Source organism: Pseudomonas sp. SDO5271_S396 (assembly GCF_054071795.1).
Map to the genome: position 1 here is coordinate 1 of NZ_JBSVWB010000005.1, position 114234 is coordinate 114234.

Below are 114234 nucleotides of genomic sequence, written 5' to 3' on the forward strand. Positions count from 1 at the left end.
GCATCGTCTCGGTTTCGCAGTTGCGCCGAGGTGATGCTATCGCAGGCAAGCCAGCTCCCACATTGGGGTATTGCGCAGGTCTTAGAGACCGTAGCTCATAAGGCGCTCATAACGACGGGCCAGCAGCGCTTCGTTATCCAGCTTCTTGAGCATTGCCAGTTGCGAACCCAGTTCGGCACGGATGGTCGCGGCAGCGGCTGCCGGATCACGGTGGGCGCCGCCCAGAGGCTCGGCGATCACTTTGTCGACGATGCCCAGGCCCTTGAGGCGCTCGGCGGTAATGCCCATGGCTTCAGCGGCATCCGGAGCCTTTTCTGCGGTTTTCCACAGGATCGAGGCACAACCTTCCGGCGAAATCACCGCGTAGGTCGAATATTGCAGCATGTTCAGTTGGTCACAGACACCAATAGCCAATGCACCGCCGGAACCACCTTCACCAATCACGGTGGCGATGATCGGGGTTTTCAGGCGTGCCATGACGCGCAGGTTCCAGGCGATCGCTTCACTCTGGTTGCGCTCCTCGGCGTCGATCCCCGGATAAGCGCCCGGCGTGTCGATGAACGTCAGGATCGGCATCTTGAAGCGCTCGGCCATTTCCATCAGGCGGCAGGCCTTGCGGTAGCCTTCCGGACGCGGCATGCCGAAGTTGCGACGTACTTTCTCGCGCACTTCACGGCCTTTCTGGTGACCGATCACCATCACCGGCTGGTCGTCCAGGCGGGCGATACCGCCCACAATGGCGGCGTCGTCGGAGAAATGGCGGTCGCCGTGCAACTCGTCGAACTCGGTGAAGATATGCTGAATGTAATCCAGGGTGTACGGACGGCGCGGGTGGCGGGCCAGGCGCGCGATCTGCCAGCTGGTCAGCTTGCCGAAGATGTCTTCGGTGAGCGTGCTGCTCTTGTCTTGCAGGCGGGCGATCTCATCGCCGATGTTCAGCGAATTGTCATTGCCGACCAGGCGCAGCTCTTCGATCTTGGCTTGCAGGTCAGCGATCGGCTGTTCGAAATCAAGAAAATTCGGGTTCATAAGCGTCCGTCTTGGGTCGACGGCCAGGTATGCCTGGCCAGCCGGTGGTCTATTCGCGCCCTACCTTAAGGGAGAGGCGCGGTTAGGTCGAGATTAAATATTCAGTCGAGGTCAGACATCTCTGACCGTCAACGGTATTGGAGGAAGACGTTGTCTCGCCCGAACTGGTCACGCAAAGCTTGAATCAAGCCATCGGCGGGATCAATTCGCCAGGTCTCGCCAAACTGCAACATGGCCTTGGCGTCGTTGCCGGTGTACTCCATGGTCACCGGGCATGCGCCACGGTGGCGCTTGAGCAGGTCGCCCAACCAGCGTAGCTGATCGCCCTTGAGCGCTTCGGTCTTGACCTTAAGGCGCAGGCTTTCGGCCAGGTTGGTGCGTGCATCTTCCATGCTCATCACCCGCTTGATGCGCAGGCGCAGGCCCCCGGAGAAATCATCGTTACTGACCTCCCCTTCCACCACCACCATGGCATCAGTCTGCAACAACGACTGGGCGGAATGGAAGGCGTCGGCAAACAACGACGCTTCGATACGGCCGGAGCGGTCATCGAGGGTGATAAAGCCCATCTTGTCGCCCTTTTTATTTTTCATGACCCGCAGGGCGATGATCATGCCGGCGACGGTCTGGGTATCCCGTGCCGGTTTCAAGTCGATGATGCGCTGACGGGCGAAACGGCGAATCTCGCCTTCGTATTCGTCAATCGGGTGACCGGTGAGGTACAGGCCCAAGGTGTCTTTTTCGCCCTTGAGGCGCTCCTTGAGGGTCAGTTCCTTGGCCTTGCGGTGGTTACCGTACACATCCGCATCTTCTTCGACGAACAACCCGCCAAACAGGTCGGCGTGCCCGCTGTCGTGGGTGCGGGCGGTCTGCTCGGCAGCCTTGATCGCTTCTTCCATGGCCGCAAGCAACACGGCACGGTTGCGGTCGATATTGGCCTGGTAAGCTTTCGGCTCATCATGAAAATACGGACCGAGACGGTCAAGTGCGCCGCTGCGGATCAAGCCGTCGAGGGTTCGTTTGTTGATGCGTTTCAGGTCAACCCGCGCGCAGAAGTCGAAAAGGTCCTTGAACGGCCCATCCTGGCGCGCCTCGGTGATGGCTTCCACCGGCCCCTCGCCTACGCCCTTGATCGCGCCCAGGCCATAAATGATGCGGCCCTCTTCGTTAACCGTGAACTTGAACTCGGAGGCGTTCACGTCCGGCGCATCGAGACGCAGCTTCATGGTGCGCACTTCTTCGATCAAGGTCACGACCTTGTCGGTGTTGTGCATATCCGCCGACAGTACCGCCGCCATGAACGGCGCCGGGTAGTGCGCTTTCAACCACGCCGTCTGGTAAGACACCAGGCCGTAGGCGGCGGAGTGAGATTTGTTGAAGCCATAACCGGCGAACTTTTCCACCAGGTCGAAGATGTTACCCGCCAGGTCCGCGTCGATATTGTTGCTCGCGCAGCCCTCGATGAAACCACCGCGTTGCTTGGCCATCTCCTCGGGTTTCTTTTTACCCATGGCCCGGCGCAGCATGTCCGCGCCACCGAGGGTATAACCCGCCATGACCTGGGCAATCTGCATCACCTGTTCCTGATACAGAATGATGCCGTAGGTCGGCGCCAGTACCGGCTGCAGACCGTCGTACTGATAATCCGGATGCGGATACGCAAGCTCCGCACGTCCGTGCTTGCGGTTGATGAAGTCATCCACCATGCCCGATTGCAAAGGGCCCGGACGGAACAGAGCCACCAGTGCGATCAAGTCTTCCAGGCAGTCGGGCTTGAGCTTTTTGATCAGCTCTTTCATGCCCCGGGATTCAAGCTGGAACACCGCCGTGGTTTCAGCTTTTTGCAGCAGCGAATAGGTCGGTTTGTCGTCCAGCGGAATGAACGCGATGTCCAGCGGCGCTTCATTGGCCTTGGCACGGTCGCGGTTGATGGTCTTGAGTGCCCAGTCGATGATGGTCAGGGTCCGCAGGCCCAGGAAGTCGAACTTCACCAGACCGGCAGCCTCTACATCGTCCTTGTCGAACTGGGTGACCAGACCATCGCCTTCTTCATCGCAATAGATCGGCGAAAAGTCGGTGAGCTTGGTCGGCGCGATCACCACGCCACCAGCGTGTTTACCCACGTTACGCACAACGCCCTCGAGCTTGCGCGCCATGTCCCAGATTTCAGCAGCCTCCTCATCGACCTTGATGAAGTCGCGCAGGATTTCTTCCTGCTCGTAGGCTTTCTCCAGAGTCATGCCGACTTCGAACGGAATCATCTTCGAGAGGCGGTCGGCCAGGCCATAGGACTTGCCCTGCACCCGCGCCACGTCACGGATCACCGCCTTGGCCGCCATGGAACCAAAGGTGATGATCTGGCTCACCGCGTTGCGGCCGTATTTCTCGGCCACGTACTCGATCACCCGGTCACGACCATCCATGCAGAAGTCGACGTCGAAGTCGGGCATCGATACCCGTTCCGGGTTGAGGAAGCGTTCGAACAGCAGGTCATATTCCAGCGGGTCGAGGTCGGTGATCTTCTGTACATAGGCCACCAGCGAGCCGGCACCCGACCCCCGGCCCGGGCCTACCGGCACGCCGTTGTTCTTGGCCCACTGGATGAAGTCCATCACGATCAGGAAGTAGCCGGGAAAGCCCATCTGGATGATGATATCCAGCTCGAAATTCAACCGGTCGATATACACCTGGCGCTTGGCGTCATAGTCCTCGGTGGTGTCCTTGGGCAGCAACACCTCAAGGCGCTCGTCCAGGCCATCGAAGGACACCTTGCGGAAATACTCGTCGATGGTCATGCCATCGGGAATCGGGAAGTTGGGCAGGAAGTGCTTGCCCAGCTTCACTTCGATATTGCAACGCTTGGCAATTTCGACGGAGTTTTCCAGGGCCTCGGGCAAGTCGCTGAACAACTCGGCCATTTCTTCGGCGCTTTTGAGGTATTGCTCTTCGCTGTAGTTTTTCGAACGGCGCGGGTCATCCAGGGCCCGGCCTTCGCCGATGCAGACGCGGGTTTCGTGGGCCTCGAAGTCTTCTTTCTTGATGAAGCGCACATCATTGGTCGCCACCAGCGGTGCGCCCAGCGTGTCGGCCAGGGCAACAGCGGCGTGCAGGTGTTCTTCGTCGTTCGGGCGATTGGTGCGCTGAATCTCCAGGTAGAAACGATCAGGGAAGACCTGCATCCACTCCCGCGCCAGCACCTCGGCCTCTTGCGGGTTCCCCCCCAGCAAGGCGATGCCGATCTCGCCTTCTTTGGCCGCCGACAGCATGATCAGACCTTCGCTGGCCTCGGCCACCCACTCGCGCTCGATGATGATCGAACCGTTGCGTTGACCGTCGATGAAGCCCCGGGAAATCAGCTCGGTAAGGTTGCGATAGCCCACAGCATTCATCGCCAGCAGGCTGATGCGACTCAGGGGGTTTTCCGGGTCTTTGTTGGACAGCCACAAGTCAGCACCACAGATCGGCTTGATGCCGCCGCCCATGGCGGTCTTGTAGAACTTGACCAGGGAACACATGTTGTTCTGATCGGTAACCGCGACCGCAGGCATGTTCATGCCCACCAGGGTTTTGACCAGCGGCTTGATCCGCACCAGGCCGTCGACCAGGGAGTATTCAGTGTGCAGGCGCAGGTGAACGAATGAAGCCGGCATAGTGATCCTGTCTTGAACGTGGAAACAACAAGGCCCGGGATTGTACCGGGCCTTGGCAAAAACATCAGCCTTGCGGCTAAACCTCGCTGAGGCTCTCACGCACCTCGTAAGCCTGGCGCACCGGGGCGAACGAGCGGCGGTGGATCGGCGTCGGGCCCAGACGGGCCAGGGCTTCCAGATGAACGGGCGTCGGGTAGCCTTTATGACCACCGATGCCGTACCCAGGATAGATCAGCTCGAACGCCGCCATTTCGCGATCACGGCTGACCTTCGCCAGAATCGACGCCGCCGCGATGGCCGGCACCTTGCTGTCGCCCTTCACCACCGCCTCCGCCGGCATCGCCAGCTTCGGGCAGCGGTTGCCGTCGATCATCGCCATTTTTGGCGTGATGTGCAGGCCTTCCACTGCCCGCTGCATCGCCAGCATGGTGGCATGAAGGATGTTCAGTTCGTCGATTTCTTCGACTTCGGCCCGAGCGATGTGCCAACTCAAGGCCTTTTCACAGATTTCGTCAAAAAGCTTTTCACGGCGTGCTTCAGTGAGCTTTTTCGAGTCGTTAAGCCCCAGGATCGGGCGGTTCGGGTCGAGAATCACCGCCGCGGTGACCACGGCACCGCACAACGGGCCGCGTCCGACTTCATCAACGCCGGCGACCAACTCGTGGGCCTCGGCTACCAGACTGAAATCCAGGCCCATTTGCGTGGTCATAGGGCCTCCTGTTGGCCGATCAGAGTCAGTACGGCATCCGCTGCCTGATTGGACGCGTCGCGACGCAGGGTGCGATGGATGTCGTCAAAACCGCGGGTCTGCTCTTCGCCGCCATCGATCAGTGGCAGCAAGGTCTGCGCCAGAGCCTCGGGCGTCGCGTCGTCCTGCAACAGCTCCGGCACCAGCAACCGCTGGGCCAGCAGGTTGGGCAGTGAAATATAGGGGCTCTTGACCATGCGCTTGAGAATCCAGAAGGTCAGCGGCGCCAGTCGGTAGGCCACAACCATCGGGCGCTTGTACAGCAAGGCTTCGAGGGTGGCGGTGCCCGAGGCGATCAGTACGGCATCGCACGCTGCCAGCGCCAGATGCGACTGGCCGTCGAGCAGGGCCAATGGCAGGTTGCGGCCTTCCAACAGCGTCTCGATCTGGGCCCGGCGTTGCGGGCTGGCACAAGGCAGTACGAACCGCACGCCAGGCTTCAGGGCTTGCAGACGTTCGGCAGCATCAAAAAACACGCTCGCCAGGCGACCGACTTCACCCCCTCGACTGCCCGGCATCAATGCGACGAGCGGACCGTCGGGCAGGCCGAGTTCGGCCCGTGCCGCCGCGCGGTCAGCCTGCAATGGGATGGCATCGGCCAGGGTATGCCCGACAAATCGCACCGGCACGCCTTTTTCTTCGTAGAACCTGGCTTCGAAAGGCAGCAGGGTCAGCATCAGGTCGCAACCTTCGCGAATCTTCAACACGCGCTTCTGCCGCCACGCCCACACGGACGGGCTGACGTAATGCACGGTCTTGATCCCGGCCTGACGCAGCTTGAGCTCGATGTTCAGGGTGAAGTCCGGCGCATCGATGCCAATGAAGACATCGGGCTTTTCTTCAATGAGTGTCTGGATCAACAGCTTGCGGCGGGCCAGCAGCTCACGCAGGCGACCCAGCACTTCCACCAGGCCCATGACCGACAAACGCTCCATGGGGAAGTAGGAGGTGAGGCCTTCGGCTTGCATCAGCGGGCCACCGACGCCAATGAACTCTACCGCCGGATGACGGGCCTTGAGGGCCCGCATGAGACCCGCCCCCAGGATATCGCCGGAAGCCTCTCCAGCCACCAACGCGATACGAAGATTGGACATGATCAGCGGGTGATGCCGCGGGTCGACGCCTGGATCGAGTCACGGAACACCGCGACTTCCGGGAACTGCACTGACGGCTCGGCCAATTCAGCCAATGCCTGGTCGACGGTCAGTCCCTGGCGATAAACCACTTTGTAAGCACGGCGCAAGGCGTGGATCGCCTCTTCGCTGAAACCGCGACGGCGCATGCCTTCGAAGTTCATGCTGCGCGCTTCGGCCGGGTTGCCGAATACCGTGACGAACGCCGGAACGTCCTTGCCAATGGCGGTCCCCATGCCGGAAAAGCTGTGGGCGCCGATATGGCAGTACTGATGCACCAGCGTGAAACCGGACAGGATCGCCCAGTCATCAACATGCACATGGCCCGCCAACGCGGTGTTGTTGACCAGGATGCAGTGGTTGCCGATCACACTGTCGTGGCCGATATGCGCATAGGCCATGACCAGGTTGTGATCACCCAGCGTGGTCTCGGCGCGGTCTTGAACGGTGCCACGATGAATGGTCACGCCTTCACGGATGATGTTGTGGTCACCGATGACCAGGCGTGTTTCCTCACCCTTGTACTTCATGTCCGGGGTGTCTTCGCCTACCGAGGAGAACTGGTAGATGCGATTGTGTTTGCCAATGCGGGTCGGACCTTTGAGGATCACGTGTGGCCCGATGACAGTCCCCTCGCCGATTTCCACACCTGCGCCGATGATCGACCAAGGGCCGACCTCAACGTCGGCGGCCAGTACGGCCGACGGATCGATGATTGCGCGAGGGTCAATCAAACTCATAGTTTGCGTTCCGCGCAGATGATTTCTGCGGAGCACACCGGCTTGCCATCCACCGAGGCCTGGCACTCGAACTTCCAGATCTGGCGCTTGCAGCTGATGAACTTGGCTTCCAGGATCAACTGGTCACCCGGGGTGACCGGGTTGCGAAAGCGCAACTTGTCGGAGCCCACGAAATAATACAGCGTGCCGTCGGCAGGCTTGAGGTCGAGCATTTTGAAACCAAGGATACCGGCAGCCTGGGCCATCGCCTCAATGATCAGAACGCCCGGCATGATGGGATGCGCAGGGAAATGACCGTTGAAGAACGGTTCGTTGATGCTGACATTCTTGTAGGCACGAATGCGCTTTTCCTCGACATTGAGGTCCACTACACGGTCCACCAGCAGGAACGGGTAACGGTGAGGCAGGTATTCGCGAATCTCGTTGATGTCCATCATTTCGGGGGGAAGCCTGTAATAAAAATTGGGGGCGGGCGAACTGAGAGCACGCCCCGCTAGCAAATCAAGGAGGCAGTCTAGCGGCTGTGCACACTTGATATGGAAATGGTATCAGCCTTCTGATGAAGCATTACCGCCAGGGGTCACGTCCCCAACACGCTTTTCCAGCTGTTTGAGACGTCGAGCCATGTCGTCGATCTGCCTCAAACGTGCTGCGCTCTTGCGCCATTCAGCTGCGGGCTGCATGGCAGTACCGGAAGAATAGGCCCCCGGCTCGGTAATCGAGTGGGTCACCATGGTCATGCCGGTGATGAATACGTTGTCGCAGATATCGATGTGCCCCACCAGCCCTACACCACCGGCGAGCATGCAGTGCTTGCCGATTTTGGTGCTGCCGGAAATGCCCACGCACGCGGCCATGGCAGTGTGATCACCGATCTGCACGTTGTGCGCGATCTGGATCTGGTTGTCGAGCTTCACACCGTTGCCGATCACGGTATCGGCCAGGGCCCCCCGATCAACGGCTGTGTTCACGCCGATTTCCACGTCGTCGCCGATCAGGACGCCTCCGACCTGGGCAATCTTGTTCCAGATGCCCTTCGAATTGGCAAAGCCGAAACCTTCACCACCGATCACTGCGCCCGACTGAATGACCACCCGCTGCCCGATACGCACATCGTGGTACAGGGTCACACGAGGGGCGAGCCAGCCATCGGCACCGATTTCACAACGCGCACCAATGAAGCAATGGGCGCCAATCGTGACACCGGCCGCAATGCGTGCGCCGCTTTCGATCACCGCATAAGCACCAATGCTGGCTGCTGGGTCAACCTGGGCATCCTCGGCGATCACCGCCGAAGGATGAATACCGCCAGCCGCCTTGGGTTTCGGGTCGAACAGATGGGACACCCGGGCGTACGCCAGATACGGATCGGCCACCACCAGCGCATCCCCGGCAAACCCTTCGGCGTCAGCGGCCTTCAGCAGTATGGCTGCGGCTTGGCTGTCGACCAGGTATTTACGGTATTGAGGGTTTGCGAGGAAGCTCAACTGAGCTGGGCCAGCCTCCTGCAAGGTGGCTAGCCCAGTGATTTCCTTCTCCGGGGAGCCGCGCAAGTCAGCCCCCAGGAACTCGGCCAACTCGCCGAGCTTGATAGTCGCAGTCATGGCTTACTTCAGCTGGTTCATGCGCTCGATCACCTGACGGGTGATGTCGTATTGAGGCTTGACGTCGATCACGGCGCCACGCTCGAACACCAGGTCAAAGGCACCTTTCTTGATGACTTCTTCCACTGCACTGTCCAGTTTTGGCTTGAGCTGCTTCAGCATTTCGCGGTCGGCAACAGCTTTGGCTTCGTTCAGTTCCTTGGACTGGAACTGATAGTCGCGGGCCTTTTGCTTGAACTCAAGCTCCAGACGCTCACGCTCGCCTTGCTGCATTTTGTCGCCACCGGCTACCAGGCGATCCTGGATGCCCTTGGCGCTGCTTTCCAGGGTTTTGAGCTTGGTCAGTTGCGGGCCGAATTTTTTCTCGGCATCCACGGCGTACTTCTTGGCCGCGTCGGACTCCAGCAAGGCCATCTGATAATTCAGGACAGCGATCTTCATTTCGGCGAAGGCCGGGGTGGTTACCAGCACGGTGGCCAGCAGAACCAATTGAGTCAACTTACGCACGATGTACTCCTACAAAATCCGTTGTCGTTATCTTGGGTCAGACGCTTAGAACGTCTGGCCGAGGGAGAATTGGAAAATCTGGGTTTCAGCGTCATCCGGTTTCTTGATCGGCATGGCCAGAGCAAAGCTCAACGGACCCAGCGCGGTCACCCATGTAACACCGATACCCACGGAGCTCGCCATGTTGCTGAAGCTCACGTCGTTGCACTGAGTATTGGACCGTACACCACTCGGGTTGGTGATCTGCTCGCACTTGGAGTCGAACACGTTACCCACGTCCCAGAACAACGAAGTACGCAGGGAACGCTGATCCTTCACGAACGGCAGCGGGAACAGGATTTCCGCACCGCCCTGGATCAGCACGTTACCACCGAACGGCAGCGGGTCGTTGTCGGAGTCGGCCACAGTACCGCGGTTACCCGTTACACCCACACCACGACTTGGCGTACCACGAGGACCCAGGGTGCTGTCCTTGAAACCACGTACGGAGTTGAAACCACCCGCGTAGTAGTTCTCGTAGAACGGTAGACCATTGGTGGAACCATAACCATCGCCATAACCCAATTCGGTGTGCAGGCGCATGGTGTAGTTATCGCTCAACGGTGCGAACAACTGGCCACGGTAGTCGAGTTTGAAGAACGACAGGTCGCTGCCAGGCGTCGTGGCTTCCAGCGTCAGGCTCTGGGAATGACCACGGGTAGCCAACACGCCTTTGTTCAGGGTCGACTCGGACCAACCGGCAGACGCCTTGAAGTTCAGGAACTTGTCGCCCTCTTTGCGGGTGAAGTCGAAGATTTCGTCCACGGTGTAGACACCGGTCTTGATCTCGTCCTGCTGCGCGGTCAGACCGAAGGTCAGACGCGAGGTTTCGCTGATCGGGTAACCGATGTTCACACCGGCGCCGAGGCTGTCGATTGCGTAGCTTGCAACGTCAACGTCGAGGTCTTTGTAGTCGGTGGTGCGATAGAAGGCGTTGTAGCCCAGGCTCACGCCGTCGGCAGTCCAGTAGGGGTCAACATAACCGAAGTTATAGCGGCTCTGGTACTCGCTTCGGGTCAGGCCGATGGAAACCTTGTTACCGGTACCGAGGAAGTTGTTCTGGGTGATCGAACCACCGAGGATCAGACCCGCACTCTGTGCGAAGCCGACACTGGCGGTGATGGAACCCGACGCCTGCTCTTCAACGGCGTAGTTCACGTCAACCTGGTCATCCACGCCGGGCACGGCCGGGGTTTCGACGTTGACTTCCTTGAAGAAGCCCAGGCGCTCCAGACGGGTCTTGGACTGGTCGATCAGGTAAGTCGACGCCCAGCCACCTTCCATCTGGCGCATTTCACGGCGCAGCACTTCGTCGGCGGACTTGGTGTTGCCACGGAAGTTGATACGGTTCACGTAGGCGCGTTTGCCTGGATCGACGACGAAGGTGATGTCCACGGTGTGGTCTTCGTCGTGCGGAGTCGGCACGCCATTGACGTTGGCAAAGGTATAACCGTCGTTACCCAGGCGGCGCGTGATCAGCTCGGAGGTGGTGGTCATCAGCTTGCGCGAGAACACCTGGTCCTTCTGTACCAGCAACAGGGACTTGACCTGGTCCTCAGGCACCTTCAGGTCGCCGCTGAGTTTCACGTCACGAACCTTGTACTTCTCGCCTTCGTTGACGTTGACAGTGATGTAGACGTGTTTCTTGTCCGGGGTGATGGACACCTGGGTCGAAGCGATATCCATGTTGATATAGCCACGGTCCAGGTAATAGGAACGCAGACGCTCCAGGTCACCGGAGAGTTTTTCACGGGCGTACTTGTCATCGTTCTTGAAGAACGACAACCAGTTGGTGGTCTTGAGTTCGAACAGGTCGATCAGGTCCTCATCCGCGAACTTGGTGTTGCCCACCACGTTGATGTGCTGGATGGCCGCCACGGTACCTTCATTGATCTTGACCTTCAGGCCAACACGGTTACGCGGCTGCGGGACCACTTCGGTTTCCACGCTCGCGGAATAGCGACCCTGGGCAACATACTGGCGCTGCAGCTCATTACGCACACCTTCAAGGGTGGCGCGCTGGAAAATCTCACCTTCGGCCAGGCCGGATTGTTTGAGACCTTTCATCAAGTCTTCAGTCGAAATCGCCTTGTTGCCTTCGATCTCGATGCTGGCGACGGAAGGCCGCTCGACGACGGTGATCACCAGGACGTTGCCTTCACGACCCAGTTGGATGTCCTGAAAGAAACCGGTTTTGAACAGCGCACGAGTGGATTCCACCAGGCGGCGGTCATCAGCCTGTTCACCGACGTTCAACGGTAATGCACCAAAGACGCTACCCGCGGAAACCCGCTGGAGGCCATTGACGCGAATATCGGAGATGGTGAAGGACTCGGCGTGAACTTCGGCGATCATCAATACGGTGAGAACCGCAGTTAGCAGCAGACGTTTCATGAAGTCCTTTCTTATTCCAACTGGCAATAAACAAACTGCCGCAAAATGCGGCAGATTCGCAATTCAGCGAAGCGTTACAGTCGTCCCAGATCGTTGACCAGGGCTAACAACATCACCCCGACCACCAAACTGATACCGATCTGTATCCCCCAACCCTGCACCCGATCCGACAAGGGACGACCACGCGCCCACTCGACCAGATAAAACAACAGATGCCCCCCATCCAGTACAGGAATGGGCAACAAATTCAGAACCCCCAGGCTAATACTCAGATAAGCCAGGAAATTCAGGAAATCCGCGACACCCGACTGGGCAGAAGCGCCCGCCACTTTAGCAATGGTTATCGGTCCACTCAAGTTTTTTACCGAGAGCTCACCGAACAACATTTTCTTGAGGGATTCGAGGGTCAGCACACTCATGGTCCACGTGCGTCGCGCACCTTCGCCAATCGCCGCCAACGGCCCGAAACTGACCTCACGCACCATCGATGGTGGCCACTCGACGCCTTTCACCCCCGCGCCCAGATACCCCCCGGCCGCCTTGGCTTCCCCACGCACCGACAGGGTCACGGGGACGTCGATTTGAGCACCCTCACGCTCGACTTTCAGCACAATTTTGGTATCAGGGCGTACACGCACCAGGTCGACCACTTGCTGCCAGTCTCCCAGCGCCTGGCCATCCAGGGCCAAGAGGCGATCACCGGTTTTCAGGCCTGCCGCCTGGGCCGGGCCTTTAGGGTCGAGTTCGGCCAGCACCGGCGGCAAGGCCGGACGCCACGGACGAATCCCCAGGGATTTGATCGGATCAGGCTCGTCAGCCCCTTTCAGCCATTGATTCAGTGCCAGCTCCCGCGGGCTTTCAGCGGTCGAGTCCTGCTCACGAACCACCACATTGACGCTGCCGCTCTCACCCAGGCGACGGACCAGCTGCAGATTGACTGCGCCCCATCCTGTGGTCGGCTCGCCATCAATGGAAACAATTTCCTGCCCGGCCGCCAAGCCCGCCCTGGCCGCAATGCTATCCGCTTCGACGGCGCCGATGACCGGACGTACCTGCTGGCTGCCCAGCATCGCCAGCACCCAGAAGAACACCAGCGCCAACAGGAAGTTGGCGATCGGGCCGGCGGCAACAATGGCGATACGCTGACGAACGGTCTTGCGATTGAAGGACTGGTCCAACTGATCCGCAGGCACTTCGCCTTCGCGCTCATCAAGCATCTTGACGTAGCCACCCAGCGGAATCGCAGCGATCACGAATTCGGTGCCCTGGCGGTCATGCCAACGCAGCAACGGCATGCCGAAACCGACGGAAAAGCGCAGTACCTTGACGCCGCAACGACGTGCCACCCAGAAGTGGCCGAATTCGTGGAAGGTAACCAGCACACCCAGAGCAACCAGGGTGCCGACAATCATGTAGAGCGCACTCATCTAATTTCTCCGCATTTCAATCCAGTGCCTGAGAGTGCTGATGCACCCACAGGCTAACGCGCGTTGCGGTTCAGCCATTGTTCGGCGAGCGTCCGAGCCTTGGCATCCGCCTCGAACACCGCGCCCAGTTCATTGACAGCCACGACCGGCTCCCGGCCCAGCACGTCCTCGATGATACTCGCGATCTGCGGAAAGCGGATGCGCCGTTCGAGAAACGCCGCCACCGCCACCTCATTGGCCGCGTTGAGCATCGCCGGCGCACTGTTGCCGGCCTCCGCCGCCTCACGTGCCAGGCGCAGACAAGGGAAGCGCTGTTCGTCCGGCGCCTCGAAATCCAGGCGCGCAACGGCAAACAGATCCAGGGGCGCCACACCGGAATCGATACGCTCCGGCCACGCCAGGGCGTTGGCAATGGGTGTGCGCATGTCGGGATTGCCCAATTGCGCCAGTACGGAGCCATCTACATAGTCGACCAGGGAATGAATCACACTTTGTGGGTGGATCACCACTTCGACCTGGTCAGGGCGCGCATCGAACAGCCAACAGGCCTCGATCAGCTCCAACCCCTTGTTCATCATGCTCGCCGAGTCCACGGAAATCTTGCGCCCCATGGACCAGTTGGGGTGCGCACACGCCTGGTCCGGCGACACATGTTCAAGCTCGACCAACGGGGTTTTCCGGAACGGGCCGCCCGAAGCCGTGAGCAGGATCCGGCGCACACCCACCTTGCTCAATCCGCGCGCAAAATCGCCCGGCATGCACTGGAAGATCGCATTGTGTTCGCTGTCGAGCGGCAGCAATACCGCACCGCTCTTGCGCACGGCCTGCATAAACAGCGCGCCGGACATGACCAGCGCTTCTTTGTTGGCCAGCAGGATCTTCTTGCCGGCATCGACCGCGGCCAGGGTCGGACGCAACCCGGCGGCGCCGACAATGGCCGCCACCACGGTGTCGACCTCGGCATCGGCCGAGACCTGGCACAGCCCCTCCTCGCCCACCAACACCTGCGTCGCAAGGCCGGCTGCCCGTAGATCATTCTGCAAGCCTTGCGCAGTAGTCGCTTCAGGCACGACAGCGAAACGCGGCGCGTGGCGCACGCACAAGGCCAGCAGCTCGCTCAGACGCGTGAAGCCGGTGAGCGCAAACACCTGGTAGCGCTCGGGATGACGGGCAATCACATCCAGGGCGCTCAAGCCGACAGAACCCGTAGCCCCCAATACGGTGACTTGTTGCAAGCGGCTCATGGAGCAGTCATCCACAGCAGTACGGCGAAGATCGGAATGGCGGCAGTGAGGCTGTCGATGCGGTCCAACACGCCACCGTGACCGGGCAGCAGATTACTGCTGTCCTTGATCCCCGCCTGGCGCTTGAACATGCTTTCAGTCAGGTCGCCCACCACGGAAACGAACACGACGACCGCCGTCCCCAGCAGTGCCAGCAGCATTTCATGCACCGGCCAGCCACGCACGAAGCCGACCACCAACGTGATGACCAGAGTCAACGCCAAGCCGCCGTAGACACCCTCCCAACTCTTGCCCGGGCTCACCGCCGGCGCCAGCTTGCGTTTGCCAAAGGCACGGCCGGAGAAATACGCGCCGATATCGGCCCCCCAGACCAGCACCATCACCGCCATGATCAACCAGTTGCCCATCGGTGCGTTCTTGATCTCCACCAACCCTTGCCAGGCCGGCAGCAGAATCAACAAACCAATTACCAATTTGCTGGCCACACTGGACCATTGGCTGCTCGTGCGCGGATAGGTCAGCACCAGGAAGGTCGCCAGCGCCCACCACAGCACTGCCGCTCCCAGCACCCAAGGTACGATGATGCTCGACAAGGTATGCATCAGAAACAGCAGGAAGGCCACGACAGCGGCGTACACCACTCGCGGCAACTGTGCGCTGAAGCCCGCCAGACGGGCCCACTCCCAGGCCCCCAGGGTCACGACCAGACCGATGAACAGCGCAAAGCTGGAACCGTCGAGCAGGAAAAACCCGCACAGGGCAATCGGCAGAAGGATCAGGGCAGTGATGATTCGTTGTTTCAGCATTAAACCCGGGCTCCAGCTTCGACCTGCTCGCTCGTTTTACCGAAGCGACGCTGGCGAGAAGCGAAATCGGCCAGCGCAGTGCGCATGGCATCGTGTTTGAAGTCCGGCCAGAACAGGTCGGAGAAGTACAGCTCGGTATAGGCCAACTGCCACAACAGGAAATTGCTGATGCGGTGTTCGCCGCCGGTACGGATGCACAAGTCCGGCAACGGCAGGTCACCGGTTACCAGACAGGTCTGCAACAGTTCGGGCGTAATGTCGTCCGGCCGCAGATGACCGGCCTGCACTTCGCGGGCCAGACGCTGCGCGGCCTGGGCGATATCCCACTGACCACCGTAATTGGCCGCGATCTGCAGCACAAAACGGTTGCTGCCAGCCGTGATCGCCTCGGCTTCACGCATCGCGGCCTGCAGTTCCGGGTGGAAGCGCGAGCGGTCACCGATGATGCGCAGGCTGATGTTGTTATCGTTCAAGCGCTTGGCCTCACGGCGCAGCGCCTTGAAAAACAGGTCCATCAAGGCACTGACCTCGTCAGCCGGCCGCTGCCAGTTTTCACTGGAGAACGCGAACAAGGTCAACACTTCGACCTTGGCCTCGGCGCACACTTCGATCACCGCCCGCACCGCATCGACACCCGCTTTATGCCCGGCAACACCCGGCATAAAGCGTTTTTTCGCCCAGCGATTATTCCCATCCATGATGATCGCGACATGGCGCGGCACCACCGAGGGCACAGTCTGCTTGGTCTTTTCCATGAAGGCGTCCTGACCCCTTATACGGCCATCAGGTCCTTTTCCTTATCTTCAGTGGCTTTGGTGATCTGGGCCTCGACATCCTTGATCAGCTTGTCGATCTCGGCACCTGCACGGCGCTCTTCGTCTTCACTGATTTCCTTGTCCTTGGACAGCTTCTTCAGATCACCCAACGCATCACGACGAATGTTGCGCACGGCAACACGCGCATCTTCAGCAGCGGCACGGGCCTGCTTGGTGAAGCCCTTGCGGGTTTCTTCAGTCAGCGGCGGCATGTTGATCAACAGCAACTCGCCCAGGTTGGTCGGGTTGAGGTTCAAGCCCGCGCTGCCGATGGCTTTATCGATGGCGCCCAGCATGTTGCGCTCGAACGGCACGACCTGAAGGGTCTGGGAGTCTTTTACGGTGACGTTGGCCACGTTTTTCAGCGGGGTATCGGAACCGTAGTAAGGCACCATCACACTCCCCAGAATGCTCGGGTGCGCCTTGCCGGTACGAATCTGGCCGAATGCGTGGTTCAGAGACTCCAGGGATTTCTGCATGCGCGCCTGAGCGTCTTTCTTGATTTCGTTGATCATTCTTCGCCTTCCTCGATCAGAGTCCCTTCCGCGCCGCCGTGTACGATATTCAGCAGGGCGCCGGGCTTGTTCATGTTAAATACGCGCAGCGGCATCTTGTGGTCGCGGCACAGGCAGATTGCCGTCAGGTCCATCACACCCAGCTTGCGATCCAGTACTTCATCGTAGGTCAGATGATCGAACTTCTCGGCATGCGGGTCCTTGAATGGATCGGCAGTGTAGACACCGTCGACCTTGGTGGCCTTGAGCACCACGTCCGCATCGATTTCGATGGCACGCAGGCAGGCTGCCGAGTCGGTGGTGAAGAACGGGTTGCCGGTACCGGCGGCAAAGATTACTACGTCTTTGGAGTTCAGGTGACGCATGGCTTTGCGACGATCATAGTGATCGGTCACGCCCACCATGGAAATGGCCGACATCACGATGGCGGAGATATTCGCACGCTCCAGCGCATCGCGCATGGCCAGACCGTTCATCACGGTTGCGAGCATGCCCATGTGGTCACCGGTTACACGGTCCATGCCGGCGGCGCTGAGCGCTGCACCACGGAACAGGTTACCGCCGCCGATCACCAGGCCGACTTGTACGCCGATCCCTACCAGTTGGCCGACTTCCAGCGCCATGCGGTCGAGCACCTTGGGATCGATCCCGAACTCTTCCGAGCCCATCAGGGCCTCGCCGCTAAGCTTGAGTAGAATGCGTTTATAGCGAGCCTGATAGCCACTGCCCTGCTGAGCCATTGCGAATCTCTCCTGCGGCGTTTAATCAAAAATTCTTGGCAAACCGTTTTACGGCCTGCGTTCACTCTAGCTGGACACTGTACCAGCGCCATCTGGAACATGGCTTTGTAAGCCAGTTCCGCAGGGTTTCCGAATAAAACCGGTTACCCCATTTGAAAAGAGGCTGCGCGCGTGAGCGGGCAGCCTCTTTTGGGCGACAGTTTAAACCTGTCTTACTGCTTGGCAGCAGCCAGCTGGGCAGCAACTTCTTCAGCGAAGTTGTCGACCGGCTTCTCGATGCCTTCGCCTACTTTGTAGTAAGTGAAGGAAACGATTTCAGCACCGGCTTTCTTGGCCAGTTCGCCAACCTTGATTTCAGGGTTCTTGACGAACGCCTGCTCGACCAGGCTCGCTTCAGCCAGGAACTTCTTGATACGACCGTCAACCATGTTGGCGACGATGTTCTCAGGCTTGCCTTTGATTTTTTCTTCGTTCAGCTGCAGGAATACAGCTTTTTCACGCTCGATCGCTTCAGCCGAAACTTCCGACGGCAGCAGGAACTCTGGGTTGCTTGCCGCAACGTGCATCGCGATGTCTTTGGCCAGCTCGACGTCGCCGCCTTTCAGAGCCACAACTACGCCGATCTTGTTGCCGTGCAGGTAAGCACCAACTACGTCACCTTCGATACGGGTCAGACGACGGATGTTGACGTTCTCGCCCACTTTGGCAACCAGCGCTTCACGAGCAGCTTCACGGGAAGCGATCAGCGGAGCAGCGTCGGTCAGCTTGTCAGCGAAAGCCTGTTCAACGCTTTCGTTAACGAAGTTTTTGAAGTCGTCTTGCAGGGCCAGGAAGTCGGTCTGCGAGTTCACTTCCAGAATCACGGCGGACTTGGCGTCAGCCTTGACGGCGATAGCGCCTTCAGCAGCCACGTTACCGGCTTTCTTGGCAGCCTTGATGGCGCCGGAAGCACGCATATCGTCGATGGCTTTTTCGATGTCGCCGCCGGCTTTGGTCAAAGCCTTTTTGCAATCCATCATGCCTTCGCCGGTACGCTCACGCAGTTCTTTAACCAACGCTGCAGTAATCTCTGCCATTTCAAAATCCTCTTGGATAGGTTTTCAACCATTCCACCCGAGCAAACGGGCGTTCAATTCTTCCCGAAATACCTTGTAGCGACTGCCTGTTACAACACGGAGAGCGGCGTGCAACCGGCGCGCAATGACAAATGGTTTTCGAGGTGGCAAAAAGGGGGCAAAGCCCCCTTTTCGCTTACTGAGTCAACGCCAGGGCGTCAATTACTCAGCTGCAGCCTGAGCTTCTTCAGCGAAGACTTCGGTGCCGCCACCAACATTGTTGCGACCACGGATAACAGCGTCAGCCATCGAACCCATGTACAGCTGGATGGCGCGAATGGCGTCATCGTTGCCTGGGATGATGTAGTCAACGCCTTCCGGGCTGCTGTTGGTATCGACTACGCCGATGACCGGGATGCCCAGCTTGTTGGCTTCGGTGATTGCGATGCGCTCGTGGTCAACGTCGATCACGAACAGTGCGTCTGGCAGACCGCCCATGTCCTTGATACCGCCCAGCGAACGGTCCAGCTTTTCCAGATCGCGAGTGCGCATCAGCGCCTCTTTCTTGGTCAGCTTGGCGAAAGTACCGTCTTCGGCTTGCACTTCAAGGTCACGCAGACGCTTGATGGAAGCACGGATGGTCTTGAAGTTGGTCAGCATGCCGCCCAACCAGCGGTGATCGACGTACGGCGAACCGCAACGTGCTGCTTCTTCAGCAACGATCTTGCCAGCGGAACGCTTGGTGCCGACGAACAGAATCTTGTTTTTGCCCTGGGCCAGACGCTCTACGAAGGTCAGTGCCTCGTTGAACATTGGCAGGGTTTTTTCAAGGTTGATGATGTGGATCTTGTTGCGCGCACCGAAAATGTACTTGCCCATTTTCGGGTTCCAGTAACGGGTCTGGTGACCGAAGTGCACACCGGCCTTCAGCATATCGCGCATGTTGACTTGGGACATGATAGTTCCTTAATAAGTCGGGTTTGGCCTCCACGTATCCCAATGACCAACCAGCGGCTTAAAAGCCTCCGGCACCCAGGTCATCGTGTCGACACGTGTGTGGATTTAAGCTTCCCGGAGGCATCCCCGGAAAGCGGCGCATTTTATACCACAGCAAGTGTAAAAACGAAACCCGCAATCACATCGCGCATGAACGCAGTCAGTGCAACCCCTTGAATAGAGCCAACACGCCCTAAGCTTATAGAGAGAAGCGATGATCAGACGCTCATGATTTGCCGCCGTCGTCTGCTAGAATCGCGTTTTTTGTGGCTTCTGCGAATTCTGTAACCTTTTGTCGCACGCCCGTAAACCGTATTGATTTCAGCGCGTCGCGCTAGAGAGAGCCTGTATGACCGTAAGTTTGAAAACCGCCGAAGACATTGCCGGCATGCGCATCGCCGGCAAACTGGCTGCCGACGTGCTGGAAATGATCGCCGAACACGTCAAGCCCGGCGTCACCACCGAGACCCTGAACCAGATTTGCCACGACTACATCGTCAACGTACAGGGCGCCATTCCTGCCCCGCTGAACTACAAAGGTTTCCCCAAGTCGATCTGCACTTCGGTCAACCACGTGGTCTGCCACGGGATTCCCGGTGACAAGCCCCTGAAGGACGGCGACACCCTGAACATCGACGTCACCGTAATCAAGGACCGCTACTTCGGCGATACCAGCCGCATGTTCCACGTCGGCACCGTGCCGGTCTGGGCCGAGCGCCTGTCCCAGGTGACCCAGGAATGCATGTACAAGGCCATCGAAATCGTCAAGCCCGGCTGCCGTCTTGGGGACATCGGCGAAGTGATCCAGAAGCATGCAGAAAAGAACGGTTTCTCGGTAGTCCGTGAGTTCTGCGGTCACGGCATCGGCACCGTGTTCCACGAAGAACCGCAAATCCTGCACTACGGTCGTGCCGGTACCGGCATGGAGCTGAAAGCGGGCATGACCTTCACCATCGAGCCGATGATCAACCAGGGCAAGGCCGACACCAAGGTACTGGGCGACGGCTGGACCGCCATCACCAAGGACCGCAAGCTCTCGGCTCAGTGGGAACACACGCTGCTGGTCACCGAAACCGGCTACGAGATCTTCACCTTGCGCGCTGACGACACGATTCCACGCGTTTCGGCGTGATGCTTGCTTCGGTTTTCCCGTAACCCTGTGAATGACCTATAGATAGAAAGGAAAACCGATCGATGCCGCAAGTGGATCCGGAACTCTTCGACCGTGGCCAGTTCCAGGCCGAGCTGGCCCTGAAGGCGAGCCCTATCGCCGCCTTCAAGAAAGCCATCCGCCAGGCCCGCGAAGTACTCGACGAGCGCTTTCGCCAGGGCCGGGAGATTCGCCGGCTGATCGAGGACCGCGCCTGGTTCGTCGATAACATCCTGCAAAAGGCCTGGGAACAGTTCAGTTGGAGCGAAGATGCCGATATCGCCCTGGTGGCCGTCGGCGGCTATGGTCGTGGCGAATTGCACCCCTACTCCGACATCGATCTGCTGATCCTGCTGGACAGCGCCGACCACGAGATCTTTCGTGACTCCATCGAGCGCTTTCTGACATTGCTGTGGGACATAGGCCTGGAAGTTGGCCAGAGCGTACGATCCGTGGAGGAGTGCGCCGAAGAGGCCCGCGCCGACCTCACCGTCATCACCAACCTGATGGAGAGCCGCACTATTGCCGGCCCCGAGCACCTGCGTCAGCGCATGCTCGAAGTCACCAGCACCGAACACATGTGGCCGAGCAAGGATTTCTTCCTGGCCAAGCGTGCCGAGCAGAAGACTCGGCACCACAAGTACAACGACACCGAATACAACCTGGAACCCAACGTCAAAGGCTCGCCCGGCGGGCTGCGGGACATCCAGACCATCCTGTGGGTCGCCCGTCGCCAGTACGGCACGCTGAACCTGCGGGCACTGGCCGGCGAAGGTTTCCTGGTGGAAAGCGAAAATGCCCTGCTGGCGTCGTCCCAGGAGTTTCTGTGGAAAGTGCGCTACGCCTTGCACATGCTGGCCGGACGCTCTGAAGACCGCCTGCTGTTCGATCACCAGCGCTCGATTGCCAGCTTGCTGGGTTTTACCGGCGAAGACGCCAAGACCAGCATCGAAAGCTTCATGCAGCAGTACTACCGGGTGGTCATGAGCATTGCCCAGCTCAGCGACCTGATCATCCAGCACTTCGAAGAAGTGATCCTGGCACCGGAAGACGAAGCACCGCCACAACCGATCAACGCGCGCTTCCAACTCCACGACGGCTATATCGAGGCGCGCAACGACAACGTGTTCCGCCGCACCCCGTTCGCCATGCTGGAAATCTTCGTGTTGATGGCCCAGCAGCCGGAAATCAAGGGCGTGCGCGCCGACACCATCCGCCTGCTGCGCGAGAACCGTCACCTGATCGACGACGACTTCCGCAACGACATCCGCAACACCAGCCTGTTCGTCGAGCTGTTCAAGTGCAAGATCGGCATTCACCGCAACCTGCGCCGTATGAATCGCTACGGCATTCTCGGGCGCTACCTGCCGGAGTTCGGTTTTATCGTCGGGCAGATGCAGCACGACCTGTTCCACATCTATACCGTGGACGCCCACACCCTGAACCTCATCAAGCACCTGCGGAAGCTGCAGTACACCCAGGTGTCAGAAAAATTCCCGCTGGCCAGCAAGCTGATGGCCAAGCTGCCCAAGCCCGAGCTGGTGTATATGGCCGGCCTGTACCATGACATCGGCAAAGGCCGCCACGGCGACCATTCGGACATCGGTGCCGTGGATGCAGAGGCCTTCTGCCAGCGCCATCAGCTCCCGCAGTGGGACAGTCGCCTGATCGTCTGGCTGGTGCAGAACCACCTGATGATGTCCACCACTGCCCAACGCAAGGACTTGTCGGACCCGCAGGTGATCCACGACTTCGCACAGATCGTCGGCGATGAAATCCGCCTGGACTACCTCTATGTGCTGACCGTGTCCGACATCAACGCCACCAACCCCACGCTGTGGAACTCCTGGCGCGCCAGCCTGCTGCGCCAACTCTACACCGAGACCAAGCGCGCCTTGCGCCGTGGCCTGGAAAACCCGGTGGACCGCGAAGAGCAGATCCGTCGCACCCAAAACGCGGCGCTGGATATCCTGGTACGCGGCGGCAACGATCCGGACGACGTCGAACAGCTGTGGTCGCAACTGGGCGACGATTACTTCCTGCGCCACACCGCCGGTGATGTGGCCTGGCACACGGATGCGATCCTGCAGCAGCCAGCCGATGGCGGCCCGCTGGTGCTGATCAAGGAAACCACCCAGCGCGAATTCGAAGGCGGCACGCAGATCTTCATCTACGCCCCCGACCAACATGACTTCTTCGCCGTGACCGTGGCGGCCATGGACCAGCTCAACCTGAACATCCATGACGCACGGGTCATCACCTCCAGCAGCCAATTCACCCTCGACACCTACATTGTGCTCGACACCGATGGCGACTCGATCGGTGATAACCCGGTGCGGGTGAACAAGATCCGCGAAGGCCTTACCGAGGCCCTGCGCAACCCTGACGACTACCCGACCATCATCCAGCGCCGGGTACCGCGCCAGCTAAAGCACTTTGCGTTTGCGCCCCAGGTCACCATTTCCAACGACGCCCAGCGCCCGGTCACCGTGCTGGAACTCAGCGCACCGGACCGCCCAGGGCTGCTGGCACGTATCGGCGGGATTTTCCTGGAGTTCGACCTGTCGTTGCAGAACGCCAAGATTGCGACCCTCGGCGAACGCGTGGAAGACGTGTTCTTCATCACGGACGCCGACAACCAGCCGCTGTCCGACCCGGAGCTGTGCCTGCGCTTGCAGGAAGCCATCGTGCAGCAATTGAGTGTGACTCAGGAGCCCGGCGCCGAGCCTATGCGCCTGACCATTTGATTATTTAACTGTGTAAACACAACCCCTGTGGGAGCTGGCTTGCCTGCGATGCGGGCGCCACGGTCCCGCAGGTACACCGCGGCGATGCCTTCGCAGGCAAGCCAGCTCCCACAGGGTCTGTGTACACCGCCATAGAGGCTTACATGAACAACGCCCTGAACCAGCTACAGCCCTACCCGTTCGAGAAACTGCGCGCCCTGCTGGGCGGCGTCACGCCGAACCCGGACAAACGCCCGATCGCGCTGTCCATTGGCGAACCCAAGCACACCTCTCCGGCGTTCGTCGCCGAGGCACTGAGCAACAACCTCGACCAGATGGCGGTGTACCCCACGACCCTGGGCATCCCGGCGCTGCGCGAGTCCATCGGCGCCTGGTGCGAACGCCGCTTCAACGTGCCCAAGAGCTGGCTGGACCCTGCGCGCAACATCCTGCCGGTCAACGGCACCCGTGAAGCGCTGTTTGCCTTCACCCAGACCGTGGTCAATCGTGGGGACGACGCCCTGGTGGTGAGCCCCAACCCGTTCTACCAGATCTACGAAGGCGCAGCGTTCCTGGCCGGGGCCAAGCCGCACTACCTGCCTTGCCTGGATGCCAACGGCTTCAACCCGGATTTCGATGCGGTCTCGCCGGATATCTGGAAACGCTGCCAGATCCTGTTCCTGTGCTCCCCGGGCAACCCCACCGGCGCGCTGATCCCGGTCGAAACCCTGAAAAAACTCATCGCCCTGGCCGACGAATATGACTTCGTCATCGCCGCCGACGAGTGCTACAGCGAACTGTACTTCGACGAACAGACCCCGCCGCCCGGCCTGCTGAGCGCCTGCGTCGAACTGGGTCGCCAGGACTTCAAGCGTTGCGTGGTGTTCCACAGCCTGTCCAAGCGCTCCAACCTGCCAGGCTTGCGCTCGGGTTTTGTGGCGGGTGACGCCGACATCCTCAAGGCCTTCCTGCTGTACCGCACCTACCACGGCTGCGCCATGCCGGTACAAACCCAACTGGCCAGCATCGCCGCCTGGCAGGACGAAGCCCATGTGCTGGCCAACCGTGACCTGTACCGCGAGAAGTTCGACGCCGTATTGGCGATCCTCAAACCAGTGCTGGACGTACAAAACCCGGATGGCGGGTTCTATCTGTGGCCGAATGTAAATGGCGACGACGCGGCGTTCTGCCGGGATCTATTCGTGGAAGAACATGTGACGGTGGTGCCGGGTTCGTACCTGTCCCGTGAAGTCGACGGTTTCAACCCGGGTGCAGGACGCGTGCGCCTGGCGTTGGTTGCGCCGTTGGCGGAGTGTGTTGAAGCCGCGGAGCGGATTCGCGCGTTTATTCAGCGTCATCAATAATGAAACAAGCCCGCACTGCGCAATGCAGTGCGGGTGCTGGGCATTTCCTACAGTGCCACAGGCATTCAGCTACTCCTTTGTTGGAACGTTTCCCTCAAACAGCACCACTACACGGTTTCCAAACTCCCTTCGTCAGCGAGGCCGTGCATTTTGAGCATCAACCCTACCGCCTATCCAACACCCGCCGCCCTTGAGCATGCCTACAACAACCAAGCGCCGGAAACATCCGAACTCAGCAGGAAAAAACGTGGCGTGGCCTTCCCTGCGGACCTTTGGCCACAAAACTCGACACTCAAGATTTCGTTGATTGGCATGACGCCTGAGCAGGAGCAATTCACCAAAAACAACATCAATAAGTGGGCGCCTCACGTCAATCTGACGTTTGAGTTCACCCAATCACCCGACGCCGACATCAGGATTGCAGGGGACAATAACTCCTATGGGGGCTCATCGGCAGCCGGCGTAAATGCGAAGAGGGTTCCCGCTCACAAGCCCACAATGATTATCGGTTTTGCACACGGCCTGGTTACAAAAACCAGCCAGACTGTGGCGCATGAGTTCGGCCATGCCTTGGGTTTGAAGCATGAACACCAACATCCCTACCGGACTTTGGAGTTCAAAGCAGAAAACGTCTATAAAGAGCACGATCGCTACAAACAACCCAGGAAAGAGGCTGACGAGCAAATACTGAAAAAATTTGATCCTCGCCAGATTTATTCTTCTCAGAATGACCCGCGCTCAATCATGCACTACAGCATGCCGGGGGAGTACTTCACTAACGGCATGCCCACACCCGAGAACAATGAATTGACAGAAACCGACAAACAGTTCATCAGTGCGCTGTACCCTAAAAACCGATAGAGCCCTTGGGGCTTAGTTCAGCGATCCCAAATTCGCCTCACTCATATCCAGCTCGGCCAACACTTCGCGCAGCACGTCATCACCAATCTGGTGGTGACGGCTCAAGCTATACAACTCCAAGCGCTGTGCACGCAGGGCTTTCAGGCGCAGTTTGCGCTCAAGCAGGTCCATCTGTTGCGCCAGTGCCTGGGCTTTGGCCGAGTCGGCGAACATCGGACCCGTATTTGCCCCAAGCAAACACGGGCTAACATACTCACACAAAGCGCCCGGAACTTTCCTGCGATCTGGACGAATAAACCAACACATTCGTCCTCAATCGTCGCAGGAAACAACACATGATAGCTGCCACTTCCCCACCCGTTTTCCACTACCCCATTGTTGCTTCGCCCTTCGAAAATGCTGGCGACAGCACACCCCCCCGTTCCAGAAGCCGACGCAACATTGGCGAGCCCGACAAATACTGGCCCCAAAACAGCACGATCAAAATCGCCATGTACGACTACGACATGGACGATCCCTACGTATTGGCCGTCAAGAGAGCCGCCAGCGAATGGCTGCCCCACATCAATCTGAAGTTCGAGTTCGTGCCTGGAGAGGAAGGTGACGTTCGCATTACTCAGAATATAAACAATGAAGGAGGGGGCAGCTCAGCCACAGGAACAGAGGCGCTCGATAGGTCTCCCGCAAGCCCCACCATGTCACTGCCAAGGGACCATACGCACCCACGATTCAAGTATGTGGTGATGCATGAATTCGGTCATATGCTCGGCGCTCATCATGCCCATCAACACCCGGATGCCAAAATTCCGTGGGATATGGAAAAAGTGTATGAGGGCTCTAACCGTATCGCCGGGCTAGACCGGGAAGGTGTGCAAAATAACGTGCTCCCGCTGCCCCGCTCCAACCAATACGACTTCCTGCCCTACGATGGCGACTCGGTCATGCACTATGAAATCAGTCCCAAACTGACACACGGCGGCTGGGGCCAGTCTGAAACCTGGTCGTTGAGCGATGGGGACATCGCCTGGGCCAAAAAAGCCTACCCAAAAGCAGAAGCCGCTACTTCTTGAGCCCCAAATTCGCCTCACTCATATCCAGCTCGGCCAACACTTCGCGCAGCACGTCATCACCAATCTGGTGGTGACGGCTCAAGCTATACAACTCCAAGCGCTGTGCACGCAGGGCTTTCAGGCGCAGTTTGCGCTCAAGCAGGTCCATCTGTTGCGCCAGTGCCTGGGCTTCGGCCGAGTCGTTGAACACCTCCAACTGGTGGCGGTATTCCGACATCAAGCGCGCCTTCAATTCGGTAGCAAGCGCGGCCTGGGCTGCATCCTGGGTTTCGGGTTCAGCCGGTTCTTCAGTTTCCAGGGCATGGATCGCGGCCACGGCGGTCTTTTTCCAGGCCTCGCGAACCTCGTTGTGGCGCTTCTCATCCGGGCTCTTTTCGATACCGCGCAACAGCAGCGGCAAGGCGACGCATGCGGCGATCAGCGACAACAGAATCACCCCGGCGGCGATGAAGATCAGCAGGTCACGTTCAGGAAAATCCTGGCCCGGCGCCAATAACAATGGCACCGACATGACACCGGCCAGGGTCACGGCACCGCGTACGCCGCCGACGGTCAGCAACCAGCAAGAGCGCGCCGTGGGCACCAGTGTCAGCTCACTTTTCCCACGTAGACGACGCAACAACCCTGACAGCCGCCAGATGCTCTGCACCCAGACAAACCGCAACACCACCAACACCAGGAAAATCCCGATCACGTCGAGACAGCGATAGAACAGGGCCGGCCATAATGTCGGCTCATGACTTACCACCGCCTTGATGATGTCCGGCAGTTGCAGACCCAGCAGCAGGAAGATCAAGCCGTTAAAAGCAAACTCCAGCAGCGACCACACACTGCGATTGAGCAAGCGCGTGCTGGTCTGGCGCGGCAACAGGTCCAGCCAGCTTTGCATCATGCCGGCTGCGACCGCTGACAAAATGCCCGAGGCACCCAGGCGTTCTGCCAGCACATACGCGGCAAACGGCAGCAGCAACATGAACACCACGTGGGTCGCCGGGTCATCCCACCCCCGGGCAATCATCCACGCGCGCAGGCGACCGACCAGCCAGCTCAGCGCAACGCCGACCGCCAGTCCACCGACGGCCACCAAGACAAATGTGAGGCTGGCGTCCGCCAGGGAAAACACCCCTGTCAACGCAGCGGCCAGGGCGAACTTGAAGGTCACCAGGCCCGACGCATCATTCATCAATGCCTCGCCCTGCAGCATGTGCATCAGCGGAGTAGGCAGGCGGTTCTGGGAAATGGCCGACACGGCCACGGCATCCGTCGGCGACAACACGGCCGCCAGGGCGAAGGCCACCGGCAGCGGGATCGTAGGCAATATCCAATGAATGAAGTAACCGGCACCGACCACCGTGAACAGCACCAGCCCCACTGCCAGCGTCAGGATTGGCCCGCGCAGGCGCCAAAGCTCCCGCTTGGGCATGCGCCAGCCATCGGAGAACAACAGCGGCGGCAGGAACAGAAACAGGAACAGCTCAGGGTCCAGCGCCACGTGAAGCCCCAGCGTAGGCCAGGCCAGCAAGGCACCGGCGGCAATTTGCACCAGGGGTAACGGCAGGGGAATCACACGCCCGACCAGACGCGAAACGCTGACCAGCATCAGCAGGATAAGAACGGTGTAGGCGGTTTGCATAACGCGGTTTTCCCGGACAATCGACGTACAACGACACACATACGGCAACATCTCGCCGTTGAAGTGCCATATAACCCAGCTATGTTACCCACCTGGCTGCAACCTGGCATTTGCACATAAGTCGCACGCCGGCATGACGAGCGGCACCCAAACCCGCTGGTCGTGGCATAATCCGTGACCTTCCGTTTTCACACGCTCAAAGGGGGCAATTCCTTGACCGCTTCAAGCAAAACGTTGCACCTTTTTGGCATCAAAGCCTGCGACACCATGAAAAAGGCCCGCACCTGGCTCGATGAGCACGGCGTGAGCTATGAATTCCACGACTACAAAACGGCCGGTATCGACCGCGAACACTTGACCCAATGGTGCGACGAGCACGGTTGGCAGGTGGTTTTGAACCGTGCGGGCACCACCTTTCGCAAACTCGAAGACGAACGCAAAGCCGATCTCGATCAGTCGAAAGCCATTGAATTGATGCTCGCGCAACCTTCGATGATCAAGCGTCCGGTGCTTGATCTCGGTGACAGAACCCTGATTGGCTTCAAGCCAGATAGTTATTCGGCGGCCCTCAAGTAGGCCAGCCCTTTCATTTTGTAGAGGTAACAGCATGTCCCATTCCCTGTTCAGCCTGGGCTTCGGCGTCGGCACCCAGAACCGCCAAGGTGCCTGGCTGGAAGTGTTCTACGCACAACCGCTGCTCAATCCTTCGGCCGAAATCATCGCAGCCATCGCGCCGATCCTTGGCTACACCGAAGGCAACCAGGCCATTACCTTCACCCTGTCCCAGGCTTCGCAACTGGCTGACGCACTCAAAGGCGTCGACGCCGCTCAAGCCGCGCTGCTGACCCGCCTGGCCGAAAGCCACAAGCCGCTGGTCGCCACCTTGCTGGCCGAAGACGCCGCGCTGACCTCCACGCCTGAGGCCTACCTCAAGCTGCACTTGCTGTCCCATCGCCTGGTCAAGCCCCACGGCCTGAGCCTGGCCGGTGTATTCCCGCAACTGCCGAACGTGGCCTGGACCAGCCAGGGCGCGATCGATATCGCCGAACTGGCCGAGCGTCAACTGGAAGCGCGCCTGCGTGGCGAGCTGCTGGAAGTGTTCTCGGTGGACAAGTTCCCGAAAATGACCGACTACGTGGTACCCGCCGGTGTGCGCATCGCCGACGCTGCACGCCTGCGCCTGGGCGCCTATGTGGGCGAAGGCACCACCGTGATGCACGAGGGCTTCATCAACTTCAACGCCGGCACCGAAGGCCCGGGCATGATCGAAGGCCGTGTGTCGGCAGGCGTATTCGTCGGCAAGGGTTCTGACCTGGGCGGCGGTTGCTCCACCATGGGCACCCTGTCGGGCGGCGGCAACATCGTGATCAAGGTCGGCGAAGGCTGCCTGATCGGTGCCAACGCCGGTATCGGTATCCCGCTGGGCGACCGCAACACCGTGGAGTCGGGCCTGTATGTGACCGCAGGTACCAAGGTGGCGCTGCTGGACGAGCAGAACCAGTTGGTCAAAGTGGTCAAGGCACGTGAACTGGCCGGTCAGCCGGACCTGCTGTTCCGTCGCAACTCCGAGACCGGTGCCGTGGAGTGCAAAACCCACAAATCGGCCATCGAACTGAACGAAGCGCTGCACGCTCACAACTAAGCAGCCACTCGATGCCACTAGCGGGCCCCGACTTCGGGGCCCGCTTATACGAGTCTTGAACACCATGCTTGTGCCCTCCCCCTGGCGCGCCGATTTTCCGGCAATCGCCACCCTGCAACGGCAAGACCAGACCTACCTGGACAGCGCCGCCACCACGCAAAAACCCCAGGCCCTGCTGGATGCCATCAGCCATTACTACGCCAATGGCGCAGCCAATGTGCACCGTGCCCAGCATTTGCCCGGCGCCCATGCGACCCAGGCGTTCGAAGACAGCCGCAGCAAGGTCGCGCAGTGGCTGAACGCAGGTGACAGTGGGCAGATCGTATTCACCCATGGCGCAACCTCTGCGCTGAACCTCCTGGCTTATGGCCTTGAGCACTTATTCAATGCGGGCGATGAAATTGTCATCAGCGCCCTGGAACACCACGCCAACCTGCTGCCCTGGCAACAACTGGCCAAACGTCGCGCCCTCACGCTGGTGGTGTTGCCACTAAACGATGCCGGCGTGATCGACCTGCACGCCGCCGCCGAGTTGATCGGCCCACGCACGCGCCTGCTGGCGGTGAGCCAGCTGTCCAACGTGCTGGGCGCCTGGCAACCGCTGGAGGCCTTGATCGCGCAGGCCCAGGCACACGGCGCGCTCACGGTGGTCGACGGCGCCCAGGGCATTGTCCATGGCCGCCATGACATGCAGGCGCTGGGCTGCGATTTCTACGTATTCTCCAGTCATAAACTCTACGGCCCGGATGGCCTCGGCGTGCTCTACGGACGCAACGAAGCCCTGCACCACCTGCGCCACTGGCAGTTTGGCGGCGAGATGGTGCAACAGGCCGATTACCACAGCGCCAGCTTCCGACCCGCGCCGCTGGGTTTCGAGGCCGGCACACCGCCAATCGCCAGCGTGATCGGGCTGGGCGCCAGCCTCGACTACCTGGCGTCACTGGATCAGGCGGCGGTCATCGCCCATGAAGCCGCGCTGCACGATTACCTGCTGCGCGGGCTCAAGGCGCGCAACGGCGTGCGCGTGCTGGGTACGCCCCAGGTGGCGCTGGTCAGCTTCGTGGTCGAGGGTGTGCACAACGCCGACCTCGCTCACCTGTTGACCGAACAAGGCATTGCCGTGCGCGCCGGTCATCATTGTGCGATGCCGCTGATCAAGGCCTTGCAACTTTCCGGGGCGATCCGTGTATCCCTGGCGCTGTACAACGATTCCGACGACCTGGAGCGCTTTTTCGACGCGCTGGATCAGGCCATGGCAATGCTGCGATGAACCTGCCAACAGACGCAGTCACCGCGCTGGACGCGTTTCAAGCGGTGGGCAGTTGGGAGCAACGGGCGCGCCTGCTGATGCAATGGGGGGAACGCATGCCGGTCCTGGCGGATGAACACAAGACCGATGCCAACCTGGTGCAGGGTTGCGAAAGCCTGGTGTGGCTGGTGGGCCATTTGCAGGACGGTCATTGGCAGTTTGCCGCCAGCAGCGATGCGCGCATGATCCGTGGGCTGGTGGCGCTGCTGCTGGCACGGGTCAATGGTTTGTCCGCCGAGGCCCTGAACACCGTCGACCTGCCCGGCTGGTTCGAACAACTCGGCTTGTCGCGCCAGCTCTCACCGTCGCGCAGCAATGGCCTCAACGCGGTATTGCAGCGCATGCGCACCTTGAGCGCGATGTCACCGAAACCCGGGACATCCGTCGGCTAAATTCCAGATTCATGAGAACGTCTCTCAGACACGGCGATCTGTGCAGTATCGCTTTTGGTCTTCTGGAGTTGTGTCATGCCCAAGCCCGCGCTCCCCTCCAACCCTTCAGCCTGGCGGCTTGACCAGCCCGGGCCAGCCTACGCCAGCCTGGCCGAGGTCCACTCCAGTGTGAGCGTTCCCGCAACCGGCACCTGGTTGCGTCGGCTGCTGGCGTTCTCGGGGCCGGGCTACATGGTCTCGGTGGGCTACATGGACCCGGGCAACTGGGCGACCGATCTGGCCGGCGGTGCGCAATTCGGCTACACGCTGCTGTGCGTGATCCTGCTGTCGAACCTGATGGCGATCCTGCTGCAAGCGCTGTCGGCCCGCCTGGGTATCGCCACCGGACGCGATTTGGCGCAAGCCTGCCGGGATCACTACCCAAAACCGGTCAGCGTTGCCCTGTGGATCATCTGCGAACTGGCGATCATCGCCTGCGACCTGGCTGAAGTCATCGGCACCGCCATCGCGCTGAAACTGTTGTTCGGCATCCCGTTGCTGGGCGGTGTGCTGCTGACCACCCTGGACGTGTTCCTGCTGCTGTTATTGATGAACAAGGGCTTTCGCTTCCTGGAAGCCTTTGTGATTGCCCTGCTGGTGGTGATCGCCATCTGCTTCGGCGTGCAGGTCGCGGCAGCGGCGCCGCCCATCGCGGCGATCATCAGTGGTTTCATCCCGTCCACCGAGGTCGTGACCAACCCGGCAATGCTCTACATCGCCATCGGCATCCTCGGAGCGACGGTCATGCCGCATAACCTGTACCTGCACTCCTCCATCGTGCAAACCCGCAACTACCCGCGCGACAGCACCGGCAAGCGCGATGCGATCAAGTGGGCGACCACCGACAGCAGCATCGCCCTGATGCTGGCGCTGTTTATCAATGCCGCGATCCTGATCGTAGGCGCGGCAGCGTTCCATACCAGCGGGCATTCGGATGTCGCCGAAATCGAACAGGCGTTCGAGCTACTCTCGCCGCTGCTGGGCCTGGGCATTGCTTCCACCTTGTTCGCCGTGGCGTTGCTGGCCTCGGGGATCAACTCCACGGTCACCGCGACGCTGGCCGGGCAAATTGTCATGGAGGGTTTTCTGCGCCTGCGCTTGCCCAACTGGATGCGTCGCCTGGTGACCCGTGGCCTGGCGGTGATTCCGGTCATTTTCGTCACGGCGCTGTATGGCGAGAAAGGCACCGCGCAGCTACTGATCTTCAGCCAGGTGGTGCTGTCGATGCAGTTGCCCTTTGCGGCGGTACCGCTGGTGCGGTTCGTCACCGACCGCCGGAAAATGGGCGAGTTCGTGGTGTCCAGTTGGGTAGCCGTACTGGCCTGGGTGGTCGCGACGGTGATCGTGGGGCTGAACCTCAAGCTGCTGTATGACTTTGCCCTGGCCTGAAGCGCCCCACATCAACCGGCCTTGGCCCGCTCCGAAGGCCGCCGCACGCCAGCCACGATCTTATCCACCGCCTTGGTCGCCGCCACCATGCCAAACGTGGCGGTGACCATCATCACGGCGCCGAACCCGCCGGCGCAGTCCAGCTTCACGCCATCCCCGACAAAACTCTTCTGCAGGCAAATGCTGCCGTCCGGCTTGGGGTAACGCAGCTGTTCGGTAGAAAACACGCACGGCACGCTGTAGTGACGGGTCACCGTGCGTGAGAAACCGTAGTCACGGCGCAGGGTCGAGCGCACTTTCGAGGCCAGCGGATCGTTGAAGGTGCGATTCAGGTCGCACACCTGGATCAGCGTCGGGTCGATCTGCCCGCCGGCGCCGCCGGTGGTGATGATCTGGATCTTGCGACGCTTGCACCAGGCGATCAGCGCCGCCTTGGCGTTGACGGCGTCGATGCAATCGATCACGCAATCGAGGTCGGGGGTGATGTAGTCGGCCATGGTGTCGCGGGTCACGAAGTCGCTGACGGCATGCACGGTACAGTCCGGGTTGATGCCACGCAGGCGCTCGGCCATCACCTCGACCTTGGGCCGGCCCACCGTGCTGTCCAGGGCATGCAACTGGCGGTTGCTGTTGCTGACGCAGACGTCGTCCAGGTCAAACAGCGAAATCTCGCCCACCCCGCACCGGGCCATGGCTTCCGCCGCCCAGGAACCGACGCCGCCCACGCCGACGATGGCTACGTGGGCCGCTTTCAAGCGCTCCAGACCTTCAATGCCATACAGGCGGGCGACGCCTGCAAACCGCGGATCTTCTGTACTCATGACCATTACCCCAAAAACCGGCGCGCATTATGGGCTACAGAGCGCCAAGTTTTAAGCTACAAGTTACACGTAAAGAACTTAGATGGCCTTTCGCTGACTAACGTCCGGCTTTTCTCTGTCTGCTGTACGCTCAGCGAACGGCCGGTGTAGGATGCGCGCCGTTCGGCGCAGGCCGACACCTCTTTTCGTTCCACACCCTTTGGAACCCGAAATAGCCATGGCATCGCGTAAATTTGGACTCAATCTGGTGATCGTGCTGGCGATCGCCGCGCTGTTCACCGGTTTCTGGGCATTGATCAACCGCCCGGTCACCGCCCCCAACTGGCCTGAACAAATCTCCGGTTTCTCCTACTCCCCGTTCCAACAGGGGCAGTACCCGCAGAAGGATCAATACCCCACCGACGATCAGATGCGCCGTGACCTGGAGATCATGAGCAAGCTGACCGATAACATCCGCACCTATTCGGTCGACGGCACCCTGGGTGACATCCCCAAGCTGGCTGAAGAGTTCGGCCTGCGCGTGACCCTGGGGATCTGGATCAGCCCGGACCTGGAACGCAACGAACGCGAAATCCAGCGCGCCATCGAACTGGCCAACAGCTCGCGCAGTGTGGTGCGCGTGGTGGTCGGCAACGAAGCGCTGTTCCGTGAAGAAATCACCCCCGACGCCCTGATCGTGTTGCTCGACCGCGTGCGCGCCGCCGTGAAAGTGCCGGTGACCACCTCAGAGCAATGGCACATCTGGGAAAAGAACCCGCAACTGGCCAAGCACGTCGACCTGATCGCCGCGCACATCCTGCCCTTCTGGGAATACATCCCGATGGACAAGGCCGGCCAGTACGTACTCGACCGCGCCCGGGACCTGAAGAAGCTGTTCCCGAAAAAACCGCTGCTGCTATCGGAAGTGGGCTGGCCGAGCAATGGCCGTATGCGCGGCGGCAATGAAACCTCACCGGCGGACCAGGCGATTTACCTGCGCACCCTGGTCAACAAATTGAATCGCCAGGGCTTCAACTACTTCGTGATCGAAGCGTTCGATCAGCCGTGGAAAGTCAGCGACGAAGGTTCTGCGGGCGCTTATTGGGGCGTGTTCAACGCCGCGCGCCAGCAGAAATTCAACTTTGAAGGACCGGTGGTCGCGATCCCGCAATGGCGCGTGCTGGCCATCGGCTCGGTGGTGCTCGCACTGCTGTCCCTGACCCTGCTGATGATCGACGGCTCGGCCCTGCGCCAACGTGGCCGTACCTTCCTGACTTTCATCGCGTTTCTATGCGGGTCGGTGCTGGTGTGGATCGCCTACGACTACAGCCAGCAATACAGCACCTGGTTCAGCGTGACCGTCGGTGTGCTTCTGGCGCTCGGCGCCCTCGGCGTGTTTATCGTGCTGCTGACCGAGGCCCACGAGCTGGCGGAAGCGGTATGGACCCACAAGCGTCGGCGTGAATTCCTGCCGGTCGAAGGGGATTCGGACTACCGCCCCAAAGTGTCTATCCATGTGCCCTGCTACAACGAGCCGCCGGAAATGGTCAAACAGACCCTCGATGCGCTGGCGGCCCTCGATTACCCGGACTACGAAGTCCTGATCATCGACAACAACACCAAGGACCCGGCGGTGTGGGAGCCGGTACGCGACTACTGCGCAACCCTCGGCCCGCGCTTCAAGTTCTTCCACGTGGCGCCCCTGGCCGGTTTCAAGGGCGGTGCGCTGAACTACCTGATCCCGCACACCGCCAAGGATGCCGAAGTGATCGCGGTGATCGACTCGGACTACTGCGTGTCGCCGAATTGGCTCAAGCACATGGTGCCGCACTTCGCCGACCCGAAAATCGCCGTGGTGCAGTCGCCGCAGGACTACCGCGACCAGCACGAAAGCACCTTCAAGAAGCTCTGCTACGCGGAATACAAGGGCTTCTTCCATATCGGCATGGTCACCCGCAACGACCGTGACGCGATCATCCAGCATGGCACCATGACCATGACCCGCCGCTCGGTGCTCGAAGAGCTGGGCTGGGCCGACTGGTGCATCTGCGAAGACGCCGAACTGGGCCTGCGCGTGTTCGAGAAAGGTCTGTCGGCGGCGTACTACCACGACAGCTACGGCAAGGGCCTGATGCCGGACACCTTTATCGACTTCAAGAAACAGCGTTTCCGCTGGGCCTACGGCGCGATTCAGATCATCAAGCGTCACACCGCCAGCCTGTTGCGCGGCAAGGACACCGAGCTGACCCGTGGCCAGCGCTATCACTTCCTGGCGGGCTGGTTGCCGTGGGTGGCGGACGGCATGAACATCTTCTTCACCGTCGGCGCCCTGTTGTGGTCGGCGGCGATGATCATCGTGCCGACACGGGTCGACCCGCCGCTGCTGATTTTCGCGATCCCGCCGCTGGCGTTGTTCGTGTTCAAGGTGGGCAAGATCATCTTCCTGTACCGCCGCGCCGTTGGCGTGAATCTCAAGGATGCGTTCTGCGCGGCGCTGGCGGGCCTGGCGTTGTCCCACACCATCGCCAAGGCGGTGCTGTATGGTTTCTTCACCAGCAGCATTCCGTTCTTTCGTACACCGAAAAACGCCGATAACCACGGCTTCTGGGTCGCCATTTCCGAAGCCCGCGAAGAAATGTTCATCATGCTGCTGTTGTGGGGCGCCGCGCTGGGGATCTACCTGGTGCAGGGCCTGCCGAGCAACGACATACGCTTCTGGGTGGTGATGCTGCTGGTGCAGTCGCTGCCGTACGTGGCAGCGCTGATCATGGCGTTCCTCTCGTCGCTGCCGAAACCTTCGGCGACAGCGGAGCCAGCGCCCGCTGTGTAAAAACTTGCGCAATGCACTAAACGGCGGCCTCTGGCCGCCGTTTTGCTATAAGATAACGGCCCTTTTACGAGACTTGGCCCTGGCTTTGCTCTCTGTGGGAGCTGGCTTGTCGGATCGCCGCACCGCTGCGATAGCATCGCCGCGGTGTACTTGCTGAACCGCAGCGTCTGCATCGCAGGCAAGCCAGCTCCCACATTGGATCTGCGCCGTTTCAAATCCACATTCGTCCTGCGCCCACGACACGCTTCCCGGAGTTTTCCCATGACGGCCCATGCCGACCTTTCGCCGACCCTTCAACTCGCTATCGATCTGATCCGTCGCCCCTCGGTGACGCCGGTCGACGCCGATTGCCAGAAGCTGATGATGCAGCGCCTGGGCGACGCCGGTTTCAAGCTCGAGCCGATGCGCATCGAGGACGTGGACAACTTCTGGGCCACCCATGGCAAGCATGAAGGCCCGGTGCTGTGCTTCGCCGGCCACACCGACGTGGTCCCGACCGGCCCGGTGCAGGCCTGGCAGAACGACCCGTTCGACGCGTTGATCGACGAGAACGGCATGCTCTGCGGTCGCGGCGCGGCCGACATGAAAGGCAGCCTGGCGGCGATGCTGGTGGCGTCGGAGCGTTTTGTCACCGATTACCCGGACCACAGGGGCTCGGTCGCGTTTCTGATCACCAGTGACGAAGAAGGCCCAGCGCACCACGGCACCAAGGCCGTGATCGAACGCCTGGCTGCGCGCAACGAGCGTCTGGACTGGTGCATCGTCGGCGAACCGTCAAGCACCACACTGGTGGGGGATGTGGTCAAGAACGGCCGCCGTGGTTCCCTCGGCGCCACCTTGACCGTGCGCGGCGTACAAGGCCATGTGGCCTACCCGCACCTGGCGAAGAACCCGATCCACCTGGCCGCGCCGGCCCTGGCGGAGCTTGCCGCCGAGCATTGGGACAATGGCAACGCGTTCTTCCCGCCGACCAGCTTCCAGATCTCCAACCTCAATTCCGGCACCGGCGCGACCAACGTGATCCCGGGTGACCTGACGGCAGTGTTCAACTTCCGTTTTTCCACCGAGTCCACCGTCGAAGGCCTGCAACAACGCGTTGCGCAGATCCTCGACAAACACGGCCTGGACTGGCACGTGGAGTGGGCGCTGTCGGGCCTGCCGTTCCTCACCGAACCGGGTGCCTTGCTCGACGCGGTGTCGGCCAGCATCAAGGCCATCACCGGTCGCGAGACCCAGGCTTCGACCAGCGGCGGCACATCCGACGGGCGCTTCATCGCGACGCTCGGCACGCAAGTGGTCGAGCTGGGCCCGGTCAACGCAACCATCCATCAGGTCAACGAGCGCATCCTCGCCAGCGACCTGGATGTACTGACCGAAATCTATTACCAGACCCTGATCAAGTTGCTCGCCTGATGCTCGCCTGCCCCCTTTGCAGCGCACCGCTCAACGCGGTGGACAATGGCGTGGCGTGCCCGGCTGGGCACCGTTTCGACCGCGCGCGCCAGGGTTATCTGAACCTGTTGCCGGTGCAGCACAAGAACAGCCGCGACCCGGGCGACAACCTTGCCATGGTCGAGGCGCGCCGTAACTTCCTCAATGCCGGGCACTACGCGCCGGTGGCCAGGCGCCTGGCCGAACTGGCCGCTGAACGCGCGCCGCAGCGCTGGGTGGATATCGGCTGTGGCGAGGGTTACTACACCGCGCAGGTCGCCGAGGCCCTGCCCCATGCCGATGGCTACGCGCTGGATATCTCCAAAGAGGCGGTCAAGCGTGCGTGCAAACGCAACCCGGCGCTGACCTGGTTGATCGCCAGTATGGCCCGCGTGCCGTTGGCCGATGCCAGCTGCCAGTTCCTGGCCAGCGTGTTCAGCCCGCTGGACTGGCAAGAGGCCAAGCGCCTGCTCAGCCCTGGCGGCGGCTTGATGAAAGTCGGCCCGACCCGCGGCCACCTGATGGAATTGCGCGAACGTCTGTATGACGAAGTGCGCGAGTACACCGACGACAAGCACCTGGCCCTGGTGCCGGACGGTATGAGCCTTGCGCACAGCGAGACCCTGACGTTCACGTTGAGCCTGGCCGAGCCTGCGGACCGCGCCAACCTGCTGGCCATGACCCCCCACGGCTGGCGCGCCAGTGCCGAGCGCCGTGCGGCGGTGATCGAACAGGCGCAGCCACTGCAAGTCACCGTGTCCATGCGCTACGATTATTTCGTGCTTCAATAACCCCTTTTCACGGGCCGTCGAGCCCCAGCGGAATCGCCATGCGCCAACCCGATATCGAGATTTACCTGAAGGACGCCGACGTCGACCACAAGGCCATAACCGCCTGGTTGACCGAAGCGCTCGGCCCTTGCAGCGACTGGCAGCAAAAAGGCCAGACCTACAAGTGCAAGGCCGGCAACGTGCCGGTGACCTGGCTGCCAAAAGCCGTCGGCAAATGGAACAGTTTGTACCTGGAAAGCGATCAGACGCCGTGGGACGACGACATCGCCTGTGCCCGCGCAGCCTTTGCCGCACTGAACGTCGAAGTGCGCTGCGCGCCGGGCAGTTGGGTCGAGGAAGAAGGTGAGGAAAGCGCCGACACCTGGATCCGCATCAGCGAAGACGGTGAAGAGCAGATCACCTGGAAAACTGCCTGACCCCTGATTTATGAACCCAACCGACTGTGGGAGCTGGCTTGCCTGCGATGCAGACACCTCGGTCTACCAGTAAGACCACAGTGATGCTATCGCAGGCAAGCCAGCTCCCACATTGATCGGGTTATCAGGTCAAGATCGGTCTGGCCTCAAAGCCCCACCACATCCTCCGCCTGCAACCCCTTCTCGCCGCTGACCACGGCGTATTCCACCTGCTGGCCCTCGGCCAGTGAGCGGTGGCCCTCGCCGCGAATGGCGCGGTAGTGCACGAACACATCCTTGCCATCGTCGCGCTGGATAAACCCATAGCCCTTTGCATCGTTGAACCACTTCACACTGCCGGTTTCGCGCGTTGCCATCTGTTTTGCTCCCACATGCTTTTTTATTGTTGAGTCAGTCGCATTGAACTGCCGAGTATAAGACAGGCTCAAAAACGATCAACTCAAGTTTACATCGCTGCTTTTTTGCCGATTTTCGGCGAATACGGCACACTACCCGCCCGAGCATCTGCTCGGTTTTTTCCACTTGAAGCAGCACGCCTATGACCCGTTCCCCGTTCCGCCGTCTGGTGTTTGGCACCTTGCGCCGACTGTTGTACCTCTGGGTTCGCTCGGAGACGATCAATCAGTCGTCCCTAACCCTTAACCTCGACCGCAGCCGACCGGTGTTTTACGTCCTGCAATCCCCTTCCATCACCGAGCTGGCCGTGGTCGACGCCGAGTGCACCAAGGCGGGCCTGCCACGACCGGTGTTGCCGGTCAGTGTGGGCCCGCTGCTGGAGCCCGCGGCGTTCTTCTACCTCACTCCGGACCCGGATTGGCTGGGCCGCCAGGACAAGCGCGGCGCACCGCCGACCTTGACCCGCCTGGTCAACACCCTCAGCGAACATGCCGAAGAGAATGCACAAATCATTCCGGTCAGCGTGTTCTGGGGCCAGTCTCCCGAGAGCGAATCGAGCCCGTGGAAACTGCTGTTCGCCGATAGCTGGGCGGTCACCGGGCGCCTGCGCCGGCTGCTGAGCATCCTGATCCTGGGGCGCAAGACCCGGGTGCAATTCTCCGCGCCTATCAACCTGCGTGAATTGATCGAGCACAATAAAGGTCACGAACGCACGGTGCGCATGGCCCAACGGATCCTTCGGGTGCACTTTCGCAACCTGAAGACCGCCGTGATCGGCCCCGACCTGTCCCACCGGCGCAACCTGGTCAAAGGTCTGGTCAACATGCCACTGGTGCGCCAGGCCATCGCCGACGAAGCCGAGCGGGAAAAGATCAGCCCTGAAAAAGCCAAGGCCCAGGCCCTGCGCTACGGCAACGAGATCGCCTCGGACTACACCTACACCGCGATCCGCTTCCTGGAAGTGGTGCTGAGCTGGTTCTGGAACAAGATCTACGACGGGATCAAGGTCAATAACATCGAGGGTGTGCAAAAGGTTGCCCAGGGTTACGAGATCATTTACGTGCCCTGCCACCGTAGCCATATCGACTACCTGCTGCTCTCGTACCTGCTGTTCAAGAACGGCCTGACCCCGCCGCACATCGCCGCCGGGATCAACCTGAACATGCCGGTGATCGGCAGCCTGCTGCGCCGTGGCGGTGCTTTTTTCATGCGCCGTACGTTCAAGGGCAACCCGCTGTACACCTCGGTGTTCAACGAATACCTGCACACGCTGTTCACCAAGGGTTTTCCGGTGGAGTACTTCGTCGAGGGCGGCCGCTCACGCACCGGGCGCATGCTCCAGCCAAAAACCGGCATGCTGGCGATCACCCTGCGCAGTTTCCTGCGCTCCTCACGCATGCCCATCGTGTTCGTGCCGGTGTACATCGGCTATGAGCGCGTGCTCGAAGGCCGCACCTACCTGGGCGAACTGCGCGGTGCGAGCAAGAAGAAAGAGTCGATCTTCGATATTTTCAAAGTGGTCGGTGCGCTCAAGCAACGCTTTGGCCAGGTCGCCGTCAACTTCGGCGAGCCGATCAAGCTTGCGCAGTTCCTCGACACCGAACAGCCGGACTGGCGCACCCAGGAACTGGGCCCGACCTATAAACCGGCCTGGCTCAACGAAACCACCAACCGCCTCGGCGAGCAGGTGGCGCGCCATTTGAACGAAGCCGCTGCCGTAAACCCGGTGAACCTGGTGGCGCTGGCGTTGCTGTCCACCACCCGCCTGGCCCTGGACGAACAGGCCATGGCGCGCCAGCTGGACCTGTACCTGGCGCTGCTGCGCCGTGTGCCGTACTCGCCACACACCACCCTGCCCGAGGGCGACGGCCTGGCGTTGATCAAGCACGTGAAGGACATGGACTTGCTGTCGGAACAGAGCGACGCCCTGGGCAAGATCCTGTACCTGGACGAGCAGAATGCCGTCCTGATGACCTACTACCGCAACAACGTGCTGCACATCTTTGCGCTGCCGGCATTACTGGCGAGTTTCTTCCAGAGCAGCTCGCGCATGAGCCGCGAACAGATCCTGCGCTACACCCGCGCGCTGTACCCCTACCTGCAATCGGAGCTGTTTATCCGCTGGTCGCTGGAGGAACTGGACAGCGTGGTCGACCAGTGGCTGGAGGCCTTTGTCGAACAGGGCCTGCTGCGCTTCGAGAAGGATGTGTACCTGCGCCCGGCGCCGAGTTCACGGCACTTCGTGCTGCTGACCCTGTTGTCCAAGAGCATCGCCCAGACCCTGCAACGTTTCTACATGGCGATCTCGCTGCTGCTCAACAGCGGCCAGAACAGCATCAGCGCCGAAGAGCTGGAAGACCTGTGCACGATCATGGCCCAGCGCCTGTCGATCCTGCATGGTCTCAACGCGCCGGAGTTCTTCGACAAGAGCCTTTTCCGACATTTCATCCAGACCCTGTTGGAGCAAGATGTGCTGCGGCGTGACGAGGCCGGCAAGCTGAGCTACCACGACTTGCTCGGCGAGCTGGCCGAAGGCGCGGCCAAACGTGTGTTGCCGGCGGAGATTCGCCTGTCGATTCGCCAGGTGGCCCTGCACCGGGTCGATGGCGCAGACCCCGCACCGAGCGAATCCGAGGCCGTCAAACCTGAAGAAAGCCGCTAGATTGAATAGGGTGCCGGCGGGATGCCGGCGCCGCTGAAAAGGAGCTGCACCATGAAAAAGATTATCCTCCTGGGCCTTACCGCCCTGCTCGGAGCCTGCCATTCCATGTCACCCACGCCCAAGGCAAGCCTCGACGGTGAAGTGTTCTACCTGCAACGCATCGCCCTGCCACCCACCGCCACCCTGAGTGTCAGCCTGCTGGACGTGTCCCTGGCCGACGCGCCATCCGTGACCCTGGCCGAGCAGAAAGGCCCGGTCAAAGGCCAGGTGCCGCTACCGTTTCACCTGAGCTACGACCCGGCACAGGTCAAGCCGGGCCACAGTTATTCGGTCAGCGCTCGCATCGAACTCGATGGCAAGCTACTGTTTATCACCACTGAACGGCACGCCGTGCAGCTCAACGGCCAGGACCCACAGCCTCTGCGCCTGCGCGTCGATGCTGTAGCCCACTGAATTCGATCATAAGGAAGCGCCCATGCTCCGCAATTCCCTTCGCTTTACCGCCCTGTGCGCCGGCCTGCTGCTGGGCGCCAACGCCATGGCCCTGGACCTTGGCAGCCTGTCCCAGGGCGACGCCTCCGGCGGCCTCAAGGACGCACTGACCCAAGGCGCGCAGATCGCCGTGAAACAGCTGGGGGTTCCCGGCGGTTTCAGCAACAACCCTGAAGTGAAGATCGGCCTGCCCGGCAAGCTCGGCAAAGTGGCCGACAAGCTGAAGATGTTCGGCATGGGTGACCAGGTCACGCAGCTGGAAACCAGCATGAACAAGGCCGCCGAAACCGCAGTGACCCAGGCTCAGCCGATCCTGGTGAATGCGGTGAAAAACATGAGCGTGACCGATGCCAAGGGCATCCTCACCGGTGGCCAGGACTCCGCCACCCAGTACCTGAACAAAAGCAGCCGTGAACAGATCCGCGCCAAGTTCCTGCCGATCGTCAAGGCAGCGACCGACAAGGTCGGTGTCGCCCAGCAATACAATGCCCTGGCCGGCAAGGCTGCGGCCTTTGGTGCGGTAGACGCCAAAAGCGCCAACGTGGAAAGCTACGTGACCGAACAAGCCCTCGACGGCCTGTTCAAGATGATCGCGCAGCAGGAAGAAACCATTCGCAAGAACCCGGCGGCGGCCGCCACCAGCCTGGCGAAAAAGGTATTTGGCGCTCTCTAGGCACTGAGCGTCCCCCTTCAACCACTGCGCCAAAGCCGCTGATCACGGGCTTTGGCGCAGTGGTTTTACGCTACGGCTTTAGCGCCCCATGGGAAACAGAGGCCTGTCGGGCATCGGATACTGGCACACCGGATAGGGATGCTGGTGACCGTGCCCAGGTCTTACAGGCAGGGAATGGCCGAAGGTTGGCTGATTTGAGTATTCCCGTTTCGGCCGTACACTCATTTGTTGCAGGTTCGATGACAAGGTGTTACCCAGCAACGCCCCGAGAAACGCCCCTTTGAATGCCGCAACATCTGAAAATTTGAACATTCGATACTCCCTAAGATGATTGAAACAGGTTCGAACTGCCCTGGGGCAGAGCCGAGCCCTGTGCCTGTCCATCAGGCGCCTCTGAGTGGAGTAAAAAATTCAGACGTTCCCTGTGCGCCGATGCCCGATTGCATCCGCATGTAAGCAGTCAGTGCAACACCGACTCCGCCAGTCGGCCCATCATGAGGGTGGCGAAGCAGCAGATTGCGATGGACGCCGCCCGATTGATCCGCAGAGGCGTCAGCCAGGCCTTCTGCAGCCCTTCAAAACGGCTGCCCAGCACAATCCAGGCGGACCCCACCGGCACGACCACCAGCGCCAGCGTCGTCATGAACGCGACATACTCCGGCAATGCCACAAAGGTGTTGGCTGGCGCGATGAACGACACAATCAGCAACCCTTTGGGGTTCATCACGGTCATCCAGAAGAAATACCCGCCGGAGAAACGGTCGCGCCCCGGTTCGATGGCGCTGTGCTTGCGCTGCCACAGTTTGAACGAGACATGCAGCAGGTAGCAGGCCGCAGCCAGTTGTGTGGCCTTCAACGCCCACGGTGAGTAGGCCGCCAGGTAGAGCAGCGCCACACCCCACACCGAAACCTGCAGCACGTAAGCCAGGCATTCGACCAGGGCCAGCGTCCAGGACGCCCTGTACCCGAACAACACCCCGGCCCGAAACAGCAGGGTGTTGGTCGGGCCAGGGGCAAGCAACAGCAAGATCAGGGCTGAAACGGTGGCCAGCATGATTACGCGACGTCCTTCCTCACTCGGAACCACGCAGCATACAGGGCTGGAAGGAACAATAGGGTCAGGGCCGTCGCCACGATCAACCCACCCATGATCGCCACGGCCATCGGTCCGAAGAACACACTGCGCGACAGTGGAATCATCGCCAGCACCGCCGCGAGGGCGGTCAGCACAATCGGCCGGAAACGACGCACGGTAGCCTCGATGATCGCCTGCCACGGTGCCAGCCCGGCCTTGATGTCCTGTTCGATCTGATCCACCAGGATGACCGAGTTGCGCATGATCATCCCGGACAGCGCGATGGTGCCCAGCATGGCAACAAAACCGAACGGCTGACGGAATACCAGCAGGAACAAGGTCACGCCGATCAAGCCCAGCGGTGCCGTGAGAAACACCATGGCGGTGCGCGAAAAACTGCGCAGCTGCAACATCAGCAACGTCAGCACCACCACGATAAACAGCGGCACGCCGGCTTTCACCGAGTTCTGCCCGCGCGCCGAGTCTTCGACCGTACCGCCGACGTCCAATAAGTAACCGTCCGGCAGCTCGGCGCGCACGCCTTCCAGGGTCGGCAGAATCTGCTGGACCAGCGTCGCCGGCTGTTCCTTGCCATAGATATCGGCGCGGATAGTGACCGTAGGCAGACGATTGCGGTGCCAGATGACACCCTCCTCGAAACCGTACTCCAGGGTGGCGATCTGCGACAGCGCCACGCTTTGGCCGTTATCGGTCGGCACCGCCAGACTCGGCAGCAATGACAGCTCGGTACGCTCATGCACGGTGCCGCGCAGGAGGATTTCGATCAGCTCATTGTCTTCCCGGTACTGGCTCACGCTGGAACCGGTCAGGGAGCTTTGCAGGAATTTCGCCAGGCTCGCCGTGCTCACGCCCATGGCGCGTGCGCGGTCCTGGTCGATATTCAGGTAGACGATTTTGCTCGGTTCTTCCCAATCCAGGTGCACGTTGACCACGTGGGCATTTTCGCGAACCTTGGCCGCCACTTTCCGCGCCAGCGCACGCACCTCCTCGATGTGCTCACCGGTCACGCGAAACTGCACCGGGTACCCCACGGGCGGGCCGTTTTCCAGACGCGTGACGCGCGAGCGCAAGTCGGGGAATTGTTCGTTGAGGGTTTCGATCAGCCAGGTGCGCAGGGTTTCGCGTTCTTCGATGGTCTTCGCCAACACCACAAACTGGGCAAAGCTCGCGGCCGGCAACTGCTGGTCGAGAGGCAGGTAGAAACGCGGCGAGCCGGTGCCGACATACGCCACATAGTTATCGATGCCGGCATGCTCCTTGAGCAAGCCCTCCAGGCGCTTGACCTGATCGGCGGTGTTGCTCAGGGAGGCGCCTTCGGCGAGCTTCAGGTCGACCATCAATTCCAGGCGGCCCGACGCCGGAAAGAACTGTTGCGGTACGAAGCGAAACAGCGCTACCGAGCCGACAAACAACAACAGCGTCAGCATGATCACGGTTTTACGCCGGCGCACGCACCACTCCACCAGACGTCTTACCCGCTGATAGAAAGGGGTGCCGTAGGGATCCGGGCCATCGGCGCCGTGTTTGGCTGCATGAATCTTCGCCAGGTCCGGCAGGAGTTTTTCCCCCAGATACGGCACAAAAACCACGGCGGCGACCCACGATGCCAGCAAGGCGATGGTCACCACCTGAAAGATCGAACGGGTGTATTCACCGGTACTCGACTGCGCGGTGGCAATCGGCAGGAAGCCGGCGGCGGTGATCAGCGTGCCGGTGAGCATCGGGAACGCCGTGCTGGTCCAGGCGAAACTCGCGGCCTTGAGTCGGTCGTAACCCTGCTCCATTTTGATCGCCATCATTTCCACGGCGATGATCGCGTCGTCCACCAGCAACCCCAGGGCCAACACCAGTGCGCCCAGGGATATCTTGTGCAGGCCGATGCCGAGGTAATACATGGTGGCAAAGGTCATCGCCAGCACCAGCGGAATCGCCAGGGCCACCACCATGCCGGTGCGTACGCCGAGGGAAAAAAAGCTAACCAACAATACGATCGCCAACGCTTCAGCCAGCACGCGGACGAACTCGCCGACACTGGTTTTCACCGCCGCCGGCTGATCCGACACCTTGCGCAGTTCCATGCCCGCCGGAAGGTTCTTCTGCAACCGTGCGAATTCGGTTTCCAGGGCCTTGCCCAGCACCAGGATATCGCCGCCGTCGCGCATGGCCACGGCCAGGCCGATGGCATCGGCCCCCATGTAGCGCATGCGCGGTGCGGGTGGATCGTTGAAGCCACGGTGAATATCGGCCACATCACCGATGCGGAAGGTACGGTCGCCCACACGAATCGGGAAGCTGCGGATCTCGTCCACGCTCTTGAAGTTGCCCGACACGCGCAGTTGCACGCGCTCGCTCGGGGTTTCAAAAAAGCCCGCGGTAGACACCGCGTTCTGCTCCTGCAAGGCCTGTTGCACCGCGGCCAGCGGCAAGCCCAGGGTGGCAAGCTTGACGTTGGACAGCTCGATCCAGATCTTCTCGTCCTGCAGCCCCAGCAGTTCGACCTTGCCCACATCCGCTACGCGTTGCAGCTGAATCTGGATGCGGTCGGCGTAGTCCTTGAGTACGGCATAGTCAAAACCATCACCGGTCAAGGCGTAGATATTGCCGAAGGTAGTGCCGAACTCATCGTTGAAAAACGGCCCCTGGATATCCGGCGGCAAGGTCTGGCGGATGTCGCTGATTTTCTTGCGCACCTGGTACCACAACTCGGGAATCTGCGCCGAGTGCATCGAGTCCCGCGCCATGAAGGTGACCTGGGACTCGCCGGGCCGCGAGAAGGAGACGATGCGCTCGTAGTCGCCGGTCTCCATGAGTTTTTTCTCGATACGCTCGGTGACCTGGCGCGACACCTCCTGGGCCGTGGCCCCCGGCCAGTTGGTCTTGATCACCATGGCCTTGAAGGTGAACGGCGGGTCTTCGCTCTGCCCCAGCTTGGTGTAGGACAAGGTGCCGACCACCGCCAGCAGAATCATCAGGAACAGTACGATCTGGCGATTGCGCAGCGCCCATTCGGAAAGATTGAAACCCATCGGGGACTACTCCTTGGCCGCCAGATTCACCACACGATTGGCACGGTCCACGGGGCGTACTTGCTGGCCCTCATGCAACACGTGCACACCCGCTGCGATCACCCAGTCCGTGGGCGCGAGGCCTTCCAGCACGGGAACGGTCTTCTCACCGAAAGCGCCGATGCGCACCGGGGTGCGCTTGAGGGTGCTGTCCGGCTGCACGCGCCAGACGTAGGACGCGCCATTCTCCGCACTCAGGGCTGATAACGGCACCGACAGCGGCACCACGCCCTCGGCCTGGATGAAGACGCGCGCGCTCTGGCCCAGTTCCGCCGGGACTTTTGCGCCACTGAACGCTACGCGGGCAGCAAAGGTGCGCGACTTCGGATCCGCTGCCGGCGAGAGTTCGCGAATGCGCCCGGCGAAGCGTTGGTCAGGCTGGCTCCATAGCTCGACCGACACCGGCTGGCCGATCTTGAAGCGACCAAAGCCTTGCTCCGGCAAGCTGATCAGCACTTCGCGCTCGCCATCGGTGGCCAGGGTGAACACGGTCTGGCCGGCGGCGACCACCTGACCGACTTCCACCGCACGCCTGGCCACCACGCCATCCTGGGGCGCGCGCAGCACCGCGTAGCCGGTCTGGTTGCTGGCTACGTCGAATTCGGCCTTGATCTGCTTGAGGCGTGCTTCACCCGCTCGGTAGAGGTTTTCGGAATTGTCGTACTGGGAACGGCTGACCATCTGACGGTCCATCAGGGTCTTGTAGCGATCCCGCTCCGCGCGCACCAGGCTCAGGTTGGCCTCGGCGGCCGCCACCTGGGCGCGGGTGGCCTCCAATTGCAGGCGCACATCCTGGGGGTCCAGTTCAGCCAGCGGCTGGTTGGCCTTGACGCGTTCGCCCTCCTCCACCAGGCGTTTGCTCACCTTGCCAGCGATGCGAAAGGCCAAGTCCGGCTCGTAGCGGGCGCGTACTTCACCGGGGTAACTGTCGGACGACTGCACCGCCGGCTGCGGTTGCACCACCATGGCTGGGCGGACGCTGGTCTGGCTCGTTTCTTCGTGGCCGCAGGCGGACAGGAGGACTACCAGGCTGAGAGGCAACGCAAGAGGCAGGAAAGTGCTGCGCATGCTGAAGGACCTTTCGCAAATGGAGCTAGGAATAATTATACTGGCCAGTATGTTATTAATACCAAACTCACCAGTCCAGTATTAACTGAAAATGTCAGACAATCCTGTAAACACCAATAGCCCCGGGCGCCCCAAGGACATGGCAAAACGCCAGGCGATTCTCGACGCGGCGAAAATCCTGTTCTTGAGTAACGGGTATGCCAATACCAGCATGGACGCTGTGGCGCTGGCGGCCGGCGTGTCGAAACTGACCGTCTACAGCCACTTCACCGACAAGGAAACCTTGTTCACCGCCGCCGTGGTCGCCACGTGCGAGGAACAACTGCCGGTGATGTATTTCGAGCTGCCCGTCGACGTTCCGGTGGAGACGGTGCTGCTGAATATCGCGCGCAGATTCCATCGATTGGTCAACAGCGAAGAGTCAGTGAACCTGCATCGCCTGATGATGACCACCGGCAATCAGGACGTGAAGCTGTCACAGATCTTCTTCGAAGCCGGCCCCATGCGCATGCTGCAAGGCATGGAACGCCTGCTCGGCCGCATCGACCAGAGCGGCGCCCTGCGCATCGAAAAACCGTTCACAGCAGCGGAGCACTTCTTTTGCCTGCTCAAGGGCACGGCGAACTTCTGCTTGCTGTATGGCTGCGGCGGGCAACTGAGTGATGAAGCCGCCGAAGCGCATGTGCAGGATGTGGTGGGGTTGTTTATGCGGGCGTATCGGCCCTGAATATTTCATTGCCTGGGCGGACGCCATCGCGGGCAAGCCCGGCTCCCGCGGGGGATTGCATTCCAATATGGGAGCTGGTTTGCCTGCGATAAGGCCCTCAAGACCAGTGAAGAATCAGGGCTTGAGCGCTTTCTTGGGGTAGATGTCATACCGGCTGGACTTGCCGTCCAGGGCATGGCTCGGCTTGGGGCCTTCGATGCACGGCGCCTTGCGCGGGCGCTTGACCACCACCCGGTGGCTGGCCAATGCCAGCGCGGCGGCCAACAGGGCCGGGGCGTCCGGGTCATCGCCGACCAAGGGGCGGAACAGGCGCATTTCCTTCTTCACCAGTGCGGTTTTCTCACGGTGCGGGAACATCGGGTCGAGGTAGATCACCTGGGGTGGCTCGCCTTCCCAGTTGCGCATCACGTCAATGGAGTTGCCCTTGAGCAGCGTCATGCGCGCCACGATCGGCGCCACCTCGAAATCTTCGGCTGCGCGTGCCAGCCCGTCTTCCAACAACGCGCCGATCAACGGCTGACGCTCGATCAGGCTCATTTCGCAGCCCAGGCTGGCCAGCACAAATGCATCCTTGCCCAACCCCGCCGTGGCGTCCAGCACCCGGGGACGCACGCCTTGGGCAATGCCGACAGCCTTGGCGATCATCTGCCCGCTGCCACCGCCGTACAGCCTTCGGTGCGCAGCGCCGCCTTCGACGAAATCCACACGCACCGGTCCCGGCGCGTCAGGCCCAAGCTGTTGCAGTTGCAAGCCGTGCTCCCCGACTTGCAGGGAAAAGTCGGCATCCGCCAGCTGTAACGGCAAGCCAAGCTGTGCGGCCCACTGCTCGGCACGGGCCTGGAAACCTTCGGCCAATGCCTGGACCTGGATGCGGCTGGCCGCGGGTTGCTCACTCATCAATCGCTACGCTCAAAAATATTAAGGATCGGCAAACAGCGGCCGATAAAAACAACAGTCAGGTATTTTGCCAGAGCTGAGCGTCGACCGAAAAAAATGTCAGACATTCTTCCCCTTACCATCGGCGTATTGCCGACCCACAACCACTACGGCCTGCGCAATACTCAAGCGCTGGCCGGCGTGAGTCATGTGTGGCAGGACTTCTTCGCCCGTGCGCTGGCCGAGCAGTTGGGCGAAGCCCCCGGTGAGCTGGCGGTACAGGCGCCTGCACCGGTGGACCCGACGGTAGAACCCAGCGCCGGTGCCGACCTGCTGTCGCAGATCCTGACCCAGCGCGAATGCGACGTGAAAGACACCGAAATCGTGCCGCCCGAGCCGTTGTTCCTGCCCATCGCCGAATTCGAAACCGAGCTGCTGCCACCGGCGGCCACGCCGTTCCCGCCCGAAGAAATCGCCGCCCAACAGCGCCAGCAGAATTTCGAAAGCGGCTGGGTGCGCCCTATCGTGCTCACCGCAGGCCAACCCCTGCCGGAACCCGGCCCGGCGCCGGAACCTTATCCATTGCACCTGCCCATCGCCGAGTTCGAACTGGACCTGCTGCCACCGGCCGCCACGCCCTACTCCAGCGAAGAGTTGGTGGCGCAACAGAAAGCCTTGGACTTCGACTACTACTGGGCGCGTCCGCTGGTCACCCAGAACCTGCGTCTGGCCGCTTGAGATTCAGCGACACACCCACCAAGGCCCCATGTCCGAATGGAAATGGTTGCGGTGCGCGGCGTTGCAGTCCGGGCTGAGCACCACATTGAAATCATCGCAGGCACCCTCGCTCAACCCTGAAGAACTGGTTGGCCTGGCTGAACGGCATCTTGCGCTCGTTGAAGGTGAAAGTGCCCAACGCAGAGATCTCCTGCGCCGCGCGATAAAACTCGCCATAAGCCGCCAGCGCCAACGCCGAACCGACGCTGATACGCCGCACACCCAGGTCGCTCAACTGCGCCACGCTCAGGTTCAAGCCGCCGGACATCAACACGTTCACCGGTTTCGGCGCGACGGCCTTGACCACTGCCAGCACTTCTTCGGCACTGCGCAACCCCGGCGCATACAGCACGTCGGCACCGGCTTCGGCGTAGGCTTGCAAGCGGCGAATGGTGTCAGGCAAATCCAGGCGACCATGCAGGAGGTTTTCCGCACGGGCCGTCAGCATGAACGGGAACGGCAAGCTGCGGGCTGCCGCAACAGCGGCTTCGACACGCTCGACGGACAAGTCGAAGGCATAGATCGGATCAGCCGCATGGCCGCTGGCGTCTTCAATGGAACCGCCAACGAGGCCCACGGCAGCGGCGCTCTGGATGGTCCGGGCACAACCTTCGGGGGTGTCACTGAAGCCGTTTTCCAGATCAGCGGCCACCGGCAGCGCGGTGGCTCGGGCGATGGCGCCGGCATTGCTCAGTGTGTCCTCCAGGGATAGCGCGCCCTCCGCATCGGGCCGCCCGAGGCTGAACGCAAGGCCCGCGCTGGTGGTGGCCAGGGCTTCAAAGCCGAGGCTGGCAAGCATGATGGCGGAACCGGCGTCCCAGGGGTTGGGCATCACGAACGCACGGTCGCGCTCGTGCAGGGCCTTGAAGGTTTCGGCGCGAAGGGTTTGAGCATCCATGACAGACTCCTGGCGGGAAAAGGAGCCTTAGAGTAACCCCAGTTGCTGTACTTCGGGCTCTCGATTCAACACGGGCAACGGCGGCAGGCCCGGTAGGCGAGCCATGAGTTGATCGTGAAAACGCAGCGCCAATTGCGCCGCCAGGCGGTTATCCGAGGTGTGCAGGAACACGTAGGGCGTACGGCCCTCTTCGATCCAGCCAGCGATTTTTCCCACCCACGGGATCAGGAACGGGTCGTTGGCTTCCAACTCCGGGTGGCCGATAAAGCGCACTTGGGGAAACTGCGTCAGGGCCGCTGGCCGTGGTGGCACCTTGGGCTTTTTTGCTTGGGCGTGCAGGACGGCGGCTGACGTGGAGGTGCAACTGAACAACGCACGCGGGTCCAGGCAGATGCGCTCCACACCGCGATCACGCAGCAGTCGGTTGAGCATGCGCTCGGCATCGCCCTTGGCGAAGAACTCCGGGTGACGCACCTCCACGGCCATGGGGCGTTCAAGACCGTCGATAAATCCTGCCAGCTCAGCCAGGCGTTGCGGTGCAAACCCGGCGGAGAGTTGCAACCACAGCGGCGAAACCCGCTCGCCCAGCGGACTCATCAAACCGACAAAACTTTCTGCCGCTGGCAGTTGCTCGCGCAAATCGCCGCCATGGCTGATGTCGCCGGGAAACTTGGCGGTGAAGCGAAAGTCAGCCGGCATGATCTCGGCCCAGCGCTGCACGGTGGCCGCCGACGGGCGAGCATAGAAGGTAGTGTTGCCTTCGACGGCGTTGAAAACCTGGGAATATAACGAGAGGTAGTCGCTGGAGCGGGCATCGGCGGGATACAGATATTCACGCCAGGCGTTTTCGCTCCAGGACGGACAACCGAGGTAGTAAGGCAATCGCATCAGATGTGGATGTCGAGGCCCAGCACTTCCATATCCCATTCGACAAAACCGGCGGTGGTCAGGTAGCTGGCCAAGGCGGTGGCGACGCTTTTGCTCATGGAGCGCGGGAAGACCATGTCTTGCTGGCGGGCAGGCAGGCCACTGGTGCGTGCGCTGTGGGCATTCGACTGCGCATCGGCCTGGACTTCGATGAAGTCCGGCGAATCCTCGACGGAATCGTCCACCATGACGTTCGCCTTACGCGGCTTGCGTTTGATGGGGTAGGACTGTGAGGAAAAGCCGTCTATACGCATGGATGCGAACTCGGTATCAATGATGGCATTTTAATAGCGCTGTCCGTAGCGCGCAAATGCTCTGGTGATAACTAGAACACATAATTCGAAAAAGGTTTAAAACGGGGGGCAAATTCTGACGATTGGTGATTTTTGCACCAAATTGCCATCATTTTTGGCGTCAAATAATCCCGCGTTCCGCCTTGGTCTGCGCGACCTTATCGCGCAGGTAAACCGGTGCAGCCTGGTCGGCTGCAATCGCCTCGCCGCGCGCGAAGGCAAAGCGCGCCAGGGTCAACAAGTCTTCAGCGTGGGGCAACATCGCCGCATCCTGGCCCACCAACGGCACCGCGATGCGTTCACCATAACCCCAGCCGGTGCCCGCGCCGAACCAGTCACCGCTGGCATCGGCAGGCAACGCCGATGCCTGCGGCGGCTGCACAGCTTCCTCGCCGACCAGGCGCATCTCGCCTGCCACTTCGCGGTAGCAACCCCAATAGACTTCATCCATGCGTGCATCGATGGCCGCGGCGACCTGGTGGGCACCGTGCTCGCGCAGCGCGCGCTGGGCCAGCATGGCCAGATTGGAGATCGGCAACACCGGGCGCTCCAGGGCAAAGGCCAGGCCCTGCACTACGCCAATGGCGATGCGCACACCGGTAAAGGCGCCCGGACCACGGCCAAATGCGATGGCATCGACCGCCGCCAGGGTGGTGCCGGCGTCCTGCAACAGCTGCTTGATCATCGGCAACAGCTTTTGCGCATGCAGGCGCGGGATCACCTCGTAGTGACTCGTAACCTTGCCATCGTGCAGCAAGGCAACGGAACAAGCTTCAGTCGCGGTGTCCAGGGCCAGCAGGGTGCTCATCGGTGTAGGTGTCCAAGTCGAAAAAAAGTGCGCCAGTATAAACAACAACGGCCCGCAAGCGGGCCGTTATCCGTGAAGCCAGTCGAGGGATCAGCTCAGTGCTTGCAGCACTTTGGCGGTGATCGCTTCCACCGAACCGACGCCAGGAATGTGGCTGTACTTCGGCTTGCCCTGGGCGGCGGACAGCTTCTGGTAGAAGTCCACCAGCGGCTTGGTCTGGGAATGGTAGACCGACAGGCGATGACGCACGGTTTCTTCGGTGTCGTCCTTGCGCTGCACCAGGTCTTCGCCGGTCACATCGTCCTTGCCTTCAACCTTTGGCGGGTTGTAGACGGTGTGGTACACGCGGCCGGAGGCTTCGTGAACACGGCGGCCCGCGATACGCTGCACGATTTCTTCGTCTTCAACTGCGATTTCAACCACGGCGTCCAGCTCGACGCCGGCGGTCACCAGAGCTTCAGCCTGGGGAATGGTGCGCGGGAAGCCGTCGAACAGGAAGCCGTTGGCGCAATCCGGCTGCGCGATACGGTCCTGGACCAGGGCGATGATCAGGTCATCGGAGACCAGGCCACCGGCATCCATGATGCTCTTGGCTTTGACGCCCAGCTCGGTGCCTGCTTTTACCGCAGCGCGCAGCATGTCGCCGGTGGAGATTTGTGGAATGCCGAATTTTTCAGTGATGAACTTTGCCTGAGTACCTTTACCGGCCCCGGGAGCTCCCAGCAGAATGACGCGCATCGATGTGCTCCTCAATTTTTTATAGAGATGACGCTCGGATTCGCCGCGTGGGGCCAATCTCGGAAATTTTGGGTCCAGGCCGCACAAACGGCCAAAGGCTGATCAAGATACACAGCAGGCCCTAACCACACAAGCCGCCGAAAGTCGCAGTTCCCCGCGTCGTGCCTGCCTCTCGAGTCGGCTATGCCCAGGCGCAACCCGCTCGCAAAAACGCAGGTCGTCCGTTTCCGGGCGACCTACGGGGTTGATCTGCAAGCCCTTGAGAATGCGAAAGAAACCCTAGCCGGTGTTGCGCAAACCGGCGGCGATACCGGCCACAGACACCAGCAGCGCCTGTTCCAGAGGGCTGTCCTGCGCGGCTTCCTGGCGACGGGAACGCGCCAGCAGTTCTGCCTGCAACAGGTGCAACGGGTCGAGGTAGGTGTTGCGCAGGCTGATGAACTCCAGGGTCTCGGGGCTATGGGCCAGCAGCTGCGACTGGCCGGTCAGGCCAAGCACCACGTCGCACGCCTGCGACAATAGGTCGCGTAAGTGCGCACCCAATGGCAACAGGTCCGGCTGCACCAGACGCTCGTCATACAGCAGCGCGATATCCGCATCGGCCTTGGCCAGCACCATTTCCAGCATATCGATGCGTGTACGGAAGAACGGCCACTGCTCGCGCATCTGCCCCAGCAACTCGCCTTCGCCACGCGCCAGGGCCTTGCTCAACGCCGCTTCCCAGCCGAGCCAGGCGGGCAGCATCAGGCGGGTCTGGGTCCAGCCGAAGATCCACGGAATGGCGCGCAGGCTTTCGATGCCACCCGCACGACGCTTGGCCGGGCGACTGCCCAGGGGCAGGCGCCCCAGTTCCTGCTCCGGGGTGGACTGGCGGAAGTACTCGACAAACTGCGGATGCTCGCGCACCACGGCACGATAGGCGCTCACCCCATCCGCCGCCAACTCGTCCATCAGGTGACGCCAGGCCGGCTCCGGTGGCGGCGGTGGCAACAGAGTCGCCTCCAATACAGCGGCAAGGTAAAGGTTGAGGTTCTGCTCGGCGATGTCCGGCAGGCCGAACTTGAAGCGGATCATCTCGCCCTGTTCAGTGGTGCGGAAACGCCCCGCCACCGAACCCGGAGGTTGCGACAGGATCGCCGCATGCGCCGGGCCACCGCCACGGCCTACGGTGCCACCACGGCCATGGAACAACAGCAATTCCACCTGTTGCTCGCGGCAGATATCCACCAGCCGTTCCTGGGCGCGGTACTGTGCCCAGGCCGCTGCAGTGGTGCCGGCATCCTTGGCCGAGTCCGAATAGCCGATCATCACTTCCTGCGGGCCTTGCAACCGCGCGCGGTAGCCCGGCAGCAGCAACAACTGTTCGATCACCGGACCGGCGTTATCCAGGTCGGCCAGGGTTTCGAACAGCGGCACCACACGCATCGGCCGCTGCACGCCCGACTCCTTGAGCAGCAGTTGCACCGCCAGCACATCCGACGCTGCACCCGCCATGGAGATGACATAGGAGCCCAGGGAGGCCGCCGGCGCTGCGGCGATTTCCTTACAGGTGTTGAGCACTTCGGCGGTGTCCGCCGAGGGTTTGAAATAGCCCGGCAACAACGGTCGGCGGTTTGCCAGCTCGTCCATCAGAAAGCGGATGCGCGCGTCTTCGTCCCAGTCCTCGTAGCGACCCAGGCCCAGGTAATCGGTAATCTCGGTCATGGCCGCACAATGGCGGGTGGAGTCCTGACGCACATCCAGGCGCACCAGGAACAGGCCGAACGTCACCGCGCGACGCAGACAATCGAGCAACGGGCCGTCGGCGATCACCCCCATGCCGCATTCATGCAGCGACTGGTAGCACAGCTCCAGCGGTTCGAGCAGGTCACGGTTGTCTTGCAGTACCTCGACCGGTGCCGGTGTATTGCTGCTCAACGCGGTGTGCGCCCACTGGCGCGTGGCGCGCAAGCGTTCGCGCAGTTGCTTGAGCAAGGCGCGATAAGGCTCGACACTGTCCCCGACCCGCGCCTGCAACGCCGGGCTGGCTTGCTGCATCGACAGTTCCGAGGCGAGGTGGTCGACGTCGCGCAGGTACAGGTCAGCCGCCATCCAGCGCGCCAACAGCAGCACTTCGCGGGTGACCGGCGCCGTCACGTTCGGGTTGCCGTCACGGTCGCCGCCCATCCACGAAGCAAAGCGGATCGGTGCCGCTTCCAGAGGCAGATGCAGCCCGGTGGCGGCGTGCAGCGCCTGGTCGGCCTTGCGCAAATAATTGGGCACGGCGTGCCACAGCGAATGCTCGATTACCGCAAAGCCCCATTTGGCTTCATCCACGGGGGTAGGCCGGGTGCGGCGGATTTCTTCGGTGTGCCAGGCTTCGGCGATCAGGCGTTGCAGGCGCTGGCGAATCTGTTCGCGCTCGGCCTGGGTGAGGTCACGGTGATCCTGCAGCGCCAACTGCGCGGCAATCGCATCGTATTTCTGGATCAGGGTGCGCCGCGCCACTTCGGTGGGGTGGGCGGTGAGGACCAGCTCGATCTCAAGGCGCCCCAACTGACGGGCGAGGGATTCGTCGCTGTGGCCTTCGCCTTGCAGCCGAGCCAACAGCTCAGGCAAAACGCGGGACTCGAACGGCGCAGGTTGCGATTCATCCCGCCGATGGATCAACTGATACTGCTCGGCAATGTTGGCGAGGTTCAGGAACTGGTTGAACGCCCGGGCGACCGGTAGCAGTTCATCCTCTTGCAACTGATTGAGGCTGGCACTCAGTTCGTCGCCAGCGCCGCGCCGGTCCGCCTTGGCGCCTTTACGGATCTGCTCGATCTTGTCGAGAAATTCATCGCCGTACTGCTCTCGAATGGTGTTGCCCAACAGCTCACCCAGCAGGTGAACATCCTCACGCAAGCGTGCATCGATATCACTCATCAGCCAATCTCCAGCCAGAAATCCGGGACGCGCAAGTGTTGCAGAGTGCCGCCCGCGCCCGTTTCTGACAAGACTTTAAACCTTGTGGCTTGCAGCTAGTCTCAACAGTAAGTCGCCGCGTTATCCACGCAGGCGATGGGTCACTCATCACCGCCTGCTACCGCGGGCTTTATTGAGGTTGCCATGAAAATCCGAGAATTGGCCCAGCACTGGGAAGAAACCGCCAAGGGTCGTTTGACCAAGACCGAATACGCCATCCACCTGGACATGGAAGCCGCCGCCCGGCTGGCGGCCATCGCCGAAATGTACCCCAAGCGCCATCCCGAGGAACTGCTCGGCGAGTTGATCGGCGCCGCCCTGGAAGAGCTGGAAGCCAGCTTTCCCTATATCAAGGGCCAGCAGGTGATCGCCACCGATGAAGAGGGTGATCCGTTGTACGAAGACGTCGGCCCGACGCCGCGCTTTTTGACCCTTTCGCGCCGCTATCTGCAGGATCTATCAGCGAGCGCCGACGAACAGAAACACTGAGACATTTCCTCACCCCCCTGTATTCCGGGCCTTTCGCAGGCCCGGTGTACCGCTGCGCAACGCAGAAGTTCCATTTTTTCCCACTGACCTGTCAGTCAAAAAAATTTTTTAGGCAAATCGCCATCTTCTCTGAACTATTCAAAAAAGCCTCCGGTCACACCGAATAAGCCATCACTTGGAACAGCCGTTTGAAAGGTGTCACGCGCCACTGCCGGACCCGCAATCGCTGACCGCCTGAGATGGATGTCGATGTTTTTCAGGAGTTACCCAATGGAGTTGAAGACGATGAAGACCAGCACTGCCAAATCCTCGTTTAACCATCTGCGCGGGCTCAAATTGGCCGCGTTGGCAATCGGTACCAGCTTCGTTCTGGCTGGCTGCGCCGGCAACCCTCCGACCGAGCAATACGCGGTGACCCAGTCTGCGGTGAACAGCGCCGTCAGCGCCGGCGGCACCGAGTTCGCGGCGGTGGAAATGAAGTCGGCCCAGGACAAGCTCAAGCAAGCCGAGATCGCCATGCACGACAAGAACTACGACGAAGCCCGTCGCCTGGCCGAACAAGCCGAGTGGGACGCCCGCGTCGCAGAGCGCAAGGCCCAGGCCGCCAAGGCTGAACAGGCTGTGAAGGACTCCCAGAAAGCTGTTCAGGAGCTGCGTCAGGAAGGCATGCGCCCGGCTGCTATCCAGCAGAAATAAGCCGCCGCCCCTGATTGCACTGCACCCGATATCGAATTGAAAGGACGACACGACTATGCGTAAACAATTGATGATCCCTGCCCTGCTGGCGATGAGCGTTGCCCTGGCGGCGTGCTCCACCCCGCCGAACGCGAACCTGGAAAACGCACGGACCAACTTCTCGGCCCTGCAAGCCAACCCGCAAGCGACCAAAGTGGCGGCCCTGGAGACCAAGGACGCCAGTGAGTGGCTGGACAAGGCTGACAAAGCCTACCGCGACCGCGAAGACCAGAAGAAAGTCGACCAGTTGGCGTACCTGACCAACCAGCGTGTTGAGGTGGCCAAAGACACCATCGTGCTGCGCGAATCCGAAGCCAAGCTGAAAAACGCCGGCGACGAACGTGCCCGCGCTCTGCTCGAAGCCCGTGACGCACAGATCAAGCAACTGCAAGACAGCCTGAACGCCAAGCAGACCGATCGCGGCACCCTGGTGACCTTCGGTGATGTGCTGTTCGCCACCAACAAGTCCGACCTGAAATCCAGCGGCCTGGTGAACATCAACAAGCTGGCGCAATTCCTTCAGGAAAACCCGGATCGCCAGGTGATCGTCGAGGGCTACACCGACAGCACCGGCAGCGACTCGTACAACCAGAGCCTGTCGGAGCGTCGCGCGGCTTCGGTGCAGGTCGCACTGATCAAAATGGGCGTGGACCCACGCCGCATCGTGACTACCGGTTACGGCAAGGAATACCCGGTGGCCGATAACGGCAGCGTATCGGGTCGCGCCATGAACCGTCGTGTGGAAGTGACCATTTCCAACGACAACCAGCCGGTCAAGCCACGTTCTTCCGTGGTCAACTGATCGACCCGAGCTGAATGAAAAAAACCACCGGAAACGGTGGTTTTTTTTGGTCAGTAGGTGATGGGGCCCGGGCTCTCTGCACGCTCTGAAAAATCGGGTTTAGGCGTGGGCAGTTCGTCGTCGCACGGCTCCTGCAACCAGTCGAGGATAAGCCCTTTGCAGCTTTCTACGGACTGATGCGTCCTGGCCATCTCTAACATTCTACCGATCGGATCATTCAGCACCGTGGGTCTCCTGGGCGCGCTATGGATAGGTGACCACTCAATCACCGTGATCGGCCAATGAGTGGTGTCTTGCGCCAGTTGGTTCCAAATATTTCCAGATGGAATCAGGGCTGCAATTGCGGGGTTTCCTGGCCCATGCAGCGCACAGCCTGCTTCTTGTTGTTGACCAGCACACCCGTAAGGCCTTTTTGCTCGGTGTCAAACATCACCAGCACGCCATCGATGCACTGCGCCACTTGCGCAGCCGGGGTCAGGGAGACCTTGTAATCCTCCCCCGGAACGGTCTTGAGCATGGTGAACTCACTGAGCAGCAACGCATCTTCCGGCTTGGCGAAGTGCAGGTAGCCGTAGTACCAGAGGCATCCGACGGTACCGATGATGGTGCCGATACCGGTGAGGATCAGCGGGATCATGTTGCGTTCTTCGCTCATTGCGGGCTCTCTGATGCGTCAGCTTTAGGAAGGGGATAATTCGGAATTTCGCCCAGGCGGCGCAGGCCGTCGAAATGCTGCGGGTCGTCCAGATAACGCAGCATCACGGTTTGCCAGGTCTTGTCGGCAAATGTCTGCACATGCCCGCCCCGGGTCAGTTGCAGGACCCTCGGCGGCGGCGCGGCCTGGTACAGCCGAATGCCATTGGCCACCGGCACAATCGGGTCATCCAGGCTGTGAAACAACAACTTCGGCACACCCGTCAGTTGAGGCATGGTGCGGATCGCACTGTCGGCGTCCGGCACCAGCCATGACAGGGGTACCTGCAACGGCCATGTTAACCAGGAGGTACTCAGGGCGAATTGTCCTACGTCACGGTAACTGGCCGGTACGCCGTCCAACACCAGCGCCTTAAGCTGCGCCTGACGCTGCGGGTGTTCTGCCAGGTAATGCACCGCCAACGCGCCGCCCAGGCTCTGGCCCAGCACGATCAGCGGCTGGCCTTGGGTTTCGGGGGCCGTGTCGACCCAGTTGAATGCAGCATCGATATCCTGATAGATCGCCGGCAGCGACGGCTTGCCTTCCGACAGCCCGTAACCGCGATAGTCGAGCAGCAGCACCTGATAGCCCTGCTCCGGCAACCACCAACTGCCGCCGAGGTGCCAGGTGAGATTGCCGCCATTGCCATGCAGGTGCAGCACCGTGCCCTTGAGCGGTACGCCGGCCTTGGCCGGCAGCCACCAGGCATGCAGCTTCACGCCGTCAGCGGTGGTGAGGGTGACATCACGGTAGGCCAGGCGGGCTTTTTCCGGTGTGAACGGCAGGCCCGATTCGGGGTAGAACAGCAGCGAGCTGCAACCGTTCAAAGTGAGTAGCAGGCACAGAATGCCGAGGATTCTCATCCGTTGAAGCCTCCAGACGCTCGTTCCCACGCTCCGCGTGGGAATGCATCAACAGGACGCTCTGCGTCCGTTCTACTGACGCAGAGCGTCATGGGCGGCGTTCCCACGCAGAGCGTGGGAACGATCTAACATTTTTGATACAGGCAGATCCTTTAGAGGATATTGGAGTAATCCGCTTCGATCCGGTCCAGGCTCAAGTGGTTGAGGAAGTTGGAGAAACACATCCAGGCCGCCAGCGCGTTCATGTCGCGAAACTGCTCCGGCAGGTATTTGGGCGGTACCACCAGGCCTTCGTCGACCAACTGGCGCAAGGTGCGCATGTCTTCCAGGGTGGTCTTGCCGCAGAACAGCAGCGGCACTTGCTCCAGCTTGCCTTTGCGCACGGCGAGCTGGATGTAGTTGTAGACCATGATGAAGCCCTTGAGGTAGGACAGATCCTTGGTAAACGGCAGCCCGGTCGGTGTCGAGCCACGGAATACCCGGCTGGCGTTGCCATAGCTTTCGGCCATTTCAAAACCTTGCTCGCGGAAGAACTCGAACACCTGCAGGAAGTCTGCGCCCTCCTCCACCATATGGATGGCGCGGGTGCGGTTGGTCAGCTTGCGCAGGCGGCTCGGGTAGGAGGCGAACGTGATGATCTCCATCAGGATCGCCAGACCTTCCTGGGTCACCGTCGACGAGGGCGGGCCCTTGGACAGGAAGGTGCAGATCGGCTGGTTCTGGCCATTGAGGGTGGTGCCGACATGCACCAGTCCCTCGTGTACTTCCAGGGCGCGCACGTCGCGCTCGTTGAACATGGCGTCGGCGCGGATCTTGATGTAGTCGGCGCCCGCCGCCGCGTCGGCGACGATACCGTCGGACTCGAACACACGGATGGTTTCTTCGGCCTCGCCAAACACCTTGTTCAGGCGGCTTTGCAGCAGCTCCACGGCGTTCTTGGCGGTGAGGGTCTTGGCTTCGTCTTTCAGGTCGCCACGGCCGTCGATGTTGTTCAGGTAGTCGGAGAGCATCAGGCCCAGGTCAGCCAGGGTCGGGTCCCCGGCGTGGAAGGCATCGGAGGCGGCGCCGTACAGCTCCTGGGAAATCAGGCCGAAATCCTCGGTACCCCGCGCCTCGAGCATGCGCACCACCATGCGGTATTCCTTGCACATGCGACGCATGATCTGCCCCACCGGGCTGAACTGGCCGAGGCGACGGGTAATGTCGCGCTCGATGTTCTGGAACTCCAACTTGACCGCGCTGGAATCGAACGACAGGGGCCGGTTCAAGTAATAATCGCGATCCACGGCGGGCATTTCCTTGCCCTTGGCCTTGAGGAATCCCTGGCGAATGTTCTCGTCCCACTTCACGGCGTCGAGGACGCGGATCGGGGTTTGCGCCAGCACAATGCGATCAGACAAGGCGCGTATCGTCTGCTGGTAATCGTCCACCCGCTACTTCCTCTTTAAACGTTATTGGCCTGCGCGCTGATAGCGCACGGCTTCCACGAACACGTCGGCATTGGCGGGGTCATCCAGGTAGGCAAACACCTGATCCAGGGAGCTGTCCACCAGCACGCCGGCGCCTTCGACGGTTTCCACGGTACTGCCGTGCAGCACCTTCTGACCTATCGCTTGATGAATCTGCTCAAGGTCAAGGTTGTAGACCACCAATTCGCGCGTTTCGCTGATTTCAAACCCCGCCAGGATGAAATGCCCGCCCAGTTTGGCCGGCAATGGGGCCGACAGGTACCAGCGACTGCCATGGCGCGAGACGGTGAACAGGTATTCATCGCGCTCGCCCGGTTTGGCTTTAGGGTAGCTCACGGCTTTGTAGCGGTGCTCGCCGGCACGGGTGATCTGCAGATTGAGCGGTTCGCCCCAGGCATTCTTGCTCGACCAGCGCCCCAACAAGGCCTCCGGCGCAGCTTCATGGGCCGGCAGCGGGTCCTTGAAGGTCACCAGGCAACCGCTGAGCAGCAAGAATGACAAGGTGATTGCCAGAACACGCCAGGTTTTCATCACATTCCCCATCAGGTGTGGGAGCTGGCTTGCCTGCGATACAGGCACCTCGGTCCTTCAGATAAACCGGGGTGTTGCTATCGCAGGCAAGCCAGCTCCCACATAAAGCGAATCGCATATTGGCTTGTCTAAACCGAGGCCAACACCAAATGCATGTAACGCTTGAGGATCTCAAGCATCTCTTCACCGGTCAGAGGCTCTGCGCCGCCCAACAGGCCCTGATATTCCATCCGACCGATTATCGCCGTCAACACTTTGGCATCCTGTTGCGGCTCACGGGAACCCAGCACCTGGAAAAACTGCCCGGTGCCCTGCAACAGAATCTGTTGGTGAGAGCGCACCAGTTCGGCCAGTCGTGGGTTCAACAGAGCCTCTTGGCGAAAGGCCTGTTCGGCCATCAGGTGCTCGCGACGATTGGTCAGTTGGCGCTGCACATAGTCGGCGGTCAGCCGTGCAATGTCATCGGCCAGTTGCGAACGCGACTGCGGGCTGCCATCGCCATAGGCGACCATCTCGCGCAGCAGGCCTTCGTTGCGCACCCACAGTTTGCCCATGAACGCGGCACTGCGTTCGACGTACTGGGCGAAGGTATCGGTGAGCAGGTCATCGATATCCTTGAAATAGTAGGTGGTGGCCGACAATGGCACCCCGGCCTCCGCCGCCACCGCGCGGTGACGCACCGCCCGTACGCCCTCGCGCACCACGATGCGCATGGCCGCGTCGAGAATGTCTTGCCTGCGTTGCTCGCTGCCCCGTCGACTCGCCTTGCGGCCCTGGTACTGGACGCTTTCAGCCACGGCAGCGGCAATGCCGGCGGCGCCTTCTTGAGCGGTTACGCGGTTCACGACAGAGCTTCCTTTTTATAGGGGTGACGCGGAGCGTCAGGGGAGGCTTTCCCACGCAGAGCGTGGGAACGATCGCCGATCACCTGGCGCTGTTTGCTTGACGCTTATGAATGCCACATAAAAAAGCCGCCTTATAAAAGGCGGCTTCGGGTATCGCTACGGTTACGCTTGCGGCCGCATGTGCGGGAACAGGATCACGTCACGGATCGACGGTGAGTTGGTCAACAACATCACCAGACGGTCGATGCCGATACCTTCACCGGCGGTGGGCGGCATGCCGTATTCCAGGGCGCGTACGAAGTCGGCGTCGTAGTGCATGGCTTCGTCGTCGCCGGCGTCCTTGTCGGCCACCTGGGCCATGAAGCGCTCGGCCTGGTCTTCCGCGTCATTGAGCTCGGAGTAGGCATTGGCGATTTCGCGGCCACCGATGAACAGCTCGAAACGGTCGGTGACGTTCGGGTTGTCGTCGTTGCGACGGGCCAGCGGCGACACTTCGAACGGGTACTGGGTAATGAAGTGCGGCTGTTCCAGCTTGTGCTCCACCAGTTCTTCGAAAATCATCACCTGCAGTTTGCCCAGGCCTTCGAAGCCCAGCACCTTGGCGCCGGCTTTCTTGGCGATGGCACGAGCCTTGTCGATGTCGTTCAGATCATCGGCGGTCAGTTCGGGGTTGTACTTGAGGATCGAGTCGAACACCGACAGGCGCACGAACGGCTCGCCGAAGTGGAACACCTTGTCGCCGTACGGCACGTCGGTGCTGCCCAGGACCAGCTGTGCCAGCTCGCGGAACAGCTCTTCGGTCAGGTCCATGTTGTCTTCGTAGTCGGCGTAGGCCTGGTAGAACTCCAACATGGTGAATTCTGGGTTGTGGCGGGTCGAGACGCCTTCGTTACGGAAGTTGCGGTTGATCTCGAACACTTTCTCGAAGCCGCCCACCACCAGGCGCTTGAGGTACAGCTCCGGCGCGATACGCAGGAACATGGCCATGTCCAGCGCATTGTGGTGAGTTTCGAAAGGCTTGGCCGCAGCACCGCCCGGGATGGTTTGCAGCATCGGGGTTTCGACTTCGAGGAAGTCGCGCTTGGCCAGGAAACTGCGGATATGCGCGATCACTTGCGAGCGCACACGGAAGGTGTCGCGCACCTCCTCGTTGACGATCAGGTCGACGTAGCGCTGGCGATAGCGCTGCTCGGTGTCCGACAGGCCGTGGTGTTTGTCCGGCAGCGGACGCAGGGACTTGGTCAACAGGCGGACGCTGGTCATTTCAACGTACAGGTCTCCCTTGCCGGAGCGCGCCAGGGTACCTTCGGCTGCAATGATGTCGCCCAGGTCCCAGGTTTTCACCGAGGCCAGGGTTTCTTCCGACAAAGTCTTGCGGTTGACGTAGACCTGGATGCGACCGGTCATGTCCTGGATCACCAGGAACGAGCCACGGTTGAGCATGATGCGACCTGCCACCTTGACCGGGATCGCCGCTTCGGCCAGTTCTTCCTTGGTCTTGTCCGCGTATTGCTTCTGCAGCGCATCGCAGTAGTTGTCGCGACGGAAGTCGTTGGGGAAGGCGTTGCCCTTGGCGCGCTCGGCAGCAAGCTTTTCCTTGCGCTGGGCGATCAGGGAGTTTTCTTCCTGTTGGTGGGCCTGGTCGAGTTGTTGGTCGCTCATGTCTTCAAATTTTCCATCAGGTTCGTTGTCCCCGGCCTTCGACCGGGGATCGCCGGCGAGCCGGCTCCTACAGGGGGTATTACAGGCCTGATTTCAGGCTGGCTTCCAGGTATTCGTCGATGTCGCCGTCGAGCACCTTGTCGCAGTCGCTGCGTTCGATGTTAGTGCGCAGATCCTTGATCCGCGACGCATCGAGCACATAAGAGCGGATCTGGTGCCCCCAACCGATGTCGGACTTGCTGTCTTCCAGGGCCTGGGAGGCGGCGTTGCGCTTTTGCATCTCCAGCTCGTACAACTTGGCCCGCAACATTTTCATGGCGGTGTCCTTGTTCGCGTGCTGGGAACGTTCGTTCTGGCAACTCACCACGGTGTTGGTCGGTACGTGGGTGATACGCACGGCCGAGTCGGTGGTGTTTACGTGCTGACCACCGGCGCCGGAGGAACGGTAGGTGTCGATCCGCAGGTCGGCCGGGTTGATCTCGATTTCGACTTTGTCGTCGATTTCCGGGGATACGAACACCGCGGAGAACGAGGTATGGCGACGGGCGCCCGAGTCGAACGGGCTCTTGCGCACCAGGCGGTGCACGCCGATCTCGGTACGCAGCCAGCCAAAGGCGTATTCGCCCTTGATGTGTACGGTCGCGCCCTTGATGCCGGCGACCTCGCCTTCGGACAGTTCCATGATGGTGGCATCGAAACCACGCTTGGAAGCCCAGCGCAGGTACATACGCAACAGGATATTGGCCCAGTCCTGGGCTTCGGTGCCGCCGGAACCGGCCTGGATGTCCAGGTAGGCGTTGTTCGGGTCCATTTCGTGGCTGAACATGCGGCGGAATTCAAGCTTGGCGAGGCCTTCCTCAAGGCTGGCCAGCTCGGCGACGACATCGCCCACCGCGCCTTCGTCGTTTTCTTCGACGGCCATGTCCAGCAGGTCACGGCAATCGGCCAGACCGGTGTTCAATGCGTCGAGGGTCTCGACGATCTGCGCCAGCGCAGCGCGCTCGCGGCCCAGTTCCTGGGCGTATTCAGGTTTGTTCCAGACACTCGGATCTTCAAGCTCGCGGTTGACCTCGGTCAGACGCTCATGCTTTTGATCGTAGTCAAAGATACCCCCGAATAGTTTCGGAGCGCTCGGACAGGTCCTTGATGGTGTTAAGGATCGGGTTGATTTCCATGGCGGGCAGCACTCGTTGGCGAACTTTTGAAAGCCGGCGAGTATAACGGCAAACGGGCTTGAGCGGCAGTCCGCTGGGCGAAAAGGCGCCGGGGAATGGGTTGATCGTATGGGGGACAGATCCGTTGCTGCGGTTATGGCGGGTATTGGTTCCGCCCTTACGGCGGGTCACTTTTGACTGGGCCGGCATTCCGGCTTTTCAAAAGTGACCCGCTGTAAGAGCGGAACCCTAAGCGGCCGTTACCTAAATAACGGATATACACACCACCACGCCGCCACAAAACAAGCCCTACTCAATCCCCACCTGATTCCGCCCATTATGCTTGGCCGTATACAACCCCTTATCCGCCGCCAGTATCAACTGCCGACAATCCGACCCCTGCTGCGGCGTCATGGTCGATAGCCCAATGCTGACGGTCAGGCTGGAGCCCTCGGTCGGCGCGATATGCGGGATCTTCAACGCCGCCACCGCCATACGCAGTTTCTCGGCAACCAACCGCGCCCCACCCGGAGAAGTATTCGGCAACACCAGCGAGAACTCCTCACCGCCATAGCGCGCCGGCAAATCCGAAGGCCGGCTGCTGGCCTCGCGAATGGTCGCCGCGACCTTGCGCAAGGCCTCATCGCCTTCGACATGCCCAAAACTGTCGTTATAGGTCTTGAAGAAATCCACATCGATCATCAACAACGACAACTGGGTTTGATCACGCATGGCGCGGCGCCACTCCAGCTCCAGGTATTCGTCGAAATGCCGGCGATTGGACAGCCCGGTCAGGCCATCGGAGTTCATCAGGCGTTGCAGCACCAGGTTGGTGTCCAGCAGTTGTTGCTGGCTGACCCGCAGCGCGCGGTACGCAGCATCCCGCTGCAACAGGGTCATGTAGGAACGCGAGTGATAGCGGATGCGCGCCACCAACTCGATGTTGTCGGGCAGCTTGACCAGATAATCATTGGCCCCGGCAGAAAACGCCGCGCTCTTGATCAGCGGGTCTTCCTTGGTCGACAGCACGATGATCGGGATATTCGCCGTGGCCGGGTGGTTGCGGTATTCGCGCACCAGCGTCAGGCCATCGAGACCGGGCATCACCAGGTCTTGCAGGATCACCGTCGGCTTGATGCGGATCGCCTGGGCAATCGCCTGGTGCGGGTCGGCACAGAAATGGAAGTCGATATTTTCTTCCTGGGCCAGGCCACGCCGTACGGCTTCGCCGATCATGGCCTGGTCGTCGACCAGCAACACCATGGCGGCATTTTCGTCGGTCTTGATGTCGTCGATCTGTAAATCATTCATGTGCAGTCACCTGAATTACTTCCTGCCAGCCAGCACCGCCGGGGGTATGCGTCATTTTGCAAATACCTCCAGCAGACGGGGCGCAATTCTGTCCAGTGGGCGAATTTCAACAGCAGCGTCAATCGCCGCCGCCGCTTTGGGCATGCCATACACCGCCGAGCTCTGCTGATCCTGGGCGATGGTCAAATATCCTTGTTCACGCAGCAACTTGAGGCCCTGGGCCCCGTCGCGCCCCATGCCGGTGAGCAGCACACCGACGGCATCACCGTTCCAATGGCTGGCCACGCTCTCGAAAAACACATCGATGGAAGGCCGGTAAATCTCGTTCACCGGCTCTGCGGTATAGGCTAGCGTGCCATTCTTCAATAGACGAATGTGATGGTTGGTGCCGGCCAGCAGCACCACGCCGCGTTGCGGCGGCTCCCCCTCGCGGGCCAGGCGCACCGGCAGGCTCGACGCACTGCTCAGCCATTCGGCCATGCCGGCGGCGAACACCTGGTCCACATGCTGCACCAGCACGATGGCGGCAGGGAAGTCCCGCGGCAAGCCCTTGAGCAGGGTTTCCAGGGCAGCCGGGCCACCCGCCGACGAACCGATGGCCACCAGGCTCTGACGGGTGCCGCTGATGCGCGGGGGCGCGGTTTCGGCGCGGACACGGCTACCGCGCTGACCGATCAGCCAGCCGATATTGAGGATCTTGCGCAACAGCGGCGCCGCCGCATCGCGGGGGTTGCCGACGCCCAGGGTTGGCGTGTCGACAACGTCCAGCGCGCCATGGCCCATGGCTTCGAACACCCGGCTCACGTTGGCCTGGCGGTCGACGGTGACGATCACGATGGCGCACGGCGTCTCCGCCATGATTCGCCGGGTGGCTTCCACGCCATCCATCACCGGCATGATCAGGTCCATCAGGATCATGTCCGGCGTCAATTCGGCGCAGCGCTGCACCGCTTCCAGGCCATTGCTGGCCACCCACACCACCTCGTGGGCGGGCTCGAAACTCAAGGCGCGGCGCAAGGCCTCCACGGCCAGGGGCATGTCATTGACGATCGCAATCCTCATGCCCGCGCACCTCCGATCAGCTCCACCACGGCGTCCAGCAACGCGTCATCGTGGAAACTGGCTTTGGCTAGATAATAGTCGGCGCCGGCGTCCAGTCCACGTCGCCGGTCTTCTTCGCGATCCTTGTACGACACCACCATCACCGGCAACGATTGCAGGCGACTGTCACGGCGCAGGAGTGTGACCAATTCAATACCGTCCATGCGAGGCATATCAATGTCAGTGATCAGCAGGTCGAAGTCTTCGGAGCGCAAGGCGTTCCATCCGTCCATGCCATCGACCGCGACGGCCACTTCATAACCACGATTAAGCAGCAATTTGCGCTGCAACTCGCGCACCGTCAGCGAGTCATCCACCACCAGCACGCGTTTGCGTGGCGCTTCGCTGGTTTGCTGGCTGCGCCGGGCGATGCGTTCGAGGCGACCGGTGTTGAGCAGTTTGTCCACCGAACGCAGCATGTCTTCCACGTCGACGATCAGCACCACCGAGCCGTCGTCCAGCAGGGCGCCGGCGGAAATGTCCTGGACCTTGCCCAGGCGGTCGTCCAGCGGCAACACCACCAGCGTGCGCTCGCCGATGAACCGCTCCACCGCGATGCCATACACCGCATCGCGCTCGCGGATCACCACCACCTTCAGGGTGTCTTCGCTGTTCTGCCCGGCCGGGCGCTGCAACAGCTGGCTGGCGGCGACCAGGCCGACATGCCGACCTTCGTGCCAGAAATGCTGGCGGCCTTCCAGTTGCACGATGTCATCCGGCGCCAGGTCGCACATGCGCTCGATATGCGCCAGCGGGAAGGCATAGGCTTCTTCACCGACTTCCACCACCAGGCTGCGCACCACCGACAGGGTCAGCGGCACCTCCAGATGGAAGCGGCTGCCCTGCCCCGCCGTCTGCTCCAGCACCACCGCCCCGCGCAGTTGGCGGACCATATGCTGCACCGCATCCAGCCCGACACCGCGCCCGGACACCTCGGTGACCTTGTCACGCAGGCTGAACCCCGGCAGGAACAGGAAAGTCAGCAGTTCCTCTTCGCTCAGGCGCAACGCGGTTTCCAGCGGCGACAGGTGCCGGTCGACAATGGTGCCGCGCAGGCGCTCCAGGTCGACACCGTTACCGTCGTCGCTCAACTCCAGCACCAGCAGGCCGGCCTGATGGGACGCCCGCAGGCGGATCACGCCTTCCGCCGGCTTGCCGGCCAGCACCCGTTGTTCGGGCATTTCGATACCGTGGTCGACGGCATTGCGCAATAAATGAGTGAGCGGCGCTTCGAGCTTTTCCAGCACGTCGCGGTCGACCTGAGTCTTTTCGCCTTCGATTTCCAGGCGTACCTGTTTGCCCAGGCTGCGGCCCAGGTCGCGCACCATGCGCACCTGCCCGGCCAGCACATCGGCAAACGGGCGCATGCGGCACGCCAGCGCGGTGTCATAGAGCACTTGCGCACGCTGCCCGGCCTGCCAGCCGAACTCGTCGAGCTCGGCGGTTTTTTCCGCCAGCAGCGCCTGGGCTTCGCTGAGCAACCGCCGGGTATCGGCCAGGGCCTCCTGGGCTTCAAGACTCAACGCCTGGGTCTTGAGCTGGCCGTCCAGCGTATCCAGGGCACGCACGCTCTGGCTTTGAATACGCTTCAAGCGCTGGAGGCTGGCCAGGTAGGGTTTGAGCCGCTGGGTTTCCACCAGGGATTTGCTGGACAGGTCCAACAGGCTATTGAGGCGTTCGGCGGTCACCCGCAACACACGCTCGCCACCTTCAGTCATACGCTTGCTCTGGCGTACCGGCTCAGCGGCAACCGGCGGCGCTGGTTCGGGCTCCGGCGGCAACTCTTCAACGAGCGGTGCAGGCGCAGGCTCCGGCGGCGCGACAGGCGGGGGTGACGGTGGTGGCGTGACCTTGACCGGCGCCTGGGCCGGATCGAGCAGGCGTTCCATCAACGCCACATACCCTTCGATATCCGCCGGGCCCACGTCATTGCCCGGCGTGGCGATGCGCATCAGCAGGTCGGTGCCCTGCAGCAACGCGTCGATATGTTCGGGTTGCAGATACAGACGACCTTCCTGGGCGCTGACCAGGCAATCTTCCATGACATGGGACACGCTGACCCCGGCGTCCACGCCGACAATCCGCGCCGCGCCCTTGAGCGAGTGGGCGGCGCGCATGCAGGCTTCCAGTTGGTCGGCCTGGGTCGGGTTGCGCTCAAGGGCCAACAGGCCCGCGCTCAAGACCTGGGTCTGCGCATCGGCTTCCAGGCTGAACAGTTCCAGCAGCGAGGCATCGCGCATCTGGTCTGGGGTCATGTGAGGCTCCGGGTCACGGCGGACAACAATTGCGCCTCGTCCAGCCAACGCAGGCTTCGGCCTTTCCACTGCAACACACCCTGGGTGTAGCGCGCACTGGCCTGGGGGCCGGAAGCCGACGCCGCCTTCAAGGTGCGCTCATCGATGGCATGGATGCCGTCGACCTCATCCACCGGCACCACCACCGGGCCATCCTGCGCGGCGATGATCAGCATGCGCGGCATGATGCGTCCGCCGCCGGTGCCCTGGCTGGTGGCATCGAGCCCCAGCAGTTCCACCAGCGACAGGCACGCCACCAGCGCGCCACGCACATTGGCCACGCCGAGCAAGGCTCGGGAGCGCTGGTGCGGCAGGGAGTGAATCGGCTGCAACGGCGCGACTTCGACCAGGCAACGGGTGGCGATGCCCAGCCATTCCTCGCCCAGGCGGAACATCAGCAGCGAGCGGGTGACAATCTCCTCATCGGCCTCCACGGTGGCCTGGGGACGATGTTCATCCTGTTGCAAGGCATAGCGGTCCAGCAGGCGCGTGGCGGCTGCGGAATACACCGAGCAGTTGCGGCAGTGGATGTGGTCCACCAGCAACGGGCAGGATTTGTCGCCATGGATGCCGATGCGGTTCCAGCAATCGTCGATGGCTTGGGTATCGGCCAGGGTCAGGTCCAGGCCGGTGGTATCGAGGGAGGCTGGGCTACTCATCGTTCAGGCTCACTGTCAGCTCGCTCGCTACGGGCGGCCCGCGCCTGCAGACGGCGCGCCCCCGCGCTGTCACCCTGGGACTCGAGCAGCGCGGCCAGGTGCATCAGGGCCTGCGGATGCTGGGGTTCCAGGTACAAGGCTTTCCGGTAAAAACCCTGGGCTTCCAGGGTGCTGCCGGCCACATCGCTGAGCAGCCCCAGCCAGTAGAACACCTGGGCGGCCGGCGGGTGGTTGTTCAGATACGCTTCACAGGCCGCACGAGCCTCGGTGCTGCGCCTTTCATTGGCAAGGGTCGCGATGCGGCCGAGCAAGTCCCCGGCCTCGGACGGCTGCGCCTTGGGCAGTGTTTCCTGGGGACGAACGCTGCTGAATGGCCGCGGCCGCGTCGCAATCGGCGCTGCGCTGCGCTGGGGAACGGGAACAGGCATCGGCGTAAACACCGGTTCCGGCCGGACAGGTTCGGCATGCCGGCTGAACGCAAACGACTGCGGCACACCGATCGAACGCATGCCATGGCGCCCCAACAGGCTACCTTCGGCCGGGCCGATGAACAGCACGCCGTCCACATGGGTCAAGTCCTTGAGCACCTCGAACACCTGTTTCTGGGTCGGCTGGTCGAAGTAGATCAGCAGGTTGCGGCAAAACACGAAGTCGTAAGCGGCCTCATTGGCCAGCAGGGCCGGGTCGAGCAGGTTGCCGACTTGCAGGCGCACCTGTTCACGCACCCGCTCGGCCAGGTGATAACCATCGGCGTGCTCGGTGAAGTGGCGCTCGCGAAACTCGGTGTCGGTGCCCCGAAACGAATTGCGTCCATACACCCCGCGACGCGCGCGCTCCACCGACAACGGGCTGACGTCCATGCCCTGCACCTTGAATTGGTGCGGGGCGAAACCGGCATCGAGCAGGGCCATGGCAATCGAATAGGGTTCTTCACCCGTGGAACAGGGCAGGCTCAGGATGCGCAGTGCGCGCATCTGCTTGAGGCGCGTCTTGGCCAGACGGGCCAGCGTCGCGAACGATTCGGGGTAACGGAAAAACCAGGTTTCGGGGACGATCACCGCCTCGATCAGGGCCTGCTGTTCATCGTGAGAGCTGTGCAAATGCTGCCAGTAGTCGTCCGCCGTACGCGCATTGAGCGCCTGAATGCGTTGGCGCACGGCACGTTCGATGATCGCTTCGCCCACCGACGCCACGTCCAGGCCGATACGCTCCTTGAGGAAGGCCGAAAAGCGCGGATCGCTGCTCATAGGCTCAACTCGGCGGAAAACAACAAGGTGCGCACCTCGTCGGTAAGCAAATCGGCCACACCGATCCATTGCATCAAGCCTGCGGCGTCTTCGCGCACCGGGCCCAGGTACGGCGCCTGGCGATTGTCCAGGCCATAGGGCTGGAACTCGGCGGGATCGCAACGCAGGGTGTCGGTGGCCTGCTCCAGGATCAGGCCCAGCGGGCGCGCATCGATCCAGGGTTGCGGTTGATAGTTGACCAGCACCAGCCGCGTACTGGTACGCACCTGGGCGGCGACGCCGAAGCTCAGTGCACTGAGGTCGATCACCGGCACCAGCGCGCCACGGTGGGCAAAAATGCCCGCCACCCACAGGGGTGCATGGGCGATGGGTTTGAGCGGCAGGCGCGGCAATACCTCCGCCACTTCCGTGGCCTTGAGGGCATAGCGTTCGCTGCCGATGTGAAACACCAGGAACAGCACCTTTTTCGCTGCCGGGACGGCGCCGCGTTTAGCCGCGAGGTCGCTCATCAGACTTTGAAACGCGACACGCCGCTGCGCAGACCGACCGCCACCTGGCTCAGCTCATCGATGGCGAAGCTGGCCTGGCGCAGGGATTCGACGGTCTGGCTGCTGGCATCGCCCAGTTGCACCAGGGCGTGGTTGATCTGCTCGGCGCCGGTGGCCTGGGCCTGCATGCCTTCGTTGACCATCAACACCCGCGGCGCCAGCGCCTGTACCTGATGAATGATCTGCGACAGTTGCTCGCCCACTTGCTGCACTTCGAACATGCCCCGGCGCACTTCTTCGGAGAACTTGTCCATACCCATCACCCCCGCCGACACCGCCGACTGGATCTCGCGCACCATCTGCTCGATATCGTAAGTGGCCACCGCAGTCTGGTCGGCCAGGCGACGCACTTCGGTGGCCACCACGGCAAAACCGCGCCCGTATTCGCCGGCCTTCTCGGCCTCGATGGCAGCGTTGAGGGACAACAGGTTGGTCTGGTCGGCCACCTTGACGATGGTCACCACCACCTGGTTGATGTTGCCGGCCTTCTCATTGAGGATCGCCAGCTTGGCGTTCACCAGGTCGGCGGCGCCCATCACCGAGTGCATGGTCTCTTCCATGCGTGCCAGGCCTTGCTGGCCGGAGCCGGCGGCGACCGATGCCTGGTCGGCGGCGGTGGAGACTTCGGTCATGGTGCGGACCAAGTCCTTGGAAGTTGCGGCGATTTCCCGCGATGTGGCACCGATCTCGGTGGTCGTGGCAGCCGTTTCGGTAGCGGTGGCCTGTTGCTGCTTGGAGGTGGCGGCAATCTCGGTGACGGAGGTAGTCACCTGCACCGAAGAACGCTGGGCCTGGGATACCAGGGCCGTCAGCTCGGTCATCATGTCGTTGAAGCCGGTTTCCACCGCGCCGAATTCGTCCTTGCGCTCCAGGTTCAGGCGCTTGCTCAGGTCGCCATCGCGCATGGTTTCGAGGATATCGACGATACGCTGCATCGGCGACATGATCGCGCGCATCAGCAGCAAGCCACACAGGCCGGCGGCGAGGATCGCCACGGCCAATGACACGAACATGCTGATTTTCGCCGCCGATACCGCCTCATCAATGGCGTTGGTCGCACGGTCGGCGACGTTCTTGTTTTCGGTAATGATGTCGTTGAGCTTCATCCGGCCTGCGGTCCAGGTCGGCGTCAACTCTGTGTCGAACGCCTTGCGCGCGGCAGCCAGGTCACCGTTTTGCAGGCTGTCGAGCACGGTGGACAGGCTCTTGTTATAGGCCTGGTGCAGGGCTTCGAATTTGTCGAACTCGGACCGATCGTTGCTGCCGGAGATGGTTTTTTCGTAGTTGTCCATCTGCTGCAGGATGCGCGCTTCGAAGGATTTGAACTCGGTCTTGTCGGCCTCGCTCAGTTTCTTGTCTTCGCGCAGGCCCAGCAATTCAAGGGTTTGCAGGTAACTGTCGACCCAGGCGCTGCGGATCATCGAACTGAGGTACACCCCAGGCACCGCGTCGTCGCGCACCGCGACTTCGCTGCTTTCGATCTTCAGCAACCGTGAATAGGAGACCACAACCATTAACAGCATGATGGCGATAATGACCGCAAAGCTTGCCAAGATCCGTTGGCGCAAGGTCCAGTTCTTCACAGTGAGTCCTCGAAGGGCCGATCAAATGTCGGGCAGTATAGCTGAGCAGAAGCCCTCATTTATCAATGGGTTTTGATGTAGCACTCACAGAATGCAAAAAACTCGATGTGGGACAACTGTCTTGAGGACCGATCGTTCCCACGCTCTGCGTGGAAACGCATCCTGTGACGCTCCGCGTCACGACTTCAAAGGTGGACGCAGAGCGTCCAGGGGCGGCGTTCCCACGCGGAGCGTGGGAACGATCAAAAAACACCACAGTTATTGGTTCAGGCGTACCTGTTTTTCCAGCTCCGCCTTCAAGCCTGGCTCAAGCCCGAGCTGGCGCGCCAGTTCGTCGAGGTAGGCTTTTTCCATGAAGTTCTCCTCATCCACCAACATGACGCTGGCGATGTACATCTCGGCGGCCATTTCCGGCGTACCCGCTGCGCGGGCCACATCAGCCGGATCCAGCGGTTTGTTCAGCTCGGCGTGCAGCCAGCCTTGCAGTTCACGGTCACTGTCGAGCCGTGAGAATTCGCCTTCGATCAGCGCACGTTCGCGCTCGTCGACGTGGCCGTCGGCCTTGGCGGCGGCGACCAGCGCCTTGAGGATGCCCTGGCTGTGCTGCTCGACCTGGGCCGGCGGCAGGCGGTCGAGGGTTTGCGGCTCGCCCTTCGGCGCGGTGGCCTGTTGCGCCTGCCAGTTACCGTAAGCCTTGTAGGCAATCACCCCGAGGGCGGCCAGACCACCATAGGCCAGGGCCTTGCCGCCGAATTTGCGAGCCTTCTTGTTGCCCAGCAGCAGGCCCATCGCGCCCGCCGCCAGGGCACCGCCTCCCGCGCCACCGAGCAGGCTGCCGAGGCCGCCACTGCCGAGCAGACCGTCCAGAGCGCCTTTATCTTGCGGTTTACGTTGACCCGTTGCCTTGTTCTGCAACAGGTCCTGACCAGATTTGAGCAATTGATCGAGCAATCCACGGGTATTCATTCGCAGCCTCCAGACGCCTGGGTTCATAGGGTCAACCGGCCCCCAGCGTAAAACCAAGTGCCAAAAGACCGCGATCTAGAGTGCTTCCAGATGTAACTCGGCCGCCCTTCACTTAAATCGATATACACTCGAGAACATCTATAAAAACACCCCACTGGTAATTCCAGCATGATGACCCTGCGTCAAATCCGGCACTTTATTGCCGTGGCCGAGACCGGCTCGATCTCAGCCGCCGCGCAAACCGCGTTCATCTCCCAGTCGACCCTGACCCTGGCGATCCAGCAACTGGAGCAGGAGATCGGCGTCAACCTGTTCAACCGCCACGCCAAAGGCATGACCCTGACCCACCAGGGCCATCAATTCCTGCGCCAGGCGCACTTGATCCTCGCCACCGTCGACAACGCCAAGCGCAGCCTGCAACAGAGTACCGACCAGGTGGCCGGGCAACTGATCATCGGCGTGACCAGCCTGGTGGCCGGCTACTACCTTGCCGACCTGCTCACCCGCTTCCAGCGCGCCTACCCCAATGTGGAAATTCGTGTCATGGAGGATGAACGCCCCTATATCGAGCATTTGCTGGTCAGCGGCGAAATCGATGTGGGCGTGCTGATCCTCTCCAACCTCGAAGACCGCCATGCATTGCAAACCGAAGTGCTCACCCACTCGCCCCACCGCCTTTGGCTACCGGCGCAGCATCCGTTGCTCGAGCACGACAGCATTAACCTCGCAGATGTCGCCCGCGAGCCGCTGATTCAGCTCAACGTCGATGAAATGGGCCACAACGCCCAACGCCTGTGGACCGGCGCAGGCCTGCAACCACGCGTCACGTTGCGCACCGCCTCCACCGAAGCCGTGCGCAGCCTGGTGGCCGCCGGACTGGGCGTGTCGATTCAGCCCGACATGACCTATCGACCCTGGTCGCTTGAGGGCGACATCATCGAGGCGCGAACGATTGCCGACCTCAGCCAGACCCTCGACGTCGGCCTGGCCTGGCGCCGGGGCACGGCGCGCCCGGCGCTGGTGGACCCGTTCCTGACGGTGGCCCGCGAACAGCCGCATCCGCGCAAGCCATCTATTTAATCGAATGCTGCATTCAATATTTAGTATTTGTTGACCTCGCGCCTGACCTCTAGTCTCTGCTTATCCCATAAGAGAAAGGTCAGGCGCTCGTAAGAGAACGTCCATGGCCATACAAGAAAAGAGATCGCGAAAAATGTCCGGCGCGCCCACCCCGCTGCTCACTGCGTTGTTGATCGACGGCGAACTGGTCCAGGGCCAGGGGTTTGCCGAGCCGATTCTCAACCCGGCCACCGGTGAAGTGCTCACCCAGATCGCCGAAGCCGGCACCGAGCAGGTCGAAACCGCGATCCTTGCCGCCCATCGCGCTTTTGCCGGTTGGTCGCGCACCACGCCGCAGCAACGTTCAAACATTCTGCTGGGCATCGCTGACGCCATCGAACAACAAGCCGACTATCTGGCCCGGCTGGAATCCCTGAACTGCGGCAAGCCGTTGCACCTGGCGCGCCAGGATGACTTGAGCGCTACCGTCGATGTATTCCGCTTCTTCGCCGGGGCCGTGCGCTGCCAGACCGGCCAACTGAGCGGTGAATACCTGCCGGGTTATACCAGCATGGTCCGTCGCGATCCGATTGGCGTCGTCGCTTCGATTGCGCCGTGGAACTACCCGCTGATGATGGCCGCGTGGAAAATCGCCCCGGCCCTCGCCGCCGGTAATACCTTGGTGTTCAAACCGTCGGAACATACGCCGCTGTCGATCCTGGCCCTGGCCCCCGTGCTTAAAGAGCTGTTGCCACGCGGCGTGATCAACATTTTGTGTGGCGGTGGTGAAGGCGTTGGCAGTCACTTGGTCAGCCACGCCAAGGTGCGCATGGTCTCGCTGACCGGCGATATCGTGACCGGGCAAAAAATCCTGCAAGCCGCATCCAAGACCCTTAAACGCACACACCTGGAACTGGGTGGCAAGGCCCCGGTGATCGTGTGCAACGACGCCGACCTGCAAGCCGTGGTCGAGGGCGTTCGCGCCTACGGTTACTACAACGCCGGCCAGGACTGCACCGCCGCCTGCCGCATCTACGCCCAGGCCGGTATCCACGACAAGCTGGTCGCCGAGCTCGGCGCCGCCGTCAGCAGCCTGCGCTTTGCCGGCAAGCGCGATGCCGACAACGAACTCGGTCCGTTGATCAGCACCCGCCAGCGCGACCGCGTGGCCAGTTTTGTCGAACGCGCCCTCGGCCAGCCGCATATCGAACGCATCACCGGCGCCGCGGTGCATTCCGGCCCGGGCTTCTATTACCAGCCCACCCTGCTCGCCGGCTGCAAGCAGCATGACGAAATCGTGCAGCGCGAGGTGTTCGGCCCGGTGGTCACCGTGACCCGCTTCGATGAGCTCGAGCAGGCGGTGGACTGGGCCAACGACTCCGAATACGGCCTGGCCTCGTCGGTGTGGACCCAGAACCTGGACAAGGCCATGCAAGTGGCGGCGCGCCTGCAATACGGCTGCACCTGGATCAACAGCCATTTCATGCTGGTCAGCGAAATGCCCCACGGCGGCTTGAAGCGCTCGGGGTACGGCAAGGATCTGTCCAGCGATTCGCTACAGGACTACAGCGTGGTGCGACACATCATGGCGCGTCACGGCCAACATCTTTAAAACAACAACTAAGCTCATGCGTTACGGCTTCACAGACTGCCCCGACCATAATTAAAGAAGAGGGAAACCCCATGTCCGCGCACAAGACCGCACTGCTCAGTGCCCTGACCACCGCGTTGCTGGCCAGCGCCAGCCTGCAGGCCGCCGAACCGCTCAAAGCGGTGGGCGCCGGCGAAGGCCAATTGGATATCGTCGCCTGGCCCGGCTACATCGAGCGGGGCGAAAGCGACAAGGCCTACGATTGGGTCAGCGGTTTCGAGAAGGAAACCGGCTGCAAGGTCAATGTGAAAACCGCCGCCACCTCTGACGAAATGGTCAGCCTGATGGCCAAGGGCGGCTATGACCTGGTCACCGCATCGGGCGATGCCTCGCTGCGCTTGATCGTCGGCAAGCGGGTGCAGCCAATCAACACGGCGTTGATACCCAACTGGAAGAACATCGACCCGCGCCTCAAGGATGCGCCCTGGTACGTGGTCAACAAGGAAACCTACGGCACCCCGTACCAATGGGGCCCGAACGTGCTGATGTACAACACCAACGTGTTCAAGACCGCGCCCACCAGCTGGAACGTGCTGTTCGACGCGCAGAACCTGCCGGACGGCAAGCCGAACAAAGGCCGCGTGCAAGCCTATGACGGCCCGATCTACATCGCCGATGCGGCGCTGTACCTCAAGAGCGCCAAGCCGGAATTGGGCATCCAGAATCCCTATGAGCTGACCGAAGCGCAATACAAGGCTGTGCTTGAACTGTTGCGCGCCCAGCAGCCATTGATCCACCGCTACTGGCACGACACCACCGTGCAAATGAGTGACTTCAAGAACGAAGGCGTGGTGGCCTCCAGCGCCTGGCCGTATCAGGTCAACGGCCTGCAGAACGAGAAACAGCCGATCGCCTCGACCATTCCCAAGGAAGGCGCCACCGGCTGGGCCGACACCACCATGCTGCACACCGACGCCAAGCACCCCAACTGCGCCTACAAGTGGATGGACTGGTCGCTCCAACCGAAAGTCCAGGGCGACGTCGCCGCCTGGTTCGGCTCGCTGCCGGCCGTACCGGCCGCGTGCAAGGAAAGCGAACTGCTCGGCGCCGAAGGCTGCAAGACCAACGGTTTCGACCAATTCGACAAGATCGCCTTCTGGAAAACCCCGCAGGCCGAAGGCGGCAAGTTCGTGCCGTACAGCCGCTGGACCCAGGACTACATCGCGATCATGGGCGGTCGCTGACTCCTGGCTCCCTTGGGGAGGCTGGCTTCTGTGGGAGCTGGCTTGCCTGCGATGGCATCACCTCGGTGTAACAGACACACCGGGGTGCCTGCATCGCGGGCAAGCCCGGCTCCCACAGAAAAGCGCCCACATTTGAGTTGCGATTACAGATTCCACGTTTTTTCAGAAGTCCAGGCCGGGCCGCTGCGACGACCCGCGCCTTTTTGGAGCACCGCACCATGACGCTTGCAGTCCAATTCACCCACGTTTCCCGTCAGTTCGGCGAAGTGAAGGCCGTTGACCGGGTTTCCATCGATATCCAGGACGGCGAGTTCTTTTCCATGCTCGGCCCATCCGGCTCGGGCAAAACCACCTGCCTGCGCCTGATCGCCGGGTTCGAGCAGCCCAGCGCCGGCTCGATCCGCATCCACGGCGAGGAAGCCGCCGGCTTGCCGCCGTATCAGCGCGATGTGAACACAGTGTTCCAGGACTACGCGCTGTTCCCCCATATGAACGTGCGCGATAACGTCGCCTACGGCCTCAAGGTCAAGGGTGTGGGCAAGGCTGAACGCCTGAACCGCGCCGAAGAAGCCCTGACCATGGTCGCCCTCGGCGGCTACGGCGACCGCAAGCCGGTGCAGCTTTCCGGCGGCCAGCGCCAGCGGGTCGCCCTGGCCCGCGCGCTGGTCAATCGTCCGCGCGTGCTGTTGCTGGACGAACCGCTGGGCGCCCTCGACCTGAAATTGCGCGAGCAGATGCAAAGCGAACTGAAGAAACTGCAACGCCAATTAGGCATCACCTTTATTTTCGTGACCCACGACCAGACCGAAGCACTCTCGATGTCGGACCGTGTGGCCGTCTTCAACAAGGGCCGTATCGAGCAGGTCGACACCCCGCGCAATCTGTACATGAAACCCGCCACACCGTTCGTGGCCGAATTCGTCGGCACCTCCAATGTGATTCGCGGCGAGCTGGCCCAACGCCTCAGCGGCAAGGCCCAGCCGTTCTCGATCCGCCCCGAACACGTGCGTATCGCCGAAGGACCATTGGGCGCCGACGAGGTGGAAATCAGCGGTCTGCTGCACGATATCCAGTACCAGGGCAGTGCGACCCGGTATGAGCTGACACTGGACAACGGCCAGACGCTGAACATCAGCCGCGCCAACAACCAGTGGCTGGACACCAGCGCCGGCCATCAGGTCGGTCAGACCCTCAGCGCACGCTGGGCCCGTGAAGCCATGGTGCCGCTCACCGATACCGCAGGCGAGGTGTGACATGAGCCTGGCCATTTCCCATCCGCCGATGCGCAGGTTTTCCAACCTGCTGTACCGCAAGCCCAACCTCTATCTGGCGATGCTGCTGGTGCCGCCGCTGATCTGGTTCGGCGCGATCTACCTGGGTTCGTTGCTGACGTTGCTGTGGCAGGGTTTCTATACCTTCGACGACTTCACCATGGCGGTCACGCCGGACCTGACCCTGGCCAACTTCGCCGCGCTGTTCCAGCCGTCGAACTTCGACATCATCGTGCGCACCTTGAGCATGGCGATCGTGGTGTCCATCGCCAGCGCTATCGTCGCCTTCCCGATCGCCTACTACATGGCGCGCTACACCACGGGCAAGACCAAGGCGTTTTTCTATATCGCGGTGATGATGCCGATGTGGGCCAGCTACATCGTCAAGGCGTATGCCTGGACCTTGCTGCTGGCCAAGGGCGGCGTGGCGCAGTGGTTCGTGCAGCACCTGGGCCTGGAGCCGCTGTTGCAATTCGTGCTGGGCATTCCCGGCGTGGGCGGCAGCACCTTGAGTACCTCGCACCTGGGGCGCTTCATGGTGTTCGTCTATATCTGGCTGCCATTCATGATTCTGCCGATCCAGGCCTCCCTGGAGCGTTTGCCGCCGTCCTTGCTGCAAGCCTCGGCCGACCTGGGGGCCAAGCCGCGCCAGACCTTCATGCAGGTGATTTTGCCGCTGTCGGTGCCGGGCATTGCCGCCGGCTCCATCTTCACGTTTTCGCTGACCCTGGGCGATTTCATCGTGCCGCAGCTGGTAGGGCCGCCGGGTTACTTCGTGGGCAGCATGGTCTACGCCCAGCAAGGCGCCATCGGCAACATGCCCATGGCGGCGGCGTTCACCCTGGTGCCCATCGTGCTGATCGCGGTTTACCTCTCCATCGTCAAACGCCTGGGGGCCTTCGATGCACTCTGAGAAATCTTCGCTGGGTCTGAAGATCGCAGCCTGGGGCGGGTTGGTGTTTCTGCACTTCCCGATCCTGATCATCTTCCTCTACGCCTTCAACACCGAAGAAGCCGCGTTCAGCTTTCCGCCCCAGGGCTTCACCCTGAAGTGGTTCAGCGTGGCCTTCGCCCGGCCGGACGTGCTGGACGCGATCAAGTTGTCGCTGCAGATTGCGGCCATCGCCACGCTGATCGCCATGGTGCTCGGCACCCTGGCCTCGGCGGCGTTGTATCGCCGCGAGTTCTTCGGCAAGCAAGGGGTATCGCTGATGCTGATCCTGCCGATTGCCTTGCCGGGGATCATCACCGGTATCGCGTTATTGGCGACGTTCAAGACACTGGGCATCGAGCCCGGGATGTTCACCATCGTCGTCGGTCACGCGACCTTCTGCGTGGTGATCGTCTACAACAACGTCATCGCCCGCTTGCGCCGCACGTCCCACAGCCTGATCGAAGCCTCGATGGACCTGGGCGCCGACGGCTGGCAGACCTTCCGCTACATCATCCTGCCCAACCTGGGCTCGGCCTTGCTGGCCGGCGGCATGCTCGCCTTTGCGCTGTCGTTCGACGAAATCATCGTCACCACCTTCACCGCCGGCCACGAACGCACCTTGCCGCTGTGGCTGCTCAACCAACTGAGCCGCCCACGGGATGTGCCGGTGACCAACGTGGTGGCGATGCTGGTGATGTTGGTGACGATGTTCCCGATTCTCGGTGCCTATTACCTGACCCGCGGCGGTGAAAGCGTGGCGGGGAGTGGCGGTAAATAACGGACAACACATAGCCACTGTTGAAACACGGTCAATGTGGGAGCTGGCTTGCCTGCGATTGCAGTCTGCCGGTTGATGAATCGGCCAGCTGATCTGCCGCTATCGCAGGCAAGCCAGCTCCCACAGTTGAACAGCGTTTCTTCAGGGAGAAACAGTCGTTTTGAGGAGAACTGAACCATGCAAACCAAACTCTTGATCAACGGCCACCTGGTCGAAGGCGAAGGCCCGGCCCAAGCCGTCTTCAACCCGGCCCTGGGCCGCGTGCTGGTGGAAATCAACGAGGCCAGCGAAGCCCAGGTCGATGCCGCCGTGCGCGCCGCCGATGCGGCGTTCGAAAGCTGGTCGCAAACCGCGCCCAAGGACCGCTCCCTGCTGCTGCTGAAACTGGCGGACGTGATCGAAAGCCACGGCGAAGAGCTGGCCAGGCTGGAATCGGACAACTGCGGCAAGCCCTACAGCGCCGCGCTGAACGACGAGATCCCGGCGATTGCCGATGTGTTTCGCTTCTTTGCCGGCGCCAGCCGTTGCATGAGCGGTTCGGCGGGCGGCGAATACCTGCCCGGCCACACGTCGATGATCCGCCGCGACCCGATGGGCGTAATCGCCTCCATCGCACCGTGGAACTACCCCTTGATGATGGTCGCCTGGAAAATCGCTCCGGCCCTGGCCGCCGGTAATACCGTGGTGCTCAAGCCGTCGGAACAAACCCCGCTGACCGCGTTGCGCCTGGTTGAACTGGCAGCGGATATTTTCCCCGCCGGCGTACTCAACCTGGTGTTTGGCCGTGGGCCAAGCGTCGGCAGCCCGCTGGTAACCCACCCGAAAGTGCGCATGGTGTCCCTGACCGGCTCCATCGCCACCGGTGCGAACATCATCTCCAGCACCGCCGACAGCGTGAAACGCATGCACATGGAACTGGGCGGCAAGGCCCCGGTGATCATCTTCAATGACGCCGATATCGATGCCGCCGTGGAAGGCATTCGCACCTTCGGTTTCTACAACGCCGGCCAGGATTGCACGGCGGCGTGCCGGATCTATGCGCAAGCAGACATCTATGATGCCTTTGTCGAGAAGCTTGGCGCAGCGGTCGCCAGCATCAAGTACGGCTTGCAGGATGACCCGGCCACCGAGCTGGGCCCGCTGATCACCGCACAGCATCGCGACCGCGTGGCCGGGTTTGTCGAGCGTGCGGTGGCGCAACCGCACATTCGCCTGGTCACCGGCGGCAAGGCGGTGGAAGGCAATGGGTTCTTCTTTGAACCCACCGTATTGGCCGACGCACAGCAGGACGATGAAATCGTGCGCCGCGAAGTGTTCGGGCCGGTGGTGTCGGTGACAAAGTTCACCGACGAGGCACAGGTGCTGGGCTGGGCCAACGATTCGGACTACGGCCTGGCGTCGTCCGTATGGACCGCCGATGTCGGCCGCGCCCATCGCCTGGCCGCACGCTTGCAGTACGGCTGCACCTGGGTGAACACCCACTTCATGCTCGTCAGCGAAATGCCCCATGGCGGTCAGAAACTGTCGGGGTATGGCAAGGACATGTCCATGTACGGGCTGGAGGACTACACCACCGTGCGCCATGTGATGTTCAAGCACTGAGGCTTGTGTGGGAGCGGGCTTGCCCGCGAAAGCAGTCTGTCAGTCACCGTATTCATCGACTGGTCCACCGCCTTCGCGAGAAAGCCCGTTCCCACAAAAAGCCCGTCCACACAAGTTTCCTCTCATAACAATAAAATTCAGGTTCTTCCCCATGGATATCACCCGCCGCGACTTCCTCAACGGCGTCGCCATTACCGTTGCCGCCGGTATGACCCCGCTGCAACTGCTGCAAGCCGCCCCGGATGGCCGCTACTACCCGCCCGCCCTCACCGGCTTGCGCGGCAGCCATGCCGGCTCGTTCGAAGTGGCGCACCAGATGGGCTGGGAAAAGAAGGTGTTCGACACCGACCCACTGCCGATCAGCGAAGACTACGACCTGGTGGTGGTGGGCGGCGGTTTGAGTGGTCTGTCGGCGGCCTGGTTCTACCGCGAGAAGCACCCCAAGGCGAAGATCCTGATCCTGGAAAACCACGATGATTTCGGCGGCCACGCCAAGCGCAATGAATTCCAGGCGGGTGGCCGCCTGATCATCGGCTACGGCGGCAGCGAAGCGTTCCAGTCGCCCAACCACCTCTACAGCCAGGAAGTGAACGGGCTGTTGAAGAAACTCGGGGTGAATATCAAGCGCTTCGAAACCGCGTTCGACCGCCCGTTCTACCCCAGTCTCGGGTTGTCGCGCGGGGTGTTTTTCGACAAGGAAAACTTCGGCGAAGACAAACTGGTGACTGGCGACCCGACACCCATGGTGGCCGACGACATCGCGCCGGACCAACTCAATGCACGCGCCCTGCGCGACTTCATCAATGACTTCCCGCTGCCCCAAGCCGACCGCCAGGCCCTGATCGAACTGCACACCGCCCCCAGGGATTACCTGCCGGGCAAAACCGCCGAGGAAAAGGCCAGCTACCTCGCCGCCACCAGCTACCGCGATTTCCTGCTCAAAAACGTAGGTTTGTCGGAAGGTGCGGTGAAGTACTTTCAGAGCCGCACCAATGATTTCATGGCATTGAGCATTGATGCGGTCGCTGCTGCTGATGCTTACAGCGTGGGTTTCCCAGGGTTTGGCGGCATGAACCTGGCACCGATCAGCGAAGAAGCCGCTGCGGAAATGGAAGAGCCCTACATCTACCACTTCCCCGATGGCAACGCCTCGCTGGCGCGCCTGCTGGTGCGCAGCCTGATCCCAGGCGTGGCGCCGGGACACACCATGGACGATATCGTGCTGGCGGCCTTTGACTACGCCAGGCTCGACCAGCCCAAAGCGCCGGTGCGCCTGCGCCTGAACAGCACGGCCGTCAGTGTGCGTAACGTGGGCGACAGCGTGCACATCGGCTACAGTCGGGGTGGGCAATTGGCCCAGGTGCGTGGCAAACGCTGCATCCTGGCCTGTTACAACATGATGATCCCGTACCTGTTGAAGGACCTGCCGGCGCCCCAGGCTCATGCCTTGAGCCAGAACGTGAAGTACCCGTTGGTGTACACCAAGGTGGTAATCCGTAATTGGCAGTCGTTCCAGAAGCTGGGGGTGCATGAGATTTATGCGGCGACCCAACCTTACAGCCGCATCAAGCTGGATTACCCGGTGAGCATGGGCGGCTACGACCACCCGCGCGACCCGACGCAGCCGATTGGCTTGCACATGGTCTACGTGCCGACCAGCCCCAACAGCGGCATGAACGCCCGCGACCAGGCCCGCGCCGGGCGAGGCAAATTGTACGGGCAGACGTTCGAGCAACTCGAAGCGCAGTTGCGCGACCAACTGCAACGCATGCTCGGCCCGGGCGGGTTCAACCATGAGTCCGACATTCTGGCGATCACGGTCAACCGTTGGTCACATGGTTATGCGAGCTTCTCCAACAGTCTGTTCGATGATGCGGACCAGAGCGAAGCGTGGATGAAACTGGCGAAACAACCGGTGGGGCATGTGAGCATCGCCAACTCCGACGCGGCGTGGAGCGCGTATGCCCATGCGGCGATTGATGAGGCGTACCGCGCCGTTGGCGAAATCACCTGACCCCCCCTGCTATCACAACTCAATTGTGGGAGCTGGCTTGCCTGCGATAGCGATTGTTCAGCCACTAAAGGGTTGAATGATGCACCGCTATCGCCGGCAAGCCGGCTCCTACGGTGGAATTGTGTTAGTTGGAAATGTCTTGTCGCATTTGCAAAGCCATCACCCCGCCATCAATCATTTTTCCTTCTTCATCGAACCGCTTAAGCTATCCGGCGTCTGTTTAACGTCCGTTGCGTTTGGCCGAAGGCATGTCCGAACCGTAATTTCTTATCCACTAAACGCCAGGAACGGCGTGGGATCAGCTCACGACAGGTTGTCTCTATGCACCGCAGGAATTTGCTCAAAGCGTCCATGGCCATTGCGGCTTACACCGGTTTGTCGGCCAGTGGCCTGCTGGCCGCGCAGGCCTGGGCCGGGAACCGCGCCGCTGACGGCAAGGCCGTGGCGTTCGACTTTGAAAGCTTGAAAGCCCAGGCCAGGCAACTCGCCGGGACCGCTTACAAAGACACCAAACAGGTGCTGCCGCCGACTCTGGCGACCATGACCCCACAGAATTTCAACGCCATCGGCTACGACGGCAAGCATTCGCTGTGGAAAGACTTGAATGGCCAGCTCGACGTACAGTTCTTCCACGTCGGCATGGGTTTCAAGACACCGGTACGCATGCACAGCGTCGACTCCAAGACCCGTGAAGCGCGCGAGGTGCATTTCCGCCCGTCGCTGTTCAATTATGAAAAGACCACGGTCGACACCAAACAACTGACCGGTGACCTGGGTTTCTCCGGCTTCAAGCTGTTCAAGGCGCCGGAGCTGGACCGCCATGACGTGCTGTCATTCCTTGGCGCCAGCTACTTCCGCGCGGTGGACAACACCGGCCAGTACGGTCTTTCGGCGCGTGGCCTGGCCATCGACACCTACGCGAAAAAACGCGAGGAGTTTCCCGATTTCACGCAGTTCTGGTTTGAAACCCCGGACAAGAACGCCACCCGCTTCGTGGTCTACGCCCTGCTCGACTCGCCGAGCGCCACCGGAGCCTACCGCTTCGACATCGACTGCCAGGCCAACCAGGTGGTGATGGCCATCGACGCCCATATCAACGCGCGTACCACCATCGAACAACTGGGCATCGCGCCGATGACCAGCATGTTCAGTTGCGGCACTCACGAGCGCCGCATGTGCGACACCATCCACCCGCAAATCCACGACTCCGACCGCCTGGCGATGTGGCGTGGCAACGGTGAATGGATCTGCCGACCGCTGAACAACCCGGCCAAGTTGCAGTTCAACGCCTTTGCCGACAAAGACCCGAAAGGCTTCGGCCTGGTGCAGACCGACCACGAGTTCGCCAGCTACCAGGACACGGTGGACTGGTATAGCAAGCGTCCAAGCCTGTGGGTCGAACCGACGACGGCCTGGGGCGAAGGCTCCATCGACCTGCTGGAAATCCCCACCACCGGCGAGACCCTGGACAATATCGTGGCCTTCTGGACACCGAAAAAGCCCGTGGCCGCCGGCGACTCGCTCAACTATGGCTACAAGCTTTACTGGAGTGCCCTGCCACCGGTGAGCACGCCGTTGGCGCAAGTGGACGCGACCCGCTCCGGCATGGGCGGTTTCACCGAAGGCTGGGCACCGGGCGAACATTACCCTGAAGTGTGGGCACGTCGTTTTGCCGTGGACTTCAAGGGCGGCGGCCTGGACCGTCTGCCACCGGGTACCGGCATCGAACCCGTGGTGACCTGTTCCCACGGCCAGGTGAAGGATTTCAGCGTGCTGGTGCTCGACAGCATCAAGGGCTACCGCATCCTGTTCGACTGGTACCCGACCAGCGACAGCGTAGAACCGGTAGAACTGCGCCTGTTTATCCGCACCCAGGATCGCACCTTGAGCGAGACCTGGTTGTACCAGTACTTCCCGCCGGCACCGGACCAGCGCAAGTACACCTGATAGCCGATCGCTCCCACGCGCTGCGTGGGAGCGATCTCTTTCAGGTTGCTTTAAAACCGCGAAACACTCCTCATCGCCCCGATCAGATAACGCATCGCCACCTGGTCGTTCTCAGTCAGCGCTCGATACTGCGTCAGCAACTCTGCCTCTTCCACGCTCAACCGGCGCCCCCGCAAAGGCAGCCCGCGGAACAGAAAAGACACCAACATAACCGCTACGCCATAGGATTTGGCCATGGACTGTTTCTCCTGATATCAATCAAATGCTCCTGGTGCCCATCACCCGCCTCCCGTGAAGCGCAATGCCTCAGCGAGCAAACAGACTGACTCCCTGGGCCAGAAATCAGACTTACCCTAAGCGTAGAAACAATCTCGTGACACGTGGGATTTTTTTAGAGTATTCACTTAAAAAAACCGCTTCGGTAACAAAGACCTACAGCCCTTTCTCATCCAGCATTCGATACAGATGAATATCGTGAGGCTCCTGGGCATACAGATCCGGATCGGGCCGGGACAACAACCGGCAGCCATGGCGCCGATAGAAGTCCACGGTGTTGCGCGATTCGGTGGCCGACACGTACAGGGCATCCGCTCCGGCTTGCCGACCCTGCTCGCAGGCCAGCGCGAACAAACGGCTGCCCAGCCCCTGGCCGCGAGCGGATTGGCTGACATGCAGAAACTTCAACTGGCGCAAGTGCAGGCCCTGCTGGTGAAGAGGCCGGTTGTCCACCACCACCGCCGCTACCAGCGCCGGCCCGTCGAACACGCCCCACAGCCAGCCGCCTCGCTGGAGGCAGGCACGCAGCGCAATGGCATCCTGTTCGGCCTCGCCTTCAGGCCAGCCGCGCATGTCGTGGTAATCGGCGTACAGCACCAGCTCGCCGTTTTCCACGCGATAACATTCGTGAACCTGCTCCGTACGGTCGATGGTCGCCAGCAACGGGATATCGTTTTCGGTTAACGCTCTTTCCACCCACATGATGGCCTCCTGCTTTGAAGCCATAAGGATCAGCATTCCCCTCGGCCCGAGCAACAAAAAACCCACCGGTCAGGGTGGGTTCGGGTGAAACGCAAGCGGGGTCAATCCCTCAGATCAGACTCATGGATCGGCTGGTCGCGGTGGGTCGCCCGCTGGTATTGCGCCGGCCACACCGCCTTGCGCCCGCCCAGGTCGTCATCGGCATGCAGTGGCCAGTAAGGGTCGCGCAACAACTCGCGGGCCAGGAAAATGATGTCGGCCTGGCAGGTGCGCAAAATATGCTCGGCCTGGGCCGGTTCGGTGATCATGCCCACCGTGCCCGTGGCGATGCCGGACTCCTTGCGCACGCGCTCGGCGAACCGCGTCTGGTAGCCGGGGCCGGTGGGGATCTCGGCATTGGCCGCCGTGCCGCCCGACGACACGTCGATCAAGTCCACGCCCAGGTCTTTGAGGCGTCGCGCGAGCTCCACGGTTTCATCCGGGTTCCAACCGTCTTCCACCCAATCGGTGGCCGACACTCGCACGAACAACGGTAGCTCCCGAGGCCAGACTTCGCGTACGGCCCGGGTCACGTCCAGTACCAGGCGGATACGGTTCTCGAACGAGCCACCGTATTGGTCCTGACGCTGATTGCTGATCGGCGACAGGAACTGGTGCAACAGGTAGCCATGGGCAGCGTGCACTTCCACCACCTTGAAACCGGCGGTCAATGCGCGTTTGGCCGCCGCGACGAAATCATCGATTACCTGACGGATCTGCCCTTCATCCAACTGCCTGGGTTGTGTATAGGTCGGGTCGAAGGCAATGGGCGACGGCCCCACCGGCACCCAGCCGCCGTCTGCCGGTTTGACGCTGCCATGCTTGCCGATCCAGGGACGATGGGTGCTGGCCTTGCGCCCGGCGTGGGCCAATTGAATGCCGGCCACGGCGCCTTGGGCGGCGATAAATCGAGTGATGCGCTGCAAGGGTTCGATCTGTGCGTCGTTCCACAGACCAAGGTCCTGGGCGGTAATACGACCGTCGGCGGTCACAGCGATGGCTTCGGTGAAGATCAGGCCTGCGCCGCCCACGGCGCGGCTGCCCAGGTGGACAAGGTGCCAGTCATTGGCCAGACCGTCGACCGCCGAGTACTGGCACATCGGTGAGACCGCGATGCGGTTGAGCAGGGTCAATTCACGGAGGGTGTAGGGTTCGAGCAGCTGACTCATGGCGCACCTCTTCTGGGTTCTATGGGCACTGTTTCGTGCTTAGAGCCTAGTCGACAACGTCGAAATGCACAGGGTTCAGAAAGGAAAACGGGAGCCGATTGCCGGCTCCCGTACAACGACGGATTACATTTCGACCTGGGTACCCAGCTCGATCACGCGGTTGACCGGCAGCTTGAAGAAGCGCAGGTTGCCGTTGGCGTTCTTCAACATGAACGCGAACAGCGCTTCGCGCCAGCGTGCCATGCCCTTGATGCGCGAAGCGATGACGGTTTCGCGGCTGAGGAAGTAAGTGGTGCGCATCGGGCTGAAATCCAGCTCGTCCAGATGGCACAGCTTCAAGGCTTCGGGCACGTCCGGTTCGTCGGCAAAACCGAAGTGCAGGATCACCCGGAAGAAACCTTCGCCGTAGGAATCCACCTCGAAACGCCGCGTGACCGGCACGCGGGGAATGTCCTCGTAGACCACCGTCAACAGCACCACTTGCTCATGCAGCACCTGGTTGTGCAACAGGTTGTGCAGCAGCGCATGGGGCACGGCATCCGGGCGGGCCGTGAGGAACACCGCCGCGCCCTGCACGCGATGCGGCGGCTGCACGCGGATGCTGCCGATGAAGATCGGCAACGGCAGACCGCCCTCGTCGAGACGGTCCACCAGCAGTTGCTTGCCGCGCTTCCAGGTGGTCATCAGCACGAACAGCACGATCCCCGCCAGCACCGGGAAGGCGCCGCCCTGAATGATCTTCGGCACGTTGGCGGCAAAATACAGGCCATCCACCAGCAGGCAGCAGACCAGCACCGGCACGGCCAGCACCGGTGGCCACTTCCACAGCAGCAGCATCACCGCCGACACCAGAATGGTGGTCATCAGCATGGTGCCGGTCACCGCCACGCCGTAAGCCGAAGCCAGCGCGTTGGAGGACTCGAAACCCAGCACCAGCAGAATCACGCCGACCATCAACGACCAGTTCACCGCGCCGATGTAGATCTGGCCCTGTTCGGCACTGGATGTGTGCTGAATGTGCATGCGCGGGATGTAACCCAACTGGATCGCCTGGCGTGTCAGCGAGAACGCGCCGGAAATCACTGCCTGGGAGGCGATCACAGTGGCCAGGGTGGACAGCACCACTAGCGGAATCAGCGCCCAGCTTGGCGCCAGCAGGTAGAACGGGTTGCGCGCGGCTTCCGGATCGCCCAGCAACATGGCGCCCTGGCCGAAGTAGTTGAGCACCAGCGCCGGCAGCACCAGGATGAACCAGGCACGGGCAATGGGTTTACGGCCGAAGTGGCCCATGTCGGCATACAGCGCCTCGGCGCCGGTCAGCGCCAGGACCACCGCGCCCAGGATCGCCAGGCCGATGCCCGGGTGAGCCTCGAAAAACCGCACAGCCCAGATCGGGTTCATGGCATTGAGCACTTCAGGGTGCAGGGTGATGCCATACACGCCCAGGCCGCCCAGTACCAGGAACCAGGTGACCATCACCGGGCCGAACAGCTTGCCGATGCGGTCGGTGCCGTGTTTCTGGATCAGGAACAGGGCCACCAGCACGATCAGTGCGATGGGCACGACCCATTTTTCCAGGCCATCGAATGCCAGTTCCAACCCCTCAATGGCCGAAAGCACCGAAATCGCCGGGGTGATCATGCTGTCACCGTAGAACAGCGCCGCCCCGCACAAGCCGCAGACCACCAGGAAGCTGCGCAATTTCCTGCGCTCGCCTGCCGCCCGACGCGCCAGCGCCGTCAGGGCCATGATGCCGCCCTCGCCCTGGTTGTCGGCCCGCAACACGAACAGCATGTATTTGATCGACACCACCCAGATCAGCGACCAGAAGATCAGCGCGAGGATACCCAGCACGCCGTCGTGATTGACCTGAACCCCATAACCGCCAGTGAACACCTCTTTAAGGGTGTAGAGCGGGCTGGTGCCGATATCGCCATAAACCACCCCGACCGCCGCCACCAGCATGCCAATCGGTTTGGCATTGGAATGCTCGACACCTGCTGCCTGACTACTTGCGTGACCCATCAACCACTCCTGCCCTTTGACCTGCGGTCATTTATAAACAGCGCGCTGAACTGACCCTAGCATGCGCTGTTTTACTTCTCGTAACAGACGTTTTATTGACCCAGGGGTTTTACCTGTGTGCAACGGCGCGAAGCATAGCGCAGCACTCGTCGTATTTCGCTGATCACGTGATCCGGGCGTCTTTTTAGCCGCCAGTCATTAAAGGTCAGGGCATTTTGGAGCTGTTTTGCCTGCATTGATCGCATTTATGGCCGACCGTATATTTCCGGCCCGGCTCAGTCGATATAGAAACTCAATCATCGACCTGTCTCTTTTAAGGTACATTCCGCATGTACGAAGTGAAGCACATGCTTTCCGTCAATGGCGTGGATATCTACCAGGCTTGGCTGGATACCGTGCATGACACCCGTTCAAAAGCCAGAATCACCACCCGGGTGGACCGAGCGGCGCTCGGCCACTTCGGTGTTACAGAGCCAGTGGGGGATGGCGTCTTTGAGATGAAGCTCGACTTCGGGCCCGGGTTTCGCGTGTATTACGCGGTCCAGGATCGGAAAATTGTTTTCCTGTTGGGTGGTGGCTCAAAGGCCAAACAGCAGAACGACATCAATCAAGCCAAAGCTCTCTGGAAGTCCTATAAGGTGCAGCAAAAATGACCATTCGTACTCGCCCCCATGAAGATAGCGTTCTTGAAATGCTCCGGGACGACGAGGCATTTGCCCTCGAGTATCTATCTGTTGCGCTTGAGGAGATCGACGAAGCGGGTGGTGAAGATGCCTTCCTTGTCGCCGTTCGACGAGTGGCGGAGGCTCGTGGCGGAATGCTTAGCCTGTCGCAGAACACCGGGCTCAACAGGGCAAATCTCTACAGATCCATCGGCGTTGGCGGCGATCCAAAACTGTCCACTCTCCTGAAAGTGCTTCAAGCCTTGGGCGTGGGCATGTCTAAAGTGGTATCGCACCGCACGGAGCAGGACTTGCGGGCCTGAACGCGCAGGACGAGCGATGCGGATCACCCAGCGCAGCACTCGTCGTATTTCCCTGCATAAAGCTGGTCAAGTGCGCTGCCCGTCGCTAGAATTGCGCACTTTTTGATCAGAGGCGCGCCAAGCGCCCGTCCGCTGCCCTGCCTTTCATGGCGGCGGCGTCATTCAATACCGAGGTTAGACATGTCCACCACTCCCGCGACGGCCAATCCAAAGGTCGGCTTTGTATCCCTGGGCTGCCCGAAGGCCCTGGTCGACTCCGAGCGCATCCTGACCCAACTGCGCATGGAAGGTTATGACGTGGTGTCCACTTATCAGGACGCCGACGTGGTAGTGGTCAACACCTGTGGCTTCATCGACTCGGCCAAGGCGGAGTCCCTGGAAGTGATCGGCGAAGCGATCAAGGAAAACGGCAAGGTCATCGTGACCGGCTGCATGGGCGTGGAAGAAGGCAATATCCGCGATGTGCACCCAAGCGTCCTGGCCGTGACCGGTCCGCAGCAGTACGAGCAGGTGGTCAACGCCGTGCACGAAGTGGTGCCGCCCAAGCAGGACCATAACCCGCTGATCGACCTGGTGCCGCCGCAAGGCATCAAGCTGACGCCGCGCCACTACGCGTACCTGAAGATTTCCGAAGGCTGCAACCACAGCTGCAGCTTCTGCATCATCCCGTCGATGCGCGGTAAATTGGTGAGCCGCCCGGTGGGCGATGTACTGGACGAGGCCCAGCGTCTGGTGAAATCCGGCGTGAAAGAGCTGTTGGTGATCTCCCAGGACACCAGCGCCTACGGCGTCGACGTGAAATACCGCACCGGTTTCTGGAACGGCGCGCCGGTGAAAACCCGCATGACCGAACTCTGCGAAGCCTTGAGCAGCCTGGGCGTATGGGTGCGCCTGCACTACGTTTACCCGTACCCGCACGTAGACGAACTGATCCCGCTGATGGCCGCCGGCAAGATCCTGCCGTACCTGGACATCCCGTTCCAGCACGCCAGCCCTAAAGTATTGAAGGCGATGAAACGCCCGGCCTTCGAAGACAAAACCCTGGCGCGCATCAAGAACTGGCGCGAAATCTGCCCTGAACTGATCATCCGCTCGACCTTCATCGTCGGCTTCCCCGGCGAAACCGAAGAAGACTTCCAGTACCTGCTGGACTGGCTGACCGAAGCCCAGCTGGACCGCGTCGGCTGCTTCCAGTACTCCCCGGTTGAAGGCGCCCCGGCCAACCTGCTCGACCTGGAAGTGGTGCCGGACGACGTCAAGCAGGACCGTTGGGAGCGCTTCATGGCGCATCAACAGGCCATCAGTTCCGCGCGCCTGCAATTGCGCATCGGCAAGGAAATCGAAGTGCTGATCGACGAAGTCGACGAGCAAGGCGCCGTTGGCCGTTGCTTCTTCGATGCGCCGGAGATCGACGGTAACGTGTTCATCGACGATGCCAGCGGCTTGAAGCCGGGTGACAAGGTGTGGTGCACCGTGACCGATGCCGACGAATACGACCTGTGGGCTGAAAAACGCGACTGAACCAGGATGTGACGCACAGCGTCACGGGATGTATTCCCACGCGGAGCGCGGGAACAATCGACTGAGTGTAAAAAATTGAAAAAGCCCCGCCTCTGGACAAGATGCGGGGCTTTTTTACGTCTATCGTTTTGCCCATTGGCGCCAATCATCGGCGAGGGGCAGCGGCATGCGTCAGCATTCGGTTATCCACACACCTAAAACCAGTGACTTCGCGGACCTTGCGCGCATCTGGGAGGCTTCGGTGCGGGCCACCCACGACTTTTTGCCGGACAGCTACATCGTATTGCTGAAAAACCTGGTGCTGACCCGCTACCTGGACGCAGTGATGCTGATCTGTACCAAAGACGCGCGCCAGCACATCACCGGGTTTGCCGGGGTAGCGGCGGGCAAGGTCGAGATGCTGTTTATTGACCCGCAGCATCGGGGCGAAGGCTTGGGCCGACAATTGCTGACGTACGCGATCGAGCATTTGAACGCCGATGAGCTGGACGTGAACGAGCAGAACCCCCAGGCGCTGGGGTTTTACTTCAAACAGGGATTCGAGGTGGTCGGGCGCACGGAGCATGATGGCCTGGGGCAGCCCTATCCGTTGTTGCATATGCGCTTGCGCCAGCAGCAAATCAGTCATGGCTGACAAAACACCGAATACCTGTGGGAGCGGGCTTGCCTGCGATGCAAACAACTCGGTATATCAGGTGTATCGAGGCGATGCCATTGCAGGCAAGCCAGCTCCCACAAAAAACCACGGCATTGAAATGGAGCCGGGATTAACCGGCGCCAGGCAGGTACAATAACCGCCCCCTTTTGTTACGGCCCTTGTCATGACTGACCCCATACGCCTCTCCAAACGCCTGATCGAACTGGTCGGTTGCTCCCGTCGGGAGGCTGAGCTGTTTATCGAAGGCGGCTGGGTCTCGGTGGACGGTGAAGTGGTCGACGAGCCCCAGTTCAAGGTCACCACCCAAAAGGTCGAGCTGGACCCGGATGCCAAGGCTACCGCACCGGAGCCGGTGACGATCCTGCTGCACGCCCCGGCCGGCGTGGATGTCGACACGGCCATGGCCTCGATCAGCGCCGACACCCTGTCCGAAGAACACCGCTTCGGCAAACGCCCGCTCAAAGGCCACTTTCTGCGCCTGACCGCCAGCGCCGACCTGCAAGCCAGGGCCAGCGGCCTGCTGGTGTTTACCCAGGACTGGAAGATTCTGCGCAAATTGACCGCCGATGCCGCCAAGATCGAGCAGGAATACGTGGTCGAGGTGTCCGGCGACATGATCGAGCACGGCCTCAACCGCCTGGCCCATGGCCTGACGTACAAAGGCCGTGAACTGCCGGCGGTCAAAGCCAGCTGGCAGAACGAAAACCGCCTGCGCTTCGCCTTGAAGAACCCGGCACCAGGTGTGATTGCCGCGTTCTGTGAGGCGGTGGGCCTGAACGTGGTTGCCATTCGTCGTATCCGCATCGGCGGCGTGTCCATCGGCAAGGTACCGGTGGGTCAATGGCGTTACTTGTCCGGCAAAGAGAAGTTCTGAGCCGCCCCTCTTTTCTCGGCATCGACACCGTTGCGCGGTGCCCTCAGTTGAATACCAGGATTGCCCAATGATTCACAACGACGTACTGCGCAGCGTGCGCTACATGCTCGACATCAGCGACAACAAGATGGTCGAGATCATCAAGCTCGGCGGCCAGGACGTGACCCGGGACGACTTGCTCAACTACCTCAAGAAAGAAGAGGAAGAGGGCTTTGTGTTCTGCCCGGACGAGGTCATGGCGCACTTTCTCGACGGCCTGGTGATTTTCAAACGCGGCAAGGACGAGAGCCGCCCGCCCCAGCCCATCGAAACCCCGGTGACCAATAACATCATCCTCAAGAAGCTGCGCGTGGCCTTCGAACTGAAGGAGGACGACATGCACGCCATCCTCAAGGCCGCCGAATTTCCGGTGTCCAAGCCTGAACTGAGCGCGCTGTTCCGCAAGTTTGGCCACACCAACTACCGTCCGTGCGGCGACCAGTTGCTGCGTAACTTCCTCAAGGGGCTGACGCTGCGGGTTCGTGCGTAAACCATGAGTTACCCGGTCTCCCCTGTCGGCTTTGTGCGCTCCTGCTTCAAGGAGAAATTCGCCATCCCACGCCAACCGCAGCTGGCGCCAGCGGCACGCGGCGTGCTGGAACTGGTCGCGCCGTTCGACAGCGGCGAGGCGGTACAGGGCCTGGAGCAGGTCAGCCACGTGTGGCTGTTGTTTCTGTTCCACCAGGCCCTCGAGGGCAAGCCCCGCCTGAAGGTGCGACCGCCGCGCCTGGGCGGCAACACCTCCATGGGGGTTTTCGCCACCCGTGCGACCCACCGACCCAATGGCATTGGCCAGTCAGTGGTCAAACTGGACAAGGTCGAGCCGGGACGGCTGTGGATTTCCGGGATCGATCTGCTGGACGGCACGCCGGTCCTGGATATCAAGCCCTACGTGCCTTATGCCGACATCATCGACACCGCCACCAACGAGATGGCCAGTGGCGCACCGCCGTTGATTCCCGTGCAGTGGCTTAAGACCGCGCTGCAACAGGCACAAGGCCACGCTCAACGCCTTGGCGAACCGCTGGTGGAGTTGATCGATCAGTGCCTGGCGCAGGACCCGCGGCCGGCGTATCAGACGCCTGGGCCGGAGCGCGAGTACGGTGCGCAGTTCTGGGATGTGGACGTGCGCTGGCACTATCCCGAGGCTGGGGTGATTTGTGTGCTGGAAGTGCTGGTGGCCGGCTAAATAAACCGGGAACCAAAATGTGGGCTGGCTTGTGTGGGAGCCGGGCTTGCCCGCGATGCAGGCACCGCGGTGTGTCAGTCACGCCCCAGTGATGCTATCGCAGGCAAGCCAGCTCCCACAATTTTTTGTAGCGGTGTTTACTTCTCGACGAACGCACGTTCGATCAGGTAATCGCCCGGCTCACGCATCCGTGGCGAAACTTTCAGACCGAAGCTGTTCAGCACTTCGCTGGTTTCGTCCAGCATGCTCGGGCTGCCGCACAGCATGGCGCGGTCGTCCTCGGGGTTGATCGGTGGCAGGCCGATGTCGCTGAACAGCTTGCCGCTGCGCATCAGGTCGGTCAGGCGGCCTTCGTTTTCGAACGGCTCGCGGGTCACGGTCGGGTAGTAGATCAACTTGTCACGCAGGGCCTCGCCGAAGAACTCGTTCTGCGGCAGGTGCTCGGTGATGAACTCGCGATAGGCGACTTCGTTGACGTAACGCACGCCGTGGCACAGGATCACCTTTTCGAAGCGCTCGTAGGTTTCCGGGTCCTGGATCACACTCATGAACGGCGCCAGGCCAGTACCGGTGCTGAGCAGGTAGAGGTGTTTGCCCGGCTTCAGATCGTCAAGCACCAGGGTGCCTGTCGGCTTTTTGCTGATGATGATCTCGTCGCCTTCCTTCAAGTGCTGCAATTGGGAAGTCAACGGGCCATCGGGGACCTTGATGCTGAAGAACTCCAGATGCTCTTCCCAGTTCGGGCTGGCAATGGAGTAAGCACGCATGAGTGGGCGGCCATTGGGCTGTTGCAGGCCGATCATCACGAACTGACCGTTCTCGAAGCGCAGGCCCGGATCGCGGGTGCACTTGAAGCTGAACAGAGTGTCGTTCCAGTGATGAACACTGAGGACACGCTCGTGGTTCATGTTGCTCATGTACGGGGGACTCCTGGAAATGGGTCTGCGCCAAAGATGGGATGCGCAATTGCACAGCATTCTAATGGCGGCGACAATATCTGTTAACTGGATTATTAAGATAAGGGTTATCGGTTATATCGATATGCGATTTACTCTCCGTCAACTTCAAGTGTTCGTCGCCGTTGCCCAGCAGGAAAGCGTCTCCCGCGCTGCGGGTCTTCTGGCCTTATCTCAATCTGCCGCCAGCACCTCGATCACCGAGCTGGAGCGTCAATCCAGCTGTCAATTATTCGACCGCGCGGGTAAACGCCTGAGCCTCAACGCCCTCGGCCATCAGCTGTTACCTCAGGCGGTAGCGCTGCTGGACCAGGCCAAGGAGATCGAGGACCTGCTCAACGGCAAGTCAGGCTTCGGCTCCCTGGCAGTCGGCGCTACCCTGACCATCGGCAACTACCTGGCCACGCTGTTGATCGGCAGCTTCATGCAGCAACACCCCGAGAGCCAGGTGAAGCTGCATGTGCAGAACACTGCCCATATCGTGCATCAGGTGGCCCATTACGAAATTGACTTGGGTCTAATCGAAGGCGACTGCAGCCACCCGGACATCGAGGTCAAAACCTGGGTCGAAGACGAACTGGTGGTGTTTTGCGCGCCCCAGCATCACTTGGCCAAGTGTGGCGTGGCCACCCTGGAGGAACTGACCCATGAGGCGTGGATCCTGCGGGAGCAGGGTTCGGGCACGCGTCTGACCTTCGACCAGGCAATGCGTCATCATCGCAGCGCGCTGAATATCCGTCTTGAGCTGGAACACACCGAGGCGATCAAACGGGCAGTCGAGTCAGGCCTGGGGATTGGCTGCATTTCCCGACTGGCACTGCGCGACGCGTTTCGACGTGGCAGCCTGGTGCCGGTGGAAACACCGGATCTGGACCTGTCCCGGCAGTTTTATTTCATCTGGCATAAACAGAAATACCAGACGTCAGCGATGCGCGAGTTTCTGGACCTGTGCCGCGCCTTTACCGCCGGGGTTCAGCGCAGCGACGAGATCGTGCTGCCGAGCATTGCCTGACCTCAGATCAGAATCACGGCCCACACCAGGGTGATCATGGTGAGCGCCACGAATTGCGCGGCACTGCCCATGTCCTTGGCGTTTTTCGACAACGGATGACGGTCCAGGGAGATACGGTCGATCGCCGCCTCCACCGCCGAGTTGAGCAGTTCGACGATCAAGGCCAGCAGGCACACGGCGATCAGCAGCGCGCGCTCCACACGGCTGACGTGCAGGAAAAAGCTCAGCGGAATCAGGATCACGTTGAGCAGCACCAACTGACGGAAAGCCGCCTCGCCCGTGAAGGCCGCGCGCAGGCCATCCAGGGAATAGCCCCCCGCATTGAAGATCCGCTTGATACCGGTTTGACCCTTGAAAGGTGACATAGACGTAGGCAACTGAACCAAAGAAGTGGGGAAACTAGATCACGCCAAGTCAAAAAAGCGTGAAGCGGTGACAACTCAATGCTGCGAAATTGACTCAAGTTGTTGCAAAAGCAACGCCGCCTGGGTCCGGGTACGCACGCCCAGCTTGCGGAAAATCGCCGTGACGTGGGCCTTGATGGTGGCTTCGGACACGTTCAACTCGTAGGCGATCTGCTTGTTCAGCAACCCTTCGCAGACCATGGTCAGCACGCGAAATTGCTGGGGGGTGAGGCTGGCGAGGCCATCACGGGCGGCCTTGGCCTCGTCGGACACGTTGATGTGCTCGAATGCCTGGGGCGGCCAGGACACTTCGCCGTCCAGCACCGTGCGCACGGCTTTCTGGATCTCGTCCATGGTGCTGGACTTGGGAATGAAACCGCTGGCGCCAAACTCCTTGGAGCGCACCACCACATCGGCTTCTTCCTGGGCTGAGACCATCACCACGGGGATCTGCGGGTACTGCCCACGCAACAGCACCAGACCGGAAAACCCATAGGCGCCGGGCATATTCAGGTCGAGCAGCACCAGGTCCCAGTCGGACTTCTCGGTCAGGCGCGCTTCCAGTTCGGCAATGCTGGCCACTTCAACCAGGCGCACGTCCGAACCCAACCCCAGGGTCACAGCCTGGTGCAGTGCACTGCGAAACAGCGGGTGGTCATCGGCTATCAGGATTTCGTATGTGGCCATTGATTAAATGATCCTGTTTTTTATGGGAGCCCTGATCGGCGCCCAGCATGCCCAGCGTAGTCTGGGGGGTCAAGCTCTACGCCCGCAGGCATTTTAGCGGGTTACGGGTGCGGGGTGCCATCATGCAAACGTCGTCTGGTCATGGCGTCGGGACATAGGGCGCAAGGCGCGTGTGAACACTGTCCGTCGGGTCCAGGGGCAACTGAAACTTGGCAGCCAGATAATGGCTGCTGAACACATCCAGATAGGCGTCGAGTACTTCACTGGCGGCATTGTCGTCGGCCAGTTCCAGGCACAGCGCTGCGACTTCGGCCGTGCAGAAATGATCATCGCGCTTGGAACGGCGCAGTTTGTAGCGTGACAACTGTTCCGACGCCAGGCTCAACACCGGCAAGTGTTCCAGGTACGGGCTCTTGCGGAACATCTTGCGTGCTTCGCTCCAGGTGCCATCCAGCAGGATAAACAGCGGGCGCTTGCCCTCCTCGACCCTGACTTCACTGACAACACGCTCGGGAGCGACGAATTCACCAGGAAACACGATGTAGGGTTGCCACTGCGGATCGGCCAGCAGGGTGAGCAAATCCGGGTCGACTTCCGTGCGTGACCAGGTAAAGGCCGTCGTGTCCTCAATCACATCGGCAATCAGCCAGCCGGTGTTGCTGGGCTTCATCGGCTCGACATCATGCATCAACAGACACATGGCGGATTGGGCCACCACCTTGGGCCGCCAGGCGCACAGGCAGTATTGCGGGATAACCCGGCAGCCGGGACAGCGCTCGGCACGGGAACCCCGATTGAGAAACGGCCGTACAGCGCGGGCCAGGCGCTGGGTGCGCAGGCGGGAAACAGCGTGGCTCATGGGTGACGCCGCCGGGACGGGTAAATCGGCACAGTGAAAACTCGGGGCAAGACTGAAGTGGCCGCAGTTTACCAGCGATACGCCTGGCTGTAGTGGCGAACGGTCACCTATAATTGCGCGCCACTGAACGCCCAGCGCAGTGGCTGGTCTATGCACCAGTACCCGAATCAGGAGAGTTTCATGTTGCGTTCCATGCTGCGCCTTGCCGCCCCCTCCATCGCCCTTGCGCTGGTAGTGCCCGTGGGCGCCCAGGCGGCCTCGCTGCTGGAGGTCCAAATGAACCGCAAGCTGCAAAGCGTCGCAGCTGAAAGCAACAAGGACCTGCCCCGGGAAATCGACGAAAAAACCCTGGAAGTGGCCTATACCGTCGAGGGCATGCAACTGATCGATCACCTGAGCGTCATGCCGGACCGTGCCGAACAGATGCGCGCCAACCCCAAGGCGGTGTATTTCCAGTTGGGCCAAAGCGTGTGCCTGAACAAGGGCTATCGCGAACTGATGGCCAAAGGCGCCGTGATGCGCTACGAAATCACCGAGAACAAGACCAACCGCCCGGTGGCGTCGGTCAAGTTCGTGGAAGCCGATTGCCCGGCACCGGCTGCTGCGAAGAAGAAAAAGTAAGCCTTCCCGTCTCCCCTCGCGCGCTGCTGTCCCGTAGCGCGCAACTCCCCCGCTACCGATTGCCAGGCAGCCGCTAAACTCCGTGGTGAATGATCAATAAGCGGTTGCCAGCCAAGGGTTTTTCAGCCCATGATCGAGTCATTCCAGCCGCCCGTTCACAATGGTTTCTACACCGTTCTGTAACATTTTCAGGGCAAAAGAGGGTTGCCCTCCTGCAACGTGCAGTGCAAAGGTTTCCAAATCACAAGGAACATACAGAGCCCGTTTGCCGCCTGGCGAATACCGTGCAATGCCAGCGGCATGCAGCGACACAAGCTGTGTCGTGGCCCCGGACGAATTTTTCGCCGTGGCCCCGGGTTCTGTGAAGAAGGAGAAGTTGAATGCCTTACGAACCGAATGACAGCCTGCTTCGGCATTTTGAAGAAAACGGGACCGACCTCACGCAGCAGGTCGACGCACAACTCCAGCTGATCGCGCCCAACAGCCCGAATATCCCTCTGTACCGCGACATGATCCTCACCGTGTTGCGCATGGCCCAGGACGACCGCAACCGCTGGAATGCCAAGATCACCCTGCAAGCCGTCCGCGAACTGGACAACGCCTTCCGCGTGCTCGAACAGTTCAAGGGACGACGCAAGGTGACGGTGTTCGGCTCGGCACGCACCCCGGTGGAAAGCCCACTGTATGCCTTGGCCCGGGAAGTCGGCGCACTGCTGGCAAAATCGGACTTGATGGTGATCACCGGCGGCGGCGGCGGCATCATGGCAGCGGCACACGAAGGTGCTGGCCTGGCGCACAGCCTGGGTTTCAATATCACATTGCCGTTTGAACAACACGCCAACCCGACCATCGATGGCACCGACAACCTGCTGTCATTCCACTTTTTCTTTACCCGCAAGCTGTTCTTCGTCAAAGAGGCTGATGCACTGGTGCTGTGCCCCGGCGGTTTTGGCACCCTGGATGAAGCGCTGGAAGTATTGACCCTGATCCAGACCGGCAAGAGCCCGCTGGTGCCGGTGGTGTTGCTGGACGCACCAGGTGGTGGGTTCTGGCAAGGCGCCCTGGACTTTATCCGCAGCCAACTGGAAGCCAATCGCTATATCTTGCCGACCGACCTCAAACTCGTGCGACTGGTGCACAGCGCAGAAGAGGCCGTGGAGGAAATCAATCAGTTTTATGCCAACTTCCACTCTACCCGCTGGCTCAAGCGTGAGTTTGTCGTGCGCATGAACCATCCACTCAGTGAGCGGGCGCTGGCTCACTTGCAGAACGAGTTCGCCAGCCTGCGACTGAGTGGGGAATTCCAGCAGCTCGCGTATACCGACGAAGAACATGACGAAGCAAAGTTCAGCCATTTGACGCGCCTGGTGTTCAATTTCAATGGGCGCGACCAGGGGCGGTTGCGGGAGTTGGTGGACTACATCAACTTGCCGGAAAACTGGGCACAGGCGCAGGGGAAGACGCAGCAGCGGGTGGCGCCACAACCGGCTTGATTTTTTGCAGACGAAAAAAAAGGGCCCACTATTTTCATAGTGGGCCCTTGGATGCTTTGAATACTTCCGATTTAAACCGTGGGGCGATTGGGGCTGCTGTGCAGCCCAGCGCGGGCGGTGCGACGATTCGACAAGCCCGCTCACCACAACAGCCTATGCTCAGTCGTCCAGATCACGGCCACTCAATAAGCGGCTGATCATGTCCATCGAGAATCCGCGATAGCTCAGGAAGCGCCCCTGTTTGGCTCGCTCCTTGGCATCAATGGGCAGATGCCCCGAAAACTTGCGGCGCCAGGTGTCTTCCAACTGCGCTTGCCAGCTGATACCACACTCACGTAGGGCAAGGTCAATATCAGCGCGTTGCAGGCCACGCTGGCTCAATTCCTCGCGAATCCGTGCCGGACCATAGCCGGAACGGGCTCGATAGGAGACAAAACTTTCGAGGTAACGGGCTTCCGATAACAGCCCCTCTTCCGTCAAGCGATCAAGGGCTGTCTCGATCATCTCGGGTTCTGCGCCGCGCTGACGCAATTTACGCGTCAGCTCGACTCGACCATGCTCACGGCGAGCGAGCAGGTCCATGGCAGTGCGCCGAACGGCGACGAGTGTATCCAGTACAACTGTCATCGCTGGGTTCAGATGTCGGTATCGACTTCTTCTTCCATTTCTTCAACCGGCTCGCGGTTGGCAGCGGCTTTCACATCCGGCGCTGCGGACAACAGCTTGTCGCGAATCTGCTTCTCAAGGGCGGCTGCAACTTCCGGATTGTCCTGCAGGAACTTGGCCGAGTTGGCCTTGCCCTGACCGATCTTGCTGCCGTTGTAGGCGTACCAGGCGCCGGACTTCTCGACGAAACCGTGCAGCACACCCAGGTCGATCATCTCGCCATTCAGGTAAATACCCTTGCCGTAGAGGATCTGGAACTCAGCCTGACGGAAAGGTGGCGCCACCTTGTTCTTGACGATCTTGACGCGGGTTTCGCTACCCACCACCTCGTCGCCTTCCTTCACCGCGCCGGTACGGCGGATATCCAGACGGACCGACGCGTAGAATTTCAGCGCGTTACCACCGGTGGTGGTTTCAGGGCTGCCGAACATCACGCCGATCTTCATACGGATCTGGTTGATGAAGATCACCAGGCAGTTGGCGTTCTTGATGTTACCGGTGATTTTACGCAGCGCCTGGGACATCAGACGGGCTTGCAGGCCCACGTGCATGTCGCCCATTTCGCCTTCGATTTCAGCCTTGGGTACCAGGGCAGCCACGGAGTCGACCACGATCACGTCGATGGCGTTGGAGCGCACCAGCATGTCGGTGATTTCCAGGGCCTGCTCACCGGTGTCCGGCTGGGAAACCAGCAGGTCGTCAACGTTGACGCCCAGCTTGCCGGCGTACTCAGGGTCCAGGGCGTGCTCGGCGTCGACGAACGCACAGGTGGCGCCCATTTTTTGCGCCTGGGCGATCACCGACAGGGTCAGGGTGGTTTTACCGGAAGATTCAGGACCGTAGATTTCAACGATACGGCCTTTTGGCAGGCCGCCAATGCCGAGCGCGATGTCCAGACCCAGAGAGCCCGTGGAAATGGCCGGGATCGCCTGACGGTCGTGATCGCCCATACGCATTACGGCACCCTTGCCGAATTGACGTTCGATCTGACCCAGGGCCGCAGCCAAGGCTTTCTTCTTGTTGTCGTCCATTAAAGTCCTCACGTAATCAATAAGGCCTGACGGCCAACACCTGTATAAGTAGACAGTATTGTTCCACAAAGATCGGGGATCGCCTACCCCTGATTTTCTATTTCTGCTGCAGCTCGTCGCAACAAGCCCTCTAGCGCGGCCTTTACCGTTTGTCGGCGGACCTCGTCGCGGTTGCCGGAGAAGTGCTGGCGTTCGGCCGTGACCTCATCACCCACGCCAAACGCCAGCCATACCGTGCCCACCGGTTTGTCCGGCGAGCCGCCGTCCGGCCCCGCCACACCGCTGACCGCCACGGCGAAACGCGCCAGGCTTTTCTCCTGGGCGCCACGGACCATGGCCTCCACCACCTCCTGGCTCACCGCGCCGACTTTGGGAAACAACGCTTCCGGCACATTCAACTGCCGGGTCTTCTGTCGGTTGGAATAGGTGACATACCCAGCCTCGAACCAGGCCGAACTGCCCGGGATGCGCGTAATCGCTTCGGCAATGCCACCGCCGGTGCAGGACTCGGCAGTGGTGACGTGGGCATTGAGCACCTGCAAGCGGCGACCCAGTTCGGCAGCCAGTTGAGTGATTTCCTTCACGGTCGTCTCCGGGAATGGGCGGGGGTTCGCCTACCCTACAGGAGCCAATCGGCCATGCAAGTTGCAACGTGCGTCAAAACGCTAACGGGTGATGGCTTGCACATAGGCCTGGCAGGCACACCCCACCTGCCGTCACCACCAGCAACACAACCAGCCCGATCAGACGGGCACGCATAGCACCTCCCTGGCTCGCGCCCACAGTTGCAAACGATGATCCAGCCCATTGAGGCCACCATTGATCCGCCGAGTGATAGTGGTGAACTGGTCTTTGTCGGCCAGTTCGTTGAGGCCATTGCTCTGCCAGAACCACGCAGCGGACTCACAGGCCCATTGCGGTTGCTCCAGCAATTCCGGTTGTCGCAACAGCCGATCATCACCGAACAACGCCCGGCTGCACGCCAGGTAGTTGCGCCGCCCGGTAATCTGGATCAGCCCCCTGCCCCGATACCGCTGACCATCGCCATCCGCTTCGGGCGTGTTGCCCAGACGGGCAGCAAGAGCGCCGGTGTCATATTTGCTGAGGTATTGATCGCTGCCCAGTTCACGTACGTAGCGCAACTCGCCGGATTCGTGGCCGATTTGGGCGAGGAAGGCAGCGATGCGTTTTGGCTGATCAACCTCGAACCTGGACATTGCCACGTTCAATACGGGCAAAAAAAAGCCCGCTCTGAAGCGGGCGCCAGGCAAAATCTGGATCAGTTGAGAAAGCGTTATAACCATGGTTCTTCACGTCTCGAAATAAAACATGTCACAACATGACCGACGACAACCAAGACAACGCACCGGCCGATTGGCAGGACGGGGGATGGCTAATGGGCCAGCCCCAGCGCCGTGACCGAGCTGCGATAGCCTTTCTCATCGTGGGTGTGGATCACCTTGTCGATCGACCAGCGCCCACGCATGTACGCCGGCCAGGACTCGTCCAGCAGCACCAGGCCTTCGGCGCAGAGTTGCGGGTTGCCTGGGCATTCGATGACCAGCGTCAGCGCTTGCTGGCCGACACGGCGCAGCTCGCCTTCGGCCACGGCCCGGGCTTCGGTTTCGTTCTGGCAGCGTTGGCGCAAGGTCTTGAACGGCGCGCTGCCGACCTGCACCATCCGTTCGCTACAGCGGGTGTTGTCCCACCAGTAGACCCGACAGCCGCGGTATTTCGAGCGGGCCTTTTCGTCGATCTTGGCCGTGATGAACGCCTGGCTGCCCGGGCGGTTGTCCTGGGTGACCGACAGCGTGACATCGGGCAGTTGCTGGCCGGACAACGACTTGACTTGCCCGCTCTGGGCCAGCACGTACAGGTTGTCGATCGGCTTGCACACGGCGCGGTAGCGCGCCGCGAGCCGGGTGAGAAAGCCCATGTCGGTTTCGTTGGACTGGTCGATATGGGTAATCGCAATCCCTTCCAGAGCCGGCGCCACACGGGGCGAAAAACCATGGCGCGTCACCAGCTGGCGAAACAGCGCGCCCAGCGTCGTGGCGCCATGGCTGACCGAGCGTCGCTGACGATAGCCGCTGACGTCCGACACACTGAACGGCGCAGCAGACGCCACGATGTGCAGGCGCATGGGAAACAGCACTGGCGTGCGTTGCGTCACCACGAACTCGCCCTTTTCCACCAGCCCGGACTCGCGATAACCGACCCTCAGGCCGATCTTGCCGCCCAGGCTCGGCAGCCCGTCCAGCCCTTCGGTATTGATCGTCAACTCCAGCCGGTCAGACTCGATGCCGGCGGCGTCGGTATGGGTCCAGGTCATCACCCGCTGATTGAGCAGCGCCGCATTGGCGCCGTAAAACTCCACGCTCGGCGTAAATCCCAAGGGCATGACGCCTCCTTAATCCCAGGCGGTGACAGGGCGCGCAGCGGCCGGCTGCGACGGTACTTCAGGCACATTCACCCAGACGCCCGCCGGCAAGACCGGGCCCTGCTCGGCCAACGCGGGATTCAAGCGCCAGAGCATCTCTTCTGCGGCATCGTCACAACGGCCCAGCTCGCGGTACAGCAGCAGGTTGACCGAATCACCGGCAATGCTTCGTGCTCTACGCATTGACGAACTCCTCCAGGGTGAGTGTCCAGCCGATAAGCATGGCCGTGCCGTCATCGATCACGCCGCTCTGATTCTCGGCAATCGTATTGATGCGCCACAGGCCCCAGTTGCGACCGATACCGTCGACCAACGGCAACGGTCGGCGCTCGGCCTGCAAGGCACGCAGCTCGTCGAGCCGTTGCATGCCGGTGGCGTACATGGCTTTGCCGGTGAACGTCAGGGTTTCCGACTTTTGCCCGGACTGCCGCGATTGCGGTTTGCTGGCGATGATGTCCAGGCTGGTCCAGCCGCCATCCGAATTGCGCGCGAGCGTGTCATAGGCAAAGTCGCGGGCCAGTCCGAAAATGAAATTGCCCAATACCATTTGTTGTCGCATCAGACCCTCCCATCATTCAAAGCGGCGCCGCTGCGCGCGCCCAAGAGATCACCCATCGACAGCGGCGTGAACTGCGCTTCGATCTGCTGCACCACCAGGGTGGCCAGCTCTTGATTGCTGGCTTGTTCAGGCGCGTTGATGGTGATTTGCGGAGCGAAGGTGAGTGCTTGATTGGCCGCCTGGACAGCGCCGAGGTTTTTGCTGACGTCAGCCGGCGGGGGCAGGCGGTCCGCAGGGCCCATGACTTTTTCGCTCAGCCATCCGCCGAGGTCGCTGCCGACAAAATTGCCCACGACGCCTCCGACGGCCTTGCCCAGCAGGTTCCCCGCCACGCTGCCCAGCACGCCGCCCAACAGGGTACCGGCGCCCGGAATGATCGAGCCGAGCGCGGCCCCGGCGATGCCGCCAATCCTGGCGCCAACGAACCCGCCAATGGCACTGCCGGCGTAACCACCGGCCACCGCACCGCCGGCCGAAGCCACTCCGGTGCCGACCGCCTTCATGTCGCCCGACGCCAGCCCACGGCCAATGTCGACACTTGCGCCCACCAGCATCAGCGGCAATGCCGCTTTCTCAACCGCGCTGCCCACCTTGGCCACCTGGCCGAACAAACCCTGGCGCCCTGGTTTGATCGAGGCGCCTTTGGTTTTACCCGGTTTGGTTGGGGTGGATGTGCTTTCGCCCGTCTTTCCCGCGCCAGAACTGGCCGGTGAAGCGCCACCGCCGAGGATTTTCTCGGCGGCCTTTTCGTACAGTTTGTCCGTGACCGCGCCAAAAACTCCAGAGACCAACGGCGCCAGCGCCGCACCCGCCAGACTCAACGCGGCGGTGGTTTTCGGCAGCGCTTCGGCCAACGCCGTCAGGCCATCGACAATGTCGGTGAGGAGCATCAGCGAGGTATCCACCACCGGCGCCTGGGCTTTATCGACAGCGGTGGAAAGGCGCGTCGTACTCGCCTCATAAGCTTCCCGGCGCGCCTGGGTCGAAGCCGGTTCCGTAGAGGTCTTTTTCTCGGTGGCGCTGCCGTCAACCGTCTGCCGCACTTCCAGGCTCTTGAGCAACGAAGCGTTGAACGTCTCAAGGGTTTCCCTGAGCAGCACCTGCTCCATGACTAGGCGATTGATCACCACGCCCGCGTTGGCCAACGCCAGGCCCAGGCGTGAAAAGGGCTGTTGTACGGCATCCAGCGGTGACGGCCCGACAAGGTTTTGCGGCTGAGGCCGCGCGTCATCCGTGACGCTTGCGCTGTACGTCAGCCCGGCCGACGCCAGCGAATAATTGATTTGCATACCGCTCTACTCCTGTTTGACGCCAAGGCGAGTGATCGCGATGTCGTAGCGGCGCAAGGCTTTGGCGGCATCCCACTCCAGGATTTCCGCCTCATTGACCGAATAAACCAGCGGTACCACATCGAGGATTACGTCGATGTCGCGTTGCGAAAGAAGGCCGCCGGTTGATTTAAAAAATCGTTGATGCGCACCTGCAACTCGGTCCAGTCGGGCACCGTGAGTTGGGCCAGGTCGGGGATCATCAGGCCGGTGCAATGGGCGGTGATGAACTCGGCACGGTCCTTGTCGCTGGCGAGTTTTTTCATCACCTTGGTGGCACGCAGGGCGGGCATTTCCAGGGGCAGTTCGGCGTGGCTACGACCGGCGGCCTCCAGGGGCAGCAGCAGCTTGACCGGCGCATCGGCCGAGGCATCTTCGGGTTCGCCACGGAAGAACGACGCAGGACGCGTCGACATCTCGTGTACGTACTGGGCAATGCTCACGTAATCCGGACGCTTGAGCTGGTCGAGTTCGTTTTCCGACAGGCCGGTGGCGAGTTTCGCCAGTTCGAAGAACTGATCGTCCTCGTCGTCACCGGCCCGGGCCAGCGCATCTTTCTGCGCGGCGTAGTACAGCGGTTTGAGCTGAACCTGCTCGATCTTCGCGCCGGTATCGGCGGTGATCGAAGACAGCAGGACATGCAGGGGTGGCATCCAGGCCATAGGGCAATTCCTTGGTCAACAACTGTTGAAGAAAACGCAGATACAAAGAGGAGCGCGGTCAATGTGGGAGCCGGGATTGCCCGCGAAGGCATCACTGCGGTGCAGCGGATAAACCGGGTCGCCTGTATCGCAGGCAAGCCAGCTCCCACATTGACAGTGCCCACCTCAGATCACGGGGTCTTTAAGGCATCAGCACCGCACGGCGGGCATCGCCGAGGATGTCCACGCCGTTGAGCACGAACTTCTGGGTGCGCACGTCGATGTCGATTACCGGGATGCCGTTTTCCAGGCGGTTGTAGGTGCGGCAGGACAGCTCCAGGGTGGTGGTGGCCTTGTCACCCATCTTCAGCTTCGCCTCCTCCAGGGATTTGAGCTTGCCGCCGACGGTGTGGTAGGTGAAATAGGTCTTGCCGTCCTGGTCCTGGCCGGCTTCACGCACATTGAGCAGGATGTCGTCCCCCAGGCGCACGCCCAGGGCCAGCATCACTTCCGGGCCGGCGCCTTGCAGCACCAGCTTGGCACCCAGCACCTTGCCGTTCTTGGCCATTTCTTCGGCGATGAAGCGGCCACCGGACATGGCTTCCATCTCGAACTCGATCTTCGGCGGGGTGAACTCTTCCACCGTCGCGGACAACGGCAGGCCTTGCAGGGTGGCCGCAATGGCCTGTCTTACACGGTTGGTAAACATTAGAGAACGTCCTCCAGGAACTGCTCGATGATTTCATCGCGGGCATTGAGTTGATAAATCATGTGTTCGTTCGGCGCGTAGCGGCCGTAGTCGATGACGATGTACCAGGTGCCGTTCTTGTACTTCTCGACACTGTTGAGTTCCGGGTGCAGGTACACGCTGCCACCGGGAATGGTTTCGTCGGCGACCAGGGTTTGCAGCCAGTCGTTGATGCGCTTGACCTCCTGATCCATGAAGGACTTGGTGAGGTTCTTGGCCATGGCTTTCTGGCCGGCCTTGACCAGCTTGCGGCTGATGGCGTCTTCCAGGCCCACGTAGCTGATGAACTTGCCGGTGATGGACCGGTTGCCCAGCAGCGAGAAGCCGCCAAGGATGGTGCGGGCGTAGTAGCTCACGCCGTAGCGGTTGAGCAGGTCGCCTTCGGTGGAAGTGTCGAGGATGTTGTACTCGACCACGCGAGAAACGTCCTCGGCGAACGTCACCTGATTGCCCGGGCTTTCCCACTGTTTGACCTTGGCCAACGCGGCGATGGCCAGGGACGACGGCGACAGGAATACGTTTTTCTTCGCCGCCCTGGAGTACACCGAAGGCAGGTTGTGCACCAGCAGGCAACGGTCGAAGCCGAGGTCGGCACCGCCCAGTTCGCCGCTGTACTTCACTTGATCGGCGACGCTGACGTCTTTGCCATCCAGCACCACACGGGCCTTGATGCGCTTGCCGAACGCAGCGAACTCACCGGCCACGGCCTTGGTACCGGTAAAGCCCGGCGCGCCGATGATGGTCAGGTCTTCCGGCACACTGGCCAGCGCGGCCAGGCCCAGCTTGCGACCGGTCACCGGCTCGTCGCCGCCGATCACGTTATTGACGGTGTCCGCCGGGGTGGCGCCCTCGTCGACGATCACCACATAGACCGGCACCTTGACCACTTTGAGGATCTGGTACACCGCCTGGAACAGCGTGCCCGACTCGGTACCGGTCGGGTCCAGCAGCGCCTGGGTGGTGAAACTGTTGATACGAAACGGCGCGTTCTTGGGGATCGACGCATGGGCCTTCGGCGCGGTGCCGACCAGCCCGATCACGTTATCGCCCAGGCCACCCATGGCCTCGGGGGATTCGGTGGCGTTGACGGTGATGCCGTTGTGCTCGAAGTTCAAAACCTCAGCCATGATTAGTCAGCCTTCTTGGTAGTGGCCTTTTTGGCCGGGGTGGTGTCCTTTGCGGCGTTCAGCACGCTGGTCAATTCCAGACGGCCGGCGGCGCGCAGGGCGGATGCTTCGACGTCCATCAGTTCCAGTTCCTCACCGACGGAGGACCAATGGCCGGCGCCGGTGGGGAATGGGGTGAGGACGGTGTAGGTTTGGCGAGTGGCCATTGGTGGATCTCCATGCACAAAAAAGCCGCTCATGGCGGCGATTGTTCAGGTTGGAAAGAAAACGCCCCGTCAGAGCGGGGCGTTTATTCGGTTTGACCTGCGATCCAGAGCGGCGCTACCGGACGGTGGGCGCTATCCGGGAAGTCAGGAGACTGGGGCCAATCACGCAGGGCCTGTACAAAGGCCAGCAACTCAGCGAACTGCTCGCCGGACAAGGTGGTTGCTTTGCCTATTTCCTGCTGGTCACGGTGACGTTCGCGCAACCACAGGATTGAGGCCAGTTCAGCGTCGCGCCAGGCTCTTTCCGAGGCATTCAAGGCAACCTGCACATCCTCGGGTGAAAGAACAGGAACGACCCAAACGCCCTCCTCCGATGCCACGTGAGCGGATGAAGGACGATCACCCTGCATCACGATCCAGCCCGGCGGGCAATCACCGCCCACCTGCTGGAAACCACTCTTCAACTCTGCATAGACGTTCATGCCATTACCCCTTTCAATCGCCATACAAGTACACGGCAAGGCAACGGCGAAACGCCAGTCGTTGCCGACAGCAAAAACGGCGATCCGGATAAGGTATTCGGATAAACGAGGCCGTTGATGCCGGTTTGAACCACAATCGAGTTACCCATTTGGTTGGCTTGCACACCATGGCCATAACGATCCGGGCCGCCTACTCCGCTGTAGTGATCCCCGAATTCGGGGTTCGCCCACTCGCCGTTGTAAAGCACTTGCGCAGTGCAAAACACGTGGTAGCCAGGAAATGGGTTGGTTGCGACGTAGCGACTATTGACGGCTACGCCTCCCGGACTGGCCTTGTTGCCACCGCCCGGGTAAATAACCGTGAAGTCCACCATGCT

General features: G+C 61.1%; 108 protein-coding genes and 2 pseudogenes (1 of these 110 only partly in view). 41 read left to right on the top strand and 69 right to left on the bottom strand.

The annotated features are described in order from the left end of the window. Positions 1 to 81 precede the first annotated feature (81 nt). The 17 genes from ACW9IN_RS05590 to rpsB form a co-directional block, all read right to left on the bottom strand. A complete protein-coding gene (locus ACW9IN_RS05590) occupies positions 82 to 1029 on the bottom strand; it encodes an acetyl-CoA carboxylase carboxyltransferase subunit alpha (protein ID WP_457364936.1) in 948 nt (315 codons plus the stop codon). 128 nt (positions 1030 to 1157) lie between these two features. After that, entirely contained in the window at positions 1158 to 4679 is a 3522-nt protein-coding gene (gene dnaE, locus ACW9IN_RS05595) for a DNA polymerase III subunit alpha (RefSeq protein ID WP_457364937.1), read from the bottom strand. 76 nt (positions 4680 to 4755) lie between these two features. Further along, entirely contained in the window at positions 4756 to 5388 is a 633-nt protein-coding gene (gene rnhB / locus ACW9IN_RS05600; RefSeq protein ID WP_457364938.1) for a ribonuclease HII, read from the bottom strand. After that, positions 5385 to 6521 carry a lipid-A-disaccharide synthase gene (gene lpxB, locus ACW9IN_RS05605; RefSeq protein WP_457364939.1) on the bottom strand — a complete coding sequence of 379 codons (1137 nt, stop codon included), beginning with the start codon at positions 6519 to 6521 and terminating at the stop codon, positions 5385 to 5387. Before lpxB ends, rnhB begins: the two co-directional genes overlap by 4 nt. Before the next feature lie 2 nt (positions 6522 to 6523). After that, complete coding sequence (gene lpxA, locus ACW9IN_RS05610) at positions 6524 to 7300, bottom strand: acyl-ACP--UDP-N-acetylglucosamine O-acyltransferase (RefSeq protein WP_457364940.1); 777 nt, start codon at positions 7298 to 7300, stop codon at positions 6524 to 6526. Continuing rightward, positions 7297 to 7737, bottom strand: a complete 441-nt coding sequence (fabZ, locus tag ACW9IN_RS05615) for a 3-hydroxyacyl-ACP dehydratase FabZ (RefSeq protein WP_003172281.1) — start codon at positions 7735 to 7737, stop codon at positions 7297 to 7299. The genes lpxA and fabZ overlap by 4 nt, the downstream gene beginning before the upstream one ends. Positions 7738 to 7848: 111 nt before the next feature. Continuing rightward, positions 7849 to 8904 (bottom strand): UDP-3-O-(3-hydroxymyristoyl)glucosamine N-acyltransferase, encoded by a 1056-nt coding sequence (lpxD, locus tag ACW9IN_RS05620; protein WP_457364941.1) that lies wholly within the window; start codon positions 8902 to 8904, stop codon positions 7849 to 7851. A gap of 3 nt (positions 8905 to 8907) precedes the next feature. Further along, complete coding sequence (locus ACW9IN_RS05625; protein WP_003172279.1) at positions 8908 to 9411, bottom strand: OmpH family outer membrane protein; 504 nt, start codon at positions 9409 to 9411, stop codon at positions 8908 to 8910. Between the two features lie 45 nt (positions 9412 to 9456). Then, on the bottom strand, positions 9457 to 11844 hold the full coding sequence (bamA, locus tag ACW9IN_RS05630; protein ID WP_457364942.1) for an outer membrane protein assembly factor BamA: 2388 nt from the start codon (positions 11842 to 11844) through the stop codon (positions 9457 to 9459). A 74-nt stretch (positions 11845 to 11918) separates the two neighbouring features. After that, positions 11919 to 13271, bottom strand: a complete 1353-nt coding sequence (gene rseP / locus ACW9IN_RS05635) for a sigma E protease regulator RseP (RefSeq protein ID WP_457364943.1) — start codon at positions 13269 to 13271, stop codon at positions 11919 to 11921. Positions 13272 to 13324: 53 nt separating this feature from the next. Then, entirely contained in the window at positions 13325 to 14515 is a 1191-nt protein-coding gene (gene ispC, locus ACW9IN_RS05640) for a 1-deoxy-D-xylulose-5-phosphate reductoisomerase (RefSeq protein ID WP_457364944.1), read from the bottom strand. Beyond that, positions 14512 to 15321 carry a phosphatidate cytidylyltransferase gene (locus ACW9IN_RS05645; RefSeq protein ID WP_457364945.1) on the bottom strand — a complete coding sequence of 270 codons (810 nt, stop codon included), beginning with the start codon at positions 15319 to 15321 and terminating at the stop codon, positions 14512 to 14514. The genes ispC and ACW9IN_RS05645 overlap by 4 nt, the downstream gene beginning before the upstream one ends. Continuing rightward, the gene (uppS, locus tag ACW9IN_RS05650; RefSeq protein ID WP_457364946.1) at positions 15321 to 16076 is read right to left on the bottom strand and encodes a polyprenyl diphosphate synthase; all 756 of its coding nucleotides are present in this window, start codon (positions 16074 to 16076) and stop codon (positions 15321 to 15323) included. Before uppS ends, ACW9IN_RS05645 begins: the two co-directional genes overlap by 1 nt. A 17-nt stretch (positions 16077 to 16093) precedes the next feature. Beyond that, the gene (frr, locus tag ACW9IN_RS05655; RefSeq protein ID WP_457364947.1) at positions 16094 to 16651 is read right to left on the bottom strand and encodes a ribosome recycling factor; all 558 of its coding nucleotides are present in this window, start codon (positions 16649 to 16651) and stop codon (positions 16094 to 16096) included. Further along, complete coding sequence (gene pyrH, locus ACW9IN_RS05660; RefSeq protein ID WP_457364948.1) at positions 16648 to 17391, bottom strand: UMP kinase; 744 nt, start codon at positions 17389 to 17391, stop codon at positions 16648 to 16650. The genes frr and pyrH overlap by 4 nt, the downstream gene beginning before the upstream one ends. Before the next feature lie 212 nt (positions 17392 to 17603). After that, positions 17604 to 18467 carry a translation elongation factor Ts gene (gene tsf, locus ACW9IN_RS05665; protein WP_457364949.1) on the bottom strand — a complete coding sequence of 288 codons (864 nt, stop codon included), beginning with the start codon at positions 18465 to 18467 and terminating at the stop codon, positions 17604 to 17606. Positions 18468 to 18668: 201 nt separating this feature from the next. After that, positions 18669 to 19403 (bottom strand): 30S ribosomal protein S2, encoded by a 735-nt coding sequence (rpsB, locus tag ACW9IN_RS05670; protein ID WP_457364950.1) that lies wholly within the window; start codon positions 19401 to 19403, stop codon positions 18669 to 18671. A gap of 388 nt (positions 19404 to 19791) precedes the next feature. Here rpsB and map point away from each other — a divergent pair, with 388 nt between their 5' ends. From map to ACW9IN_RS05690, 4 genes are all read left to right on the top strand, one after another. Next, entirely contained in the window at positions 19792 to 20574 is a 783-nt protein-coding gene (gene map / locus ACW9IN_RS05675; protein ID WP_012722594.1) for a type I methionyl aminopeptidase, read from the top strand. 62 nt (positions 20575 to 20636) lie between these two features. Then, positions 20637 to 23339: a [protein-PII] uridylyltransferase gene (locus tag ACW9IN_RS05680; RefSeq protein WP_457364951.1), complete on the top strand. Its 2703-nt coding sequence runs from the start codon at positions 20637 to 20639 to the stop codon at positions 23337 to 23339. 143 nt (positions 23340 to 23482) lie between these two features. Continuing rightward, on the top strand, positions 23483 to 24682 hold the full coding sequence (dapC, locus tag ACW9IN_RS05685) for a succinyldiaminopimelate transaminase (protein WP_457364952.1): 1200 nt from the start codon (positions 23483 to 23485) through the stop codon (positions 24680 to 24682). Between the two features lie 150 nt (positions 24683 to 24832). Further along, positions 24833 to 25543: a M12 family metallopeptidase gene (locus ACW9IN_RS05690; protein WP_457364953.1), complete on the top strand. Its 711-nt coding sequence runs from the start codon at positions 24833 to 24835 to the stop codon at positions 25541 to 25543. A gap of 12 nt (positions 25544 to 25555) precedes the next feature. Here ACW9IN_RS05690 and ACW9IN_RS05695 read toward each other — a convergent pair. After that, positions 25556 to 25756 (bottom strand): annotated as a pseudogene (locus ACW9IN_RS05695) (Na+/H+ antiporter); the annotation flags it as partial. Positions 25757 to 25878: 122 nt separating this feature from the next. On the opposite strand from ACW9IN_RS05695, the gene ACW9IN_RS05700 reads away from it, so the two are divergent. Continuing rightward, complete coding sequence (locus ACW9IN_RS05700) at positions 25879 to 26613, top strand: matrixin family metalloprotease (protein WP_457364954.1); 735 nt, start codon at positions 25879 to 25881, stop codon at positions 26611 to 26613. Here the strand turns inward: ACW9IN_RS05700 and ACW9IN_RS05705 are convergent. Next, complete coding sequence (locus ACW9IN_RS05705) at positions 26603 to 28246, bottom strand: Na+/H+ antiporter (RefSeq protein WP_457364955.1); 1644 nt, start codon at positions 28244 to 28246, stop codon at positions 26603 to 26605. The genes ACW9IN_RS05700 and ACW9IN_RS05705 overlap by 11 nt on opposite strands. Positions 28247 to 28513: 267 nt before the next feature. Here ACW9IN_RS05705 and ACW9IN_RS05710 point away from each other — a divergent pair, with 267 nt between their 5' ends. From ACW9IN_RS05710 to ACW9IN_RS05730, 5 genes are all read left to right on the top strand, one after another. Continuing rightward, positions 28514 to 28822 carry an arsenate reductase gene (locus tag ACW9IN_RS05710; protein ID WP_231124426.1) on the top strand — a complete coding sequence of 103 codons (309 nt, stop codon included), beginning with the start codon at positions 28514 to 28516 and terminating at the stop codon, positions 28820 to 28822. 31 nt (positions 28823 to 28853) lie between these two features. Beyond that, entirely contained in the window at positions 28854 to 29888 is a 1035-nt protein-coding gene (dapD, locus tag ACW9IN_RS05715) for a 2,3,4,5-tetrahydropyridine-2,6-dicarboxylate N-succinyltransferase (RefSeq protein ID WP_457364956.1), read from the top strand. Between the two features lie 64 nt (positions 29889 to 29952). Further along, complete coding sequence (locus tag ACW9IN_RS05720; RefSeq protein WP_457364957.1) at positions 29953 to 31158, top strand: aminotransferase class V-fold PLP-dependent enzyme; 1206 nt, start codon at positions 29953 to 29955, stop codon at positions 31156 to 31158. Further along, on the top strand, positions 31155 to 31589 hold the full coding sequence (locus ACW9IN_RS05725; RefSeq protein ID WP_457364958.1) for a SufE family protein: 435 nt from the start codon (positions 31155 to 31157) through the stop codon (positions 31587 to 31589). The genes ACW9IN_RS05720 and ACW9IN_RS05725 overlap by 4 nt, the downstream gene beginning before the upstream one ends. Positions 31590 to 31664: 75 nt before the next feature. Then, positions 31665 to 33017, top strand: a complete 1353-nt coding sequence (locus ACW9IN_RS05730) for an Nramp family divalent metal transporter (protein WP_457364959.1) — start codon at positions 31665 to 31667, stop codon at positions 33015 to 33017. Positions 33018 to 33028: 11 nt separating this feature from the next. Here ACW9IN_RS05730 and tcdA read toward each other — a convergent pair whose 3' ends face one another. Then, positions 33029 to 33838, bottom strand: a complete 810-nt coding sequence (tcdA, locus tag ACW9IN_RS05735; RefSeq protein WP_457364960.1) for a tRNA cyclic N6-threonylcarbamoyladenosine(37) synthase TcdA — start codon at positions 33836 to 33838, stop codon at positions 33029 to 33031. A gap of 217 nt (positions 33839 to 34055) precedes the next feature. Between tcdA and ACW9IN_RS05740 the strand changes: the two genes are divergently transcribed. The 4 genes from ACW9IN_RS05740 to ACW9IN_RS05755 all read left to right on the top strand — a co-directional run bounded on the left by ACW9IN_RS05740 (position 34056) and on the right by ACW9IN_RS05755 (position 39285). Next, a complete protein-coding gene (locus ACW9IN_RS05740; RefSeq protein WP_457364961.1) occupies positions 34056 to 36647 on the top strand; it encodes a glycosyltransferase in 2592 nt (863 codons plus the stop codon). 261 nt (positions 36648 to 36908) lie between these two features. After that, entirely contained in the window at positions 36909 to 38060 is a 1152-nt protein-coding gene (gene dapE / locus ACW9IN_RS05745; RefSeq protein ID WP_457364962.1) for a succinyl-diaminopimelate desuccinylase, read from the top strand. Beyond that, a complete protein-coding gene (locus ACW9IN_RS05750) occupies positions 38060 to 38869 on the top strand; it encodes a putative RNA methyltransferase (protein ID WP_457364963.1) in 810 nt (269 codons plus the stop codon). Before dapE ends, ACW9IN_RS05750 begins: the two co-directional genes overlap by 1 nt. 38 nt (positions 38870 to 38907) lie before the next feature. Continuing rightward, the gene (locus ACW9IN_RS05755) at positions 38908 to 39285 is read left to right on the top strand and encodes a hypothetical protein (RefSeq protein WP_457364964.1); all 378 of its coding nucleotides are present in this window, start codon (positions 38908 to 38910) and stop codon (positions 39283 to 39285) included. Between the two features lie 146 nt (positions 39286 to 39431). On the opposite strand, the gene ACW9IN_RS05760 is transcribed toward ACW9IN_RS05755, so the two are convergent. Beyond that, on the bottom strand, positions 39432 to 39641 hold the full coding sequence (locus ACW9IN_RS05760) for a cold-shock protein (RefSeq protein ID WP_457364965.1): 210 nt from the start codon (positions 39639 to 39641) through the stop codon (positions 39432 to 39434). Positions 39642 to 39823: 182 nt separating this feature from the next. On the opposite strand from ACW9IN_RS05760, the gene plsB reads away from it, so the two are divergent. Genes plsB through ACW9IN_RS05775 form a run of 3 tightly spaced genes read left to right on the top strand, consistent with a single transcriptional unit; the run spans position 39824 to position 43508 of the window. Then, on the top strand, positions 39824 to 42343 hold the full coding sequence (plsB, locus tag ACW9IN_RS05765) for a glycerol-3-phosphate 1-O-acyltransferase PlsB (RefSeq protein ID WP_457364966.1): 2520 nt from the start codon (positions 39824 to 39826) through the stop codon (positions 42341 to 42343). Between the two features lie 51 nt (positions 42344 to 42394). After that, positions 42395 to 42796, top strand: coding sequence for a YbaY family lipoprotein (locus ACW9IN_RS05770; RefSeq protein WP_457364967.1), 402 nt, complete (start codon positions 42395 to 42397; stop codon positions 42794 to 42796). A gap of 22 nt (positions 42797 to 42818) precedes the next feature. Next, positions 42819 to 43508, top strand: coding sequence for a DUF4197 domain-containing protein (locus ACW9IN_RS05775; RefSeq protein ID WP_457364968.1), 690 nt, complete (start codon positions 42819 to 42821; stop codon positions 43506 to 43508). A gap of 460 nt (positions 43509 to 43968) precedes the next feature. Here ACW9IN_RS05775 and ACW9IN_RS05780 read toward each other — a convergent pair whose 3' ends face one another. Genes ACW9IN_RS05780 through ACW9IN_RS05790 form a run of 3 tightly spaced genes read right to left on the bottom strand, consistent with a single transcriptional unit; the run spans position 43969 to position 48737 of the window. Next, complete coding sequence (locus ACW9IN_RS05780; protein WP_457364969.1) at positions 43969 to 44562, bottom strand: LysE family translocator; 594 nt, start codon at positions 44560 to 44562, stop codon at positions 43969 to 43971. A gap of 2 nt (positions 44563 to 44564) precedes the next feature. Next, on the bottom strand, positions 44565 to 47630 hold the full coding sequence (locus ACW9IN_RS05785; protein WP_457364970.1) for an efflux RND transporter permease subunit: 3066 nt from the start codon (positions 47628 to 47630) through the stop codon (positions 44565 to 44567). A 6-nt stretch (positions 47631 to 47636) separates the two neighbouring features. Beyond that, on the bottom strand, positions 47637 to 48737 hold the full coding sequence (locus ACW9IN_RS05790; protein ID WP_457364971.1) for an efflux RND transporter periplasmic adaptor subunit: 1101 nt from the start codon (positions 48735 to 48737) through the stop codon (positions 47637 to 47639). Between the two features lie 91 nt (positions 48738 to 48828). Here ACW9IN_RS05790 and ACW9IN_RS05795 point away from each other — a divergent pair, with 91 nt between their 5' ends. Continuing rightward, on the top strand, positions 48829 to 49464 hold the full coding sequence (locus ACW9IN_RS05795) for a TetR/AcrR family transcriptional regulator (protein WP_457364972.1): 636 nt from the start codon (positions 48829 to 48831) through the stop codon (positions 49462 to 49464). Positions 49465 to 49578: 114 nt separating this feature from the next. On the opposite strand, the gene ACW9IN_RS05800 is transcribed toward ACW9IN_RS05795, so the two are convergent. After that, positions 49579 to 50361 (bottom strand): class I SAM-dependent methyltransferase, encoded by a 783-nt coding sequence (locus tag ACW9IN_RS05800; RefSeq protein ID WP_457364973.1) that lies wholly within the window; start codon positions 50359 to 50361, stop codon positions 49579 to 49581. 96 nt (positions 50362 to 50457) lie between these two features. Between ACW9IN_RS05800 and ACW9IN_RS05805 the strand changes: the two genes are divergently transcribed. Next, positions 50458 to 51078, top strand: coding sequence for an energy transducer TonB (locus ACW9IN_RS05805; protein WP_457364974.1), 621 nt, complete (start codon positions 50458 to 50460; stop codon positions 51076 to 51078). A gap of 3 nt (positions 51079 to 51081) precedes the next feature. On the opposite strand, the pseudogene ACW9IN_RS05810 reads toward ACW9IN_RS05805, so the two are convergent. The 7 genes and pseudogenes from ACW9IN_RS05810 to ppc form a co-directional block, all read right to left on the bottom strand. Continuing rightward, a pseudogene (locus ACW9IN_RS05810) lies at positions 51082 to 51186 on the bottom strand (extensin family protein); the annotation flags it as partial. Next, the gene (locus ACW9IN_RS05815; protein WP_457364975.1) at positions 51170 to 52015 is read right to left on the bottom strand and encodes an isocitrate lyase/PEP mutase family protein; all 846 of its coding nucleotides are present in this window, start codon (positions 52013 to 52015) and stop codon (positions 51170 to 51172) included. The pseudogene ACW9IN_RS05810 and the gene ACW9IN_RS05815, both read right to left, overlap by 17 nt. Positions 52016 to 52042: 27 nt before the next feature. Then, positions 52043 to 52903 (bottom strand): DUF72 domain-containing protein, encoded by an 861-nt coding sequence (locus ACW9IN_RS05820; protein ID WP_457364976.1) that lies wholly within the window; start codon positions 52901 to 52903, stop codon positions 52043 to 52045. After that, positions 52903 to 53196, bottom strand: a complete 294-nt coding sequence (locus ACW9IN_RS05825; protein ID WP_457364977.1) for a hypothetical protein — start codon at positions 53194 to 53196, stop codon at positions 52903 to 52905. Before ACW9IN_RS05825 ends, ACW9IN_RS05820 begins: the two co-directional genes overlap by 1 nt. A 160-nt stretch (positions 53197 to 53356) precedes the next feature. Further along, entirely contained in the window at positions 53357 to 54043 is a 687-nt protein-coding gene (gene tsaB, locus ACW9IN_RS05830; RefSeq protein WP_457364978.1) for a tRNA (adenosine(37)-N6)-threonylcarbamoyltransferase complex dimerization subunit type 1 TsaB, read from the bottom strand. A 90-nt stretch (positions 54044 to 54133) separates the two neighbouring features. Beyond that, positions 54134 to 54781 carry an adenylate kinase gene (gene adk, locus ACW9IN_RS05835; protein WP_457364979.1) on the bottom strand — a complete coding sequence of 216 codons (648 nt, stop codon included), beginning with the start codon at positions 54779 to 54781 and terminating at the stop codon, positions 54134 to 54136. 279 nt (positions 54782 to 55060) lie between these two features. Then, a complete protein-coding gene (gene ppc / locus ACW9IN_RS05840) occupies positions 55061 to 57688 on the bottom strand; it encodes a phosphoenolpyruvate carboxylase (protein ID WP_457364980.1) in 2628 nt (875 codons plus the stop codon). A gap of 183 nt (positions 57689 to 57871) precedes the next feature. Here ppc and ACW9IN_RS05845 point away from each other — a divergent pair, with 183 nt between their 5' ends. The 3 genes from ACW9IN_RS05845 to ACW9IN_RS05855 all read left to right on the top strand — a co-directional run bounded on the left by ACW9IN_RS05845 (position 57872) and on the right by ACW9IN_RS05855 (position 59753). Next, positions 57872 to 58216, top strand: coding sequence for a pilin assembly protein (locus tag ACW9IN_RS05845; RefSeq protein ID WP_457364981.1), 345 nt, complete (start codon positions 57872 to 57874; stop codon positions 58214 to 58216). Positions 58217 to 58486: 270 nt separating this feature from the next. Beyond that, the gene (locus ACW9IN_RS05850; protein ID WP_457364982.1) at positions 58487 to 58912 is read left to right on the top strand and encodes a DUF4398 domain-containing protein; all 426 of its coding nucleotides are present in this window, start codon (positions 58487 to 58489) and stop codon (positions 58910 to 58912) included. Between the two features lie 55 nt (positions 58913 to 58967). Next, positions 58968 to 59753, top strand: coding sequence for an OmpA family protein (locus tag ACW9IN_RS05855; RefSeq protein ID WP_457364983.1), 786 nt, complete (start codon positions 58968 to 58970; stop codon positions 59751 to 59753). A 328-nt stretch (positions 59754 to 60081) separates the two neighbouring features. Here the strand turns inward: ACW9IN_RS05855 and ACW9IN_RS05860 are convergent, their stop codons facing one another. From ACW9IN_RS05860 to ACW9IN_RS05930, 15 genes are all read right to left on the bottom strand, one after another. Next, a complete protein-coding gene (locus ACW9IN_RS05860) occupies positions 60082 to 60408 on the bottom strand; it encodes a hypothetical protein (protein WP_457364984.1) in 327 nt (108 codons plus the stop codon). Continuing rightward, a complete protein-coding gene (locus ACW9IN_RS05865; protein ID WP_457364985.1) occupies positions 60405 to 61310 on the bottom strand; it encodes an alpha/beta hydrolase in 906 nt (301 codons plus the stop codon). Before ACW9IN_RS05865 ends, ACW9IN_RS05860 begins: the two co-directional genes overlap by 4 nt. Before the next feature lie 152 nt (positions 61311 to 61462). Beyond that, positions 61463 to 62740 (bottom strand): flavohemoglobin expression-modulating QEGLA motif protein, encoded by a 1278-nt coding sequence (locus tag ACW9IN_RS05870; protein ID WP_457364986.1) that lies wholly within the window; start codon positions 62738 to 62740, stop codon positions 61463 to 61465. 21 nt (positions 62741 to 62761) lie between these two features. Next, entirely contained in the window at positions 62762 to 63310 is a 549-nt protein-coding gene (locus ACW9IN_RS05875; protein ID WP_457364987.1) for a hypothetical protein, read from the bottom strand. A 128-nt stretch (positions 63311 to 63438) separates the two neighbouring features. After that, positions 63439 to 64155 (bottom strand): TetR/AcrR family transcriptional regulator, encoded by a 717-nt coding sequence (locus ACW9IN_RS05880; protein WP_457364988.1) that lies wholly within the window; start codon positions 64153 to 64155, stop codon positions 63439 to 63441. A 162-nt stretch (positions 64156 to 64317) separates the two neighbouring features. After that, positions 64318 to 65817, bottom strand: a complete 1500-nt coding sequence (gene lysS / locus ACW9IN_RS05885; protein ID WP_457364989.1) for a lysine--tRNA ligase — start codon at positions 65815 to 65817, stop codon at positions 64318 to 64320. A 79-nt stretch (positions 65818 to 65896) separates the two neighbouring features. Next, positions 65897 to 66992, bottom strand: a protein-coding gene (gene prfB, locus ACW9IN_RS05890; RefSeq protein WP_457364990.1) for a peptide chain release factor 2 whose coding sequence is annotated in 2 segments (ribosomal slippage) — positions 65897 to 66919 and positions 66921 to 66992 — 1095 coding nt in all. Because the reading frame shifts where the segments join, the coding sequence is not laid out codon by codon here. Between the two features lie 288 nt (positions 66993 to 67280). Next, complete coding sequence (locus ACW9IN_RS05895) at positions 67281 to 68282, bottom strand: diguanylate cyclase (RefSeq protein ID WP_457364991.1); 1002 nt, start codon at positions 68280 to 68282, stop codon at positions 67281 to 67283. Positions 68283 to 68333: 51 nt separating this feature from the next. Beyond that, the gene (cheB, locus tag ACW9IN_RS05900) at positions 68334 to 69344 is read right to left on the bottom strand and encodes a chemotaxis-specific protein-glutamate methyltransferase CheB (protein WP_457364992.1); all 1011 of its coding nucleotides are present in this window, start codon (positions 69342 to 69344) and stop codon (positions 68334 to 68336) included. Beyond that, entirely contained in the window at positions 69341 to 71638 is a 2298-nt protein-coding gene (locus tag ACW9IN_RS05905; RefSeq protein ID WP_457364993.1) for a response regulator, read from the bottom strand. Before ACW9IN_RS05905 ends, cheB begins: the two co-directional genes overlap by 4 nt. After that, positions 71635 to 72336, bottom strand: coding sequence for a chemotaxis protein CheW (locus ACW9IN_RS05910; RefSeq protein ID WP_457364994.1), 702 nt, complete (start codon positions 72334 to 72336; stop codon positions 71635 to 71637). Before ACW9IN_RS05910 ends, ACW9IN_RS05905 begins: the two co-directional genes overlap by 4 nt. Then, positions 72333 to 73583, bottom strand: coding sequence for a CheR family methyltransferase (locus ACW9IN_RS05915; protein ID WP_457364995.1), 1251 nt, complete (start codon positions 73581 to 73583; stop codon positions 72333 to 72335). The genes ACW9IN_RS05910 and ACW9IN_RS05915 overlap by 4 nt, the downstream gene beginning before the upstream one ends. Further along, positions 73580 to 74092: a chemotaxis protein CheW gene (locus ACW9IN_RS05920; protein WP_457364996.1), complete on the bottom strand. Its 513-nt coding sequence runs from the start codon at positions 74090 to 74092 to the stop codon at positions 73580 to 73582. Before ACW9IN_RS05920 ends, ACW9IN_RS05915 begins: the two co-directional genes overlap by 4 nt. Continuing rightward, on the bottom strand, positions 74092 to 75714 hold the full coding sequence (locus ACW9IN_RS05925; RefSeq protein WP_457364997.1) for a methyl-accepting chemotaxis protein: 1623 nt from the start codon (positions 75712 to 75714) through the stop codon (positions 74092 to 74094). Before ACW9IN_RS05925 ends, ACW9IN_RS05920 begins: the two co-directional genes overlap by 1 nt. Before the next feature lie 258 nt (positions 75715 to 75972). Beyond that, a complete protein-coding gene (locus ACW9IN_RS05930; protein WP_457364998.1) occupies positions 75973 to 76680 on the bottom strand; it encodes a tellurite resistance TerB family protein in 708 nt (235 codons plus the stop codon). 168 nt (positions 76681 to 76848) lie between these two features. Between ACW9IN_RS05930 and ACW9IN_RS05935 the strand changes: the two genes are divergently transcribed. The 9 genes from ACW9IN_RS05935 to ACW9IN_RS05975 all read left to right on the top strand — a co-directional run bounded on the left by ACW9IN_RS05935 (position 76849) and on the right by ACW9IN_RS05975 (position 89120). Continuing rightward, a complete protein-coding gene (locus ACW9IN_RS05935; protein WP_457364999.1) occupies positions 76849 to 77760 on the top strand; it encodes a LysR family transcriptional regulator in 912 nt (303 codons plus the stop codon). Positions 77761 to 77893: 133 nt separating this feature from the next. Further along, entirely contained in the window at positions 77894 to 79351 is a 1458-nt protein-coding gene (locus ACW9IN_RS05940; protein WP_457365000.1) for a gamma-aminobutyraldehyde dehydrogenase, read from the top strand. A 71-nt stretch (positions 79352 to 79422) separates the two neighbouring features. Next, positions 79423 to 80574 (top strand): putative ABC transporter substrate-binding protein YdcS, encoded by a 1152-nt coding sequence (gene ydcS / locus ACW9IN_RS05945; protein ID WP_457365001.1) that lies wholly within the window; start codon positions 79423 to 79425, stop codon positions 80572 to 80574. Between the two features lie 218 nt (positions 80575 to 80792). Next, positions 80793 to 81827, top strand: coding sequence for an ABC transporter ATP-binding protein (locus tag ACW9IN_RS05950; protein ID WP_457365002.1), 1035 nt, complete (start codon positions 80793 to 80795; stop codon positions 81825 to 81827). A 1-nt stretch (position 81828) separates the two neighbouring features. Further along, a complete protein-coding gene (locus ACW9IN_RS05955; RefSeq protein WP_457365003.1) occupies positions 81829 to 82758 on the top strand; it encodes an ABC transporter permease in 930 nt (309 codons plus the stop codon). Next, complete coding sequence (locus ACW9IN_RS05960) at positions 82748 to 83557, top strand: ABC transporter permease (RefSeq protein WP_457365004.1); 810 nt, start codon at positions 82748 to 82750, stop codon at positions 83555 to 83557. Before ACW9IN_RS05955 ends, ACW9IN_RS05960 begins: the two co-directional genes overlap by 11 nt. A gap of 177 nt (positions 83558 to 83734) precedes the next feature. Further along, on the top strand, positions 83735 to 85159 hold the full coding sequence (locus tag ACW9IN_RS05965) for a gamma-aminobutyraldehyde dehydrogenase (protein WP_457365005.1): 1425 nt from the start codon (positions 83735 to 83737) through the stop codon (positions 85157 to 85159). A 151-nt stretch (positions 85160 to 85310) separates the two neighbouring features. After that, a complete protein-coding gene (locus ACW9IN_RS05970; protein ID WP_457365006.1) occupies positions 85311 to 87173 on the top strand; it encodes an NAD(P)-binding protein in 1863 nt (620 codons plus the stop codon). A 321-nt stretch (positions 87174 to 87494) separates the two neighbouring features. Next, positions 87495 to 89120 carry a glucan biosynthesis protein D gene (locus ACW9IN_RS05975; RefSeq protein WP_457365007.1) on the top strand — a complete coding sequence of 542 codons (1626 nt, stop codon included), beginning with the start codon at positions 87495 to 87497 and terminating at the stop codon, positions 89118 to 89120. A gap of 50 nt (positions 89121 to 89170) precedes the next feature. Here ACW9IN_RS05975 and ACW9IN_RS05980 read toward each other — a convergent pair whose 3' ends face one another. The 4 genes from ACW9IN_RS05980 to ACW9IN_RS05995 all read right to left on the bottom strand — a co-directional run bounded on the left by ACW9IN_RS05980 (position 89171) and on the right by ACW9IN_RS05995 (position 93331). Further along, positions 89171 to 89356, bottom strand: coding sequence for a hypothetical protein (locus ACW9IN_RS05980; protein ID WP_457365008.1), 186 nt, complete (start codon positions 89354 to 89356; stop codon positions 89171 to 89173). 196 nt (positions 89357 to 89552) lie between these two features. Then, on the bottom strand, positions 89553 to 90098 hold the full coding sequence (locus ACW9IN_RS05985; RefSeq protein WP_457365009.1) for a GNAT family N-acetyltransferase: 546 nt from the start codon (positions 90096 to 90098) through the stop codon (positions 89553 to 89555). A 101-nt stretch (positions 90099 to 90199) separates the two neighbouring features. Further along, positions 90200 to 91306: an NADH:flavin oxidoreductase/NADH oxidase gene (locus ACW9IN_RS05990; RefSeq protein WP_457365010.1), complete on the bottom strand. Its 1107-nt coding sequence runs from the start codon at positions 91304 to 91306 to the stop codon at positions 90200 to 90202. 123 nt (positions 91307 to 91429) lie between these two features. Next, positions 91430 to 93331: a potassium transporter Kup gene (locus ACW9IN_RS05995; RefSeq protein WP_457365011.1), complete on the bottom strand. Its 1902-nt coding sequence runs from the start codon at positions 93329 to 93331 to the stop codon at positions 91430 to 91432. A gap of 329 nt (positions 93332 to 93660) precedes the next feature. Here ACW9IN_RS05995 and ACW9IN_RS06000 point away from each other — a divergent pair, with 329 nt between their 5' ends. The 7 genes from ACW9IN_RS06000 (at position 93661) to tsaA (ending at position 98597) form a co-directional block, all read left to right on the top strand. After that, a complete protein-coding gene (locus ACW9IN_RS06000) occupies positions 93661 to 93984 on the top strand; it encodes a type II toxin-antitoxin system RelE/ParE family toxin (protein WP_457365012.1) in 324 nt (107 codons plus the stop codon). Then, on the top strand, positions 93981 to 94316 hold the full coding sequence (locus tag ACW9IN_RS06005) for an addiction module antidote protein (RefSeq protein WP_457365013.1): 336 nt from the start codon (positions 93981 to 93983) through the stop codon (positions 94314 to 94316). Before ACW9IN_RS06000 ends, ACW9IN_RS06005 begins: the two co-directional genes overlap by 4 nt. A 180-nt stretch (positions 94317 to 94496) precedes the next feature. Beyond that, on the top strand, positions 94497 to 95837 hold the full coding sequence (gene rimO, locus ACW9IN_RS06010; RefSeq protein ID WP_457365014.1) for a 30S ribosomal protein S12 methylthiotransferase RimO: 1341 nt from the start codon (positions 94497 to 94499) through the stop codon (positions 95835 to 95837). A gap of 166 nt (positions 95838 to 96003) precedes the next feature. Then, positions 96004 to 96471 carry a GNAT family N-acetyltransferase gene (locus ACW9IN_RS06015; RefSeq protein WP_457365015.1) on the top strand — a complete coding sequence of 156 codons (468 nt, stop codon included), beginning with the start codon at positions 96004 to 96006 and terminating at the stop codon, positions 96469 to 96471. Positions 96472 to 96658: 187 nt separating this feature from the next. Beyond that, positions 96659 to 97369 carry an rRNA pseudouridine synthase gene (locus ACW9IN_RS06020; protein WP_457365016.1) on the top strand — a complete coding sequence of 237 codons (711 nt, stop codon included), beginning with the start codon at positions 96659 to 96661 and terminating at the stop codon, positions 97367 to 97369. 67 nt (positions 97370 to 97436) lie between these two features. Then, positions 97437 to 97898, top strand: a complete 462-nt coding sequence (locus ACW9IN_RS06025) for a DUF1456 family protein (RefSeq protein ID WP_457365017.1) — start codon at positions 97437 to 97439, stop codon at positions 97896 to 97898. A 3-nt stretch (positions 97899 to 97901) separates the two neighbouring features. Then, a complete protein-coding gene (gene tsaA / locus ACW9IN_RS06030) occupies positions 97902 to 98597 on the top strand; it encodes a tRNA (N6-threonylcarbamoyladenosine(37)-N6)-methyltransferase TrmO (protein WP_457365018.1) in 696 nt (231 codons plus the stop codon). 137 nt (positions 98598 to 98734) lie between these two features. On the opposite strand, the gene fpr is transcribed toward tsaA, so the two are convergent. Then, a complete protein-coding gene (gene fpr / locus ACW9IN_RS06035; protein ID WP_003189055.1) occupies positions 98735 to 99514 on the bottom strand; it encodes a ferredoxin-NADP reductase in 780 nt (259 codons plus the stop codon). A gap of 124 nt (positions 99515 to 99638) precedes the next feature. On the opposite strand from fpr, the gene ACW9IN_RS06040 reads away from it, so the two are divergent. Beyond that, positions 99639 to 100565 carry a LysR family transcriptional regulator gene (locus ACW9IN_RS06040; protein ID WP_457365019.1) on the top strand — a complete coding sequence of 309 codons (927 nt, stop codon included), beginning with the start codon at positions 99639 to 99641 and terminating at the stop codon, positions 100563 to 100565. 2 nt (positions 100566 to 100567) lie between these two features. Here the strand turns inward: ACW9IN_RS06040 and ACW9IN_RS06045 are convergent, their stop codons facing one another. The 3 genes from ACW9IN_RS06045 to ACW9IN_RS06055 all read right to left on the bottom strand — a co-directional run bounded on the left by ACW9IN_RS06045 (position 100568) and on the right by ACW9IN_RS06055 (position 102515). Next, positions 100568 to 100930 carry a diacylglycerol kinase gene (locus ACW9IN_RS06045; RefSeq protein ID WP_017137081.1) on the bottom strand — a complete coding sequence of 121 codons (363 nt, stop codon included), beginning with the start codon at positions 100928 to 100930 and terminating at the stop codon, positions 100568 to 100570. 75 nt (positions 100931 to 101005) lie between these two features. Further along, the gene (erdR, locus tag ACW9IN_RS06050) at positions 101006 to 101656 is read right to left on the bottom strand and encodes a response regulator transcription factor ErdR (RefSeq protein ID WP_457365020.1); all 651 of its coding nucleotides are present in this window, start codon (positions 101654 to 101656) and stop codon (positions 101006 to 101008) included. A gap of 139 nt (positions 101657 to 101795) precedes the next feature. After that, complete coding sequence (locus tag ACW9IN_RS06055; protein ID WP_457365021.1) at positions 101796 to 102515, bottom strand: tRNA-uridine aminocarboxypropyltransferase; 720 nt, start codon at positions 102513 to 102515, stop codon at positions 101796 to 101798. Between the two features lie 180 nt (positions 102516 to 102695). Here ACW9IN_RS06055 and ACW9IN_RS06060 point away from each other — a divergent pair, with 180 nt between their 5' ends. Both ACW9IN_RS06060 and ACW9IN_RS06065 read left to right on the top strand, forming a co-directional pair. Further along, complete coding sequence (locus tag ACW9IN_RS06060; protein WP_457365022.1) at positions 102696 to 103136, top strand: PA3611 family quorum-sensing-regulated virulence factor; 441 nt, start codon at positions 102696 to 102698, stop codon at positions 103134 to 103136. 380 nt (positions 103137 to 103516) lie between these two features. Then, positions 103517 to 104629, top strand: a complete 1113-nt coding sequence (locus ACW9IN_RS06065; protein ID WP_457365023.1) for an LOG family protein — start codon at positions 103517 to 103519, stop codon at positions 104627 to 104629. 159 nt (positions 104630 to 104788) lie between these two features. Here ACW9IN_RS06065 and recX read toward each other — a convergent pair whose 3' ends face one another. From recX to ACW9IN_RS06135, 14 genes are all read right to left on the bottom strand, one after another. Beyond that, positions 104789 to 105256, bottom strand: a complete 468-nt coding sequence (recX, locus tag ACW9IN_RS06070; protein WP_457365024.1) for a recombination regulator RecX — start codon at positions 105254 to 105256, stop codon at positions 104789 to 104791. 8 nt (positions 105257 to 105264) lie between these two features. Continuing rightward, on the bottom strand, positions 105265 to 106326 hold the full coding sequence (gene recA, locus ACW9IN_RS06075; RefSeq protein WP_457365025.1) for a recombinase RecA: 1062 nt from the start codon (positions 106324 to 106326) through the stop codon (positions 105265 to 105267). 83 nt (positions 106327 to 106409) lie between these two features. Then, positions 106410 to 106910 carry a CinA family protein gene (locus tag ACW9IN_RS06080; protein WP_457365026.1) on the bottom strand — a complete coding sequence of 167 codons (501 nt, stop codon included), beginning with the start codon at positions 106908 to 106910 and terminating at the stop codon, positions 106410 to 106412. Positions 106911 to 107069: 159 nt separating this feature from the next. Beyond that, entirely contained in the window at positions 107070 to 107630 is a 561-nt protein-coding gene (locus ACW9IN_RS06085) for a glycoside hydrolase family 19 protein (protein WP_457365027.1), read from the bottom strand. An 89-nt stretch (positions 107631 to 107719) separates the two neighbouring features. Beyond that, on the bottom strand, positions 107720 to 108727 hold the full coding sequence (locus tag ACW9IN_RS06090) for a phage late control D family protein (protein ID WP_457365028.1): 1008 nt from the start codon (positions 108725 to 108727) through the stop codon (positions 107720 to 107722). Positions 108728 to 108736: 9 nt separating this feature from the next. Then, positions 108737 to 108949: a tail protein X gene (locus ACW9IN_RS06095; RefSeq protein WP_457365029.1), complete on the bottom strand. Its 213-nt coding sequence runs from the start codon at positions 108947 to 108949 to the stop codon at positions 108737 to 108739. Beyond that, a complete protein-coding gene (locus ACW9IN_RS06100; protein WP_457365030.1) occupies positions 108942 to 109325 on the bottom strand; it encodes a phage tail protein in 384 nt (127 codons plus the stop codon). The genes ACW9IN_RS06095 and ACW9IN_RS06100 overlap by 8 nt, the downstream gene beginning before the upstream one ends. Then, positions 109325 to 110614, bottom strand: a complete 1290-nt coding sequence (locus ACW9IN_RS06105; RefSeq protein WP_457365031.1) for a hypothetical protein — start codon at positions 110612 to 110614, stop codon at positions 109325 to 109327. The genes ACW9IN_RS06100 and ACW9IN_RS06105 overlap by 1 nt, the downstream gene beginning before the upstream one ends. 128 nt (positions 110615 to 110742) lie before the next feature. Further along, entirely contained in the window at positions 110743 to 111315 is a 573-nt protein-coding gene (locus tag ACW9IN_RS06110) for a phage tail assembly protein (protein WP_457365032.1), read from the bottom strand. A 181-nt stretch (positions 111316 to 111496) separates the two neighbouring features. Continuing rightward, positions 111497 to 112003, bottom strand: coding sequence for a phage major tail tube protein (locus ACW9IN_RS06115; protein ID WP_457365033.1), 507 nt, complete (start codon positions 112001 to 112003; stop codon positions 111497 to 111499). Continuing rightward, positions 112003 to 113169, bottom strand: a complete 1167-nt coding sequence (locus ACW9IN_RS06120; protein ID WP_457365034.1) for a phage tail protein — start codon at positions 113167 to 113169, stop codon at positions 112003 to 112005. Before ACW9IN_RS06120 ends, ACW9IN_RS06115 begins: the two co-directional genes overlap by 1 nt. Positions 113170 to 113171: 2 nt before the next feature. Beyond that, positions 113172 to 113375 carry a hypothetical protein gene (locus ACW9IN_RS06125; RefSeq protein ID WP_457365035.1) on the bottom strand — a complete coding sequence of 68 codons (204 nt, stop codon included), beginning with the start codon at positions 113373 to 113375 and terminating at the stop codon, positions 113172 to 113174. 83 nt (positions 113376 to 113458) lie between these two features. Further along, a complete protein-coding gene (locus ACW9IN_RS06130) occupies positions 113459 to 113857 on the bottom strand; it encodes a phage tail assembly chaperone (protein WP_457365036.1) in 399 nt (132 codons plus the stop codon). Beyond that, positions 113854 to 114234 carry the 3' end of a phage tail-collar fiber domain-containing protein gene (locus ACW9IN_RS06135; RefSeq protein ID WP_457365037.1) on the bottom strand. The gene runs 1614 nt beyond the window's last position, so the window shows 381 of its 1995 coding nt (coding positions 1615–1995); the start codon falls outside the window, past its right edge; its stop codon occupies positions 113854 to 113856. Before ACW9IN_RS06135 ends, ACW9IN_RS06130 begins: the two co-directional genes overlap by 4 nt.

Bases quoted from the DNA above. Each gene is read 5' to 3' on its own strand.
- rimO (WP_457365014.1), top strand. From the start codon at position 94,497: ATGTCCACCACTCCCGCGACGGCCAATCCAAAGGTCGGCTTTGTATCC.
- tsaB (WP_457364978.1), bottom strand. From the start codon at position 54,043: ATGAGCACCCTGCTGGCCCTGGACACCGCGACTGAAGCTTGTTCCGTT.
- ACW9IN_RS06015 (WP_457365015.1), top strand. From the start codon at position 96,004: ATGCGTCAGCATTCGGTTATCCACACACCTAAAACCAGTGACTTCGCG.
- ACW9IN_RS05875 (WP_457364987.1), bottom strand. From the start codon at position 63,310: ATGAAAACCTGGCGTGTTCTGGCAATCACCTTGTCATTCTTGCTGCTC.
- ACW9IN_RS05985 (WP_457365009.1), bottom strand. From the start codon at position 90,098: ATGTGGGTGGAAAGAGCGTTAACCGAAAACGATATCCCGTTGCTGGCG.
- ppc (WP_457364980.1), bottom strand. From the start codon at position 57,688: ATGAGTGATATCGATGCACGCTTGCGTGAGGATGTTCACCTGCTGGGT.
- ACW9IN_RS05975 (WP_457365007.1), top strand. From the start codon at position 87,495: ATGCACCGCAGGAATTTGCTCAAAGCGTCCATGGCCATTGCGGCTTAC.
- ACW9IN_RS06125 (WP_457365035.1), bottom strand. From the start codon at position 113,375: ATGGCCACTCGCCAAACCTACACCGTCCTCACCCCATTCCCCACCGGC.
- ispC (WP_457364944.1), bottom strand. From the start codon at position 14,515: ATGAGCCGCTTGCAACAAGTCACCGTATTGGGGGCTACGGGTTCTGTC.
- ACW9IN_RS05805 (WP_457364974.1), top strand. From the start codon at position 50,458: ATGTCAGACATTCTTCCCCTTACCATCGGCGTATTGCCGACCCACAAC.
- tcdA (WP_457364960.1), bottom strand. From the start codon at position 33,838: ATGAGTACAGAAGATCCGCGGTTTGCAGGCGTCGCCCGCCTGTATGGC.
- ACW9IN_RS05860 (WP_457364984.1), bottom strand. From the start codon at position 60,408: ATGAGCGAAGAACGCAACATGATCCCGCTGATCCTCACCGGTATCGGC.
- ACW9IN_RS05865 (WP_457364985.1), bottom strand. From the start codon at position 61,310: ATGAGAATCCTCGGCATTCTGTGCCTGCTACTCACTTTGAACGGTTGC.
- ACW9IN_RS05780 (WP_457364969.1), bottom strand. From the start codon at position 44,562: ATGCTGGCCACCGTTTCAGCCCTGATCTTGCTGTTGCTTGCCCCTGGC.
- ACW9IN_RS05790 (WP_457364971.1), bottom strand. From the start codon at position 48,737: ATGCGCAGCACTTTCCTGCCTCTTGCGTTGCCTCTCAGCCTGGTAGTC.
- ACW9IN_RS06120 (WP_457365034.1), bottom strand. From the start codon at position 113,169: ATGGCTGAGGTTTTGAACTTCGAGCACAACGGCATCACCGTCAACGCC.
- uppS (WP_457364946.1), bottom strand. From the start codon at position 16,076: ATGGAAAAGACCAAGCAGACTGTGCCCTCGGTGGTGCCGCGCCATGTC.
- ACW9IN_RS06065 (WP_457365023.1), top strand. From the start codon at position 103,517: ATGCCTTACGAACCGAATGACAGCCTGCTTCGGCATTTTGAAGAAAAC.
- ACW9IN_RS05920 (WP_457364996.1), bottom strand. From the start codon at position 74,092: ATGAGCGACCTCGCGGCTAAACGCGGCGCCGTCCCGGCAGCGAAAAAG.
- ACW9IN_RS05970 (WP_457365006.1), top strand. From the start codon at position 85,311: ATGGATATCACCCGCCGCGACTTCCTCAACGGCGTCGCCATTACCGTT.
- ACW9IN_RS05955 (WP_457365003.1), top strand. From the start codon at position 81,829: ATGAGCCTGGCCATTTCCCATCCGCCGATGCGCAGGTTTTCCAACCTG.
- dnaE (WP_457364937.1), bottom strand. From the start codon at position 4,679: ATGCCGGCTTCATTCGTTCACCTGCGCCTGCACACTGAATACTCCCTG.
- ACW9IN_RS06115 (WP_457365033.1), bottom strand. From the start codon at position 112,003: ATGTTTACCAACCGTGTAAGACAGGCCATTGCGGCCACCCTGCAAGGC.
- ACW9IN_RS06020 (WP_457365016.1), top strand. From the start codon at position 96,659: ATGACTGACCCCATACGCCTCTCCAAACGCCTGATCGAACTGGTCGGT.
- ACW9IN_RS05785 (WP_457364970.1), bottom strand. From the start codon at position 47,630: ATGGGTTTCAATCTTTCCGAATGGGCGCTGCGCAATCGCCAGATCGTA.
- ACW9IN_RS05990 (WP_457365010.1), bottom strand. From the start codon at position 91,306: ATGAGTCAGCTGCTCGAACCCTACACCCTCCGTGAATTGACCCTGCTC.
- ACW9IN_RS06025 (WP_457365017.1), top strand. From the start codon at position 97,437: ATGATTCACAACGACGTACTGCGCAGCGTGCGCTACATGCTCGACATC.
- ACW9IN_RS05775 (WP_457364968.1), top strand. From the start codon at position 42,819: ATGCTCCGCAATTCCCTTCGCTTTACCGCCCTGTGCGCCGGCCTGCTG.
- ACW9IN_RS05825 (WP_457364977.1), bottom strand. From the start codon at position 53,196: ATGCGTATAGACGGCTTTTCCTCACAGTCCTACCCCATCAAACGCAAG.
- rnhB (WP_457364938.1), bottom strand. From the start codon at position 5,388: ATGACCACGCAAATGGGCCTGGATTTCAGTCTGGTAGCCGAGGCCCAC.
- ACW9IN_RS05910 (WP_457364994.1), bottom strand. From the start codon at position 72,336: ATGAGTAGCCCAGCCTCCCTCGATACCACCGGCCTGGACCTGACCCTG.
- ACW9IN_RS05905 (WP_457364993.1), bottom strand. From the start codon at position 71,638: ATGACCCCAGACCAGATGCGCGATGCCTCGCTGCTGGAACTGTTCAGC.
- ACW9IN_RS05820 (WP_457364976.1), bottom strand. From the start codon at position 52,903: ATGCGATTGCCTTACTACCTCGGTTGTCCGTCCTGGAGCGAAAACGCC.
- ACW9IN_RS05590 (WP_457364936.1), bottom strand. From the start codon at position 1,029: ATGAACCCGAATTTTCTTGATTTCGAACAGCCGATCGCTGACCTGCAA.
- ACW9IN_RS05700 (WP_457364954.1), top strand. From the start codon at position 25,879: ATGATAGCTGCCACTTCCCCACCCGTTTTCCACTACCCCATTGTTGCT.
- ACW9IN_RS06095 (WP_457365029.1), bottom strand. From the start codon at position 108,949: ATGCGTAGAGCACGAAGCATTGCCGGTGATTCGGTCAACCTGCTGCTG.
- fpr (WP_003189055.1), bottom strand. From the start codon at position 99,514: ATGAGCAACATGAACCACGAGCGTGTCCTCAGTGTTCATCACTGGAAC.
- lpxD (WP_457364941.1), bottom strand. From the start codon at position 8,904: ATGACTGCGACTATCAAGCTCGGCGAGTTGGCCGAGTTCCTGGGGGCT.
- ACW9IN_RS05845 (WP_457364981.1), top strand. From the start codon at position 57,872: ATGAAAATCCGAGAATTGGCCCAGCACTGGGAAGAAACCGCCAAGGGT.
- ACW9IN_RS05940 (WP_457365000.1), top strand. From the start codon at position 77,894: ATGTCCGGCGCGCCCACCCCGCTGCTCACTGCGTTGTTGATCGACGGC.
- ACW9IN_RS05935 (WP_457364999.1), top strand. From the start codon at position 76,849: ATGATGACCCTGCGTCAAATCCGGCACTTTATTGCCGTGGCCGAGACC.
- tsaA (WP_457365018.1), top strand. From the start codon at position 97,902: ATGAGTTACCCGGTCTCCCCTGTCGGCTTTGTGCGCTCCTGCTTCAAG.
- lysS (WP_457364989.1), bottom strand. From the start codon at position 65,817: ATGAGCGACCAACAACTCGACCAGGCCCACCAACAGGAAGAAAACTCC.
- ACW9IN_RS05965 (WP_457365005.1), top strand. From the start codon at position 83,735: ATGCAAACCAAACTCTTGATCAACGGCCACCTGGTCGAAGGCGAAGGC.
- erdR (WP_457365020.1), bottom strand. From the start codon at position 101,656: ATGGCCACATACGAAATCCTGATAGCCGATGACCACCCGCTGTTTCGC.
- ACW9IN_RS05730 (WP_457364959.1), top strand. From the start codon at position 31,665: ATGCCCAAGCCCGCGCTCCCCTCCAACCCTTCAGCCTGGCGGCTTGAC.
- ACW9IN_RS06000 (WP_457365012.1), top strand. From the start codon at position 93,661: ATGTACGAAGTGAAGCACATGCTTTCCGTCAATGGCGTGGATATCTAC.
- ACW9IN_RS05815 (WP_457364975.1), bottom strand. From the start codon at position 52,015: ATGGATGCTCAAACCCTTCGCGCCGAAACCTTCAAGGCCCTGCACGAG.
- rseP (WP_457364943.1), bottom strand. From the start codon at position 13,271: ATGAGTGCGCTCTACATGATTGTCGGCACCCTGGTTGCTCTGGGTGTG.
- ACW9IN_RS05895 (WP_457364991.1), bottom strand. From the start codon at position 68,282: ATGAATGATTTACAGATCGACGACATCAAGACCGACGAAAATGCCGCC.
- ACW9IN_RS05960 (WP_457365004.1), top strand. From the start codon at position 82,748: ATGCACTCTGAGAAATCTTCGCTGGGTCTGAAGATCGCAGCCTGGGGC.
- adk (WP_457364979.1), bottom strand. From the start codon at position 54,781: ATGCGCGTCATTCTGCTGGGAGCTCCCGGGGCCGGTAAAGGTACTCAG.
- ACW9IN_RS06130 (WP_457365036.1), bottom strand. From the start codon at position 113,857: ATGAACGTCTATGCAGAGTTGAAGAGTGGTTTCCAGCAGGTGGGCGGT.
- ACW9IN_RS05710 (WP_231124426.1), top strand. From the start codon at position 28,514: ATGAAAAAGGCCCGCACCTGGCTCGATGAGCACGGCGTGAGCTATGAA.
- ACW9IN_RS05720 (WP_457364957.1), top strand. From the start codon at position 29,953: ATGCTTGTGCCCTCCCCCTGGCGCGCCGATTTTCCGGCAATCGCCACC.
- fabZ (WP_003172281.1), bottom strand. From the start codon at position 7,737: ATGATGGACATCAACGAGATTCGCGAATACCTGCCTCACCGTTACCCG.
- dapE (WP_457364962.1), top strand. From the start codon at position 36,909: ATGACGGCCCATGCCGACCTTTCGCCGACCCTTCAACTCGCTATCGAT.
- ACW9IN_RS05930 (WP_457364998.1), bottom strand. From the start codon at position 76,680: ATGAATACCCGTGGATTGCTCGATCAATTGCTCAAATCTGGTCAGGAC.
- recA (WP_457365025.1), bottom strand. From the start codon at position 106,326: ATGGACGACAACAAGAAGAAAGCCTTGGCTGCGGCCCTGGGTCAGATC.
- ACW9IN_RS05755 (WP_457364964.1), top strand. From the start codon at position 38,908: ATGCGCCAACCCGATATCGAGATTTACCTGAAGGACGCCGACGTCGAC.
- ACW9IN_RS05705 (WP_457364955.1), bottom strand. From the start codon at position 28,246: ATGCAAACCGCCTACACCGTTCTTATCCTGCTGATGCTGGTCAGCGTT.
- ACW9IN_RS06060 (WP_457365022.1), top strand. From the start codon at position 102,696: ATGTTGCGTTCCATGCTGCGCCTTGCCGCCCCCTCCATCGCCCTTGCG.
- ACW9IN_RS05760 (WP_457364965.1), bottom strand. From the start codon at position 39,641: ATGGCAACGCGCGAAACCGGCAGTGTGAAGTGGTTCAACGATGCAAAG.
- lpxA (WP_457364940.1), bottom strand. From the start codon at position 7,300: ATGAGTTTGATTGACCCTCGCGCAATCATCGATCCGTCGGCCGTACTG.
- bamA (WP_457364942.1), bottom strand. From the start codon at position 11,844: ATGAAACGTCTGCTGCTAACTGCGGTTCTCACCGTATTGATGATCGCC.
- map (WP_012722594.1), top strand. From the start codon at position 19,792: ATGACCGTAAGTTTGAAAACCGCCGAAGACATTGCCGGCATGCGCATC.
- ACW9IN_RS05800 (WP_457364973.1), bottom strand. From the start codon at position 50,361: ATGAGTGAGCAACCCGCGGCCAGCCGCATCCAGGTCCAGGCATTGGCC.
- ACW9IN_RS05980 (WP_457365008.1), bottom strand. From the start codon at position 89,356: ATGGCCAAATCCTATGGCGTAGCGGTTATGTTGGTGTCTTTTCTGTTC.
- ACW9IN_RS05645 (WP_457364945.1), bottom strand. From the start codon at position 15,321: ATGCTGAAACAACGAATCATCACTGCCCTGATCCTTCTGCCGATTGCC.
- frr (WP_457364947.1), bottom strand. From the start codon at position 16,651: ATGATCAACGAAATCAAGAAAGACGCTCAGGCGCGCATGCAGAAATCC.
- ACW9IN_RS06045 (WP_017137081.1), bottom strand. From the start codon at position 100,930: ATGTCACCTTTCAAGGGTCAAACCGGTATCAAGCGGATCTTCAATGCG.
- ACW9IN_RS06100 (WP_457365030.1), bottom strand. From the start codon at position 109,325: ATGCGACAACAAATGGTATTGGGCAATTTCATTTTCGGACTGGCCCGC.
- ACW9IN_RS06110 (WP_457365032.1), bottom strand. From the start codon at position 111,315: ATGGCCTGGATGCCACCCCTGCATGTCCTGCTGTCTTCGATCACCGCC.
- ACW9IN_RS05680 (WP_457364951.1), top strand. From the start codon at position 20,637: ATGCCGCAAGTGGATCCGGAACTCTTCGACCGTGGCCAGTTCCAGGCC.
- ACW9IN_RS05855 (WP_457364983.1), top strand. From the start codon at position 58,968: ATGCGTAAACAATTGATGATCCCTGCCCTGCTGGCGATGAGCGTTGCC.
- lpxB (WP_457364939.1), bottom strand. From the start codon at position 6,521: ATGTCCAATCTTCGTATCGCGTTGGTGGCTGGAGAGGCTTCCGGCGAT.
- tsf (WP_457364949.1), bottom strand. From the start codon at position 18,467: ATGGCAGAGATTACTGCAGCGTTGGTTAAAGAACTGCGTGAGCGTACC.
- ACW9IN_RS06090 (WP_457365028.1), bottom strand. From the start codon at position 108,727: ATGCCCTTGGGATTTACGCCGAGCGTGGAGTTTTACGGCGCCAATGCG.
- ACW9IN_RS05850 (WP_457364982.1), top strand. From the start codon at position 58,487: ATGGAGTTGAAGACGATGAAGACCAGCACTGCCAAATCCTCGTTTAAC.
- ACW9IN_RS05750 (WP_457364963.1), top strand. From the start codon at position 38,060: ATGCTCGCCTGCCCCCTTTGCAGCGCACCGCTCAACGCGGTGGACAAT.
- ACW9IN_RS06085 (WP_457365027.1), bottom strand. From the start codon at position 107,630: ATGGTTATAACGCTTTCTCAACTGATCCAGATTTTGCCTGGCGCCCGC.
- ACW9IN_RS05995 (WP_457365011.1), bottom strand. From the start codon at position 93,331: ATGGGTCACGCAAGTAGTCAGGCAGCAGGTGTCGAGCATTCCAATGCC.
- ACW9IN_RS06105 (WP_457365031.1), bottom strand. From the start codon at position 110,614: ATGCAAATCAATTATTCGCTGGCGTCGGCCGGGCTGACGTACAGCGCA.
- ACW9IN_RS05770 (WP_457364967.1), top strand. From the start codon at position 42,395: ATGAAAAAGATTATCCTCCTGGGCCTTACCGCCCTGCTCGGAGCCTGC.
- cheB (WP_457364992.1), bottom strand. From the start codon at position 69,344: ATGAGGATTGCGATCGTCAATGACATGCCCCTGGCCGTGGAGGCCTTG.
- ACW9IN_RS06055 (WP_457365021.1), bottom strand. From the start codon at position 102,515: ATGAGCCACGCTGTTTCCCGCCTGCGCACCCAGCGCCTGGCCCGCGCT.
- recX (WP_457365024.1), bottom strand. From the start codon at position 105,256: ATGACAGTTGTACTGGATACACTCGTCGCCGTTCGGCGCACTGCCATG.
- ACW9IN_RS06040 (WP_457365019.1), top strand. From the start codon at position 99,639: ATGCGATTTACTCTCCGTCAACTTCAAGTGTTCGTCGCCGTTGCCCAG.
- dapD (WP_457364956.1), top strand. From the start codon at position 28,854: ATGTCCCATTCCCTGTTCAGCCTGGGCTTCGGCGTCGGCACCCAGAAC.
- ACW9IN_RS05915 (WP_457364995.1), bottom strand. From the start codon at position 73,583: ATGAGCAGCGATCCGCGCTTTTCGGCCTTCCTCAAGGAGCGTATCGGC.
- ACW9IN_RS05740 (WP_457364961.1), top strand. From the start codon at position 34,056: ATGGCATCGCGTAAATTTGGACTCAATCTGGTGATCGTGCTGGCGATC.
- ACW9IN_RS06005 (WP_457365013.1), top strand. From the start codon at position 93,981: ATGACCATTCGTACTCGCCCCCATGAAGATAGCGTTCTTGAAATGCTC.
- pyrH (WP_457364948.1), bottom strand. From the start codon at position 17,391: ATGGCTCAGCAGGGCAGTGGCTATCAGGCTCGCTATAAACGCATTCTA.
- rpsB (WP_457364950.1), bottom strand. From the start codon at position 19,403: ATGTCCCAAGTCAACATGCGCGATATGCTGAAGGCCGGTGTGCACTTC.
- dapC (WP_457364952.1), top strand. From the start codon at position 23,483: ATGAACAACGCCCTGAACCAGCTACAGCCCTACCCGTTCGAGAAACTG.
- ACW9IN_RS05950 (WP_457365002.1), top strand. From the start codon at position 80,793: ATGACGCTTGCAGTCCAATTCACCCACGTTTCCCGTCAGTTCGGCGAA.
- ACW9IN_RS05725 (WP_457364958.1), top strand. From the start codon at position 31,155: ATGAACCTGCCAACAGACGCAGTCACCGCGCTGGACGCGTTTCAAGCG.
- ACW9IN_RS05795 (WP_457364972.1), top strand. From the start codon at position 48,829: ATGTCAGACAATCCTGTAAACACCAATAGCCCCGGGCGCCCCAAGGAC.
- ydcS (WP_457365001.1), top strand. From the start codon at position 79,423: ATGTCCGCGCACAAGACCGCACTGCTCAGTGCCCTGACCACCGCGTTG.
- plsB (WP_457364966.1), top strand. From the start codon at position 39,824: ATGACCCGTTCCCCGTTCCGCCGTCTGGTGTTTGGCACCTTGCGCCGA.